Source organism: Pseudomonas mandelii (assembly GCF_006438925.1).
Classification (GTDB): domain Bacteria; phylum Pseudomonadota; class Gammaproteobacteria; order Pseudomonadales; family Pseudomonadaceae; genus Aquipseudomonas; species Aquipseudomonas mandelii_C.
Genome location: NZ_RCZA01000003.1, coordinates 1 through 114,551, shown reverse-complemented (window position 1 = coordinate 114,551; position 114,551 = coordinate 1). Strand labels below are relative to the sequence as shown.

The 114,551-nt window shown below is 58.2% G+C and carries 99 protein-coding genes, 1 tRNA gene and 3 pseudogenes (1 of these 103 running past the window's edge); 59 read left to right on the top strand and 44 right to left on the bottom strand.

All coding sequences use genetic code 11. From position 1 onward, the window contains the following. On the top strand, positions 1–1,261 hold the 3' portion of the coding sequence (locus EAH74_RS07570) for a sensor histidine kinase (protein WP_140677401.1). The gene continues 128 nt to the left of window position 1, outside the view; 1,261 of the gene's 1,389 nt are visible here — the last part of the coding sequence; its start codon lies beyond the left edge, outside the window; it ends in the stop codon at positions 1,259–1,261. A 114-nt stretch (positions 1,262–1,375) separates the two neighbouring features. Here the strand turns inward: EAH74_RS07570 and EAH74_RS07565 are convergent, their stop codons facing one another. Then, positions 1,376–2,197: an HDOD domain-containing protein gene (locus EAH74_RS07565; RefSeq protein WP_140677400.1), complete on the bottom strand. Its 822-nt coding sequence runs from the start codon at positions 2,195–2,197 to the stop codon at positions 1,376–1,378. 34 nt (positions 2,198–2,231) lie between these two features. After that, positions 2,232–3,173: a YgfZ/GcvT domain-containing protein gene (locus EAH74_RS07560; RefSeq protein WP_140677398.1), complete on the bottom strand. Its 942-nt coding sequence runs from the start codon at positions 3,171–3,173 to the stop codon at positions 2,232–2,234. Between the two features lie 149 nt (positions 3,174–3,322). Between EAH74_RS07560 and EAH74_RS07555 the strand changes: the two genes are divergently transcribed. Further along, on the top strand, positions 3,323–3,577 hold the full coding sequence (locus EAH74_RS07555; RefSeq protein ID WP_007944081.1) for a succinate dehydrogenase assembly factor 2: 255 nt from the start codon (positions 3,323–3,325) through the stop codon (positions 3,575–3,577). Further along, complete coding sequence (locus EAH74_RS07550) at positions 3,561–4,013, top strand: protein YgfX (protein ID WP_140677397.1); 453 nt, start codon at positions 3,561–3,563, stop codon at positions 4,011–4,013. The genes EAH74_RS07555 and EAH74_RS07550 overlap by 17 nt, the downstream gene beginning before the upstream one ends. On the opposite strand, the gene nadB is transcribed toward EAH74_RS07550, so the two are convergent. Next, complete coding sequence (gene nadB / locus EAH74_RS07545) at positions 3,982–5,598, bottom strand: L-aspartate oxidase (RefSeq protein WP_140677396.1); 1,617 nt, start codon at positions 5,596–5,598, stop codon at positions 3,982–3,984. The genes EAH74_RS07550 and nadB overlap by 32 nt on opposite strands. A 558-nt stretch (positions 5,599–6,156) precedes the next feature. Between nadB and rpoE the strand changes: the two genes are divergently transcribed. The 4 genes from rpoE to EAH74_RS07520 all read left to right on the top strand — a co-directional run bounded on the left by rpoE (position 6,157) and on the right by EAH74_RS07520 (position 9,930). After that, positions 6,157–6,738: an RNA polymerase sigma factor RpoE gene (rpoE, locus tag EAH74_RS07540; protein WP_007944079.1), complete on the top strand. Its 582-nt coding sequence runs from the start codon at positions 6,157–6,159 to the stop codon at positions 6,736–6,738. A 30-nt stretch (positions 6,739–6,768) separates the two neighbouring features. Further along, complete coding sequence (locus EAH74_RS07535) at positions 6,769–7,356, top strand: sigma-E factor negative regulatory protein (protein ID WP_033054066.1); 588 nt, start codon at positions 6,769–6,771, stop codon at positions 7,354–7,356. An 8-nt stretch (positions 7,357–7,364) separates the two neighbouring features. Next, the gene (locus EAH74_RS07530) at positions 7,365–8,321 is read left to right on the top strand and encodes a MucB/RseB C-terminal domain-containing protein (protein ID WP_140677395.1); all 957 of its coding nucleotides are present in this window, start codon (positions 7,365–7,367) and stop codon (positions 8,319–8,321) included. A gap of 181 nt (positions 8,322–8,502) precedes the next feature. Next, on the top strand, positions 8,503–9,930 hold the full coding sequence (locus EAH74_RS07520; RefSeq protein WP_140677394.1) for a DegQ family serine endoprotease: 1,428 nt from the start codon (positions 8,503–8,505) through the stop codon (positions 9,928–9,930). A 75-nt stretch (positions 9,931–10,005) separates the two neighbouring features. On the opposite strand, the gene EAH74_RS07515 is transcribed toward EAH74_RS07520, so the two are convergent. Further along, positions 10,006–11,439 carry a M48 family metalloprotease gene (locus EAH74_RS07515; protein ID WP_140677392.1) on the bottom strand — a complete coding sequence of 478 codons (1,434 nt, stop codon included), beginning with the start codon at positions 11,437–11,439 and terminating at the stop codon, positions 10,006–10,008. Positions 11,440–11,537: 98 nt separating this feature from the next. On the opposite strand from EAH74_RS07515, the gene EAH74_RS07510 reads away from it, so the two are divergent. Then, positions 11,538–11,777 carry a sulfurtransferase TusA family protein gene (locus EAH74_RS07510; RefSeq protein WP_123366784.1) on the top strand — a complete coding sequence of 80 codons (240 nt, stop codon included), beginning with the start codon at positions 11,538–11,540 and terminating at the stop codon, positions 11,775–11,777. Positions 11,778–11,808: 31 nt separating this feature from the next. Further along, positions 11,809–12,879 carry an AI-2E family transporter gene (locus EAH74_RS07505; RefSeq protein ID WP_140677390.1) on the top strand — a complete coding sequence of 357 codons (1,071 nt, stop codon included), beginning with the start codon at positions 11,809–11,811 and terminating at the stop codon, positions 12,877–12,879. A gap of 142 nt (positions 12,880–13,021) precedes the next feature. On the opposite strand, the gene EAH74_RS07500 is transcribed toward EAH74_RS07505, so the two are convergent. Continuing rightward, on the bottom strand, positions 13,022–13,495 hold the full coding sequence (locus EAH74_RS07500) for a peroxiredoxin (RefSeq protein WP_140677389.1): 474 nt from the start codon (positions 13,493–13,495) through the stop codon (positions 13,022–13,024). Between the two features lie 10 nt (positions 13,496–13,505). After that, entirely contained in the window at positions 13,506–14,066 is a 561-nt protein-coding gene (locus EAH74_RS07495) for a glycine cleavage system protein R (RefSeq protein WP_046055714.1), read from the bottom strand. Positions 14,067–14,395: 329 nt separating this feature from the next. Between EAH74_RS07495 and dapA the strand changes: the two genes are divergently transcribed. The 6 genes from dapA to EAH74_RS07460 all read left to right on the top strand — a co-directional run bounded on the left by dapA (position 14,396) and on the right by EAH74_RS07460 (position 19,180). After that, positions 14,396–15,274: a 4-hydroxy-tetrahydrodipicolinate synthase gene (gene dapA / locus EAH74_RS07485; protein ID WP_123366783.1), complete on the top strand. Its 879-nt coding sequence runs from the start codon at positions 14,396–14,398 to the stop codon at positions 15,272–15,274. Between the two features lie 17 nt (positions 15,275–15,291). Next, positions 15,292–16,407, top strand: a complete 1,116-nt coding sequence (gene bamC, locus EAH74_RS07480) for an outer membrane protein assembly factor BamC (protein ID WP_140677388.1) — start codon at positions 15,292–15,294, stop codon at positions 16,405–16,407. 4 nt (positions 16,408–16,411) lie between these two features. Then, complete coding sequence (locus EAH74_RS07475; protein ID WP_008153089.1) at positions 16,412–17,170, top strand: MBL fold metallo-hydrolase; 759 nt, start codon at positions 16,412–16,414, stop codon at positions 17,168–17,170. A 28-nt stretch (positions 17,171–17,198) separates the two neighbouring features. Beyond that, positions 17,199–17,912 (top strand): phosphoribosylaminoimidazolesuccinocarboxamide synthase, encoded by a 714-nt coding sequence (gene purC / locus EAH74_RS07470; protein WP_008034929.1) that lies wholly within the window; start codon positions 17,199–17,201, stop codon positions 17,910–17,912. An 83-nt stretch (positions 17,913–17,995) separates the two neighbouring features. Then, positions 17,996–18,085: transfer RNA gene (locus EAH74_RS07465), tRNA-Ser, on the top strand. Positions 18,086–18,358: 273 nt separating this feature from the next. After that, positions 18,359–19,180, top strand: a complete 822-nt coding sequence (locus EAH74_RS07460; protein ID WP_140677386.1) for a short-chain dehydrogenase — start codon at positions 18,359–18,361, stop codon at positions 19,178–19,180. Positions 19,181–19,406: 226 nt separating this feature from the next. Here the strand turns inward: EAH74_RS07460 and EAH74_RS07455 are convergent, their stop codons facing one another. From EAH74_RS07455 to EAH74_RS07420, 8 genes are all read right to left on the bottom strand, one after another. Beyond that, positions 19,407–20,102: a recombinase family protein gene (locus tag EAH74_RS07455; protein ID WP_140677384.1), complete on the bottom strand. Its 696-nt coding sequence runs from the start codon at positions 20,100–20,102 to the stop codon at positions 19,407–19,409. 1,192 nt (positions 20,103–21,294) lie between these two features. Beyond that, on the bottom strand, positions 21,295–22,521 hold the full coding sequence (locus EAH74_RS07450; protein ID WP_140677383.1) for a hypothetical protein: 1,227 nt from the start codon (positions 22,519–22,521) through the stop codon (positions 21,295–21,297). A 297-nt stretch (positions 22,522–22,818) separates the two neighbouring features. Continuing rightward, entirely contained in the window at positions 22,819–23,118 is a 300-nt protein-coding gene (locus EAH74_RS07445; RefSeq protein WP_140677382.1) for a hypothetical protein, read from the bottom strand. A gap of 204 nt (positions 23,119–23,322) precedes the next feature. Further along, positions 23,323–23,583 (bottom strand): hypothetical protein, encoded by a 261-nt coding sequence (locus EAH74_RS07440; protein WP_140677380.1) that lies wholly within the window; start codon positions 23,581–23,583, stop codon positions 23,323–23,325. Beyond that, entirely contained in the window at positions 23,583–23,876 is a 294-nt protein-coding gene (locus tag EAH74_RS07435) for a hypothetical protein (RefSeq protein WP_140677378.1), read from the bottom strand. Before EAH74_RS07435 ends, EAH74_RS07440 begins: the two co-directional genes overlap by 1 nt. A gap of 63 nt (positions 23,877–23,939) precedes the next feature. After that, positions 23,940–26,246 (bottom strand): hypothetical protein, encoded by a 2,307-nt coding sequence (locus EAH74_RS07430; RefSeq protein ID WP_140677376.1) that lies wholly within the window; start codon positions 26,244–26,246, stop codon positions 23,940–23,942. A gap of 289 nt (positions 26,247–26,535) precedes the next feature. Beyond that, entirely contained in the window at positions 26,536–27,081 is a 546-nt protein-coding gene (locus EAH74_RS07425; protein ID WP_140677375.1) for a hypothetical protein, read from the bottom strand. 103 nt (positions 27,082–27,184) lie between these two features. Further along, positions 27,185–27,391: a hypothetical protein gene (locus EAH74_RS07420; protein ID WP_140677373.1), complete on the bottom strand. Its 207-nt coding sequence runs from the start codon at positions 27,389–27,391 to the stop codon at positions 27,185–27,187. A gap of 782 nt (positions 27,392–28,173) precedes the next feature. Between EAH74_RS07420 and EAH74_RS07415 the strand changes: the two genes are divergently transcribed. Further along, positions 28,174–28,470, top strand: a complete 297-nt coding sequence (locus tag EAH74_RS07415) for a hypothetical protein (protein ID WP_140677372.1) — start codon at positions 28,174–28,176, stop codon at positions 28,468–28,470. 68 nt (positions 28,471–28,538) lie between these two features. On the opposite strand, the gene EAH74_RS07410 is transcribed toward EAH74_RS07415, so the two are convergent. Both EAH74_RS07410 and EAH74_RS07405 read right to left on the bottom strand, forming a co-directional pair. Beyond that, positions 28,539–30,011 (bottom strand): tyrosine-type recombinase/integrase, encoded by a 1,473-nt coding sequence (locus tag EAH74_RS07410; protein WP_140677370.1) that lies wholly within the window; start codon positions 30,009–30,011, stop codon positions 28,539–28,541. Positions 30,012–30,290: 279 nt separating this feature from the next. After that, complete coding sequence (locus tag EAH74_RS07405) at positions 30,291–31,538, bottom strand: MFS transporter (protein WP_140677369.1); 1,248 nt, start codon at positions 31,536–31,538, stop codon at positions 30,291–30,293. A 140-nt stretch (positions 31,539–31,678) separates the two neighbouring features. Between EAH74_RS07405 and EAH74_RS07400 the strand changes: the two genes are divergently transcribed. The 4 genes from EAH74_RS07400 to EAH74_RS07385 all read left to right on the top strand — a co-directional run bounded on the left by EAH74_RS07400 (position 31,679) and on the right by EAH74_RS07385 (position 33,980). After that, a complete protein-coding gene (locus EAH74_RS07400) occupies positions 31,679–32,005 on the top strand; it encodes a hypothetical protein (RefSeq protein ID WP_170206190.1) in 327 nt (108 codons plus the stop codon). Between the two features lie 266 nt (positions 32,006–32,271). Next, positions 32,272–32,463: a YegP family protein gene (locus tag EAH74_RS07395; protein ID WP_008074435.1), complete on the top strand. Its 192-nt coding sequence runs from the start codon at positions 32,272–32,274 to the stop codon at positions 32,461–32,463. A 170-nt stretch (positions 32,464–32,633) separates the two neighbouring features. Beyond that, a complete protein-coding gene (locus EAH74_RS07390; RefSeq protein WP_140677368.1) occupies positions 32,634–33,557 on the top strand; it encodes a LysR family transcriptional regulator in 924 nt (307 codons plus the stop codon). Positions 33,558–33,614: 57 nt separating this feature from the next. Continuing rightward, positions 33,615–33,980 carry a 5-carboxymethyl-2-hydroxymuconate Delta-isomerase gene (locus tag EAH74_RS07385; protein WP_140677366.1) on the top strand — a complete coding sequence of 122 codons (366 nt, stop codon included), beginning with the start codon at positions 33,615–33,617 and terminating at the stop codon, positions 33,978–33,980. 3 nt (positions 33,981–33,983) lie between these two features. On the opposite strand, the gene EAH74_RS07380 is transcribed toward EAH74_RS07385, so the two are convergent. From EAH74_RS07380 to EAH74_RS07370, 3 genes are all read right to left on the bottom strand, one after another. Continuing rightward, complete coding sequence (locus tag EAH74_RS07380) at positions 33,984–34,919, bottom strand: LysR family transcriptional regulator (RefSeq protein WP_140677365.1); 936 nt, start codon at positions 34,917–34,919, stop codon at positions 33,984–33,986. Positions 34,920–35,051: 132 nt separating this feature from the next. Next, complete coding sequence (locus EAH74_RS07375) at positions 35,052–35,969, bottom strand: DMT family transporter (protein ID WP_140677363.1); 918 nt, start codon at positions 35,967–35,969, stop codon at positions 35,052–35,054. Positions 35,970–35,984: 15 nt separating this feature from the next. Next, entirely contained in the window at positions 35,985–37,169 is a 1,185-nt protein-coding gene (locus tag EAH74_RS07370) for a cyanate transporter (RefSeq protein WP_140677362.1), read from the bottom strand. 482 nt (positions 37,170–37,651) lie between these two features. Between EAH74_RS07370 and EAH74_RS07365 the strand changes: the two genes are divergently transcribed. From EAH74_RS07365 to EAH74_RS07340, 6 genes are all read left to right on the top strand, one after another. Then, positions 37,652–39,034 carry a glutamine synthetase family protein gene (locus tag EAH74_RS07365; RefSeq protein WP_140677361.1) on the top strand — a complete coding sequence of 461 codons (1,383 nt, stop codon included), beginning with the start codon at positions 37,652–37,654 and terminating at the stop codon, positions 39,032–39,034. A gap of 179 nt (positions 39,035–39,213) precedes the next feature. Beyond that, a complete protein-coding gene (locus EAH74_RS07360) occupies positions 39,214–40,863 on the top strand; it encodes a phosphoethanolamine transferase (protein WP_140677359.1) in 1,650 nt (549 codons plus the stop codon). 73 nt (positions 40,864–40,936) lie between these two features. After that, positions 40,937–41,599, top strand: a complete 663-nt coding sequence (locus EAH74_RS07355) for a class I SAM-dependent methyltransferase (protein ID WP_140677357.1) — start codon at positions 40,937–40,939, stop codon at positions 41,597–41,599. Between the two features lie 123 nt (positions 41,600–41,722). Further along, positions 41,723–42,856, top strand: coding sequence for a ribonuclease D (gene rnd, locus EAH74_RS07350; protein ID WP_129441972.1), 1,134 nt, complete (start codon positions 41,723–41,725; stop codon positions 42,854–42,856). Then, on the top strand, positions 42,853–43,146 hold the full coding sequence (locus tag EAH74_RS07345) for a YcgL domain-containing protein (RefSeq protein ID WP_007898694.1): 294 nt from the start codon (positions 42,853–42,855) through the stop codon (positions 43,144–43,146). The genes rnd and EAH74_RS07345 overlap by 4 nt, the downstream gene beginning before the upstream one ends. Positions 43,147–43,266: 120 nt before the next feature. Continuing rightward, positions 43,267–44,199, top strand: coding sequence for a D-2-hydroxyacid dehydrogenase (locus EAH74_RS07340; RefSeq protein WP_123366771.1), 933 nt, complete (start codon positions 43,267–43,269; stop codon positions 44,197–44,199). Positions 44,200–44,338: 139 nt separating this feature from the next. Here the strand turns inward: EAH74_RS07340 and EAH74_RS07335 are convergent, their stop codons facing one another. Further along, on the bottom strand, positions 44,339–44,932 hold the full coding sequence (locus tag EAH74_RS07335) for a nitroreductase family protein (RefSeq protein ID WP_140677355.1): 594 nt from the start codon (positions 44,930–44,932) through the stop codon (positions 44,339–44,341). 280 nt (positions 44,933–45,212) lie between these two features. Here EAH74_RS07335 and EAH74_RS07330 point away from each other — a divergent pair, with 280 nt between their 5' ends. Together EAH74_RS07330 and EAH74_RS07325 are read left to right on the top strand one after the other, a co-directional pair. Beyond that, a complete protein-coding gene (locus EAH74_RS07330) occupies positions 45,213–45,662 on the top strand; it encodes a YcgN family cysteine cluster protein (RefSeq protein WP_140677353.1) in 450 nt (149 codons plus the stop codon). A gap of 36 nt (positions 45,663–45,698) precedes the next feature. Continuing rightward, complete coding sequence (locus tag EAH74_RS07325) at positions 45,699–46,928, top strand: hypothetical protein (RefSeq protein WP_140677352.1); 1,230 nt, start codon at positions 45,699–45,701, stop codon at positions 46,926–46,928. 116 nt (positions 46,929–47,044) lie between these two features. Here the strand turns inward: EAH74_RS07325 and EAH74_RS07320 are convergent, their stop codons facing one another. From EAH74_RS07320 to EAH74_RS07305, 4 genes are all read right to left on the bottom strand, one after another. Beyond that, positions 47,045–47,422, bottom strand: coding sequence for a YgaP family membrane protein (locus tag EAH74_RS07320; protein ID WP_140677350.1), 378 nt, complete (start codon positions 47,420–47,422; stop codon positions 47,045–47,047). 90 nt (positions 47,423–47,512) lie between these two features. Then, positions 47,513–47,983, bottom strand: a complete 471-nt coding sequence (locus EAH74_RS07315; RefSeq protein ID WP_007944014.1) for an RNA methyltransferase — start codon at positions 47,981–47,983, stop codon at positions 47,513–47,515. 209 nt (positions 47,984–48,192) lie between these two features. Then, positions 48,193–48,567, bottom strand: a complete 375-nt coding sequence (locus EAH74_RS07310; protein WP_056742523.1) for a YajD family HNH nuclease — start codon at positions 48,565–48,567, stop codon at positions 48,193–48,195. A 47-nt stretch (positions 48,568–48,614) separates the two neighbouring features. Beyond that, positions 48,615–49,301 carry a spermidine synthase gene (locus EAH74_RS07305; protein WP_007898703.1) on the bottom strand — a complete coding sequence of 229 codons (687 nt, stop codon included), beginning with the start codon at positions 49,299–49,301 and terminating at the stop codon, positions 48,615–48,617. 98 nt (positions 49,302–49,399) lie between these two features. On the opposite strand from EAH74_RS07305, the gene EAH74_RS07300 reads away from it, so the two are divergent. After that, a complete protein-coding gene (locus EAH74_RS07300; RefSeq protein ID WP_140677349.1) occupies positions 49,400–49,690 on the top strand; it encodes a hypothetical protein in 291 nt (96 codons plus the stop codon). Here the strand turns inward: EAH74_RS07300 and EAH74_RS07295 are convergent. Further along, complete coding sequence (locus EAH74_RS07295; RefSeq protein ID WP_140677347.1) at positions 49,687–50,160, bottom strand: cyclic nucleotide-binding domain-containing protein; 474 nt, start codon at positions 50,158–50,160, stop codon at positions 49,687–49,689. The genes EAH74_RS07300 and EAH74_RS07295 overlap by 4 nt on opposite strands. Before the next feature lie 219 nt (positions 50,161–50,379). Beyond that, a complete protein-coding gene (locus tag EAH74_RS07290; RefSeq protein WP_140677342.1) occupies positions 50,380–52,434 on the bottom strand; it encodes a S9 family peptidase in 2,055 nt (684 codons plus the stop codon). Between the two features lie 216 nt (positions 52,435–52,650). Here EAH74_RS07290 and EAH74_RS07285 point away from each other — a divergent pair, with 216 nt between their 5' ends. The 3 genes from EAH74_RS07285 to EAH74_RS07275 are packed head-to-tail and all read left to right on the top strand — an operon-like array spanning position 52,651 to position 54,512. Beyond that, entirely contained in the window at positions 52,651–53,148 is a 498-nt protein-coding gene (locus EAH74_RS07285) for an MFS transporter (protein ID WP_140677340.1), read from the top strand. Between the two features lie 32 nt (positions 53,149–53,180). Next, the gene (locus EAH74_RS07280; protein ID WP_140677339.1) at positions 53,181–53,957 is read left to right on the top strand and encodes a class II glutamine amidotransferase; all 777 of its coding nucleotides are present in this window, start codon (positions 53,181–53,183) and stop codon (positions 53,955–53,957) included. 12 nt (positions 53,958–53,969) lie between these two features. Next, positions 53,970–54,512, top strand: a complete 543-nt coding sequence (locus tag EAH74_RS07275) for a DUF2937 family protein (protein WP_123366761.1) — start codon at positions 53,970–53,972, stop codon at positions 54,510–54,512. 113 nt (positions 54,513–54,625) lie between these two features. Here EAH74_RS07275 and EAH74_RS07270 read toward each other — a convergent pair whose 3' ends face one another. Beyond that, complete coding sequence (locus EAH74_RS07270; protein ID WP_140677338.1) at positions 54,626–55,540, bottom strand: LysR family transcriptional regulator; 915 nt, start codon at positions 55,538–55,540, stop codon at positions 54,626–54,628. Positions 55,541–55,688: 148 nt separating this feature from the next. On the opposite strand from EAH74_RS07270, the gene EAH74_RS07265 reads away from it, so the two are divergent. Genes EAH74_RS07265 through EAH74_RS07250 form a run of 4 tightly spaced genes read left to right on the top strand, consistent with a single transcriptional unit; the run spans position 55,689 to position 59,412 of the window. After that, on the top strand, positions 55,689–56,975 hold the full coding sequence (locus EAH74_RS07265) for an MFS transporter (protein WP_140677336.1): 1,287 nt from the start codon (positions 55,689–55,691) through the stop codon (positions 56,973–56,975). 60 nt (positions 56,976–57,035) lie between these two features. Continuing rightward, positions 57,036–57,788, top strand: a complete 753-nt coding sequence (locus tag EAH74_RS07260; RefSeq protein WP_140677335.1) for a 5-oxoprolinase subunit PxpA — start codon at positions 57,036–57,038, stop codon at positions 57,786–57,788. After that, entirely contained in the window at positions 57,785–58,489 is a 705-nt protein-coding gene (locus tag EAH74_RS07255; RefSeq protein WP_140677333.1) for a 5-oxoprolinase subunit B family protein, read from the top strand. The genes EAH74_RS07260 and EAH74_RS07255 overlap by 4 nt, the downstream gene beginning before the upstream one ends. After that, on the top strand, positions 58,486–59,412 hold the full coding sequence (locus tag EAH74_RS07250) for a biotin-dependent carboxyltransferase family protein (RefSeq protein ID WP_140677332.1): 927 nt from the start codon (positions 58,486–58,488) through the stop codon (positions 59,410–59,412). Before EAH74_RS07255 ends, EAH74_RS07250 begins: the two co-directional genes overlap by 4 nt. A gap of 134 nt (positions 59,413–59,546) precedes the next feature. Here EAH74_RS07250 and EAH74_RS07245 read toward each other — a convergent pair whose 3' ends face one another. Continuing rightward, positions 59,547–60,725, bottom strand: a complete 1,179-nt coding sequence (locus EAH74_RS07245) for a vWA domain-containing protein (protein WP_074874318.1) — start codon at positions 60,723–60,725, stop codon at positions 59,547–59,549. 33 nt (positions 60,726–60,758) lie between these two features. Beyond that, a complete protein-coding gene (locus EAH74_RS07240; protein WP_140677330.1) occupies positions 60,759–61,604 on the bottom strand; it encodes an AAA family ATPase in 846 nt (281 codons plus the stop codon). A gap of 202 nt (positions 61,605–61,806) precedes the next feature. On the opposite strand from EAH74_RS07240, the gene EAH74_RS07235 reads away from it, so the two are divergent. Further along, positions 61,807–62,037, top strand: a complete 231-nt coding sequence (locus EAH74_RS07235; protein ID WP_170206615.1) for a DUF4160 domain-containing protein — start codon at positions 61,807–61,809, stop codon at positions 62,035–62,037. Further along, complete coding sequence (locus EAH74_RS07230) at positions 62,025–62,528, top strand: DUF2442 domain-containing protein (protein WP_140677327.1); 504 nt, start codon at positions 62,025–62,027, stop codon at positions 62,526–62,528. The genes EAH74_RS07235 and EAH74_RS07230 overlap by 13 nt, the downstream gene beginning before the upstream one ends. On the opposite strand, the gene EAH74_RS07225 is transcribed toward EAH74_RS07230, so the two are convergent. Further along, the gene (locus EAH74_RS07225) at positions 62,525–63,601 is read right to left on the bottom strand and encodes a DUF748 domain-containing protein (RefSeq protein ID WP_140677326.1); all 1,077 of its coding nucleotides are present in this window, start codon (positions 63,599–63,601) and stop codon (positions 62,525–62,527) included. The genes EAH74_RS07230 and EAH74_RS07225 overlap by 4 nt on opposite strands. A gap of 126 nt (positions 63,602–63,727) precedes the next feature. Between EAH74_RS07225 and cysK the strand changes: the two genes are divergently transcribed. The 3 genes from cysK (at position 63,728) to EAH74_RS07210 (ending at position 67,284) form a co-directional block, all read left to right on the top strand. Further along, positions 63,728–64,702: a cysteine synthase A gene (gene cysK, locus EAH74_RS07220; RefSeq protein ID WP_123366754.1), complete on the top strand. Its 975-nt coding sequence runs from the start codon at positions 63,728–63,730 to the stop codon at positions 64,700–64,702. A gap of 210 nt (positions 64,703–64,912) precedes the next feature. Then, positions 64,913–65,851: an aspartyl/asparaginyl beta-hydroxylase domain-containing protein gene (locus EAH74_RS07215; protein WP_140677325.1), complete on the top strand. Its 939-nt coding sequence runs from the start codon at positions 64,913–64,915 to the stop codon at positions 65,849–65,851. Positions 65,852–66,420: 569 nt separating this feature from the next. Further along, a complete protein-coding gene (locus EAH74_RS07210) occupies positions 66,421–67,284 on the top strand; it encodes a DMT family transporter (protein WP_140677324.1) in 864 nt (287 codons plus the stop codon). 38 nt (positions 67,285–67,322) lie between these two features. Here EAH74_RS07210 and EAH74_RS07205 read toward each other — a convergent pair whose 3' ends face one another. The 4 genes from EAH74_RS07205 to EAH74_RS07190 form a co-directional block, all read right to left on the bottom strand. Next, entirely contained in the window at positions 67,323–68,264 is a 942-nt protein-coding gene (locus EAH74_RS07205; RefSeq protein WP_140677323.1) for a LysR family transcriptional regulator, read from the bottom strand. Positions 68,265–68,333: 69 nt separating this feature from the next. Next, on the bottom strand, positions 68,334–69,863 hold the full coding sequence (locus EAH74_RS07200; protein ID WP_140677322.1) for a tripartite tricarboxylate transporter permease: 1,530 nt from the start codon (positions 69,861–69,863) through the stop codon (positions 68,334–68,336). Next, a complete protein-coding gene (locus EAH74_RS07195; RefSeq protein WP_140677320.1) occupies positions 69,860–70,393 on the bottom strand; it encodes a tripartite tricarboxylate transporter TctB family protein in 534 nt (177 codons plus the stop codon). The genes EAH74_RS07200 and EAH74_RS07195 overlap by 4 nt, the downstream gene beginning before the upstream one ends. 52 nt (positions 70,394–70,445) lie before the next feature. Beyond that, a complete protein-coding gene (locus tag EAH74_RS07190) occupies positions 70,446–71,462 on the bottom strand; it encodes a Bug family tripartite tricarboxylate transporter substrate binding protein (RefSeq protein WP_140677319.1) in 1,017 nt (338 codons plus the stop codon). Positions 71,463–71,844: 382 nt separating this feature from the next. Here EAH74_RS07190 and EAH74_RS07185 point away from each other — a divergent pair, with 382 nt between their 5' ends. The 3 genes and pseudogenes from EAH74_RS07185 to EAH74_RS07175 form a co-directional block, all read left to right on the top strand. Further along, positions 71,845–73,188 (top strand): MFS transporter, encoded by a 1,344-nt coding sequence (locus EAH74_RS07185; RefSeq protein WP_140677318.1) that lies wholly within the window; start codon positions 71,845–71,847, stop codon positions 73,186–73,188. Then, positions 73,181–74,137: an amidohydrolase family protein gene (locus EAH74_RS07180; RefSeq protein WP_140677317.1), complete on the top strand. Its 957-nt coding sequence runs from the start codon at positions 73,181–73,183 to the stop codon at positions 74,135–74,137. The genes EAH74_RS07185 and EAH74_RS07180 overlap by 8 nt, the downstream gene beginning before the upstream one ends. Further along, positions 74,134–74,985: pseudogene (locus EAH74_RS07175) on the top strand (4-hydroxythreonine-4-phosphate dehydrogenase PdxA); the annotation flags it as partial. The gene EAH74_RS07180 and the pseudogene EAH74_RS07175, both read left to right, overlap by 4 nt. A gap of 36 nt (positions 74,986–75,021) precedes the next feature. Here the strand turns inward: EAH74_RS07175 and EAH74_RS07170 are convergent. Next, positions 75,022–76,241 (bottom strand): IS3 family transposase gene (locus EAH74_RS07170; protein ID WP_430539734.1). Its coding sequence is split into 2 segments (ribosomal slippage): positions 75,022–75,896 and positions 75,896–76,241, totalling 1,221 coding nucleotides; the frame shifts between segments, so codons are not numbered across the junction. 73 nt (positions 76,242–76,314) lie between these two features. Beyond that, positions 76,315–76,539: pseudogene (locus EAH74_RS07165) on the bottom strand (transposase); the annotation flags it as partial. Positions 76,540–76,999: 460 nt separating this feature from the next. On the opposite strand from EAH74_RS07165, the gene EAH74_RS07160 reads away from it, so the two are divergent. The 3 genes from EAH74_RS07160 to EAH74_RS07150 all read left to right on the top strand — a co-directional run bounded on the left by EAH74_RS07160 (position 77,000) and on the right by EAH74_RS07150 (position 80,988). Then, entirely contained in the window at positions 77,000–78,175 is a 1,176-nt protein-coding gene (locus tag EAH74_RS07160) for an L-rhamnonate dehydratase (RefSeq protein WP_140677315.1), read from the top strand. A gap of 66 nt (positions 78,176–78,241) precedes the next feature. Then, positions 78,242–79,237, top strand: coding sequence for an AraD1 family protein (gene araD1, locus EAH74_RS07155; protein ID WP_140677313.1), 996 nt, complete (start codon positions 78,242–78,244; stop codon positions 79,235–79,237). Between the two features lie 170 nt (positions 79,238–79,407). Next, positions 79,408–80,988: an aldehyde dehydrogenase (NADP(+)) gene (locus tag EAH74_RS07150; RefSeq protein ID WP_140677312.1), complete on the top strand. Its 1,581-nt coding sequence runs from the start codon at positions 79,408–79,410 to the stop codon at positions 80,986–80,988. A 123-nt stretch (positions 80,989–81,111) separates the two neighbouring features. Here the strand turns inward: EAH74_RS07150 and EAH74_RS07145 are convergent, their stop codons facing one another. Further along, entirely contained in the window at positions 81,112–82,020 is a 909-nt protein-coding gene (locus EAH74_RS07145) for a DMT family transporter (protein ID WP_140677311.1), read from the bottom strand. A gap of 130 nt (positions 82,021–82,150) precedes the next feature. Between EAH74_RS07145 and aceK the strand changes: the two genes are divergently transcribed. From aceK to EAH74_RS07130, 3 genes are all read left to right on the top strand, one after another. After that, on the top strand, positions 82,151–83,869 hold the full coding sequence (gene aceK, locus EAH74_RS07140; protein ID WP_140677310.1) for a bifunctional isocitrate dehydrogenase kinase/phosphatase: 1,719 nt from the start codon (positions 82,151–82,153) through the stop codon (positions 83,867–83,869). 87 nt (positions 83,870–83,956) lie between these two features. Next, positions 83,957–87,868: an ATP-dependent RNA helicase HrpA gene (gene hrpA / locus EAH74_RS07135; RefSeq protein ID WP_140677309.1), complete on the top strand. Its 3,912-nt coding sequence runs from the start codon at positions 83,957–83,959 to the stop codon at positions 87,866–87,868. A 344-nt stretch (positions 87,869–88,212) separates the two neighbouring features. Beyond that, positions 88,213–89,334: a beta-ketoacyl-ACP synthase III gene (locus tag EAH74_RS07130; RefSeq protein WP_140677308.1), complete on the top strand. Its 1,122-nt coding sequence runs from the start codon at positions 88,213–88,215 to the stop codon at positions 89,332–89,334. 229 nt (positions 89,335–89,563) lie between these two features. Here the strand turns inward: EAH74_RS07130 and EAH74_RS07125 are convergent, their stop codons facing one another. Further along, positions 89,564–90,895, bottom strand: coding sequence for a putative porin (locus tag EAH74_RS07125; protein ID WP_140677307.1), 1,332 nt, complete (start codon positions 90,893–90,895; stop codon positions 89,564–89,566). 282 nt (positions 90,896–91,177) lie between these two features. Between EAH74_RS07125 and EAH74_RS07120 the strand changes: the two genes are divergently transcribed. Continuing rightward, positions 91,178–92,302, top strand: a complete 1,125-nt coding sequence (locus EAH74_RS07120; RefSeq protein WP_123366745.1) for a GNAT family N-acetyltransferase — start codon at positions 91,178–91,180, stop codon at positions 92,300–92,302. Between the two features lie 209 nt (positions 92,303–92,511). Here the strand turns inward: EAH74_RS07120 and EAH74_RS07115 are convergent, their stop codons facing one another. From EAH74_RS07115 to EAH74_RS07100, 4 genes and pseudogenes are all read right to left on the bottom strand, one after another. Further along, positions 92,512–94,344, bottom strand: a complete 1,833-nt coding sequence (locus EAH74_RS07115) for an ABC transporter ATP-binding protein (RefSeq protein WP_140677306.1) — start codon at positions 94,342–94,344, stop codon at positions 92,512–92,514. An 82-nt stretch (positions 94,345–94,426) separates the two neighbouring features. Beyond that, entirely contained in the window at positions 94,427–94,984 is a 558-nt protein-coding gene (locus tag EAH74_RS07110; protein ID WP_008153188.1) for a peptidylprolyl isomerase A, read from the bottom strand. 3 nt (positions 94,985–94,987) lie between these two features. Further along, positions 94,988–95,793 (bottom strand): annotated as a pseudogene (locus EAH74_RS07105) (alpha/beta fold hydrolase). Positions 95,794–95,807: 14 nt separating this feature from the next. Then, positions 95,808–96,731: a LysR family transcriptional regulator gene (locus EAH74_RS07100; RefSeq protein ID WP_140677305.1), complete on the bottom strand. Its 924-nt coding sequence runs from the start codon at positions 96,729–96,731 to the stop codon at positions 95,808–95,810. 49 nt (positions 96,732–96,780) lie between these two features. Here EAH74_RS07100 and EAH74_RS07095 point away from each other — a divergent pair, with 49 nt between their 5' ends. The 4 genes from EAH74_RS07095 (at position 96,781) to EAH74_RS07080 (ending at position 99,657) form a co-directional block, all read left to right on the top strand. Continuing rightward, the gene (locus tag EAH74_RS07095; protein ID WP_140677303.1) at positions 96,781–97,110 is read left to right on the top strand and encodes a 3-phosphoglycerate kinase; all 330 of its coding nucleotides are present in this window, start codon (positions 96,781–96,783) and stop codon (positions 97,108–97,110) included. 229 nt (positions 97,111–97,339) lie between these two features. After that, positions 97,340–97,939: an FMN-dependent NADH-azoreductase gene (locus EAH74_RS07090; RefSeq protein WP_140677302.1), complete on the top strand. Its 600-nt coding sequence runs from the start codon at positions 97,340–97,342 to the stop codon at positions 97,937–97,939. Positions 97,940–98,284: 345 nt separating this feature from the next. After that, positions 98,285–99,163 carry a carboxylate/amino acid/amine transporter gene (locus EAH74_RS07085; protein WP_140677301.1) on the top strand — a complete coding sequence of 293 codons (879 nt, stop codon included), beginning with the start codon at positions 98,285–98,287 and terminating at the stop codon, positions 99,161–99,163. Next, the gene (locus EAH74_RS07080; protein WP_140677300.1) at positions 99,160–99,657 is read left to right on the top strand and encodes a MepB family protein; all 498 of its coding nucleotides are present in this window, start codon (positions 99,160–99,162) and stop codon (positions 99,655–99,657) included. The genes EAH74_RS07085 and EAH74_RS07080 overlap by 4 nt, the downstream gene beginning before the upstream one ends. 111 nt (positions 99,658–99,768) lie before the next feature. Here the strand turns inward: EAH74_RS07080 and EAH74_RS07075 are convergent, their stop codons facing one another. Further along, positions 99,769–101,067 (bottom strand): mechanosensitive ion channel family protein, encoded by a 1,299-nt coding sequence (locus EAH74_RS07075; protein WP_140677299.1) that lies wholly within the window; start codon positions 101,065–101,067, stop codon positions 99,769–99,771. A 193-nt stretch (positions 101,068–101,260) separates the two neighbouring features. Between EAH74_RS07075 and EAH74_RS07070 the strand changes: the two genes are divergently transcribed. Then, the gene (locus EAH74_RS07070; protein ID WP_008153197.1) at positions 101,261–102,607 is read left to right on the top strand and encodes a DEAD/DEAH box helicase; all 1,347 of its coding nucleotides are present in this window, start codon (positions 101,261–101,263) and stop codon (positions 102,605–102,607) included. 72 nt (positions 102,608–102,679) lie between these two features. Here the strand turns inward: EAH74_RS07070 and EAH74_RS07065 are convergent, their stop codons facing one another. Beyond that, on the bottom strand, positions 102,680–102,955 hold the full coding sequence (locus EAH74_RS07065; protein WP_140677298.1) for a hypothetical protein: 276 nt from the start codon (positions 102,953–102,955) through the stop codon (positions 102,680–102,682). A 290-nt stretch (positions 102,956–103,245) separates the two neighbouring features. Here EAH74_RS07065 and EAH74_RS07060 point away from each other — a divergent pair, with 290 nt between their 5' ends. From EAH74_RS07060 to EAH74_RS33785, 3 genes are all read left to right on the top strand, one after another. Then, entirely contained in the window at positions 103,246–104,952 is a 1,707-nt protein-coding gene (locus EAH74_RS07060; RefSeq protein WP_140677297.1) for a ShlB/FhaC/HecB family hemolysin secretion/activation protein, read from the top strand. Between the two features lie 25 nt (positions 104,953–104,977). Next, positions 104,978–114,016: a filamentous hemagglutinin N-terminal domain-containing protein gene (locus tag EAH74_RS07055; RefSeq protein ID WP_430539732.1), complete on the top strand. Its 9,039-nt coding sequence runs from the start codon at positions 104,978–104,980 to the stop codon at positions 114,014–114,016. Next, a partial coding sequence (locus tag EAH74_RS33785; protein WP_430539759.1) for a hemagglutinin repeat-containing protein occupies positions 113,904–114,551 on the top strand: 648 nt, incomplete at its 3' end. The genes EAH74_RS07055 and EAH74_RS33785, both read left to right, overlap by 113 nt.

Below are 114,551 nucleotides of genomic sequence, written 5' to 3'. Positions count from 1 at the left end.
CCGGACCTTGCTGGCCTCGGCGCGGACCATCGCTGCGGGCGTCTCCCAGCGTGACGGCTCGCTGAGTGCCGACGTGCCGTACGTGGCCCTCGACACCTTCGCCTACGACAGCGCGGGGCGGATTTTTTATCTGGTCAACGACATCAATCAGAAGCTGATCTCTGGCTACGAAAACCTTCCGCCACCGCCGCCGGGAACGCCGCGAACTGATGACTATCCGGCACTGGCGCGTTTCTATAACGCCAAGTACCAGGGGCAGAACGTGCGTGTGGTGAGCCTGCTCAAACCCGTGAGCGAGCCGAACATGAACGGCATGGCGGAAATCCGCGTGGCGGAAACCGATGAGGCGCGGGTCAGCATGGCCCGCAGCCTGGCGGCGGACACGTTGCTGCGTCTGGGCATGCTGGCGGTGGGGGCGTTGTTGTTAGTGTGGTTTGCGGTCAGCGCCGCGTTGCGTCCGCTGGAACGCTTGCGCACCGCGGTGGAAGAACGTCAGTCGGACGATCTGCGGCCATTACCGTTGGTGGAAGTGCAGCACGAATTATGGCCACTGGTGCGCGCGCTCAATCACTTTACCGAGCGCCTGCGCGGGCAGTTCGAGCGTCAGGCGCAGTTCATCGCCGATGCCGCCCATGAGCTGCGTACTCCCCTGGCGGCGCTCAAGGCACGACTGGAACTGGGTTTGCGTTCGACCGAACCTGAAACCTGGCGCAGTACATTGGAAACCGCCGCCCAAGGCACGGACCGTTTGACCCACCTTGCCAATCAATTGCTCTCGCTGGCACGGGTCGAAAATGGCGCCCGGGCCATCGCCGAGGGCGGCGCGCAGTTGCTTGACCTCAGTCAGCTGGCGCGCGAACTCGGCATGGCCATGGCACCGCTGGCCCACGCACGCGGTGTGGCGCTGGCGCTGGAAGCGGACGAGCCCGTATGGTTGCGCGGCGAGCCAACGCTATTGAACGAACTGTTGAGCAATCTGGTGGATAACGCGCTGGCGCACACGCCGTCGGGTGGCAACGTGATTCTTCGGGTCACGGCACCGGCCGTGCTGGAGGTCGAGGACGACGGCCCAGGCATTCCTCTTGAAGAGCGCGATCGGGTGTTCGAGCGCTTTTACCGGCGCAACCAGCAGGTGGCTGGTTCGGGGTTGGGGCTGGCGATTGTCGGTGAGATCTGCCGCGCCCACCTGGCTCAAATCAGCCTGCACGATGGCGAACAGGCGGGGTTGAAGGTGCGGGTGAGTTTTATTGCGGGAGAGTGATGGTGTTTGTTATGGCCCCATCGCGAGCAAGCTCGCTCCCACAGGGAATCTTCGCTGCTACATAGATCCAGTGTGGGGGCGAGCTTGCTCGCGATTGGGGCGCTGCGGTCCCAATCAGTAAAACATCGACCGCGACTCTTCCAGATCGCGGCACATCGACTCGTTCTCCGGATCAATTCCCAGCTTTTTGAACGCCGGCACGCTGAATGCGTCGATGCGGGCGAGGGGGTGGTCGGTGTCCTTGTGGCAATACAGGTTGGCCACTTGCACCAGATCGACATAATCGACCCGCTCGGACTGTCGCTTGAAGTCCAGATAAAGTCCCGGCAGCTGTACCAGCATTTCCGGAAATTCCCAGACTCTGAGCAGTTTGTCGCCGAGCAGTGGATGAATGTGATCGATCACATGGTTGAGGCTGACCGGATCCGCCAGCAGTTCATAGTGATCTTCTGCGTAGGTCAGGATCGGCAACACACCGATCTGATGCACCAGTCCGCCAAGGGCGGCTTGATCGGGCTTGAGCTGCGTGTACCTGCGGCACAATGCATAGCTGATCCCGGCGATTTCCAGGCTTTTGCGCCAGACATCGCGCATTTTGTGTTCCACCACTTCGGAGCGGGCATGGAAAATCTGTTCCATGACCAGACCGATGGCCAGGTTGCTGCTGTAATTGATGCCCAATCGAGTGATTGCCGTGTGCAGGTCAGTGACTTCCTGGGTCGCGCGCAACAGCGGGCTATTGACCACTTTGATCAGACGCGCCGACAGCGCGGTATCGCGGCCGATCACTTTGCTCAGGGCGCTGACACTGATTTCCGGGTCTTCAGCGGCCTTGCGAATCTGCAGGGCCACTTCCGGTAACGTTGGCAGAACCAGGTCATCGTTATCGATGGCCTCAACCAAATCCTGTTGGACCTTTTCCGCCAGCTCGCTCATTTCGTTTCTCTAGGTATTGCGACAAATGCTGCTGTTAACGCTGGATTTCGCGATCGCGATCCAGTTCGTAAGGCAGGTCGAGCAGGTGCAGGGCTGGCCCTTCGAGCGCGCCCAGATGGATATCACCCCCTTCAGCTGCTTCGGCTTGCAGCACGGCCAGAAGTTCAATGTTTTGCCCGGTGTTGGCGGCCAGCACCACTTCGCCGATAGAGCTGCCGTGGGTAGGGGAAAACAATTGTGTGCCAGGTTCAGGCAGCTCGTTGGCATCCAGTTTCAGGCGATACAAGCGGCGCTTGAGTTTGCCCAGGTATTGCATGCGCGCGACGATTTCCTGGCCGGTGTAGCAACCTTTCTTGAAGCTCACGCCACCCACGGCTTGCAGATTGAGCATCTGCGGGATGAACAACTCGCGAGTGCTTGGCATGACCTGACCGATCCCAGCGCGGATCTGGCCCAACAGCCATTGATTCAGGTCGCCTTCGGCCAATACGGCGGACAGCTTGCCCTTGATAAGGTCGGCCTGGTCGGCGGCGACCCAGAGTTCGGCGCGCTCCGGCGAGACGCGAATGGCGATCATGCCGTCATTGCGCACGACGCTGTCGGTGTCGGCCGGAAGATCAAGACCGAGGCTGATCAGAGCCGCATCGCCATGGTCGATGCCGAAGCGGACCCAGGCAGCGCTTTCATCGGTCAGTTTGGACTTGGAAAACACTGCGTACTTTTTCAGATCCGCCAGTTGTGGTTCCAGCAGTTCGGTGGCCATGGCCATCAGAACGCCGTCGCCTTCCAGCAGGATGCGGAAACTCGACTGCATCCGGCCCTTCTGCGTGCAGCGGGCGCCGAGGCTGGCCTGGGTGTCACTCAGGTAATTGAGGTTGCAGGTCAATTGGCCTTGCAGGAATTTGCCGGCATCCGCGCCGCGTACTGCGAGAACGCCTTCGTGAGACAGGGTGCAGAAAAAAGCAGAATCGGCCATGGGTCATCGCAGGGTAAAGAGTCTGGGGGACATCATAAGGGGGCGCTCTTGAAATGGGTAGTTCACAAAGGATCGTTGGTGGCCGACCAAAGCCGAGTGTTCGACTCCGCCTGGGGCTGTATACTTGCCGCCTATTTGAGGAGCGCTCCATGGTCGAAGATGTTGAACTGAATCGCCTCTACTGGCACAGCCGCCGCGGCATGCTTGAGCTTGACGTGTTGCTGGTACCGTTCGTGAAAGAGGTCTATCCGCACCTCAATGATGTCGACCGCGATTGCTACCGCAAGCTGCTCGAATGCGAAGATCAGGACATGTTCGGCTGGTTCATGGAGCGCGCCGAATCGGAAGATCCGGAGCTTCAGCGCATGGTTCGCATGATTCTGGATCGTGTCCAGCCCAAGTAATGCGTTCGAATGCCGCTGGCATGCCTCACGGCAATTGCTGGCGGCGTATCTTCTGGCCCAGTTGTTCGCGCTGGGTTCGCTCTTCCTTCTATCTATTCCGGTCTGGGCCTGTCTGCTCGGCGTTGTTTGCTGTCTGGCTCACGGCGCTTGGGCGTTACCGCGACAGATTCTGCTGACACACCCAAGGGCATTTCGCGGCTTGCGTCGCAATGCCGATGGCTGGCAATTGTGGAATCAGGAGGAGGGTTGGCAATCGGTGCAGTTACGACCGGACAGTCTGGCGCTACCGTTGCTCGTTGTGCTGCGTTTTCGACTGCGGGGCGAACGACGAGTCAGGGCAGTTTGTGTGCCTCGTGACTCGCAGGCGGCGGATCTGCACCGACGCCTGCGGGTTCGGCTCACGTTCAGTCGACGTAGGTGGGCGGCACCAGAATAGTGTCCAGGGCAACCGGCAGCATGTTCGGATAGTCGAGGGTGTAATGCAGGCCGCGACTTTCCTTGCGTTCCATGGCTGACTGGATCATCAGCTCGGCCACTTGGGCCAGGTTACGCAGTTCGATCAAGTCCCGACTGACCTTGTAGTTGCTGTAGAACTCATCGATTTCGTCCAGCAACAACCGCACACGGTGCTGTGCCCGTTGCAAGCGCTTGTTGGTGCGCACAATGCCGACGTAGTCCCACATGAATCGCCGCAGTTCGTCCCAGTTGTGCGCAATAATCACGTCCTCATCGGAGTCGGTGACCTGGCTCGCATCCCAGACGGGCAGGGCGATCGGAACCGAAACCTGCGGCAGTTGATCAAGAATGTCCGCCGCCGCGGAACGCGCGTAAACGAAACACTCGAGTAACGAGTTGCTGGCCATGCGGTTGGCGCCATGCAGCCCGGTGAAACTGGTTTCACCAATGGCATATAGACCCGGCACGTCGGTGCGACCCTGCTGATCGACCATCACGCCGCCGCACGTGTAGTGCGCCGCCGGAACCACTGGAATCGGTTGCTTGGTGATGTCGATGGAGAATTCGAGGCAGCGTTCGTACACCGTCGGGAAGTGAGTCTTGATGAACGCTTCCGGCTTGTGGCTGATGTCCAGATAGACACAATCGACGCCCAGGCGCTTCATTTCATGGTCGATGGCCCGGGCGACGATGTCGCGCGGGGCCAGTTCGGCGCGAGGGTCGAAGCGTTGCATGAAGCGTTCGCCGTTGGGCAGCTTCAGGTGTGCGCCTTCGCCGCGCAGGGCTTCGGTGATCAGGAAACTCTTGGCTTGCGGGTGATACAGGCAAGTGGGGTGGAACTGGTTGAACTCCAGATTCGCCACCCGGCAGCCCGAACGCCAGGCCATGGCAATGCCATCACCGCAGGCGCCGTCGGGGTTGCTGGTATAGAGATAGACCTTTGCTGCGCCGCCCGATGCGAGGATCACAAAGCGAGCGCCGTAGGTGTCGACTTCACCGGTCCCGCGATTGAGGACGTAAGCGCCGAGGCAGCGATCACCTTCAAGGCCCAGGCGCTTTTCGGTGATCAGGTCGACCGCGACCCGCTGCTCCAGCAGTTCGATGTTCGGTCGTTGCCTGGCCTTGTCGAGCAAGGTTCTGAAAATCGCTGCGCCCGTGGCATCGGCAGCATGGATGATGCGCCGATGGCTGTGACCGCCTTCGCGGGTCAGGTGGAACTCGAATCCGCCATCTTCGGTGCCGGACTGTTCATCGCGGGTGAAGGGCACACCTTGGTCGATCAGCCATTGAATCGCCTCTTTACTGTGCTCGACGGTAAAGCGCACGGCGTCTTCGTGGCACAGGCCGCCGCCAGCATTGAGGGTGTCATCGACATGTGATTCAACGGTGTCGGTATCATCCAGGACGGCAGCGACGCCACCTTGGGCCCAGAAAGTCGAGCCATTGGCGAGGTCGCCTTTGCTCAGCACGGCGATGCGCAAATGACCGGGCAAGGTCAGGGCAAGGCTCAAGCCGGCAGCACCGCTGCCAATTACCAGAACATCGTGTTGAAACTGTTGGCTCATTTCAGGATTCCGCTCAAAGCGACCCGGGTCGGGGTTGGCGCAAGACGCCTGGATCGGCGAGTCAAGACAGCCACACAGCCCACTAGTATATAGAGGGGGGGAGCGGCACAATAGCGAGCACACATGGCATTGTGAAACTACTGTGACGGAAAATACCTGACGCTTCGTCGGATGGTTTTTCGGCCGGTTCGGCGACAAGGCGACTGTATCAACGATTTAACAGTCTTTTTCTATTCACGGTTGCACAATGTCGCTCTTGCGCAGCTATAAATATTTGGAACTTTTGCCAAAGGCCCAAGATCAATAGACCGTTGCCTGATTCAAGGGACAGTGTCGGCTTCAACGCGGGATCTGTGAATTGATCCTTGCCGGCGAATCCGATGACAAGATTATTCGCGCAGCCGGGTTGACCCGCGCTGCGCTTTTCGTGCGTGCCAAATCAGAGCCCGCAGGAAACTTGCTTGGAGGGGGAGAACTTTTGCGAAAAGCCCGAGTCTATGTTTGCAAGTCTGGTCGTTTAGTTATGCAAGCCTCCTCCGAGCTTATCGAGGAGTGTTCATGCTAACCCAGGAAGAGGATCAGCAGCTGGTCGAACGCGTTCAGCGCGGCGACAAGCGAGCTTTCGATCTGCTAGTGCTGAAATACCAGCACAAAATTCTCGGGTTGATCGTGCGTTTCGTGCACGACACCCATGAAGCCCAGGATGTGGCGCAGGAAGCCTTTATCAAGGCGTACCGTGCACTTGGAAATTTTCGCGGGGACAGCGCGTTTTATACGTGGCTTTACCGCATCGCCATCAACACGGCGAAAAATTATCTGGTTTCACGCGGCCGTCGGCCGCCGGATAGCGATGTCAGTTCCGAGGATGCAGAGTTCTACGATGGCGATCATGGCCTCAAGGATCTCGAGTCGCCAGAGCGTGCATTGCTGCGGGATGAGATCGAAGGCACTGTCCATCGAACCATTCAGCAACTGCCAGAAGATTTGCGTACGGCCTTAACTTTACGTGAATTCGATGGTCTGAGTTACGAGGACATTGCGGCCGTCATGCAATGTCCGGTGGGTACCGTGCGCTCCCGGATTTTCCGCGCTCGGGAAGCCATCGATAAAGCCCTGCAGCCGTTGTTGCAGGAAAACTGAGACAGCGGCGACAGCCAAGAGAGGAACGCCATGAGTCGTGAAGCCCTGCAGGAATCGCTGTCCGCAGTGATGGATAACGAAGCGGACGAATTGGAATTGCGTCGGGTATTGAATGCCTTTGACGATGTTGAAACCCGTGATACCTGGGCTCGTTATCAAATCGCTCGGGCAGTTATGCACAAGGATCTGCTGCTTCCACGTCTGGATATCGCTGCGGCAGTCTCTGCTGCGCTGGCTGACGAAGCTGTACCTGCAAAAGCCTCCCGTGGTCCATGGCGCAGCCTGGGTCGTCTGGCGGTCGCTGCTTCGGTAACCCTCGCCGTACTGGCAGGTGTTCGTCTGTATAACCAGGACGAGATCGCTGGGGTCGAACTGGCTCAACAATCCAGTCAACCAGGTCTGGCCGTTCCTCAGGTCAAGGGTCCAGCTGTATTAGCAGGCTACAATGAGAGTTCGGAAGCCACTGGCCCTATGGCCAACGGCGTTTTGCAAGGCCAGCCAGGCTGGCACGATCAGCGTCTGCCAGGCTACTTGCGCCAACATGCTCAACAGGCTGCACTGAAAGGTACTGAGAGCGCTCTGCCTTACGCTCGTGCAGCAAGTCTGGAAAACCGTTAAGGAGGATCATGCGCGCCATCCCTCTACTTACGCTTCTGCTCGGTGGCTGGTTTGTTGTTCCAGCCCATGCTGATGAAGCCCAGGACTGGTTGACCCGTCTGGGCCAAGCCGAGCAACAGCAAAGCTTTCACGGTACATTCGTCTACGAGCGTAACGGTAGTTTTTCTACCCACAACATCTGGCACCGCGTCCAGGATGGCAAGGTCCGCGAGCGTTTACTCCAGCTCGACGGCTCGGCACAGGAAGTCGTGCGCATTGATGGGCGTACTCAATGCGTCAGCGGCATTCTGATAGCAGGGCTTGGAGATTCCCCCAGCTCCGCTGCTCGTGCACTCGATCCACAAAAGCTAAAGAATTGGTACGACCTTGCCGTCATTGGCAAGTCGCGTGTGGCCGGGCGTGCGGCAGTAATCGTTTCGCTGACACCTCGCGATCAACACCGCTACGGTTTTGAATTGCATCTGGATAAAGAAACCGGCCTGCCTCTCAAATCATTGCTTCTAAATGAACGAGGGCAGTTGCTGGAGCGATTCCAGTTCACGCAACTGGATACCGCCGATGTTCCGTCCGACAGCGACTTGCACCCTGGCGCCGATTGCAAAACCGTTGCCCTCGACAGTGACAAGGCTTCTGCGATCAAGGCAGCGCAAGTATGGCGTTCGGACTGGTTACCACCTGGTTTCGAGCTGATCAGCAGTACCTCCCGCAAGGATCCAGAGACCAAAACCCAAGTCAACAGTCTGATGTATGACGATGGTCTGGCCCGTTTCTCGGTTTTCCTTGAGCCGTTGAATGGCGCAACAATTACTGACACTCGCACCCAGTTGGGGCCGACCGTTGCAGTTTCCCGACGCTTGACTACCCCGCAAGGCGAGATGATGGTGACCGTGGTCGGTGAGATTCCGATTGGCACCGCTGAACGCATTGCGCTATCCATGCGCAGCGACGCCACTGCAACCAAGTAGTGAGCTGAAATCGAAATGTTTGGTGAGCATTTCAACTTGCAAATACCCCCGATTTTTTCTATAGGTCAGAGCCTCTCGGCTCTGGCCTTGTTTGTTGTTCCCGGAACAAAAATACCGGCGTATCGTTCCCGGTGTTCCTTGCTCCATATCGCTTAACCATGCTCGTCGTAACGGGAGCCGTATGTCGATACCACGCTTGAAATCTTATCTTTCTATTTTTGCCACCGTGCTGGTGCTTGGTCAGGCGGTCGCTGTTCAAGCGGCTGAGTTGCCTGACTTCACACAGTTGGTCGAGCAGGCCTCGCCCGCGGTGGTAAACATCAGTACCACGCAGAAACTGCCGGATCGCAAAGTGAGCGAGCAGATGCCCGACCTTGAAGGCTTGCCGCCCATGTTGCGCGAGTTCTTCGAGCGCGGTATGCCGCCACAACCGCGTACACCGCGCGGTGATCGTCAACGCGAAGCCCAGTCCCTGGGGTCAGGTTTCATCATCTCGTCTGATGGCTACATCCTGACCAACAACCATGTGATTGCCGATGCAGACGAAATCCTCGTCCGTCTCGCTGACCGCAGCGAATTGAAAGCCAAACTGGTTGGCACCGATCCGCGTTCCGACGTGGCTCTGCTGAAAATCGAAGGCAAGGATCTGCCGGTCCTCAAGCTCGGCAAATCCCAGGACCTGAAGGCCGGTCAGTGGGTCGTGGCGATTGGCTCGCCATTCGGTTTCGACCATACCGTGACCCAAGGTATCGTCAGCGCCATTGGTCGCAGCCTGCCGAACGAAAACTATGTGCCGTTCATCCAGACCGACGTGCCGATCAATCCGGGTAATTCTGGCGGTCCGCTGTTCAACCTGGCCGGTGAAGTGGTCGGCATCAACTCGCAGATCTACACCCGTTCCGGCGGCTTCATGGGCGTGTCGTTCGCGATCCCGATCGACGTTGCCATGGACGTTTCCAATCAGCTCAAAAGCGGCGGCAAAGTCAGCCGTGGCTGGTTGGGTGTGGTGATTCAGGAAGTGAACAAGGACCTTGCCGAGTCGTTCGGTCTGGAGAAGCCAGCCGGCGCGCTGGTGGCTCAGATCCAGGATGACGGCCCGGCTGCCAAGGGTGGCCTGCAAGTAGGGGACGTGATCCTGAGCATGAACGGCCAACCGATCGTCATGTCCGCCGATCTGCCACACCTGGTGGGCGCGCTAAAGGCCGGCTCGAAAGCTGATCTGGAAGTGATTCGTGAAGGTAAGCGCAAGAATGTCGAGTTGACTGTCGGCGCTATCCCGGAAGAAGGCAAAGAGCTGGATGATCTGCCAAAATCTACCACCGAGCGCAGCAGCAATCGGCTGGGTGTTTCCGTGGTCGAGCTGACGGATGAACAGAAGAAAACCTACGACCTCAAAGGCGGCGTCGTGATCAAGGAAGTCCAGGACGGTCCCGCTTCTCTGATTGGCTTGCAGCCAGGCGATGTGATCACTCACCTGAATAATCAGGCAATCGGTTCCACCAAGGAATTCACGGATATCGCCAAGGCGCTGCCGAAGAACCGCTCGGTGTCGATGCGGGTTCTGCGTCAAGGACGCGCCAGCTTCATCACCTTCAAACTGGCTGAATAATCAGGTTGTCGGTTGAATAAAAAACCGCCTCGAAAGAGGCGGTTTTTTTGTGCCTGTCTTTTTTTGAGAAGCAGATCAGCCCATCATGTCCTTGATCATGCGCTCCTGTTCCATCAGCTCCCGTTGCCGTGCGTCGATCCGCGATGACAGCGGGAAATTGGTTCCTGCCTTGCGCTTGGCGAAGTCCAGTTGCTGAATGGCCTGACGATAGTCGCCGACCAATGCAAAATACTCGGCGCGGGCCTGATGCAGGCCGATGATGTTGCCTGACAGACCGCGAGTCTCGGCCACCATGTACCAGACGTCCGGATCGTCAGGACGGCTCTTGAGTAGGTTCTCCAGTGCTTTTTCCGCCTCGGGCGCACGGTTCTGCTTGAGCAGCAGGTCAACACGCACCGAATTCAGCGGATAGTTGCCGGGATACTGCGTCAGCATTCGGTCAACCCGGGACTGGGCGTCTGGCAGACGATTGTTGGTGATGTCCAGATCGACCTGCGCCAGGTTGTAGATGATCTCGTTCGGCGACTTGGCCAGAAGCAGCTTGAGGTTTTCCCGTGCTTCATTCAGCTGGCCGCCCTTGATCTGGGCGATGGCCAGGCCATAGCGAGCGACATCATTTTTCGGGTTTTCATCAAGCTGGGCGCGAAAGCGTTTGGCGCCCAGGCCTGGGGTTTCTTCATAGATCAACTGGACCCGTGCACGAATCAGCTGATAACGCGTCGTGTCTTCGATGCCGCCGGGTTTTGCCTGTTCGGCGCGGTTGCGCGTGTCAGCGATCCGCGACTCGGTCACCGGGTGAGTCAGCAGAAATTCCGGTGGCTTGGCGTCAAAGCGGTACTGGCGCGCCAATCGCTCGAACATGGTCGGCATCGAGCGCGGGTCGTAACCGGCCTTTTCCAGATTGAGGATGCCAATGCGGTCAGCTTCCTGTTCGTTCTGGCGAGAGAAACGCCGTTGCTCCTGAATGGCTGCCGCCTGCGTGCCCGCAATGGCCGCGATCCCGGCATCGCCGGCGCCGGCTGCGGCAATCACGATCCCGGCCAGCAGCGCGGCCATCATCGGCACCTGCATGCGCTGTTGGGCTTCGACGCCACGGGCGAAGTGGCGCTGCGACAAGTGGGCCAATTCGTGAGCGAGTACGGAGGCGTATTCGCCTTCGGTCTGGGCATTGAGGAATAAGCCGCCGTTAACCCCGACAATGCCGCCCGGTGCGGCGAAGGCGTTGAGTTGCGGGCTGTTGATCAGGATGAACTCCAGGCGCCGGTCATTGACCTGGCTGGTCTCTACCAGTCGGTAGACGCTGGATTCGACGTAGTCCTTGAGCTGTGGATCGTTGAGCTGCGAAACCTGGCTGCGCAACAGCGCCAGCCAGGCACGGCCCAACTGATATTCCTGTTGCGGCGAGACGATGGCAGAACTGGCGTCGCCGAGTGACGGCAAGTCGTCGGCGAAGCCCGGTGAGGCAAGCAGGCAAGCGAGCGTCAGCAGGGTAGGGCGCAAAAAAGTCATGCACAAAGCCTTAGTCGACAAAGACCTTACTGTAGCCGGACACTACGCTTCGGACCAGATATTCTAGCCGCTCGACCACCTGACTCCGGAGTGATGCAATGACCGACGCTGTAGCCCATGACGCCGAGCTCGACGCCAGCGGCCTGAACTGCCCCTTGCCGTTGCTCAAGGCCAAGATGGAGCTCAATCGACTGGCCAGCGGGGCAGTGCTGAAGGTAATCGCCACCGATGCGGGCTCGCAGCGCGACTTCCGCACCTTTGCCCGATTGGCCGGTCATACGCTGCTTCGTGAAGAAGATGACGCGGGTGTTTACCGCTACTGGTTGAAAAAAGCCTGAATTCTGCTGCGTTCGTTTCTAAGGATTATTGATGTTCAAAGTGTTACGCGACTGGATTCAGCGCTACTTCTCCGATGAAGAGGCCGTTGTGCTGGCGGTCCTGCTGTTTCTGGCGTTTACCGCCGTGCTAACGCTGGGCGGCATGCTTGCGCCAGTGCTGGCCGGGATGGTGCTGGCGTATCTGATGCAAGGGTTGGTCGTCACTCTCGAACGCCTGCGCATGCCGGGCGGGGTGGCGGTGGGGATGGTCTTTGCGTTGTTCATGGGGCTGTTGCTGGTGTTCATCGTAGTTGTGGTGCCGTTGCTCTGGCATCAGTTGATTACGCTGTTCAACGAGTTACCCGGCATGCTCGCCAAATGGCAGTCGCTGTTATTGCTGCTGCCCGAGCGCTACCCGCATCTGGTATCCGATGAGCAGGTGCTGCAGGCCATCGAAGTGGCGCGGGGCGAGATTGGCAAGTTCGGTCAGTGGGCGCTGACGTTCTCGCTGTCGAGTCTGCCGTTGCTGGTGAACATCATGATCTACCTGGTGCTGGTGCCGATCCTGGTGTTTTTCTTTCTCAAGGACCGGGAGATGATCGGTCAGTGGGTGCGTGGTTACTTGCCCCGTGAGAGGGCGCTGATCACCCGCGTCGCTCATGAGATGAACCGGCAGATCGCCAATTACATTCGCGGCAAGGTCATCGAGATTTTCATTTGCGGTGGCGTGACCTACATCGGTTTCGTTGTTCTGGGGCTCAACTACGCGGCGCTGCTGGCATTACTGGTGGGCGTATCGGTGGTGGTGCCTTACGTCGGCGCTGTTGTGGTGACCGTGCCGGTCATGCTGATTGCGCTGTTCCAGTGGGGCTGGAGCGATCAGTTCATCTATTTGATGGCGGTCTACGGGATCATCCAGACGCTGGACGGCAACGTGCTGGTGCCGCTGCTGTTTTCGGAAGCGGTCAATCTGCATCCGGTGGCGATCATCTGCGCGGTGTTGTTGTTTGGTGGGCTGTGGGGCTTTTGGGGCGTGTTCTTTGCTATTCCGCTAGCAACCCTGTTCAAGGCTGTACTGGACGCATGGCCGCGCAAAGAGCCGGTGGTGGCGCCGCTGCTTTAACTGCCGGGCTTGATTCTTGAGTAAGGCATAAGGCCTCTTCGCGAGCAGGCTCGCTCCCACATTAAACCGCGTTTGCCTGGACAGCTCGGTCAACTGTGGGAGCGAGCCTGCTCGCGAAAGCGTCCGAAAGGACGCTAAAAAATCAGGCCTTGTTCAGTGCCTGAGCTGCAGCCAATACAGCATCCACATGACCCGGCACCTTCACACCACGCCATTCCTGACGCAACACACCGTCCTTGTCGATCAGGAACGTGCTGCGATCAACGCCCATATATTCTTTGCCATAGAGCTTTTTCAGCTTGATCACGTCGAACTGCTGGCAGAGCGCTTCTTCCTTGTCGCTGATCAGCTCGAAGGTGAACGCCTGCTTGGCCTTGAAGTTTTCGTGTGATTTAAGGCTGTCGCGGGACACGCCAAAGACTTCGGTATTGGCAGCTTTAAAGGCGTCGAGCTGGTCACGAAAGCCCTGACCCTGAGTGGTGCAGCCTGGCGTGCTGTCCTTCGGATAGAAGTAAATCAACACCTGCTTGCCTTTGAGGCTCGCGAGGTTGACGGTCTGCCCGCTGGTGGCGGGTGCTTCGAAGTCGGCAACCGGTTGGTCGATGGCAACGGCCATGAAAGCTTCCTTACATTGGGTTTTGTGGGCGCCACGGTTCGATCAGGGCGTCCAGGTTCAGCGCGTCGGCGAAATCCAGGAACTGATCGCGCAGCCAGCTGATTTGCACACCGGCGGGCAAGGTCACGGTAAACGTGGCATTGAGCATGGTGCCGCCGGTTTGCGGAGCCTGATAGGTGTCGCAGGTCAGGTTTTCCAGCTCGACGTTGTGGTCCATGAAGAACTGGCACAGCTCGTTGATGATGTCCGAGCGGTACGCCGAGCTGACATAGGCGACGTATGGCAGGGCCTGAGGACGATTCTCCAGCGCCGCGCTGCGCACGACATTAACGGTGAATGCGTGCTTCTTGGCGAGGCTCGACAGGCTGCCTTCAAGGCGCGCCAGGGCGTCCCAGCTGCCGGAGATCTCGAGGATCAACGCGCTGCACTCGCCATGACGCGTCAGGCGAGAGGTGACCACGGCGCAGCGGTTTTCATGGCTGGCGCGGCACAGGACGTTAGTCAGCTCCATGGGGTTGGCGCCGAGGGCACTGATGACAAGGAATTGTTCGCGAACTGTGGGGGTGGACATGCAGCATTCCTAAAGCGATGAGCGGTCGATACTTCTACGGGCTTTTTTTACCGGGAGCGAGCCTGCGGATGCGAATTCAAAAAACCCGAACCGCAAGGTTGCAACGTGCTCCAGAGTGGCAGGAGCGAGGGGTGGCAACGCTGGATCGGGGCTTGTGATGCCGAAAATGGAGGCTGGAACCCGGCGTACGAGCTTATCAGTACCGATCAAAGTCTGAAGGGTAGCGAAAAGCAGCGCCAAGGGGAATGGCAGCAGCGCAGTACTTCGCTTGTACAAGCATCTTGGCGCCAGTACCATTACCGCTCTCTTTTTCCGGCAGGAGCGGTTGCATGATTGCGGGCAGTATGGTGGCACTGGTCACACCCATGGATGCACAAGGTCGTCTCGACTGGGACAGCCTGAGCAAACTGGTGGACTTTCACCTGCAAAACGGCACCCACGCCATCGTGGCGGTCGGCACCACAGGTGAATCGGCCACCCTTGACGTGAACGAGCACATCGAAGTGATTCGTTACGTGGTGAAGCAGGTTGCAGGGCGCATTCCGGTGATCGCCGGTACCGGCGCCAACTCGACGCGCGAAGCCATCGAGCTGACCACCAATGCGAAGACCGCCGGTGCCGATGCTTGCCTGCTGGTGACGCCGTATTACAACAAGCCGACCCAGGAAGGCCTGTACCAGCACTTCAAGGCCATCGCCGAAGCCGTCGACATCCCGCAGATCCTTTATAACGTGCCCGGCCGTACGGCGTGCGACATGCTGGCCGAAACCGTGATCCGCCTGTCGACCGTGAAAAATATCATCGGTATCAAGGAAGCCACCGGCGACCTGTCCCGTGCCAAGGCCATCATCGACGGCGTGAGCAAAGATTTCCTGGTGTTCTCCGGTGACGACGCCACCGCAGTCGAGCTGATGCTGCTTGGCGGCAAGGGCAACATCTCGGTGACCGCCAACGTTGCCCCGCGCGACATGGCCGACCTGTGCAACGCTGCTCTGAAAGGCGACGCCGTGACGGCCCGCGCGATCCACGAGAAGCTGATGCCACTCAATAAAACCCTGTTTATCGAATCCAACCCTATCCCCGTGAAATGGGCACTGCATGAAATGGGCTTGATGCCGGACGGTATCCGTCTGCCGCTCACCTGGCTCAGTGCTGCCTGTCACGAACCGCTGCGGCAGGCCATGCGCCAGTCCGGCGTCCTGGTTTAATTGAGGAAGTACTACGCATGAAGCGATTGGCCGGACTTTCCGCACTTGCCTTGATCATCTCCAGCACCAGTGGCTGCGGATGGGTCTGGGGCCCGGAAGGTTATTTCCGTGACCGCGGTAGCGATTACCTGGAAGCGCAACAGACTGCACCCATGCAATTGCCGTCGGATGTCAGCACCGCCAAACGTCTGGATCCGCTGTTGCCGATCCCGCGCAACGTGGCCGATGACACCGTCAAGGGCGAGTACATCGTTCCTCGCCCGCAGCCGTTGTCGGCAGGGGCTGACGCCAGCGCCTACTCCCTGCAAAAGACCGGTGATTCGCGTTGGATCGTCGCTCAGAACCCGCCGGCCGAAGTCTGGCCAGTGGCCGTACAGTTCTTCCAGGACAACGGTTTCCGTCTGGACGAACAGCGTCCGCAAACCGGCGAATTCACCACCACCTGGCAGCATTCCGACGAACTGTCCGCCGCGATGGCCAAGCGCCTGAGCGCAGCCGGTGTCGGCGCTGACAGCGAAACCCGCGTGCGGGTCCGCATCGAGCCAGGCGTGCAGCGCAACACCAGTGAAGTCTACGTGGTCAGCGCCGAGCGTCCTGCCGGTAGCACCTCCGACGTGGCCTTCACCAACCGTTCGGTCAACACTGGCCTGGACGCGGCACTGGTCGACGACATGCTCGCGAGCATGAGCCGCACCTCGGAGAAGGGCGGCTCGGTCTCCATGCTGGCTTCGCGTGACTCCGATACGCCAAGTCGTGTCAGCCTGAGCGAAGACGGCAGCGGTAACCCTGTCCTGAACGTCGGCAGCGACCTGGATCGTGCCTGGTCGAGCGTCGGTCGTGCGTTGGAACAGGGCGAATGGCGCGTTGAAGACATCAACCGCAGCCTGGGCCTGTACTACATCAACCTGTCGGAAAAAGCCGAGAAGAAAGACGAGAAGCCTGGTTTCTTCAGCGGCCTGTTCGGCAGTGCGCCGAGCAAGGAAGAAGTTGAAGCCCGTGCCGAGCGTTATCAGGTTCGCCTGAGCAAGGTTGGCGACAACGTCCAGGTCACCGTCGAGAAAAACATCAACACCGTGGCGCCGGCAGATGTGGCGCGCAAGGTATTGAGCGTGATTCAGGACAATCTGGGCTGATCTCATGCGTTTTGCCGTTCTCGGCAGCGGTAGCCAAGGGAACGGCACGCTGATAGCCAGCGCTGACACGTATGTGCTGGTGGATTGTGGTTTCTCCCTGCGGGAAACCGAAAAACGCCTGCTGCGCCTGGGTGTGAACCCTGCGCAGCTGAGCGCGATACTCGTGACCCACGAACATGCCGACCACGTGCATGGCGTGGGTTTACTGTCTCGGCGCTACAATCTGCCTGTCTACCTCAGTCGCGGTACCCTGCGCGGGATGCGCAAACCAATTGAACCGGCTGGCCTTCTGGCCGGCGGCGAGCAACTGCAGATCGGCGCACTGAGCATCGGCGTCATTGCCGTGGCCCATGATGCACAGGAGCCGACGCAATACGTCTTCAGTGACGGTGAGCGGCGTTTCGGCCTGTTGACCGACCTGGGCTCGTATTGCAACAAGGTGCTGGACGGCTATCGGGATCTCGATGCGTTGATGATCGAGTCCAACCATTGCCGTGACATGCTGGCTCGCGGTCACTACCCGTACTTTCTCAAGCAACGGGTAGGCGGTGAACTGGGGCATTTGAACAACCATCAGGCGGCATTCCTGGTGTCCGAGTTGGGCTGGCAAGGCCTGCAACATCTGGTCCTGGCCCATCTGAGCAGCAAGAACAACCTGCCGCAGCTGGCCCGGCAATGTTTTGTCGACACCCTCGGGTGCGACCCGGACTGGCTGCAACTGGCCGATCAAGATTCAGGGCTCGACTGGCGACACATCGCCTAGCCCACCTACTTAGCAAGCGGAGCCCATCATGGAAAAACGTGAAGAACTCTACCGCGGCAAAGCCAAATCGGTTTTCAAGACCGACGACGCTGACCGCTTGATCCTGCTGTTTCGCAACGACACTTCGGCGTTCGACGGCAAGCGCATCGAGCAGCTCGACCGCAAAGGCATGGTGAACAACAAGTTCAACGCCTTCATCATGCAGAAACTCGAAGCCGCCGGCGTGCCGACCCAATTCGACAAACTGCTGGGCGACAACGAATGCCTGGTGAAAAAACTCGACATGATCCCGGTCGAGTGCGTCGTGCGTAACTACGCCGCCGGCAGCCTGGTCAAGCGCCTGGGCGTCGAAGAAGGCATGAAGCTCAACCCGTACACCTTCGAACTGTTCCTGAAGGACGACGCCAAGGGCGACCCGTTCATCAACGAATCCCACGTCGTGGCATTCGGTTGGGGCACCGCCGAGCAACTGGTTCGCATGAAAGAACTGTCGCTCAAGGTCAACGAAGTCCTGAGCAAACTGTTCGACGACGCCGGCCTGCTGCTGGTCGACTTCAAACTGGAATTCGGCGTGTTCTCCGACGGCTCCATCGTCCTGGGCGACGAGTTCAGTCCGGACGGCTGCCGTCTGTGGGACAAGGCCACCGGCAAGAAAATGGACAAAGACCGCTTCCGTCAGGGCCTCGGTGACGTCATCGAAGCCTACGAAGAAGTCGCCAATCGTCTGGGCGTACCGCTTTAATCGACGCAAGCATCTGATAGCACGGAAAAATTTCGCTTAGGGGGTTCGCTTCCGGCAAAAGTGTTGTTATGATGCGCGCCGTTGGAGAGATGCCAGAGTGGCCGAATGGGACGGATTCGAAATCCGTTGTACCTTCACCGGTACCTAGGGTTCGAATCCCTATCTCTCCGCCATACATAGAAAAGCCCCGCAAATCAATGGTTTGCGGGGCTTTTTGTTTTGCGATTGTACTACTCGGTTGTACTACTCCCTTCCCCCGCTGTGCCCCTCATCTGAGACCTTCCCTGACTTCGTTCTTTCCGCAGTCCACTATGTCTAGTGGTTGGTTCGAACGCTCTACCGGTGGGTGCCCGAACTAGCGCGCCTTCCTCATGTGGACAGGGTGTCTGCAAGCCGATAATGTCGATGGAATGCATTTCCCATATTGCCATTTAGAGCCAGCCTGCATGACCGCACAGACACCACCTCCCACAAAAAAAGAGTTCTGCATCACCTTTCCCCTGTATGAGCAATTCACCTTTGCGGCGGGCCAGGACAAAGCAGGCTGGAATGTAATGTTCTCCCAAGAGCCAATCGACACGTACTGCCCGGAATGTAATGGCCCCAGCATTTTCCATCACCATATCACTGGGAGCGTCCCTCAATATATTGACGCATGGGTGGGGAGTAAGCGATTTAACGTCTTGCTTAAATGTTCTCGGAATGAGGGCCATCACTTGTACTTCCTGTTCGACGTTGAGGATAGGACGGTGCAGAAAATTGGACAGTATCCGTCTCTTGCTGACCTCAACACGTATGATGTGCGTCAGTACTCTACTGTGCTATCCAGAGAGGATTTCAAGGAATTCACTAAAGCTATTGGCTTGGCTGCGCACGGTGTAGGGGTAGGCTCATTTGTCTACCTGCGGCGAATCTTTGAGAACCTTGTAGATGCTGCTTACCAGATCGCGAAAACCGATAGCGGCTGGGATGATGACGCTTATCAAAACGGGCGGATGGCAGAGCGGATACAACTGCTGGCGGGGCACCTTCCCGAGTTTCTCGTGGAAAATCGTTCGATGTACAAGATTCTTAGCCAAGGGATACACGAGCTGACAGAGAATGAGTGCTTAGTGGCGTTTCCGGTCGTAAAGATGGGAATCGAGCTAGTCCTTGATGAGAAGTTGGCCGCAGCGGCGAAACGACGAAAGCTAGAGCAAGCAACGAAGGCCATTCACGGCCTAGTCAGCAGAGCAGGCGCTGAGGCTCGCTCCGGTACTGGTGAGTAGATCGCTGATTATTCTTCAGGTCGTTTTCTGCACCAAAGCCCAAATTCCCGCCGTGGAAAAGTGTCCCGTCTTTTATGAACTTGATTTCCGGCCAGGAAATTGAACAGCAGAAGGACTTTTGGAAACTGGGATTCAAGAGTGAGGTTCTTAGTGGTGTGCGAGCGTCCGAATAGGAATCGTCTGAAATGTAGAAATAACAAACTGCCCCCTGAAGCCCCTGTAAGCCTCAGAAGGACACGTTGAGAGCGAGCATCAGGCGACGTACTGCTGTTGGTGTGAACTCGCTACCACGGGCTGTACGAAGCCCTTTAACGTTGAGGCAATCAGCTACTGACTGAAGTGTCTTCACCTTGTCGTGCAGGCAAGCCTTGAGGTGTGGCTCTAGGGTGGTTTGGTATGTGCTGATGTTCGCCATGCGGGTGTTGTTAGCTGTTGTGATATCAGCGACTGCACGTCCCTTAGCCTGTGCATCACTCCTGTTCTTCACCTTCTGGATGCTCTCTGCATCACCATTGGTTGCACGCTGCTGGAGAGACTGTAGGGCGTCCTTGGTACGTTGGCTGATGAATGCACGTTCCTGTTCTGCCAGAGCTGCAAACAAATGTAATTGGAATTTGTCAGCTTGGGGCATGGTTGCCACTTTGAAGTCTGTACGCTTCATTAAGCCTGCAATGTGTTCAACGTCCCTAGAGAGCCTATCCAGCTTTGCACACAACACTGGGACTCCATGAGAAGCAGCCTTGATGAACTCAGGACGCTCCATAGGATGGATGGTGCCGGAGATTGTCTCACTGTAGACAGCTATCACATTCCAGCCATTTTGGGAGGCTGCACGTTGGATGTACTCAAGCTGTGCCTCTAAGCCTAAGCCTGATTCACCTTGCGACTTTCGAGAGACACGAACGTAGCCGACACAATCCATTTCCAATCCCCTAGAGCATTTCTGTTGTGACGATTCTATAGCGGATTCTGGGAGTTGTCATTAGGGGAGACGAACGTCAGTGCAATTGATAATGATAAAAACAAAAGGGCTTGACTTTGTTGGAATTCCATTGGGTAAAACCTGATATGACCATTGGTCGGATTCGTTTGGATTGAGAGTGAAAAACCTTGCACCAATGTTGTAGGTGTGCATCGTTCGCCACCCTTGGGTTTCGTTTTTCTGAATTTTCAAATCCCGGCGCCGCCAGAGAAAAAGCAATTCGCTTAGTACAGACGCACTACTATGGTGCAGGAAAGGGGTTTATTGTACTGATTGGTACAAAACACGTTGGCTAAAATTTCAGCTGACGGGCTCTAAGCCAATGAAACCGGGGTGTGTAGCCAATCTGGCCTAAACGGCCCCAGCCAAGACACCTATATGTACCATATAGTTACTACAGGGTTTTGATGAGTTAATTGTACGTTTTTTGATCAGATGTGAATCCGTCGCACTATGCAGACAGAGGATTTTGAATGTGTCGTATTAATAAAGACAGGACATGGATGCTTCGCATCAAGGAGGTGTACAACCCTGAACGGACGTTCAGAAGGGACAAGACTGGGAGTGTTCCAGACTGGGAGTGTAACCTGATAAAACAAAACAGATAATCCAGTACCCTAAGAACTGACGTTCTTGGAGAGTGTAAGCTTTGACCGTAGGTGAGCTGGCGAACCAACCGTAGGTCAGGAGGGTACAATTGATAACTGACGTTATCAGTGCTAATCCTCTTTGTTAGTGTTGTTATGATAATTGTATATTATTTGTACAACCAACATTGGAACACTCAAACCTAACGGTTTTGGGTAAGGCATTGTCTCTTGAGTGCTATCACCTGTCAAACTAGTAATTTTCATGTTGCAAGCAACTAACATGAATACTTTTAACTTATCCTCTTTCTGTTCGTGCAAACACTCGGCCTTCAGCCGGGACTATGTACCATTGTGAACGTCCGTTCACGGGTTACAACACTTCGTAGCTGCACACTAAAAATGGCTGTAAGCCTTGAATTACGTGGCCTGTAGGCAATGCAGTCGGAGTAGAACGTCTCCTACTCTTGCGAGTGCGAACAATGTGTTGTCCCAACGAAAAAGCCCCATCCGGCAACATGGCAAGATAGGGCTTCAGAGTTGTTTTAAAAAGGAGCGTTGTAGAACGGGTCAGAGTTCATTGCCCCAGGGCGAACGAGTGACAGGGTATCGACTGTATCCGTCAGGATCACTGCGCGTGCAGGTTGGCCCATTGTCGCCTTGAAGGCAGCCAGAGACGTATGGTGAAGCTGCGCACCAGCAAGAGGGTTTTGCACGTACTGGAATGCGTCAACAGCGTATCTTGGCAAGTTGGTAACGTTGCCTGTGTACGTGATGAAACTGTGGGCGGTGTTCTCAGCAATCACCATTTCCAGAGTATCGGCCATAACTGCAATCGACTTACCGTGCAGCACGTCGAACAACATCTGTGCATGATGCTGGGTAAAGAGACTGGGTTCTGTCTGAGTGGCGAGAGCTTCCTCAAGGGCATAGGCGAACACTTCAAGCTCTGGACGATGCGCACTGAGGCGGTTCAGTTCCTGACAGAACACAACCTCTTGGCGTGAAGCAGGGGAGGCGAAGTATTCACCCGTTTCTTCACCAAGCATCATGGCTTTAACGTGATGAAGCTCCTTTGTCTTCATGCCATCCACTTTACTGATATCTGGAAGTGCTGCTTTATGGTCTGGGTTGGCTGGATCGTATTTACTGACAATCCATTCTGTGAGTTGGCTGCGTTGGGCTGGCTTGATCTTGCATTCCTTGATTGTATCTAGAACAACCTTCCTTCCAAGATAATCAATCACCCGTGTGACAACTTCAGACTCCTTGTCCAAACGCTTATCAATATTGTGCTTGGAATCAAGTGTTAGACGGTGAACAGACTTACCGTAACCAAACCACTTGGTGCTGTGTGCACGGTTGAGAGCTTTGGGAGCGGATACAAGGTTCTCAGCGTACAGAAGACCGATAATGTCATGTCCTTTCACTGGGGCGATATGGGATAGCTCGTATTCGTTACGATCACCATAGCCGTTGTATTGCATGTTGGTCTTGTACAGGGTGTGAAGGTAAGACAGGGATTCAACAGTGTGGCCGCGTAGAATCTCAAGTGTTCCAGCACGAATACACTCACGAGCGATGTAATAGAAGAAAGCAGCTTTCAAAGCTTTCTCCATTGGGTCTTTCCTCACTTTCTGGTTGGCGGTGTTGTCTTTGCAAGTGCGGTTGCAATAGATGGCGGTTTTAACAGATGGTCTGAATCTCTTTTTGCAATCTGGATTCTTGCATGTCTTCTGTTTAGCGGTTGCTGTGGTGTTTTGTGTGGTCATTAGTTGTTGCTCCAATCAGGATAGCGGGAAGTGGGTTGTTTGCCATAAATGCAGTACGGCAACTGGTTGTGCAGAATGGGCGGATTCGCTTACTAACGAATACATGCTCGCAATTCATGCAAGTGCAAGATTTCATTGTGTTACTCCTATTAGAATGATGGGCTGTGCTTTGACTGTTTTGGTCAAACTAGGCCACGTAAACCGTGGGTTGTAGAGGTGCTAAAAGTGCATGTAGTACCTTGGGCAGTCCTGCAATGTGCACCTCTCAGAACGCACTACAGGAGCTTACAGAGGGCATTAAGAATCCTTGCTGTATCTGGCTTTCAAGATATTCATTGTCATATCAGCGGATGTTAGTGGTGTGGTATCAGCGGACTTTGTAACTTGCTTAGCTTCTTCAACTAATTCAGCCGATCTTATAAGCATCTGACTGAACTGGTCGTCAGTAAACCACCTCACTTGTTCTGCAATGTCTACTGCTGCACTGTAAGAGCATCCAGAGGCCACTAGATCGGCAATGCGACTAGCGTTCTTATGAAGAGCCTGAATGCCTGCTGTGGGCCTTGTTACCGATACTGTTTTGTAAATTCGTTCCATTTTGTTTCTCCTGTTAGAGTAGGTATTTTCTATGAATGTATAGTTTGAATTCTTCTTCCGTTACACCGCTTTTGATGCACCTGAGTAGATGGTCGGTGATATCAGGAAAGTTATATGGGATGTGTGGGCCATACCAATCAGTGAGGTATTGTTCTACACCCATACGGATTGGCTGTTGTCGTTCAATGTTCTTGTAGAGCAGTCTCATTGCCATCTAGCCTCTTTGCGGGTTGGGATGTTACGTTGAGTACGCTTGTCTCCACGCACTTTCTTACGATCACTGTAGAAGCTGTAATCATCGTCAATATCATTAGATTCAAGAGCTGGGATAAGCTCGTATGTGAAATCTGGGATATCAGCAAGGGGGTTGGGTTCTACAATTGACATAGGAGGGGATGTATCATCAGGAGTTGTGGCGGGTTTCTTGCGAAGTGTGAGCGTTGTTTTCTTGATACGTTGTTCCATTAATTATTCCTTGATAGTGGTCCTAATTCCCGTTCACATTCATTCCTGTCAAATTGTGTTTGGCATAAGATTCGGGTTAGGAGAGTTGTTGTCTTTGAAACATCAGAGATTGCAGCGAGTGTTGATTGCTGGCTTTCAATAATGCGGCTGTCGGTATAACGTCGAGATTCTTCTAACGTTTGCAGGTTGTCTTTCTGCAATTCGTTATATCTTGTAACCGAGTATCCAAGCGTTAATACAAAGCACAATGCTAAGACGCCTATAAGCGTCCATACGGCTTTAAGTTTGGCCATGTCGGTTGTCCTGTAAGTTTGTTAATTAGAATGCCTCAGAGGCTCTTGTGGAGCCTCCTAGCGTTATTGTCCGTCGTACTGTAGAGAGCGGGCTTGGCCAAGTGCATTACGGAAAGATCGTTCTGCAATCTCTGGCATTTTCAAAGCCATAGCATCTGTTCTCTTATCCATCTCTACCGTGATTGCATCCATGATCTTGGTTCTATCCTCATCTGTGGCAGAGCCATGCAGCTCAATGTTGATATTACTGCCTTCAATAGTGGTATTGATTTGAGGGGCGGCCATAGAGTTGGCAGTGTTGGTAGAGTTAACAGAATCAAAAGCAGGGGAGTTAGAGCTTCTGTTGTAGAAGCCAGCCATTTGTTTGATGGTGTCTGCACCAAACTGGAATTGTGGAGTGATTCCCGGCATTGCTCCAGCTTGTCCCAAAGTGTCAGGAGCCAAATCCATTGCTTGCTTCTTGTACTCTTCACGCTTGTCTTTAATACCAAGTGCCCAGTTCCAGAAGTTACCAACAGGGCCGCCCTGATGTTGAGAGTTGCCGTCAACATTAGAATAATCATGCGTGCCAACCATTCCCAAAGAGACTGGCATATCTGCCGTTGTCATACGGTCTTGCGTCTTCTCTTGGTCTGTCTTCTCACTACCATCAACATTCTTGCCTGCTGACATGTTGAACAACTTAGCGGTTAGGTTGATAAGTCCGGTATCAAAGTTGGTAAGGCTCTTATCAAGCTCTTCAAACATTTTGTTAGCTGGTGCCATTGCTTCAACCAGCTTTCTTTCAGCGTCAATACGCTCTCCGATTGCACCAACTAGAGCAGGATCAGCTTGTTGTTTAGCTGTCTGTAGGTATTGATCGTTTACATAGCGAGCTTGTCTAGCTTCAATACTGTTCTTATGGCGCTCTAGGGGCTCTTGGTTTTGAGACACAGCATATGCAAATCCAGCATCAAGAGACTGAGGTGTAATTCTACGTTCTGTACGAGCTTGCAACATGTAAGCCTTAGCACCCTTGTCTTTTCCTCTGTAACCAAGTTGGCGAGCAGCGCCGATATCAACATCACCTGCTAGGCGTGGCCCCAAGGCGTCTTCAATTGGTTTATAATCTGTACCAGAGGCATAACCTTTAGCCAGCACTTGGCCCATCTGATAATTCAAACTCTCTTGTTGTGTGGCGTTCAAGTTACCAGCACGGAACAAGGCAGAACGGTCTTTCATCACCTTCATTGCCGCATCAGGCGAATAACCCATCTTTCCAAGGCCAGCCACACTGTTAGAATATGTGCGGGCAGAATCCTTGTTAATCGACATACCGAACTCTTGGTAATCGTTAACGTAAGCATCGTTAAACTTCTTGCGTGTTGTTGGGTCTTCAGATGCAGCGGCCAGAGCGTTATCAAACTGTTGTGTATCGGATGTAGACTCTTGACGCTTCTCTACACGGTCACGCAATACATACATGGCTGCTGTAAGTGCTGCGACTGCCACTCCAACAGGGCCAAGAGCTTCAGCGATGTTCAACCCAATTCCGCCGATACCACCATGGAGCATAGAACCAATACCACCACCACCAAAGCCACCACCACTATTAGAAGCGTTAGCAGCCTTAGCAGCTCTTGCAGCTTGGTTGGCTTGCCACACTGCATGTTTCTGGCCTTGCCATTGAAACTTAGTCTGTGCGTTGTTGTGTGCTGTTTGTTTGGCGTTGGCTGCTGCTGCCAGTGATGCAACTCTTGCTTGGTGTAGGATTGCATCATGTTGAGTTTTTTGGGCAATACGTTGAGCAACAATTTGAATCTGATTTGCTTTCGACTGAGTTAGAAGGTGATTTGCGTCCGCTTTAGCTGTAGTAGCTTGGGTCTTTGCAAGAATCTGTTGTAGACGTGCTTGCTTAGCCTGTAGCGTTACCAAACTCCCTTGTGAGGCCACTTGCTGCTTTGATACACCATTAGCAGCCTGTTGTGCTGCAAAGGTCTTAGCAGCGATTACAGCGGCGTGCTGTTGGTCTTTTACAGACTGGCTAACAAGGTTGCTATGTTGCTTGTCTACAGAGTAAATCCATTTCTTACTTTGCAACTCAGCTTGGAAGGTTTGACGTTTAGCGTCAGATAGTGCCTTTTGGGCTTTTGCTTCTCGACCAATTGCGTGTGAGAGTTTGGTTTTAGCCTTGTCTGCATCGCTAGTATCAATCTTTAGTTTGAGTGGCTTTGCCATCTTTGCAGTCAGCTTATCAACTTCTTTTCCAAGCTGTAGCATCTTCTGGGAAGCGGCCTGCATCACTGCCATAGCCTGTTGCAGTGGGCCGGTGTTAACGTCGAATACAAGCTTGCCTGTTAGTCTTGCAATTGTCTCTGTGTGAGCTGTCATTTATTAACTCCTGTTATTGCACTACCACCATACGAATGCTGATTGTTTGGTAGTGTTGTGTGGCTCTCTGCCAATCCATTCAGGGTGGAGGTGATAATGCTGACTGGGGTTACAAGGAAGACGCTGTGTTGTTTCCCTGTATCCGCCATTGCTGTTAGGTGTTGCCTCAATGTATCTTTTGGTAGAGTCATAGGCGTGTTGATATCTCCATAGATTGGATAGCCTTGTAAGGGCGAGGAATTAGTTGTGTTGGGAGAGGGTTGTAACAAAGGGGCATTGCGCCCCTATATTATTTAGTCTTTGTTCCACGCATACGAGCTTGAACACGTTTGTCAAACTCTTGAGCGGCTCTTGCTTCGTCTTCTGCCTTCAGTTGGGCAACAATTGCAGCTTCTTCAGCTTTAAGTGCGGCGGCTTCCTGTGCGTAGACTTTCTGATTGTGGACTTCGATATCAGCGTTATATTTGGCAGTGATTTCTTCTGCAATCTTCTTGGCATTTTCAGCTTGGACAGATTCAGGTTTAGAAACATATAAAATCCCAGCACCTACAGCAGTGACTTCAGGGGTGCAAATGTTACTCAAGAAAATCTTGTAACCTTGGTCAAGACGTTGTTGAAGAACTCCCATCGCACCGATAAGAGAGCGTTCTACAATCTTGTCGATGGCACCTAAGAAGTGCTTGCGGGGGTAGTTGCCTCTAGCATCCGGGGTTGCTGTGTAATCAGTATCATGTCCAGTTAGGCGAATAGCGTAAGCGGCCATCTCGCAATCAATCAGGAATTGAAGCTCTTTAGCATCTGCTTTCTTCAGGGTTAGTTTCGTTGCGTTTGTCATAATTTGGTTTCCTTGTATTAGATAGTGTTGGTGTAGTGTTGAGCGGCTGCGAATAGCAAACCAAGGGAGGCGCTGCTTGTTAACATCCAGATGCATAACTCCATTAGAGTGCGTTCGCAAGGTAGTGGAGTGCAGCATCATTGCCGAAAAGACGTTTGATTTTGTCGTACATTCTCTGACGGTGTTGCATGTACTCGAATCCGGTTTGCTCTCTAGGGGCTTTCGTTTCGACTGTGGTTGCTGGTAGACGGATAATTGTCTGCACTTCTGGTTGTTGCACTGTGATGCTTACATTAATAGTTATGTTCATTGGAAAGGCTCCTGTGTTATTGGGGTGTGGTTTCTGGTTGTTGCTCTTGTTCCAACACTATTAACTCACGTTTTCTAGCATTCAAAGCATTCTGACGGCATAGAGGCGAGCAATAGATTTTGGTGATACGTTTGATGGTGTGAGACTTCCCACACATTGGGCATAGCTTTACGATTGCCATGGGGGCTCCTTTGGCTTGAGGTTTATAAGATTGGATTGTGTTGTAGTGTTTGACGATAAGGAAAAAAGCTCATTAAAAAGACCAACTTTTTAGGGTTGGCCTTCATATCGCCTTTCCAACGATAAACTTACAACAAGAATTTGTTCTAGTCGTCGCCAGTTACTAGAGGAACTGAATCAGGCCATGAGATAGCCCTGCGGAGGAACCCGTATGATGAAATCGAAAACACCATACTGGAATCTAGGAATGTATCCCGGCTGTGAGCGTCTGCCGGAAAGACTGGAGGTTGCATATAAGGAAGGATATGCTTTGCTCGGATGCACTGAGGAGGAGTCAGTACAGATTGCTAAGACTGGAGGAATCAGCAAAAGGAAATTTGGGGAAAAGAGCAACTAAGAATTATCTATCTCTACGTACTAATTGTAACACGGATATGGCGGTTGTCAATGCATATCTGCACTAGGTAGTCAACTTTTTTATATTAATCGTGTAGCGGTAGTCCAATAGAGCGGGGCTGTTGGGTCTATTGGGAGTTGGATGTAGGTAGTTATGAACTAGAATGGTATCATTGGGCTATCACTCAGAATGGAGGTTGTGTGTAATGGCGTTTTATCATTTGGCAGTTACCCTTTGTGCTGCTGTTCTAGGAAGTCCCGAGCACTGCGAATCAGAGAGGATGATTGATACGCAGTATGTCAGTCTGGTCAGTTGCTATTCGGCTGCTGAGAAGATTGACAAAAAGGTTACGGGCGACTTTCTAGAGGAAGCGAAATCGCAGGGAGACGAACAAGCTAAGTTGAAGGTGAAGACGCGGTGCCTGACGATTGAAGAAGGTGAAGCCTTCCTGAAGAAGGAAGGGCCATCGGCCTTGGTGGTTACCGGCAAGAAATTCGAGTAACCGGCCAATGACTCAATCCGTTGGCAACTTGAGAGAGCGTCCCACACCAACAATGCTGACTGATTTTTTCAGGCATCTAGGGAGGGGAGCTTGGAGATAGCTGCCAGCTTCTGTGCCGTGCTCGCGCCTTGTGAGTAAACGTCGAAGGTCACGGTTCCAGTTTCATGTCCTACCAATTCTGCAATCAGCGTACCTTGGACTTCAGCCCTTACGAGTTGGGTAATAACAGTTTTACGGATGGAGTGGAATACGTGCTGGGGGCCATAACCATGGGCTTCCTTGAGTCTGCCGAAAGCCTTTGAGAGCGCATCAGATCGTATGCCGTACTTGTTCTTACTGTCCGAGGGGATCAGGTAACCATCCTTGGAGTCCTTCTTTAGACGCTTCACAATGCGCGTCAGGGCAGGGTGTATAGGCACAACGCGGATACCCGCTGCGGTTTTCGAATCAACAATGTCGAAGCTTTCAATGCCGTCCGGCTTAATCACGTGCTCGGTTCTCAATTGGCAAAGTTCCTCGATGCGAGCGCCTGTATAAGTACCTAAGAGGATCAGGTCCGCCAGCGTAGTATGGTCAGCGGCTAAGGCAGCTGCGTGAAGCTCTGCAATTTCTTTCGTCTGGAAGTCCTTTCGCTGACGGTCTGCGCGTTCCTTACCACGGGTCTGCGGTAGCTCATGGTTTTCAAACGGGTTGGCCTTATCCTTGAAGTCTTCACGCCAGCGGATGTCGTGCTTCATCGCCCATTTCCAGAAGACGTTACCTGCCAACAGGTATTGCGTAAGGGTCTTACTCGCCAGCTTGAGGGCGTCGAGCCACGATGACACGGCATCGAAGTCGAGCGGCTTACCTTCTTTAGCCAGGTACGCGGAAAGCTTCTCTAGCTTCGACTCCTGCTGATCTATCGTCTTGGTGGCGACATTCCGCGTTTCACGATACTGGCGGAACGTAGCGATACGCTGCTTGGTGATCGGTGACCGAACTTTACGAATGCCATCACCATCACCAGCCGCAATCATCCTGATCTCTTCCTTCTGATCGGCGTTCGGCATGTAGTGAGTTTCAAATCGCTGAGCTACTGCGGTTTTGAACAATTTCCCCAATTCATCATCAAGCTTGAATAGACCCAAGGGGGTTTGGCGTCCTTTCTGAATCATTCCCTTGAGAGCGTCCACCATGGCAGGGTTGTCCTCCATGAACTGCGCCATTTCAGTTGGATCGGGTATGACATAAGGAGCAGCGCCAGCTTCACCTATGCGCGCCATTTTGGAATGCTTCGTTACCCTGTCCACCGTTTCGAGCATCCCAGTCATCGACTCTTGCCAGTCTGGTGGCAATGGCTTGCCAGTTCGTGCAGCTTGAAACTGCGCTTTCCATCCAGCAAGAACAGAGAGGCGTCGGGTCATTGCTTCGGATCGAAGGCCGGTCTTTAACGACTGAATCAGAACGGACTTCCCGCCCATAGCTTTTCGCACATCTTTAGGCACGGCCAGTCGGACATACCATGTCGATTCGCCTTTCTTCTGAATCAAGTTGTCTGACATTGGGGCGCCGTGAAGTGGGGAGTGGTACAGCGAATTGTACTACTCAATTGTACTACTATGCACGCTTAGACCCTCTGAATGCGGGGCTTGTTGGTCGAAAACGTCCTTTGTGGTGAGTCCCTATCTCTCCGCCATTATTGAATAAGACTAAGCCCCTGAAATTGTTAAAGATTTCAGGGGCTTTTTCGTTTCTGGCATTTCGTTTAGGGCAAATTTGCGGCTTGTTTTCTCGGCGAGCGGTACGACTGTCTCGCGAAACATGGGCGGTATCGCTCTTTGCTATCGAACCTGAACTCTCGCCTGGATCACCCACAATCCCAGCAAAGACAGAACAGCAAAGCCCCCTCCCATCAAAAAAGTGCCTTGGAAGCCTACCGTGTCCCACAACGCCCCAGCGGTGACACTGGCCAGCAGCAAGGCCAACCCAGTCAACAGATTGAACATGCCAAATGCCGTCCCGCGCAGTTCAGCCGGCGCGCAATCGGCGATCAGGGCGGCGAATATCCCTTGGGTAAACCCCATGTGCAGCCCCCATAGAACGACGCCGACAACCAGGCCATCGATACCCGGGGCGAACGCCAGAGTCAGGTCGGCAGCAATCAGCAAAATCAGACCTACGCCGAGCACCGCCACGCGGCTGACACGATCAGACAAGGCCCCGGCGGGGTAGGCTGACAGTGAGTACGCCACCCCCATCAGGACAAGCACCGCTGGCGCCCACATCGGCGCCAACCCGACGGCCTGTCCGCGCAGAATCAGAAAGGCTTCGCTGAAGCGCGCCAGGGTGAACACCGCAGCGACACCCACCACCCACCAGTAGCCAGCACCCAGTCGGGCTAGTTCCCGCCGGCTCAAAGGCGCACGCACCCGGTGCGTCCCTTCCACTTGTTTGGGCTCATGAACGAACACCAGCAGCACCGCGACGGCAAGGAAGGCCGGGATGACGGCCACCCAGAACACAGTCTGGAAGTGGTTCGCGGTTAGCCACATCAATCCGATCGCCAACAACGGTCCCAGGAATGCACCAACGGTATCCAGAGTTTGCCGCAGGCCGAAAGCTGCCCCCCGTATCGCGGGCGGCGTGATGTCGGCCACCAACGCATCGCGCGGGGCGCCGCGAATACCTTTGCCAATGCGGTCGATAAAGCGAGCTCCGATCAGCCAGTCCAGCGAGCCCGCTAAAGGAAAGATCGGTTTGGACAGCGCCGCCAGCCCATACCCCAGCGCCGCGAGCAGTTTACGCTTGCCCAATCGATCACTGAGTGCCCCGGAGAATACCTTGGTGATCGAGGCCGTAGCCTCGGCTATGCCTTCGATGAGACCCACGGCCAACACGGAGGTACCCAGTACCGTGACCATATAGAGCGGCAACAATGCATGGATCATCTCTGAGGAGATGTCCATCAACATCGAGACGAAGCCCAACGCCCAGATGCCGCCAGGCATGGTGCGCCAGACGTTGCCGGTTGACGCCTTCTCGATTGGCGCAGTAACCGAAGTGCCACCTGACTTGTCAGTGTTTTTCATCATGAGCCTCGAAAGCCTGTTTGGCATAAGGCAGCTTATAGCGCCTCGCGATTCCACATCAGCGTTTTTGGCTTTCGGTGTAACCCTGGTCATTAGCTATCATGCAATACAGAGCAAATCACCGGATGACGGGGGAATGCATGAACAGATGGCGACGGATTTGGGTGTTTGTGAAGCTGGTGGCAGCATTTGCGGCATGCCTGACCGTTGCTGTTCAGGCTTTTAGCTACATGTTGGAAAGCCCCGATGCAGCGCAAATTCACCCTTTGAGCATTTTGGTTGTTGGACTGATCTTTGGCTTCATCACCTATGGAATCCTTTCACTGATTGAAAGGGCTGTGCGGGGTTTGCTGCCCCATCCTGACCCGGCTCAACCTCAAACAGAACTTGAGGAAGATGCCGTGCTGATGGAAGAACAGCCTTTGGCCCTGTCAGCAGACGATTCAACTCAGCAGAAAAATCAGTGAACATTCTGTAAGGCGGCTCGAATCAGAGTTTTTGCGTCGGACCAGACAGCGTCGCAGCGTAAGAAAAATATGCCTCTTCAAGGGAAAAGTTACTCAGCGCAGTCACCCAATTTACCGCTCCCCGAATCTGTTGGTCATCCCGCCAATCAAGTCCGTAGCTGCGAAACATCCCCTGACATTGAAAGGCCCTGCTGCAAAAAATCCTCATCTACTCTCGTTTCGCAGGTCACTGATCTGCCGTCATCAGCAATCGCAAGGAGCGAGCAATGTATTTTGAGATTTACAGGCAAACCCGTGGCATCGCACAGACCGGCAAAGGTCAATGGCGGTGGCGTTTGAGGGCGGGTAACCATGAAACGATTGCCAGCGGGGAGGCTTACGTCAATAAGTCTGATTGTGTGCATGCCATCAGTTTGATCAAAGGGACCCACGATCAGACCCCGGTCAAGGAAATCTAGGCTTCAGGTGGTGAAGCTGCTCAGTCAGAGCAGCTTCGTTTTAACGGGCGGTATTACGGTTATGAGTGCCGCTGCCTGAATCCGGATTAAACGCAAACTGCTTGAGTCGCATAGACGCCGATTGCGACACCTACCTAAACTGTCATCAGATTTGGGAGCGGGGTCAGTGGATGAATCGTAACGAACTACGCAAGGCCGACATCAACCTGATGGTGGTGTTTGAAACGCTGATGCTCGAACGCAACGTCACCCGGGTGGCGGAGAAATTGTTTCTCGGCCAGCCAACCATCAGTTCGGCGCTCAATCGCTTGCGCACGATGTTCAACGACCCGCTGTTCATTCGTGTCGGGCATCGTATGGAACCGACGGCGCGGGCCGAGGAGATTATTCTGCACCTGTCGCCGGCGCTGGATTCGTTGTCGGTGGCGTTGAGCCTGACCCATGATTTCGACCCCGCCAGCAGCACCATGACCTTTCGTATCGGGCTGTCGGACGATGTCGAGTTTGGTCTGCTGCCGCCATTGCTGCGTGCCTTGCGCCAGGAAGCACCCAAGGTGGTGTTCGTGGTGCAGCATGTCGATTACTGGCGGATTCCGGATTTGCTGGCATCGGGCGATATCACCGTGGGTATCAGCCAGACTCGCGGGCTGCCGGCCAACGCCAAGCGCAAGTTGTTGCGGCACATCCTGCCGAGCATTTTGCGCGCGGACACATCGGATACACCGCTGACGCTCGATGAGTATTGCGCGCGACCGCACGTACTGGTTTCCCACACCGCCAATGTCAGTGGTTACGCCGATGAGTGGTTGGCGGAGATTGGACGCACGCGCCAAGTCGTCCTTTCCGTGCCGCAATACAGCTCGCTGCCGGCCTTGCTTGCCGGGACCGATCTGATCGCCAGCCTGCCGGACTACGCCGCCGAAGCGATGGCCGCGTCCGGCCAGCTGTTCAAGGAGCCGTTCCCGTTCAAGGCGCCGACCCTGGATCTTTCCATGGTCTGGCTCAGCCATGTCGATACCGACCCGGCCGAGCGCTGGTTGAGGTCGCGGCTGGAGGCGTTCATGAGTGAACGCGCGGTTTTACCGCACGAGTGAGTAGGGCGATGCTGTGTTATATGTACGACCTTTCTGCCAACTTTCAGGAGCTCAGTCATGCCTCACCTGCACATGGAATACACCGCCAACCTGCCCGGGCTCAATGCCGATGTGGCGTTGATTCGTCTCAATAATGCGTTGGTGGCTTCCGGTCAGTTTGCTGCCGAATATGACATCAAGAGCCGAGCGGTGAAGGTTGAGACGTTCAAGGTCGGCACGGTGTCAGGTGAGCGAGCCTTTGTGCATGTGAAACTGGCACTGTTGAGCGGTCGTTCACCGCAGATCAAGCAGCAGTTGTCCGAAAGTTTGCTGGCTGTGGTGCAGGAGCTGTGTGAATGGCCGACGGACATTGAAGTCCAGCTGGCCGTGGAAATCCTCGACATCGATCGAGAGTCCTACACCAAGATTGCCATCAGCCACTGAGTTTCAGGCCATTTCCTGCTCGGTGCAGGCCTTGACCACTTGCTCGCGCAGCCAGGTGTTGGCGCTGTCCTGATCGACATTCTGGCTCCACTGCATGTCGAGGCTGAAACCCGGCAAGCCGTTGGGCGCTTCGCAATGATTGAAGATCGCCTCGTTGGCCAGCAATTGCTGGATACGCCGAGGCAGGGTCAGGATGAAGTCGGTACCGGTGATCATCTTCAGTGCGGCGCTGTAGCTGTTGGAGCGCGCGACGATCTGCCGTTTTTGCGCCTGCTGCGCCAGCCAGCCGTCGACCATGTTGGTGGTGGAGGTCCAGGGTGTCGGGAACACGTGCCGGCGTTCGACGAAGGCTTGCAGGCTTAAACGCGGCTCCGGCGGTGTGGCACGTTTATCGAAGACACAGACCAGGTCGTCCTCCAGCAGCATCCGGGATTTGAAATCGCCGTGACTGCGATGAAAGTTCGGGCCGAAGCAAACCACCAGGTCGAGGCTGCCGTCGCGTAGTTCTTCGGCCGGGATGTCGGTTTCGAACTTGTGCATGTTGACCATGACTGGAAGGTCGGCGAAATCGAAGCTTTTCAACAGACGCGGCAGGATCAACTGCTCGAAGTATTCCGGTGCGCAGATATTGAAGGTGACGGGTTGCAGGGTGGGGTCGAATGCTGGCGCACCGGCGTGACACAGGTTGATGCTTTCCAGGATCTTCAGCACATGGGCGTACATGGTGCTGGCTTTGTAGGTAGGGCGCATGCCCGCGCGGGTATTGATGAACAGTTCGTCTTCGAAACTGGTGCGCAGCTTTTTCAGGCAGTAACTCACGGTGGACTGGCTGACGCAGAGTGCCTCGGATACACCGCTGACGCTGCTTTGCTCATACACGGCGATAAACACCATGAGGTCCTGCATATCGAGCTTTCTAAGCAAGTTACTGTTCAGCATCCGTTGGGTCTCGCTGTGCTCCTTGCGCTGACTGTGCGCAAACTTGTGCGAGTGATCCTAACGGAACGATGGTGCCAGGAGAATGCCTTGTAGGAGTTTTCATGGAAAGTTGTGGGGCAGTTCCAGAGGTTTTCAGCCCTGAACGGCGGCAGGCACCCCGCGGCGGCTGGACATCAGCAGTGCCCACATACCGACTCCCACCAGCAGCGCCCCAATGATTTCCAGCGGCAACGGCGACTGACGTAACCAGAACCAGTGAAACAATGTGAGAAACAGCGTGCTCAGGTAAATGTAGGAAATGACCGAGGAAGGGGCGATAACGCCGATCGCCCGATGCAGCAGCCAGAAGGTCGCCAGTGTGGCGAACACCGCCAGGTAAATCAGCCACCAGAAATCGCTCACGGTCAGCAATGACGCCGATCGCCAGCCGCCGCTGAACCCACAGAATGCCAGCAGAAACAGCGCGCCGAACAGCATGTTCCAGAAAGTCATGCCCACTGGGCCGCGCCCCTTGAGGCTGCTGGCCTTGAGCCGTTGACTCAGGGGCGAGTAGAGCGCCATCGCCAGGCAACCGATGCCATACACCGACACTGCATACAGCGAAGGCAGCTCACCAGGGCCTGCGTCTTTCAAAACCAGCAACACGGCCCCGGCAGCGGCAATCAGCATCGGCAGCACGCGCTGTTTCAGGTTGCTGTCGGGCATCAAAACGGCTTCAAACAGCAATGTCAGCAAAGGCACCAAGGTGAACATCGTCCCGGTGTTGACCGCCGAGGTATAGCGCAGTGCCTCGAACAGCGAGCCGAAATACACCGCCAGCAGCAAGCCGAGCACGGCATGGCCGAACAGTCCGCGGGCGGTCATGGCGGTATCGCCCTTGAACAGCAGCAGCGGCAAAAACACCAGGGCGCAAAACAGCAGGCGTAAACCGGTCAGCAGGATCGGGTCGATGGCCTGGCTGACCTGTGCTGCCGCAGAAAACGATGCAGCGATCAACAGTGCCCAGAGCAACATGCCGGCGTGAGCGGCGGCGAAACCGGTGTGTTTCATGATGTGGGGTCCGGGTCAGTGAATGTGTTGGGCGTAATGCCGCGGATCGAAGCGCAAGACCATCAGGATCATCAGTGCCATGACGCCGGTCAGAGACCACCAGGCCCATTCGAAGCTCCCGAGCTGATCGCGGATCAACCCGGCAATCAGCGGCGAGAGACCGGCGATCAGATAGCCGATGCCTTGCACGAACGCGGTCAGGCCACCGGCACGCTGGGGATTGTCCAGATGATCCAGGGACACGATCAGGCTCATCGGGAACAGTCCGCCGATGCCGAGCCCCAGCAGACATGGCCACAACAGAGTCAGGTGTTGCGGGCTGAGAATAAGTCCGCAGAAACCGGCCATGATCAGCGCCAGCAACACCACCAGCACCACGCGCCGGTCACGGCTGCGGTTGGCGATGGCCGGTGTCAGCAGGCCGGACAACACTTCCATGGCAGTCAAGAAACCCAGCAGCAACCCGGCGTTTTGTTCGCTCCAACCCTTTTCCACGTAGTACGGCGCCAGCCAGGCCAGCACACAGGTGTAGGACGCCGTGCCCAGACCGAAGAAAATGGCGAGCAGCCAGGCGCGGGAATTGCCGAAGAAAGACCCATTGCGTTGCGCTTGAGCTGGCTGCACCGGCATCCGTTCACGTTGCATGCACCAAAACAGCAGCGCTACCAGCGCCAGTGCCGCCCAGATCGCCAGGCCCACGCGCCAGCTGCCGGTGCGGATCATCACCAGCGGCGCAAACGACGCCGCAATCGCTGCGCCGCCCATGATCGAGGTGACGTAGAACCCCATGCACACGGAAACGTGATCGCTGAAGCGGGATTTGATCAGCACCGGCATCAATGCCTGGATCAGCGCGATACCGAAACCCGCCAGCACGGCGCTAATGATCAGTTCGGCCGCCGAATCGAGGAATAACCGCGACACCGTGGCCACGCCGATGATCAGCAGCGAGAGCACCACGGTGCGTTGTTCGCCGATTCGTTGGCTGACGCCCAGCCCAAAGAACATTGCCAGCCCCATCGTCATCACTGGCAGCATGGTCAACAGCGAGGCCAGGCTGAAACTCAGTGCGATGTCGCCGCGAATCGCCGACAGCAAAGGACCGACGGCGGCCATGGAAGGCCGCAGGTTCAGGGCGACAAGAAGGATGCTGAACATCAGCCAGAGGGCGGGGCGGGAGATTGCACGAACGTTTTCCATCTATCGGACCTTGAATGACAAGGAGCCGATTAGGCGCGCGGGGCTTGCGGGCCGCAAATCAGAAAGTCCGTGGCAGTATTTAGAAATTAAATACATCTGTGTGAAGCTGAAAAGATCGCAGCCTTCGCATCTCCTACAGGTGTACGGCGATCCAATGTAGGAGCTGCCGAAGGCTGCGATCATTTTGAAAACACAGACAATGTTTAGCCAGTCCACAACCAAAGTTCTTCAAATCCTGATTTAACGACTTATCTACCCGTGTGACGCTGCGGCTCATCTGTTTCCTGTGGTTTTTTCTATGGACGGTTGTCCCGTCACACTTCCCTCCGAATTAGCCTTTTGGGCGCTGTGGCACTGCCGTCACGCGCGTCCACCGGATTCCTGCATTTCCCGTTGATTGTTCTTACAGGTCCCGCGCTATGCGCCGGGATCAAAGCGGCGACGCCTGTGCGTTTGCCTGACGCGGAAATAAGAGAATCCCCATGAGTGTTGCCACGACATCTTTCGCCTCCAAGCAAGAAGCCCTGACCTTTCTGGAACAGAACCCGGATATCGAGATGTTCGAGTTGTTCATCCTCGACAACAACGGTGTACCGCGGGGCAAGTTGCTGCATCGCGATGAACTGCTGGCGGTGTACGAAAGCGGGCGGCCGTTGCCGAGCACCATTCTTGGCCTGACCATCAACGGCGATGACGTGGAAAACTCGGGCCTGGTCTGGGATGTTGGCGATATCGACTGCCGGGCGTACCCGATCAGCGGCAGTTTGACGCGCATGCCGTGGCGGCTGATTCCTACGGCGGCGGTGCAGGTCAGCATGCATCCGAAGGAGGGCATGCCCGCGACAATTGCCGATCCACGGCATCTGCTGGCGAAAGTCATCGAAGGCTTGCAGGCCGACGGTTATTACCCGGTGATGGCGGCGGAGCTGGAGTTCTACCTGCTGGATCAGCAGCGTGATAGCAACGGGCGACCGCAACCGGCGCGGGATGTCGATGGCGGGCGGCCGCGAGGGACTCAGGTCTACGGCTTGCGTGAACTGGAACAGATCGAGCCGTTTCTGGCCGATCTCTATAGCGCCTGCAAACTCCAGGGCATTCCTGCGCGCACGGCGATTTCCGAATACGCGCCGGGGCAAGTGGAAATCACCCTCGAACACCGCACCGACGCCTTGCAGGCGATGGACGAAGCGGTGCGCTACAAACGACTGGTCAAGGGCGTGGCGCACAAGCACGGGATGACGGCGTGCTTCATGGCCAAACCGTTCGACGACCTGGCGGGCACTGGCATGCACATGCACGTCAGCCTGGCGGACAAGGAGGGCAACAACCTGTTTGCCAGCGAAGCCCCGGACGGCACGCCACTGCTCAAGCAGGCGGTCGGCGGGATGCTCAGCACCTTGCTCGATTCGTTGCTGCTGTTCTGTCCGAACGCCAACTCTTACCGTCGCTTTCAGACCAACAGCTATGCGCCGCTGGCACCCACGTGGGGCGTGGACAATCGCACCGTGAGTTTGCGCGTGCCCGGCGGGCCGGCGTTTTCCCGGCACATCGAACACCGCATCTGTGGCGCCGACGCCAACCCGTATCTGGCAGCCGCGGCGATTCTGGCCGGGATCCATCGCGGTATACGCGAACAACTCGATCCTGGTGCGCCGGTGGAGGGCAATGGCTACGCCCAGGCTACGGAACTGTTGCCGACCGACTGGCTGACTACGTTGCGAGCGCTGGAAGGTTCGAGCTGGGCTCGGGAAGCGTTCGGCGGTGAGTTCCTCGGCGTGTACCTGGCAGTAAAACGTGCCGAGTATCGACAGTTCATGGGCGAGGTCGGCGAGCAGGACTGGCGTTGGTATTTGAATCAAGCCTGAACAGAACCTGAATCATTCTCAAATAAGTTGAGCGTTTTGGCCTCGCTCCATGAGCCAACTAATCGTTGGCTTCTTTTTCACAAAAAATTGATGGTTGGCAGCCTAAAATCAGTGATGTTACGGCCAATGAAATTTTCACATTTGGCGAAGGCACTTTTATTCAGGAACAGCCGATCATCATGTTGAAGATTAAAGCCGTGCGCCCCGAATGGGTAACACTGATTGCCAGCGCCTTTCTATTGGCAGGATTCAATTTAGTTCTCTGGCAACACCTGTTTGAAATCACGGCCTCTGACGGTCAAGGCATCGTCATGCGCGTGGCTTTCGGCTTGATGATTCTGGCTGCCTTCAACATTGTGCTGACCCTGCTGGCGTTCCGGCCTGTGCTCAAACCGGTCTTGACCCTGATCTTCATGGTCAGTGCCGGCGTGGCGTACTTCATGAGTCAATATGGCGTGCTGATTGACACCGGCATGTTGCGTAACTTTGCGCAAACGAATGCGACGGAAGTGCGTGACTTGCTGTCGTTGAAGTTGCTTGTTTATATCCTTCTGCTGGGTGTCTTGCCGTCGTTGTTGTTGTGGCAGATCCCGGTTAATTACCGTCGCTGGCACCGTGAGCTATTAAGTAAAGCACTGGTAACTGTCGCGTCGGTTGCCGTGATTGGTGGCGTTGCACTGGTTAACTATCAGGGCCTGTCTTCGTTGTTTCGCAATCATCATGAATTGCGCCTGATGGTCGTGCCAAGCAATTACATCGGTGCCTCTTTCGGCTTTCTGCGTGAGCAGGTCGCCTCTGCGCAGCAGCCCTTTGTCAAACTGGGTGAAGATGCCCAGCGAAATCCCGCCTGGCAAACCCATGAGCGCAAATCCCTGACCGTGCTGGTGGTGGGCGAAAGTGCCCGGGCCGAGAACTTCGGCATCCTGGGGTATGACCGTGACACCACACCAAAACTGAGTAAAGAAGCCGGCCTGATCGCTTTTACCGATGTGCATTCCTGCGGGACGGAAACAGCGGTGTCGGTGCCGTGCATGTTCTCCGACATGGGCCGCAAGAATTACAACGCCAGCAAGGCGAAGAACCAGGAAGGCCTGCTGGACGTGCTCAAACGCGCGGGTCTCGACGTGATCTGGCGCGATAACCAATCGGGCTGCAAGGGCACTTGCGATCGGGTCACCCTCGACGACGTCAGTAACCTGAAAGACCCGGTACTGTGCGCCAATAGCGAATGCCGCGATGAAATCCTGCTGCAGGGTTTGCAGCACTTCATCGATACCCTGGATAAAGACACGGTACTGGTGTTGCACCAGATGGGCAGTCACGGTCCGGAATACTTCAAGCGCTACCCGAAAGAATATGAGCACTTCACCCCGGTTTGTGAAAGTAACGCCCTGAACAATTGCAGTCGCGAAAGTATCGTCAATGGCTACGACAACACCCTGGTGTATACCGATCACGTGTTGTCCACCCTGATCGATTTGTTGCGTAGCAATCAGAACAAAGTCGACACCGCGATGCTCTATCTGTCGGACCATGGCGAATCCCTGGGCGAGTACAACTTGTTCCTGCATGGCACGCCTTACATGCTGGCACCGGAACAACAAAAACATGTCGCGATGCTGGCCTGGTTTTCCGACAGCTATCAAAAGTCGTTCTCGGTGGACGCTAACTGCCTGCAACAGAGTCGTGAAAAACCCTTGAGCCAGGACAACCTGTTCCATTCGATGCTCGGTCTGCTGGAAGTCAAGAGCAAGGTGTACAAGCAGGATCTGGATATGTTTGCCGGATGTCGTGGTGCGGTAATCGACGGCGTGTTGGCCAAAGACTAAATGCCTCAACCTTTTTTCATGCGCCGGCCCCCTAATCAGCCGCTGGTAGAGTTTCTCCCGAGAGCCATTGCACATGTCCGCTCAACCCCCATCTGCCATCGAGCTTGAGATCGCCCGGCGCTACGATCAGGAGCACGCCCGCGTCTGTCTTCAGCCGAGGCCGCGTGGTCTGGCCGGGCGGTTGACGTTCTGGCGTGACGAGCAACTGGTGCGCAATGCGCTCAAGGCTGCCGGCGAGCCGGGTCTGGTGCTAGATGTGGCTTGCGGTGTCGGGCGTTTCTGGCCAGTACTGGCCGAGCATGCAAACCGGGTGATCCTCGCGGCCGATCCGTCTCAGGACATACTCGATCATGCCCGCACCCACCATCCGCAGAGCTTGCTGGAGCGGGTCAAGACCTTTCAGAGTTCAGCGTTCACCATCGGCTTGTCGGCGAATGCGGTTGATTGCATTTTTTGCATGCAGCTGTTTCAAGACATCGTCTGCCCCGAGCATCGTTTGGCCATGCTTAAGGAATTCCATCGGGTCAGTCGCGATACGGTGATTGTGGCGGTACGGGTCGATGCTCATTTCAAAGGCAGGCGCACGGATGCACAGGGCGTTCCGGCCCGACCGTTGGCCAGCAAGGCCGACGTAGAAGCCGAGTTCAAGCGCGCAGGTTTGCGCTTGCTCAGTCATCAGGACTTCCTTCCCGGCTGTGCGCGGATGCGCGTCTACGTACTGCGTAAGGCCGGCTAGTCTCCGCTTATCAGACATTTCTTGCTGTTTGGAAGGCATTTTCGCTAAAGCTCTTGTTCAGTGGATGCGCGGAAATTGCCGGGGGCGATATATACTGCGCGCCATTCTTCAAGGGAGAGCCGTGTGGCCATCGATATTCACTGGATTCGCGACAACGATAGCCTCGGTCAGTTTTGCGCCGAGTGGCAGCAGCTGCCATTCGTTGCCCTCGACACCGAATTCATGCGGGTCGACACCTTTTATCCGATTGCAGGCCTGCTGCAGATCGGCGATGGCGTACGCGCTTACCTGATTGACCCGCTGAGCATCGACAACTGGCAGCCTCTGGCCGCGTTGCTGGAAAACCCGGCCGTGGTCAAAGTCGTTCATGCGTGCAGCGAAGACCTCGAAGTCCTGCTGCGCCTGACCGGCAGCCTGCCGGCGCCGCTGTTCGACACTCAGTTGGCCGCCGCTTACCTGAACCTCGGTTTTTCCATGGGCTATTCGCGGCTGGTGCAGGAAGTGCTGGGCATCGACCTGCCCAAGGGCGAGACCCGTTCCGACTGGCTGCAACGTCCACTTTCCGACACCCAAATCAGCTACGCCGCCGAAGATGCTTTGCACTTGGCGGAAGTTTTCGTACAGCTTCGTCCGAAGCTTTCTGACGACAAGTACGCTTGGGTCCTGGAAGACGGCGCCGAGCTGGTGGCCAACCTGCGCCGCGAAGTTGATCCATATGAGGTCTATCGCGAAGCCAAGCTGGCCTGGAAGCTCTCCCGTGCCCAACTCGTCGTATTACGGGAACTGTGCGCCTGGCGCGAGCGCGAAGCCCGCGCCCGTGATCTGCCGCGTAACCGCATCGTGCGTGAGCATTCCCTGTGGCCGCTGGCGCGGACTCAGCCGGACAACCTCGGCGCGTTGGCGAAAATCGAAGACATGCACCCGCGTACCGTGCGTCAGGACGGCGAGTTTCTGCTTGATCTGATCAAACGCTCTGGCAGTGTGTCGCCTGATCAATGGCCGCCAGCGGTGCCGGAGCCTTTGCCGGTGGACGCCGCCACGCTGGTCAAACAGCTGCGGGCGATCGGCCAGGCCGAAGCCGAACGCCTGAATATTGCGCCGGAGCTGATGCTGCGCAAGAAAACCCTGGAAGCGCTGCTCAAGAGCGGCTATCCCAACGGTCCTTACCAATTGCCTGATTCGCTGCGTGGCTGGCGCCGCGAGTTAATGGGCCAAGCGCTGCTCGACAGCCTGGCCACCGCCGGAGAACAGCCTTGAAACGTATTTGTTCCATCTATCGAAGCTTGAAGAAAAACGAGATGTACCTCTATGTGCTCAAAAGCGATGCACTGGAGCGCGTCCCGGAAAGTCTGATGGCCGCCTTCGGCAAACCGCATCACGCCTTCGACCTGGTGCTGACCCCCGAGCGAAAGCTGTCGCGCGAGGACATCACCGTGGTGCTGGAAAACCTTGAGAAGCAGGGTTACCACTTGCAAATGCCGCCGGCCGAAGACGAGTACATCGAACACTTGCCGGAAGAACTGCTGCGCCGCAACGACCCGATGTGACCGGCAGACAGGCTCTGTTCAGAGCCTTTATGAAACACTGGAATGATTTTGGCGAGGGCCAGGGCGATGGGGCGTTACTCCATCGGCGGCCGTCTGCACTGTTTTTGAAAGGTTTGAACCATGCGCGTTCTGATTGCCGAACACGACCACCCGGTGTACGCCCAGCTGTTGCGTCAAGCAGCGCCTGACCTGGAAGTGCTGACCAGCGGCGACTCCGCCGAACTGGCCAGCCAAGCCGCTGATTGTCCGATCTGGCTCGGTCAGCCGGACCTGCTGGCGACCTTGCTGCGTCAGGGGCACGAGCCACAATGGCTGCAATCGACCTGGGCGGGCATCACGCCGCTGCTGGCCGACGGCTTGCCTCGTCACTATCGCCTGACTCGGGCGGTGGGCATTTTCGGCCAGGTCATGGCCGAATACGTGCTGACCTACATGCTCGGCCACGAGCGCGAAGTGCTGCCGCGGCTGGTCAGCCAGGTCGAGCGCAAGTGGGACAGTCGCCAGGGCCAAAGCCTGGCCGGCCGCAAAGTGTTGATCGTCGGCACCGGTGACATCGGCCAGACCGTGGCGCAGTTCCTGGTGCCGTTTGGCGTCGAGTTGTACGGCATCGCCAGCGAAGCCCGCGAGCAGGCGCCGTTTGTCGAAGTCGGGGCGCTGGCTGATCTGCCGCGTCTGGTGGGTGAAGTGGATTACGTGATCAATCTGCTGCCGAATACGCCGAACACCCATGACCTGTACGACGCGGCGCTGTTCAAGCAATTCAAACCGACCGGGTTGTTCATCAACGTTGGACGCGGCGTGGCAGTGGTCGATGCGGACCTGGTGGAAGCCTTGAAAGAGGGGCATCTGGCCGGTGCGGTGATCGACGTCTGCCGCCAGGAGCCGCTGCCGCAACGTCATCCGTTCTGGACCGCCTGGGGCTTGCTGCTGACCGGTCACAGCTCGGCCCCGACCTCGCCATCGATGATGGTCAATCTGTTCGTCGAGAACCTTCGGGCGTATCAGGCGGGTGAGGCATTGCGCGGGGAAGTGGATTTCAACCGCGGCTACTGAATCCACCGCTTACTTGAATATTGTGCAAAACCTGTGGGAGCGAGCCTGCTCGCGAAAGCGGTCTGTCAGTCAACAGTGATGTTGAATGTGATGGCCCCTTCGCGAGCAGGCTCGCTCCCACATTGGTTTTCGGTGTGGTTTAGAGGGTGAAGTCGCCTTCGGCAGCGAGTTCGCTCAGCGGACGACGCGGGCTTGGCTCTTCACGCGCTTGCAGGTAATTCGCCAGCGTCGCCTTGTCGCCCAGTTTGCCCACCGCCACCGCCGCGTGCAGTGCATAACCCTCGGGAATGTTCAGCTCCTTGCGGGTCAGGTCCTGGTCGAAACCGGCCATGCCGTGGGTGTGCCAGCCGCTGATGCTCGCTTGCAGCGCCAGATGACCCCAAGCGGAACCGGTGTCGAAGGTGTGCCACAAGGCCGGGGTCTCTTCGGTGGCGCCAGGCACCGCGAAGGTGGTTTTGGAGATCACGATCACCAGTGCCGAGGCGTGTTGCGCCCAGCTGCGGTTGAACTCATTCAGCAGGCCCAGAAAACGCTCCCAGTTTGGCGTGTCGCGACGCGCATACAGAAACCGCCAAGGCTGCGAGTTGTAGGCCGATGGCGCCCAACGTGCAGCTTCGAAGAAGCTCAGCAGGGTTTCTTCGGAGATCGCTTCGCCTGTGAAGGCGCGGGGCGACCAGCGGTCGGTGAACTGAGGGTGGATGGCATAGTCGGCAATGCGTGGATTAGCACTCATCAAGAGATTCCTTGCTACGTTTGAAAGTGAGGGTCGTCTGAAACCTGCGGGCGCAGTTGAGCTGAGCGATGAGGTTTGTCGGGAGCCTGGGTCGTTCACCTGAATGCAATGCGGTTGAGCATTAATGGCACGCAGGTCCGGTTCCTTGCGACTGGCAAAACTACATTGGCGGCGCAATAACTGACAAGCTCCTTCTACCGGCAGTCGCCAATGCTTGGCCCACAAGGGCCTTGGCACTAGACTGGCGGCCTTTTCACCACCTGATGTTGATGCTTGAGCCATGGCCGCCAAAGTCGAACCGTTCTGGATACGCAAAACCCTCGATCAACTCGATCAAGAGGAATGGGAATCGCTGTGCGACGGCTGTGGCCTGTGCTGCCTGCAAAAGCTCGAAGATGAAGACGACAACAGCGTCTATTACACGCGTATCGCCTGCAAACTGCTGGACTTGAAAACCTGTCAGTGCACCGATTACCCGAACCGCCGCGATTTCGTCCCCGACTGCATCCAGCTCACACCGGGCAAGGCTGACGAATTCAAATGGCTGCCACCGACCTGTGGCTATCGACTGGTCAGCGAAGGCAAGGACCTGCCGCTCTGGCACCATCTGGTGTGCGGTGATCGCGATGCGGTGCACCACGAACGTATTTCCCAGTCCGGGCGCATGTTCGCCGAAGGCAGCGTGGCCGAAGACGATTGGGAAGACCATCTGATTTTCCGGGCGGGTTAAACGCCAGGCGTATTAACGTTTCACGAAGGAGTGTGTATGGCTGTGGGATTGCGGCTGGCGTTGACCTTTGGGCTTTTGGCTCTGAGCTCGCCCGTATGGGCGGCGAAGAAGGTTGATCTGGATTACCACGTGCGCCTGTTGCCGCAAAGCGATCAGGCCGAAGTGCGGCTGACCCTGGCCCAGGGTTCGGCAGTACGCAGTCTGGATTTTGACCTGGGCGACGGTAGCCAATACAGCGACTTCAAGGCCGATGGCCAATGGCAGCTCACGCCGGGCAAGCAAGCCCGTGGTGTCTGGCGTCCGGCCGCCGACAAGGCCAGCCTGACCTACCGCGTACGCATCAGCCATGGGCGCAAGAGCGACAGCTTCGATACGCGCATGACGCCAACGTGGGCGCTGATGCGCGGCGACGATCTGGTACCGGCGGCCAAACTCGATCAGCAGGACGGCATTGAGCTGGTTTCACGCCTTGAATTCGAATTGCCCACCGGCTGGAAAAGCGTTGAAACCGCCTGGCCGCGAATCGGCAAGAACAAATTTCGGGTCGATAACGTTTCTCGCTTGTTCGACCGGCCCACGGGCTGGATGCTCGCCGGCCACCTCGGCAGCCGTCGCACGCGGCTTGGGGAAACCGAGGTCACTGTCGCCTCGCCTCAGGGCCAGGGCATGCGCCGCATGGATGTGCTGACGCTGCTGACCTTTGTCTGGCCGCAAGTGCAGGCGGTGTATCCCCGTCATCCCGTCAAACTGCTGATCGTCGGCGCCAACGACCCGATGTGGCGTGGCAGTCTGGGCGCGCACGAATCGATCTATCTGAACACGCGTCTGCCGCTGGTCAGCGAAAGCGGTACCAGTGCGCTGGTGCGGGAATTGGCCCAGGTGTTCGGGCGGATCAACGATCAGCAGCGCAGTGACTGGATCAGCGAAGGATTTGCCGAGTATTACGCCATCGAACTGGTGCGCCGCGCTGGCGGCATGAGTGATGAGCGGTATGAAAGTTTGCAGAAGAAGTTGGCCAAGGACAGCCAGAAGGTCAGCACATTGCGCGGTGAGCAGGTCAGTCCGGCGCAGGTCTCGAAAGCGGTCGTGTTATTGCAGGAACTGGATCGCGAGATTCGCCTGAAGACCCGCAACAAGCGTTCGCTGGATGATGTGTTGCAAGGGGCGATGCATTTGGAGAGCGTGGATACCAAGGAATTTGTGCAGCTCGCAGAAAGCATCATCGGTGAATCTTCCAAAGTCCTCGATACAGAGTTACTGCAGTAGCACCGCCTTCGCGAGCAGGCTCGCTCCCACAGGTGACTGCATTCCAATGTGGGAGCGACGGTGCGACGATTCGACCTGCTCGCGAAGGGGCCCTAAGCCTCAATGAAAATCTCGGGTTAAACCCCGGTTTTCGGCGATTTCAACGAATCATTGCCAGTCACGGTAGCGGTATTGGTCGCCGCTTCGGCATTCGCCTTCAACCGGTTCAACTCTTCACCCGCCCGCTGAATCTTCGCCCGCACGTTGTTCATGTCCTGACGGCTTTTCTCCAGCAGGCTTTTCGCCGAACTGTGCCCGGTAATACCACGCGCCAGGGCCACACCGCCGATCGCCACTTGAATCAACCCGAACACACCACCGCGACGCAGGCCCTTGCCGACCATCACCACGCCGCAGGCCAGGGAACCGATGCGCTCCCAACCCTGCACGTTCTGCTCCGTGTGAGTCTGGAACGGGGTGGATTCGATGCGTTCTACGCGTTTGAGTTCGCTCATGATCTGTCTCCTGGCTGGAATGGCTTTCAAGAATAGATAATTAAGCTGACTGCCGAGGCGGGCGGCTTGTTCCATCGGATGTGCGCTGAATCAGCGGAATTTCGCCCCGGAGCGGGTGTTGAGCCCCTTGGACATGCGGTCATAGAGCACGACGTTGACAGTGGCCGCCAGGTTCATGCAGCCGGTAGTCGGGATGTAGACCACGTCTTCGCACCAGTCGCGAATCTCTTTATCCAGCGAGCCGTCTTCCGGGCCGAAGATGTACAGCGCGCGGTCCGGATGGGTGTATTCCGGCAGTGAACGAGCGCCGTCCACCAGTTCCACTGCGACCGGAACGCAGCCCAGCGGCAGGATTTTTTTCAGGTCGTCGATGCCGATCAGCGGAATGTCGTAGTGGACGCGCTTGGTGTCGGTGACGAAGTCGGCGGCACGTTCATAACGCTTGCCGGTGTAGAACACGGACGCCACGCCATAACAACCAGCGGCGCGCATCACCGAACCGACGTTCTCCGGTGATTTGGGGTTATACAAACCAATGCAGCTGTACCGTTTGTCTGCCACGAGCGGGTGCCTTCGGGGAAAAAAGCGCGATTATACGGGGATTGGGGGAGGGGTGTTCGGTTTGGAGATTGGTGGTGTCTGGTCAGCCGCCTTCGCGAGCAGGCTCGCTCCCACAATGGATCCTGAGTGTTCACAAATGTTGTGTTCACAGAAGATCCCCTGTGGGAGCGAGCCTGCTCGCGAAGGGGCCGGTCGAGGTGCTGAAGATGTTACTCGTCTTTCTTCATCAGGCCGGCCAACGCGGCAAACGGGTTATGCGTGGCCTTGGCGATTTTCGGCGAGCTCAGCGAGCCTTCACCGAAATACTGTTGATCGGTGTACCGCGAGTGTTCGTTGTCGTGGCAATACAGGCACAACAATTCCCAGTTCGAGCCGTCCTGAGGGTTGTTGTCGTGGTTGTGGTCGCGGTGGTGCACGGTCAGTTCGCTCAAGCGCTTGCCGGAAAACTCACGGGCGCAGCGACCGCACACGTGCGGGTACATTTTCAGGGCTTTGTCGCGGTAACCCATTTCCTTGTCGCGCTGATTGTCGGCAAGGATGCGGTCCAGTTTCGACGTGTTGGTCGGAGGCGTTGACGAACTCATGGTTCACCTTTGTAAAAGACTAATGACGGTATTAAACGCAGTTTAGCTCAGCCCTTGAGCTTCTCGGCAATCCAGATGGTGTGGCGGGTGCCTTTGTTGCCGTGGGCGAAGACCTGGACTTCCTCGGCCTTGAAGCCGGCTTTCTTCAGTTTGTCGGAAAACTGTCGGTCAGCGCTCGCGGACCAGACGGCCAGCACACCTTTGGGCCGCAGGGCCTTGGCGCAGGCGCTCAGGCCGCCAGCGGAGTAGAGCCAGCTGTTGGCCTTCTGGGTCAGGCCTTCGGGGCCGTTATCGACGTCGAGCATGATCGCGTCAAAACCTTGCGGCTCGGCTTGCAGGACTTTGGCCACGTCTTCCATGCGAATGACCGTGCGCGGGTCCAGCAGCGGGTTCCCGGCTTTCTCACCCAGCGGTCCACGGTTCCACTCCACCACGCCCGGCACCAGTTCGGCGACCACCACTTCAGCGGTCTTGCCCAGATGCTTGAGGGCCGAGGCGAGGGTAAAGCCCATGCCCAGGCCGCCGATCAGCACGCGCGAATTCGGCCGACCGGCCACTTTACGGCACGGGATCTCCGCCAGAGCGTCTTCCGAGCCGTGCATGCGGGTGTTCATCAGTTGCCCGCCGTCGCCGCCCTGGATCTTGATGACGAAATCCTCGCCGTATTCGAACAGGCACAAGGCACCGCCATTTTCAGGAATTGGAGTGGTGTCGAGCAGAACGAAACGTTTCATGGGGCTCACTTGAGGAGAAATTGGCATAAGAGGGGGAAGGCAAACACGCGCAGTTGGGAGTAGCCTGCAAAACGACAACAAGGCCAACGGAGCCATTGATGAAGCGCACCATTCTAACGGTCATTGCCTTGGCCGCGCTCTCGATAACTGCAGTGCAGGCCCAGCAGTTGCAAACCATTCCGACCAGCCCTGCGCCGCAGCCCGGTTCGCCCGGCACCGCGACCCCGACACCGTACCCGCAAATCACCCCGACCAGCGCACCCAGGGTCGGGCCCGGCAGTGGCGGTCCGCCGTTGGTGCCCATTGAAATGCCTAGCCCGCCCACCAAGGACCAGCCACTGCCGGGGCTGGAGCAAAACCCGTCGAAAGTCAAATCACCCGGCGGTTAAACCGGCTGCGAGAGCAGTTGCCCATCGGCCATGCGCAAGCGTTTGGAGAGGGAGACGGCGAGGGCACGGATGATTTTGGCGGCGATTTTCGGCGCATCGTTGAGCATCTTTTCCAGCGAGTCCTTGCCCAGGTTGAGCAACTGGCAATTGCTCGCGGCCACGCAGCTGGCCGAGCGGCGTTCGCCGTCGAGTACGGCCATTTCGCCGAACGCCCGACCGCTGCGCAACGTTGCCATGGTCACCAGGTGACCTTCGCTGTTGGTTTTCTGCACCGCCACCTGGCCGGTGTGGATGATGCACATGAAGCTGCCGGCATCCCCCTCATGGAAAATCTCTTCGCCCTGAGCAATGGTGCTGATGCTGAAGTAGCCCGAGGCCGTGGCAAAGTCCGCCGGCAGCAGTTGATCGAACAGGCCACAGTCCATCAGCCAGTCGCGAATTTCGTTGTTCAGTAAGGTCGGTTCTGACATGTCGTCACGGTCTTTTTCTTGTGTCTGTTACGGATTTGGGCCTTGGGGCTCACTGCTGATCCCTTGTGGGAGTGAGCCTGCTCGCGAAGAGGCCAGCACATTCAATATCAATGTTGAATGACACACCGCTTTCGCGAGCAGGCTCGCTCCCACAGGGGGATGTGTGGTGTATCGGCGTCCGATGTCAGGTGTTAAGACCGGCACGCCGAACGGAGTTCCTCAGGCGATGCCCAAAACCTTGAAAACAAATGCGTATTCGAGTGCTACATCACGCAATCCCTGATAACGACCGCTCATCCCGCCGTGCCCGGCACCCAATTCGGTCTTGAGCAGCAGGGGATTTGTGTCGGTTTTGGTCGCGCGTAATTTCGCCACCCACTTGGCCGCTTCCCAGTACTGCACGCGGCTGTCGTTGTAGCCGGCGATCACCAGGGTCGCCGGATAGGCTTGCGCGGTGACGTTTTCGTACGGGGCGTAGGCCTTGATCCGCTCATAGACGTCCGGTTCTTCAGGATTGCCCCACTCGTCGTATTCGGTGACGGTCAACGGCAGATCCGGGTCGAGCATGGTGTTCAGCACGTCGACGAACGGCACTTCGGCAATCGCCGCGCCGAACAGCTCTGGCCGCTGATTGAGCACCGCGCCGATCAGCAGACCGCCGGCGCTGCCGCCGCTGATCGCCAGTTGCTGTGAAGTTGTGAAACCATTGGCGATCAGGTGTTCAGCGCAGGCGATAAAGTCGCTGAAGGTGTTGTGCTTGTGTTCCTGCTTACCGGCGCGATACCAGGCTTCACCCAGTTCGCCGCCGCCACGCACGTGAGCGATGGCGAAGGCCACGCCACGATCCAGCAGACTCAAGCGGGCGTGGGAGAACCACGGGTCGAGGCTTTCACCGTAGGCGCCATAGCCGTATAGATAAAGCGGCGTCGGCTTGCCGAGTGCTTCGCGTTTGACGACGAGGCTGATCGGCACTTTCGTACCGTCCGGTGCCGTCGCCCACAGGCGCTGACTGACGTAGGCATCGGCGTCGAACGGGCCGAGCACCGGGGTTTCCTTGAGGACTTTCTGCTCGCCGCTGCCCAGCTCTAGCTGACGGATTTGTGCCGGGCGGTTCAAGGCTTCGTAGCGCAGACGGATCTTGTCGCTGACGAACTCCAGACTGTTCTGCACATGAAGGCTGTAGGCCGCATCCGGTAATTGCACACGGTAGCTCGGCAGGTCTTGCGGATGAACTTCGATGATCGGCAAGCCACCCTCACGCAAGCTCAGGGTCATGGCACCGGCATTCAGGCTCATGCCTTCGATCATCACCGTGTCGTTGTGCGGGATCAGGTTCTGCCAGTCGGCCTCGGTCGGCGCCACGCCGGTGTCTACGGCGTGGTACAGGGCAAAGTTGATGCCGTCGCGATTGGTGCGAATGAACCAGGTCCATTCACCATTGAGCGCGCCGTGGTCGACGTCGTACTCGTGGTCTTCAGCCCTTGGTGCGATGCAGGTAAAAGCCTGCTGCGGCTGGAACGCGTCAAGCACCCAGACTTCGCTGGTGGTTTTGCTGCCCAGGGACAGCAGTAATTGCTGCTCGGAACTGGAGCGGTAGCAATGCATGAAGAATCGACCGTCCGGCTCATGGAACACTTCTTCGGCCGCCGTACCGTCCAGCCGATAGCGGAACAGCTTGTGCGGGCGATGGGTGTCGTCCAGTTCGCCGAAGAACAGCGTCAGGCTGTCATTGGCCCAGGTCATGCTGCCGTCGCAATCCTGGAATTCCAGTTCGCTGACACGGCCGTTGGACAATTCCTTGACGAACAGCGTGAAAATCTCCTCGCCCGTGGCGTCGATGCTGTAGGCCAGACGCTGGTGGTCCGGGCTGATACTGAAGGCGCCCAGGGAAAAGAAGCCGCCGTTGGCCAGTTCATTCGGGTCCAGTAGCAGCTGTTCCTGGCTTTCGTCGAGCAGCAGGCTGTCATCGGCAGGGCGCGGGCAGCGGTAGTGACGGGCATATTCATCACCGGCCGTGGTGCGCGTGTAATACAAGTACGGACCCCAAGGGGAGGGCAAGGACAGGTCGGTTTCGAGAATCCGGGCCTTGATCTCTTCGAACAGGGTTTCACGCAACCCGGCCTGGTCGGCGGTTTGCGCCTCTTGGTAGCGGTTTTCCGCTTTCAGGTAGTCGAGCACCGCGTCGGTGTCGCGCTCCTGCAGCCAGGCATACGGGTCAGAACCGTCAGCCTTGTGGGCGATTGGGGCGCTTGAGACGTTGTCGGATACGGGCATGAATGGCTCTCGGACGATGTACGAAATAGGGACTTCGCACCTGTGGGAGCGAGCTTGCTCGCGATGACGGATGGCCATACAACATTGATGTTGAATGTACTGGCCTCATCGCGAGCAAGCTCGCTCCCACAGGTTCTGTGTCTTGACCGACTGGCATTGGAGCAAGCCTGACGTGCGAAAAGTCGTTACTATAAGCGCCTCTTTGCCTGCCTTGCCATGGACACCATGACCGAGAACGACTATCTGATCGCTTGGGGCCTCTACGCCATCGCCGCTTTGGGCTGCCTGTTGGTGTGGATGCGTATCACCCGCTGGATGTGGCGCTGGCTGCGTGAGCCGTTACGGCTATTGGTTGCTGTGTTGCTGTTCAGCCCGACCATCATTGATCCGGTGAAGGAAAAGGTTGCCCCGGCCATCGCCATTACTGCCCTTGATCTATTGTTCAAAGTCGGCAACAACGCTTGGCGGGCGATTTCCGACCTGTTCATGTACAGCATGATCGCCTTCGGCATTTACCTGGTATTTGTGGCGATCCGTTTCCCTATCGAACGTGCGTCCAACGCTCGCAAGGAACAGGCTGCCGCTGCCAAGGCTGCGGCCCGGGCCGATGACCCTGAAGAGGATCATCCATTCGGCGGAGCAGGCGATGATCGTTACGGTCGTCCACCGGTGCCGAGCAACCCTCAGCGATCGCGGGTCGAGCCGCGTCTGTAACCTTGCCCCTGCCTTTGAGCGAGAATCCGAGCATGTGTGAGTTATTGGGCATGAGCGCCAATGTGCCGACCGATATCGTGTTCAGCTTCACCGGGCTGATGCAGCGCGGCGGCCGTACCGGTCCGCACCGTGACGGCTGGGGCATCGCTTTTTACGAGGGCCGTGGCCTGCGCCTGTTTCAGGACCCGGCGGCGAGCTGTGAGTCCGAAGTCGCGAATCTGGTGCAACGCTATCCGATCAAGAGCGAAGTGGTGATCGGGCACATCCGCCAAGCCAACGTCGGCAAGGTCTGCCTGTCCAATACCCATCCGTTTGTGCGTGAGCTGTGGGGCCGTAACTGGTGTTTCGCCCATAACGGCCAACTCGCGGAGTTTCAACCGATCAGGAGTTTTTACCGCCCCGTTGGCGATACCGACAGCGAGGCGGCGTTCTGCGATTTGCTCAACCGCGTGCGCGCAGCGTTCCCGGAACCGGTAGAGGTCGAAGAACTGCTGCCAGACCTGGTGGCCGCCTGCGCCGAATACCGCAGCAAAGGCGTGTTCAACTGCCTGCTCAGCGATGGCGACTGGTTGTTCTGCTATTGCTCGACCAAACTGGCGCAAATCACCCGTCGCGCGCCATTCGGCCCGGCGCGCTTGAAGGACGTCGATGTGATCGTCGATTTCCAGGCCGAAACCACGCCCAACGACGTGGTCACCGTGATCGCCACCGAACCCTTGACCGAAAACGAAACCTGGACCCGCTACGAACCGGGCCAATGGAGCCTCTGGCGACGCGGTGAATGCGTCAGCCAGGGCAAGACCGAATAAGGATTTCCCCTCATGTTGCTCAGTTATCTACGGCTGGTGTTGTTCGCGGCGGGCCTGTTGATCGGTGTCCAGGTGCCAGGGTTTATCAGCGATTATGCCAAACGGGTCGAAGCGCATCTGATTGAGGCACAGACCGGTCTGAGCGGTTTTCAGGGCACGGCGAATCAGTTCTTCAAGGGTGACATGCAGGCGTTGGTGGCCCATTACCGCGCCAGCGAAGACCCTATCTTTCGCAGCGATGCCGACAGCCTGAGCACCTTGCTGACTCGTCAACTGGCCCTCGATAAACAGTTCCAGGCCATGCAGGGCCCGTGGTACATCCGCTTCCTGCAAGTGGCATTGGCCGCCGATCCGGATATTCGCAAGGAAACCTGGAATGGCTACAGCTACCAGATCCTGCTGACGCCGGAAGCGATGATCTGGGGCATGAGCGGGGCGTTGCTGCTGTCGTTCGGCATTGAATGCCTGTTCCGTCTGATCGACTGGGTGGTGCTGGGCGGCAAACGCCTGCGCCAGAGCCGGCCGATCGAAGATCGGGATGTGCGGGGGTTGTAACAGCAAAAGATCGTCCGAACGCGGCCCGAACCTTCGGCAGCTCCTACCTTGGAATGCGTTCCCCTGTAGGAGCTGCCGAAGGTTCGGGCCGCGTTCGGACGATCTTTTGATCTTCAACGACTCAAAGTGATGTAATCCTCACCCACCTTGCGCGCATACCCGTCCAGCACCTGCTGACACAACGAAACAATCTCCTCGACCCACTCCACGCCAACCCGCCACGACACCACCACCTGCAAATTCGGTGGACGTTGGTCGATGGCCAGCAAGGTCAACTCCCCCCGCGCCAGTTCCTCGGCGACCAGCACCGGTGGCAGCGCGCCAATACCGAAACCGTCCCGCAGCAACCGGGTGATCGCCGATACCGAGTTCACGCAGTTCAACCGTGGCGTCATGATGCCGTTGGCCTGCATCAGGGCGAGAATCTCCTGGTGCGGATGAGAGTTTTTCGAATAGGTAATGATCCGTTCCCGCGCCAGGTCGGCAATGCCTGAATACTCGCGGTTGTAGATCGAGTTAGTCGCCACAATCCAGCCCATCGGGTGACTGGCCAGCTCAAGGCTGCGCACGCTTTCCTGACGCAACAGGTCGGTTTGCAGGATCAGATCGAGAAAGCCTTTTTGCAGCTGATCGCAGAGGTTGAGTGCGGTATCGGCCACTAACTCGATTTCCACCAGCGGATAGTGATCCATCATTTGCGCCACCAGCGGGCTCAACCAGGTATGGATGACCGTGTCCATCACGCCGATGCGAACCCGTCCGACCTTGCTCGAGCGGGTTTCGATCGACTGCTTGAGGGCTTGCATGGTGTCCATCATTTGCTCGGCGTACTCGAGCACCTTCAAGCCTTCGGGCGTCAGGCTCACGCCACGTGAATCGCGCAGGAACAGCTTCACCCCGAGCTCGCCTTCGAGCACGGCAATGCGACTGGAAATCGACGCCTGGGTGGTGAAGAGCTTGTCTGCCGTCAGGCGAAAACTCTTGAGTCGGGCGACCCAGACAAAGGTCTCGAGAAACTTCAGGTTCATAAGGACAAGTTTTTCTTATGTCTAGAGCGGGTTTTTATTAGTTGGACGCAGCAGGGCCGGCAGCCCAAAAATCAGGTCATCCGGTTCCCACGATAGGCGTCGTCGGGGCTCAGAACAATACCAATAAAAATTAGCGCGGAGATTTGCCATGAGTGCGCCCGACACGCTCGACATCCCAAAAGCCACGGTTCGCCCGGGACCTTTCGACTGGTACCACAACATCAACAAGCAGGAACGCCGCACGTTCTGGAGCTGCAAGATCGGCTATGGCCTGGACGGCATGGACACGCAGATGCTCAGCTTCGTGGTGCCGACCCTGATTGCGATGTGGGGCATCACCACCGGCGAGGCCGGGCTGATTCACACCAGCACCCTGATCGCCTCGGCCATCGGCGGTTGGGTGGCGGGGATTCTCTCCGACCGCATCGGTCGCGTACGCACCTTGCAACTCACCGTGCTGTGGTTCGCCTTCTTCACCTTCCTCTGCGGCTTCGCCCAGAACTACGAGCAACTGCTGATCAGCCGCACCCTGATGGGCTTCGGTTTCGGCGGCGAATGGACCGCTGGCGCGGTGCTGATGGGTGAAGTAATTCGCGCCAAGGACCGCGGCAAAGCGGTGGGCATGGTGCAATCCGGCTGGGCATTGGGTTGGGGACTGACGGCGATCTTGTATGCGCTGCTGTTCTCGGTGCTGCCACCGGAAGACGCCTGGCGCGCACTCTTCATCCTTGGCATCGTGCCGGCGATCTTTGTGATCTTCGTCCGCCGACTGGTCAAGGACCCGGAAATCTATCGCGAAGCCAAGGCTAAGCAAGAGCCCAGTAATCCGGCAAAGTTTTACGAGATATTCGCTCCCGGCATCCTTTTCACCACGATTCGCGCTTCGGTGCTGACCACCGGTGCTCTGGGCGGCTACTACGCGATCACCTCCTGGTTGCCGACCTTTCTGAAGAACGAACGCGGTTTGAGCGTACTCGGTACGGGCGGTTATCTGGCGATGGTGATCGTCGGTTCCTACATCGGCTATGTCATCAGCGCGTATTTGACTGACATCCTCGGGCGTAAAAAGAACTTCATTCTGTTTGCGGTCGGCTCGTTCACCATTGTTCTGTTCTACACCCAATTGCCGGTCAGCAATGGCGTGATGCTCTGGCTGGGCTTTCCTTTGGGCTTCTTCGCTTCGGGGATTTTCAGCGGCATGGGCGCGTTTTTGACCGAGCTGTTTCCAACGCGGATTCGCGGTTCGGGTCAGGGCTTTTGCTACAACATCGGCCGGGCGCTGGCGGCGTTGTTCCCGCTGTTGATCGGCTTGATGAGCCAGAAGGTGCCATTGAGTGTGGGAATCGGTGCTTTTGCGGCTGTGTCCTACGGGGTAGTGATCCTTGCGGCGCTGAGCTTGCCGGAAACCCGTGGCAAGCAACTGGAAGCCGAGTAGCTGATAATCTGCGGGCGAATGCCTACAGCTAAAAGAATAAAACCTACAGGAGTGTTCATCGTGAGCCGCCTGCTATTGAACTGCGACATCGGCGAGAGTTTCGGCAACTGGACCATGGGTCTGGACGCCGAGGTCATGCCCTTCATCGATTGCGCCAACATCGCCTGCGGCTTTCATGCCGGCGACCCGAGCATCATGCGCAAGACCGTCAGCCTGGCCTTGAGCAATGGCGTGCAGATCGGCGCACATCCGGCGTATCAGGATCTGGTCGGCTTCGGCCGCCGTTCCATGGCCTACGCCGCCCAGGAACTTCAGGACATTGTGCATTACCAGATCGGCGCTCTCGACGGCATTTGCCGGGCTCAGGGCGGGCGGGTGAGTTACGTCAAGCCACACGGTGCGATGTACAACGACATGATGGCCAACCCGGCGCAATTGCGCGCGGTGCTTCAGGCCGTGGCGTCCTATGATCGCCAGTTGCCGTTGATGTTGATGGCCACTCGCGACAACAGCGCAGCTCAGCAATTGGGCGATGAATATGGTGTGACCCTGTGGTTTGAAGCTTTCGCCGATCGCGCTTACGACAGCGCGGGAATGCTGGTCTCGCGGCAACTGCCGGGCGCAGTGCATCACGATCCCGAAACAATCATCGAGCAGGCGCTGACCATTGCCCGCGGCGGCAACCTCACGGCCAGCGATGGCAGTGCCTTGCATTTGCAGGCCAATACCCTTTGCGTACACGGCGACAATGCCAGTTCGGTAGCCGCCGTGCGGCGTATTCGCGAAGCACTTGATCAGCAGAGCGCGCCATGAACCTGCGGGTGGAAGTGGTGGCGCTGGATTGCTTGATGGTCCGTCTGTTTGATGAGATCAGCGAGGCCAACATGCCATGGATGCTCGCCGCCAGTGAAAGTCTGCGTGCTGCGTTCGCCGGGCATCTGATCGATCTGGTGCCGTCTTATACGACATTGATGGTGCATTACGATCTGACCGCGTTGAGTCCGGCCCAGGCTCGGGAGCTGATCGCTGAGGCCTTGATCGATCTGTCGCCCAACGCCTGTACCCGCGGCAAATGTCATGTGTTGCCGGTCTGGTATGACTTGAGCGTTGGCCCGGAGTTGAGCCTGTTGTCCCAGCGCAGCGGATTGGCCGTGGATGAAGTGATCCGCCGCCACAGCTGGCGCGAATATCAGGTGTTTGCATTGGGTTTCGCACCGGGTTTCGCCTTCATGGGGCTGGTGGAAGAAGCGCTGGCGGCGCCGCGTCTGAACACTCCGCGTAAAAAGGTAGCCGCCGGCAGTGTCGGCATCGCCGAACGCCAAACGGCCGCTTACCCGGTGGTGTCCCCCGGTGGCTGGAATCTGATCGGCCGCACCCCGGCCAAATTGTTCGACCGCGAACGCGACGGCTACAGCCTGATGCAACCGGGCGACACGGTGCGCTTCGAAGCCGTCAGCCATGCCGAATTCATCAATCTGGGCGGTGATGACACGCCGTTGGAGGCGCAGGCATGAGCCGTCTATCAATAGAAGCGAGTACACCGCTGTGCCTGTTGCAGGATGCTGGCCGTTTTGGCGTGCGGCATCTGGGCGTGACCCAGGGTGGGGCGGCGGATTGGCGATCGATGTCGTGGGCTAATTGGTTGCTGGGCAATGGCCTGGATGCACCGGTGATTGAAATCACCCTGGGCGGGTTCACCGTCGTTGCCGAAGAGGATTGCGTGCTGGCGTTGGCCGGGGCGGATCTGGGGGCGCAGGTGGATGGCGAGGCGTTGGCACCGTGGCGCAGTTTCAGGCTGAACAAAGGTCAGCAATTGCAATTCACTCAACCGCTGCTTGGGGCCCGGGCTTATTTGGCAGCCCCGGGCGGATTTGATGCGCCAAAGGTGTTGGGCAGCAGCGCAACGGTGGTCCGTGAGGAACTCGGCGGGCTGGATGGCATGGGCCGGCCGTTGGTCAAAGACGCGCAGTTGAGCTATTCGGGGAGCTCGCTGCTGTTGCTGCGGGCGTTGGCGCCCGAACAGGTGCCGGATTTCAAACTCAACGCGCCACTGGACCTGGTGCTCGGTGCCCAGATTGGCGAGTTCAGTGGACAGAGTTCGTTTGACGCGTTCAACAGCGTCTGGACCCTCGACAGCCGTGCCGACCGGATGGGCATCCGCTTGCTGGGAACGGCGTTGCAGTATCAGGGTAAACCGATGATTTCCGAAGGCATCCCGCTGGGTGCGGTTCAGGTGCCGCCGGACGGGCAGCCGATTGTGTTGCTCAATGATCGGCAGACCATTGGTGGCTATCCGCGATTGGGCGCCTTGACGCCGTTGGCGCTGGCGCGATTGGCGCAGTGTCTGCCGGGGACGCGGGTACGGTTGAAACCGGTGGTGCAGGATGTCGCGCATCGGGAGCAAGTCGAGTATCTACGCCGGTTTTTAGGCCGCTAAAAGCTTCGTCGGAACGCCGCCCGGAGCAGGCCCGCTCCCACATTGGATTTTGGTCGTACACAAATAATGTGTCCGCTGGAGATCAACTGTGGGAGCGAGCCTGCTCGCGATAGCGTCAGACCAGCCAACAGAGATTATTTGGAAAGAAACCGCATCCCTTCCTCCAACCCCCGCAACGTCAACGGATACATCTGGTCGTTAATCAAGTCCCGCACAATGTTGGTCGACGACGTATAGCCCCACGTATCTTTCGGATACGGGTTGATCCAGATGACCTTCTTGTACTTCTCCATGAACCGCTGCATCCACACATAACCCGCTTCTTCGTTCCAATGCTCGACGCTGCCGCCGGCCTGGGTGATTTCGTACGGCGCCATGGCGGCGTCACCGATGAAGATCACTTTGTAGTCGGCACCGTATTTGTGCAGCAGGTCCTGGGTCGAGGTGCGCTCGGACGTGCGGCGCATATTGTTCTTCCACACCGATTCATAAACGAAGTTATGGAAGTAGAAGTACTCCAGGTGCTTGAACTCGGTCTTGCAGGCCGAGAACAGCTCTTCGCAGATCTTCACGTGGGCGTCCATCGAGCCGCCGATGTCGAACAGCAGCAACAACTTGACGGTGTTGCGCCGCTCGGGTCGCATCTGGATGTTCAGCAGCCCGGCATCGCGGGCGGTGTGGTCGATGGTGCCATCGATGTCCAATTCTTCCGCCGCGCCCTGGCGAGCGAATTTACGCAACCGCCGCAGGGCGACCTTGATGTTGCGCGTGCCCAGCTCGACCGAATCGTCGAGGTTCTTGTACTCGCGCTGATCCCAGACCTTGACCGCTTTGCCCTGGCGTTTGCCGGCATCGCCGACGCGAATGCCTTCCGGGTTGAAGCCGCCCGAGCCGAATGGGCTGGTGCCGCCAGTGCCGATCCACTTGTTACCGCCGGCATGGCGTTCTTTCTGTTCTTCGAGGCGTTTCTTGAACTCTTCGATCAGCTTGTCCAGGCCGCCGAGGGACTGGATCGCCGCCCGCTCTTCGTCGGACAGGGAACGTTCGAACTCCTTGCGCAGCCAGTCTTCCGGGATCAAGGCCTGAAGGTGGTCGTCGAGTTTTTCCAGGCCGTTGAAATAGGCACCGAAGGCCCGGTCAAATTTGTCGAAATGCTTTTCGTCCTTCACCAGAATCGCCCGGGACAGGTAATAAAACTCGTCCATGTCGGCGAAGGTCACGCGCTGTTTCAGCGCGTTGATCAGGTCCAGCAGCTCCCGTACCGAGACTGGTACTTTGGCTGCGCGCATTTCATTGAACAGGTTAAGCAGCATGGCTATCGCCCTCTATCTTGTTAAACAGAGGGATCAGCGAGTGCCGCGACGGCTCATGAACGCCAGACGTTCGAGCAATTGCACGTCCTGTTCGTTCTTCACCAACGCGCCTGCCAGCGGCGGAATAGCCTTGGTCGGATCGCGCTCGCGCAGTACCGCTTCGCCGATGTTGTCGGCCATCAGCAGCTTCAGCCAGTCCACCAGTTCGGAGGTCGATGGCTTCTTTTTCAAGCCCGGCACCTTGCGCACGTCGAAGAACACGTCCAGCGCTTCGCTGACCAGGTCTTTCTTGATGTTCGGGTAGTGCACGTCGACGATTTTCTGCAGCGTGACGCGGTCGGGGAACGCGATGTAGTGGAAGAAGCAACGGCGCAGGAAGGCGTCCGGCAGCTCTTTCTCGTTGTTGGAGGTAATGATGATGATCGGGCGTTTCTTGGCCTTGATGGTCTCGTCGATCTCGTAAACGTAGAACTCCATCTTGTCGAGTTCTTGCAGCAAGTCGTTCGGGAACTCGATGTCGGCCTTGTCAATTTCGTCGATCAGCAGGATCACCCGCTCTTCGGATTCAAACGCTTCCCAAAGCTTGCCCTTTTTCAGGTAGTTGCGAACGTCGTGAACCTTTTCCGTTCCCAGTTGCGAGTCGCGCAGACGGCTGACCGCGTCGTACTCGTACAGGCCCTGATGCGCCTTGGTGGTGGACTTGATGTGCCAGGTGATCAATTTGGCGCCGAAGGACTCGGCCAGTTGCTCGGCGAGCATGGTTTTACCGGTGCCCGGCTCGCCCTTGACCAGCAGCGGACGCTCCAGGGTGATGGCGGCGTTGACCGCCAGCTTCAGGTCATCGGTGGCGACGTAGGCCGGGGTGCCTTCGAACTTCATCTGCTAATCCTCGAACGGTAACGCCGACCTGAACGAGGCAGGGCGGGGCGCAATAATTGTAGTACCCGACTATAACGCGGTGCCCGGTCGACTGTGAACGCAGACGGCTTATTCAGTCTCTGAATGGGGCGTCACATCTTGACTCAGTCTCGGCCGCTAGCCAGTATTGAGCTATCGCCATTTTGGCGATAGCTTGCGGCACATGTCTACTAAATACCGATTTCGCGATACGTACCGCATTCAGTTGCGTGAGAAGGATCATCCGCCGCCCCATGTGCACCTGACCGGTGGCGGGCTGGACGTCATGCTCAGCCTGGAAACCATCGAAGTGATGGTGGGCAAGGCGCCGCCGCTGATTATCAAGGAAGCGCTGGAGTGGGTCAGGGCCCATCAGGTGCAATTGCTGGAGGATTGGAAACGATGTTACCCATGAAACGACCACGGCTGTCGTCCGTGCAGGCGTTGCCGGATCACCGCCTTATGCTGACCTTTATCGACGGTCAGCAACTGAACCTCGATTTGAGTCGGGACCTGCGTGCCTACCCAGGATTGCAGCCATTGCTGGAGGCTGGCGCTTTCGAAGGGGCCTCCCTGGGCGACGATGGCTGGAGTGTTGAGTGGCCCGAACTGGATATCCAGATCGGTGCAGACACCCTTTATCTGGATGCTCTCGCACAAAATGCGTTGGACGAAAACACCCGGATCTTCATCGACTGGCGCGCTCGCACCGGGTTGCCGCTCAATCAGGCGGCCGAAGCGTTGGGGGTCAGCGCCCGCAGCATTACGCGTTACAGCAGTGGTCGTGAAGCCGTTCCGCGATCGCTGGCACTGGCCTGCCTGGGCTGGGACTTCTTGCAGCGGCAATTGAACCCGGCGAGGGCGGCGGAAGAAACCGGTCGTTACACCGTCACACGCAAGCCTTAACCGGCGTCCGGCTTGGGCCGTTCGTATTGGGCATTGAAGGCCTGGATGAAGCCGTTGCGTAAAATCTGCAAAAAAGCCTCGAAGGCGCTGATATCTCGGCGATGCACATTGCCGCTCAGTTCCACGCGAGTCGCAAACTGGTTCTTGCCCTGGTTTTTCAGCACCGTTTCGGAGCCGCCGACGATGGCCTCCCAAATGGAGCGGAAAATCCCTTTGTCCTTGTTCTCGACGTCCTGCTGCCAATTGAACACGTCGACGTCTTTCAGCAGTGGTTTGATGTAACCCGTTAATTGAGCTTTTTTAGCCTGCGCTTCAATGACCACATCACCGTGACCTGCATTGAAGTCGAACTTGCCATAGGCGGAGGCAAAGTCGTTCATGCGTTTGAGCTCGATGTCTTTGGCCCGCAGGCGGAACTCGAAATCTTCAAAGTTGCTAAAAGGGTCGAAGGTGGCGGTGGTTTCCAGTGGTGCGTGCCCGAGCAGCAGCGCCTTGCCGTCGAAGCGAGCGTCGCGTTTGCCTTTGGTGTCGACCACGTTGGTCAGGTTGTAAATGCTGGCGTTGACCTGAGTGGCGTTCATGTTCACGGGGGGCTTGGAGTTGAAGTTGCGGAAACTGATCTTGCCATCGTTGATCCGCACTTCGTTCAAGGTAATGGGTGCCAGTTTGCTCAACTGCGCACGCCAGTCGGTGCCCTGACCGGTCTGGGAGTTTTGCTTGTTGGCGCCGCCATCGACGAAGTTCACCTCGGGTTTGAAGAACTGCACCTTGGCCACGACGGCGTGGTCGTACCAGAGCGAGTGCCAACTGACGGAAAGATCGATCAGCGGCGCGTTGACGAAAGGCACCGGGACCTTGCCCACGACCTTGACGATTTTCAGCCCGTTGATTTTGTACGCTCCGCGCCACAGGGCCAGGTCCACATCAGTGATCTGGCCACGGTAGTCGCCCATGTTCGCCAACTTGTCATTCAAGTAGTCGCGCACCATGTAGGGCAGGGCGATGTGCAGGGCAATCAGCAGCACAACGAGGCCGGCGAGGGTCCACAGGGGCCAACTGTATCTGCGTTTCATGATGGCAAATCTCTGGCGTTGTACAACGATTGACTGCTGCGGTTACGGGACGTTCGACTGACTGGACGATCAAGGGCAACAGGCATACCTTGGAGAGCTTATTTAACGCTGTATAAGGACCCAGCCATGAGCCGTATCTACGCTGACAACGCCCATTCCATCGGCAATACACCGCTGGTGCAGATCAACCGTATCGCCCCGCGCGGCGTGACCATCCTGGCCAAGATCGAAGGGCGTAACCCCGGTTACTCGGTCAAGTGCCGGATCGGTGCAAGCATGATCTGGGACGCCGAAAGCACCGGCAAACTCAAGCCTGGCATGACCATCGTCGAACCGACCTCAGGCAATACCGGTATCGGCCTGGCGTTCGTCGCTGCGGCTCGCGGTTACAAGCTGATGCTGACCATGCCGGCGTCCATGAGTATCGAGCGACGCAAAGTGCTCAAGGCACTGGGGGCCGAACTGGTACTGACCGAACCGGCCAAGGGCATGAAAGGAGCAATCGAGAAGGCTGCTGAAATTGTCGCCAGCGACCCGGCTGCCTACTTCATGCCGTCGCAGTTTGAAAACCCGGCCAACCCGGCCATCCACGAAAAAACGACCGGTCCGGAAATCTGGAACGACACCGACGGTGCCGTCGACGTACTGGTGGCAGGGGTCGGAACGGGTGGAACCATTACGGGGGTTTCGCGGTATATCAAGAATACCCAGGGCAAACCGATTATTTCGGTGGCGGTGGAGCCCGCGGTGTCGCCGGTCATCACCCAGGCAATGGCCGGTGAAGAAATCAAGCCGAGCCCTCACAAGATCCAGGGTATTGGTGCCGGTTTTGTGCCGAAAAATCTTGATCTGTCGATGGTCGATCGGGTTGAGTTGGTCAGCGATGAAGAATCCAAGGCCATGGCCCGGCGCCTGATGCAGGAAGAAGGGATTTTGAGTGGCATTTCCTGCGGCGCCGCCATGGCGGTGGCCGTCCGCCTGGCGGAAACCCCGGAAATGCAGGGCAAGACCATCGTGGTGATCCTGCCGGACTCCGGTGAACGCTACCTGTCGAGCATGCTGTTCAGTGATCTGTTTACCGAGCAGGAGAATCAGCAATAGGCGTTGCGATTTTTTGATCCAGTGGGAGGGGGTGATTCAGGTCAGCCCCCGTTCAGGAACCTTATGTTAAGAAGTGCTTTATTGCGCAATCCTTAACACTGAATGTTGGGATACACGGGTGTTTCCCGAGGCCGGTAATGTTTATCATGGCCGGCTGCCACGTCGGGTAAATGGCGTTGCGCAGAGTTGTCTACTATCAAGGAGTTGTTGATGACCTTTTCCCTTGCCGCGAAAGCGTCGCTGTTGCTGCTGTTCCTCGGCAGCACTCTCTATGTGCATTTGCGCGGCAAGGCACGATTGCCGGTCCTGCGTCAGTTCGTCAACCATTCAGCTTTGTTCGCGCCCTATAACGCCTTAATGTACCTGTTCTCCAGTGTGCCGTCCAAACCCTATCTGGACCGCAGCAAGTTCCCGGAACTGGACGTGCTCAAGGACAACTGGGAAGTCATCCGCGACGAAGCGATGCATTTGTTCGACGAGGGTTACATCCGCGCCGCCGAAAGGAACAACGACGCCGGTTTCGGATCGTTCTTCAAAAAAGGCTGGAAGCGCTTTTACCTCAAGTGGTACGACAAACCACTGCCATCGGCTGAAGCCCTGTGCCCGAAAACCGTGGCACTGGTCAGCAGCATTCCCAACGTCAAAGGCGCCATGTTCGCGTTGCTGCCAGGCGGCAGCCACCTCAACCCGCACCGTGATCCATTCGCTGGTTCCCTGCGTTATCACTTGGGGCTGTCGACACCGAACTCCGACGATTGCCGGATTTTCGTCGATGGTCAGGTCTACGCCTGGCGTGATGGCGATGACGTGATGTTCGACGAAACCTACGTTCATTGGGTCAAGAACGAAACGGACAAGACTCGGGTCATCCTGTTCTGCGACATCGAACGACCGCTGAGCAACCGCCTGATGACCCGCATCAACCGCTGGGTCAGTGGCCTGCTCGGTCGCGCGACTGCGCCGCAGAACCTTGATGACGAACGTGTTGGCGGAATTAACCAGGCTTACGCCTGGAGCAAGAACTCCAGCGACAAGTTCAGCGGTGTGGTCAAACGGTGGAAGCGTCGCAATCCCAAGGCGTACCGCGTGCTGCGGCCGGTGTTGGCGGTGGTGGTGCTGACGTTGTTGGGATATTGGTTGTTTGGCTGATACCGAACACAGAAAAGTATCCGGCGAAACACCCTATTGTGTAGCAGCTGGCGAAGCCTGCGTTCGGCTGCGCAGCAGTCGTGAAATCAGACGACGCGGTGTTTCAGGAAGACAGCGTGCTCAGGTTTCACGACTGCTGCGTCCGATCGCGGCCCGAGCCGAACGCAGGCTTCGCCAGCTGCTACAGATCGTTGCCCTTTGTCCAGATCATTGCAATCCATGTGACCCGCTGGTTATAGTCGGCGCTCGGTGTTTTCCAACCCAACTTTCTACCCTTCAAAAAAGATCAGCCCAATGCCTGCTTCCCTCATCAACGCGGTAGTCGATTCAGCGGTCAACGCTGGCGTCGTGCCGTGCGGGAATCAACAGCCTGCGCAGATCAGTCATTACCCCCCACCTGTCAGTAGCACACCGGTGTGCGCAGTCGTATCACCGCCAGGCGTTGGCTTCTCGGGCTGATCAGCTTCTTTTTTGCTGTTTCCATGCCCGTCTAAAAAGTGTCCGCCTGAAAAACTACTGAATTTCAGCTTCGGCTGAGTTGGCTTTTTGCCTGACTACAGGTGGTATTCATGTTTGTCCTTTCGAAAAACACCGCGCTCGCGGCGGCGTCCACGAGCCTGTTCGTTCTGCTGTGGAGCAGCGGGGCGATCTTCTCCAAATGGGGCTTGGCTCACGCCTCACCCTTTGCCTTTCTACTGTTTCGCTTTGCCATCGCGCTATTCGGTCTGGTGCTGCTGGTGCCGTTGCTCAAACTGAAGCTGCCCAAGGGCGGCAAGCCGATGTTGTATGCGATGGCCACGGGCGTGGTGTTGCTGGGGGCTTATCAGATTTTCTATCTGCTGGCCCTGGACCTGAAAGTCACCCCGGGAGTGATGGCGACGATCATGGGCGTGCAGCCCATTCTCACGGTGGTGATCATGGAGCGTCAGCGATCAACCAGCAGAATGTTCGGTCTGGCACTGGGTTTGGCCGGCTTGGTCATGGTGGTTTACCAAGGCATCGGTCTGGCCGGTATGTCGTTGGCCGGGATGTTCTTCGGTTTGCTGGCGCTGGCGAGCATGACGTTCGGCTCGATCATGCAGAAGCGCATCACCGACAATCCACTCGGCACGCTGCCAGTGCAGTACCTGGCCGGGCTGTTGCTCTGCGGGATCTTCGTACCGTTCCAGCCCTTTCATTTCGAACACGGCACCGGTTTTATCGTACCGGTGTTATGGATGGGATTGGTCGTGTCGGTGCTGGCGACCTTGCTGCTGTATCGCTTGATCGCCCGGGGCAATCTGGTCAATGTCACCAGTCTGTTTTACCTGGTGCCGGCGGTAACGGCGGTGATGGACTACCTGATTTTCGGCAACCGGCTGGCGGCATTGAGCATGCTTGGCATGTTGCTGATCATCGTCGGTCTGGTGTTCGTCTTCCGTAAAAACGCTTGAAGCAAAACAAGGCCTGGGGCATGAGCTCCAGGCCTTTTTTATTTGGCCAACGCATGCTCGGCCCGCACCGAATTCATGAACGCCTGCATCGCCGACGACTGAATACGATGACGCCGAGTGATCAGCCCAAACGGCGGTAACCGCGCTTCGAACTTGATTGGCAAAACCGCCAGCAAATCACGCCCAGGATAATCCTCCACCACCGACACCGGCGTGACGCCGAGCATGTCGGTCTGCTGCACCAACGAGAGCAAGGTCATGATCGAGGTGGTTTCAACGATGCTGCTGGGGATGTCGACCCGCGCGTTGTGGAACACTTGATTGATGATCGCGCGCATCGGGCTTGGATGCTGTTGCAGCACCCAGGTCATGTTTTGTAATTCCGCCCAGCTCAGATGCGTCTCCTTCGCCAGTGGGTTATTTGCACCGGCTATCACGCACAAGGCTTCTTCACCGAGACTGTCGAAGAGCAATTCTTCGGCCCGCGCACCGGCCGGAATCCGGCCCAATACGATATCCAGTTGATCCTGTAAAAGCGCCTGCACCAGCACGTCGCTGGTATCGACCTGGATGCTCATCGACAAGCGTGGATGGCTTTTTTTCAAGGTCGCGATGGTTCGGGTCAACAGCCCCGAGGCCAGCGCCGGAATCGCGCCAACTGCAACCCGCCCGAGGTTGCCGGATTCCAGCGCGACCAGTTCTTCACGCATGCCGCTGAGTTCGGCAAACACCATGCGCGCGTAGTAGATGACGGTTTCCCCGAAGGGGGTAGAGCGCATGCCCCGAGGCAGGCGTTCGAAGAGCTCGACGCCCAGCAGGTCCTCGGCCTCGTGCAGCATCTTGGTCGCTGCCGGCTGGGTCATGCCGATGTGGTCGGCGGCGCGGCGCAATGAGCCGAATTCCTGCAACGCCAGCATCAGCCGCAGTTGGCGCAGACGCAGTCGGCTGTGGATCACGTTGGCTTCAGGAATTCGGGTCATGGGCCATGCTCGCAAAAAGGACTGCGGCAAGCCTGACAACAAATGTCAGGCGTTGCCAGCATTGCTGTGTCACAGCACCGATTTTGGCTTGGCGACGTGGGGTTTGCGCAGGCCCGTCAGGGTTTGCAGCGCCTTGGAAATCAACGGCCAGAACAGCATCAGCAGCGCCGCCGTGGTCAGGCTGCCCACCAATGGGTTGGACCAGAAGATCCCCAGGTGCCCGTCGGAGAACAGCATCGACTGACGGAATGCATCTTCCGCTTTATCCCCCAACACTGCTGCCAGTACCAGCGGAGCGATCGGATAACCGAGTTTCTTGAACAGATATCCCAGCGCGCCAAAGCCCAGCATCAGCACCACGTCGAAGAACGAGTTGTGTACCGAGTAGGCGCCGATGGCACAGACCATGATGATGATCGGCGCAATGATCGAGAACGGAATCCGCAGGATGGAAGCGAACAGCGGCACGGTGGCCAGCACCACGATCAGACTGACGACGTTGCCCAAGTACATGCTGGCGATCAGGCCCCAGACGAAATCGTGTTGCTCGACGAACAGCGTCGGGCCAGGGTGCAGGCCCCAGATCATCAAGCCGCCGAGCATCACCGCTGCTGTCGCCGACCCTGGAATGCCCAGGGTCAACATCGGCAGCAGGGCACTGGTGCCGGCGGCGTGGTCAGCGGTTTCCGGGGCGATCACGCCTTCGAGTTCACCCTTGCCGAAGTTCTCGCGGTTCTTCGAGAAACGCCGCGCCAGGCTGTAGCTCATGAACGACGCCGCCGTTGGCCCGCCGGGCGTGATGCCCATCCAGCAACCGACCAACGTGCTGCGCACAATCGTCCACCAGTAGCGCGGCAACTTGGCCCAGGTGCGCAGGATGATCATCGGGGTGATGCGCGCATGCTCGCCACGGAACACCAGACCTTCTTCGACGGTGCAGAGGATTTCGCCGATACCGAACAGACCGATCACCGCTACTTCGAAGCTGATGCCGGTCATCAGCGTCGGCTGGTCGAAGGTCAGGCGCAGGTTGCCGGACACGGTGTCCATACCGACCGCGGCCATGGCGAAGCCGATCATCATGGCGACCACGGTTTTCAGCGGCGGGTTTTTGCTCATGCCGATGAAGGTGCAGAACGCCAACAGGTACACCGCAAAGAACTCCGGTGAACTGAAAGACATGGCGAACGCGGCGATCTTTGTCGACAGGAAGGTCAGCAACAACACCCCGGCCAACGCGCCGATCAACGCCGAGCTGAACGCGGCGGTCAGGGCTTCGGCGGCACGACCTTCGCGGGCCATCGGGTAGCCGTCGAACGTTGTCGCCACCGATGAGGGCTCGCCGGGGATGTTGAACAGAATCGAGGTGATCGAGCCGCCGAACAGCGCGCCCCAATACATGCACGACAGCAGAATGATCGCCGACACCGGCGACATGGTGAACGTCAGCGGCAGCAGCAACGCCACGCCATTGGGGGCGCCGAGGCCGGGCAACACGCCGACCAGAATGCCCAGCAGCACGCCGATCACCATCAGGCCGATGTGGCCCGGGGTCAGGATCAGGTTCATGCCTTGCAGCAGGGAATCGAACTCACTCATTTGAAATTTCTCCCGGCCAGGGCAATCCAGTCGCCCATCGGGCCGGCATCCAGCGGGACCTTGAACCACAGCGCGAAAATCAGGTAACTGGCGAGCACTGCGCCAAGGGACACGCTGGCGATCATCCACTTGCCGTATGGCTTGGTGCGGACCTTGTCACGCCACATGAACCAGGCGATGAAACAGGCCGAGGCCACGTAGATGCCGGTGAACGGCATGGCACCGACGAACAGAGCAATCGGGATGAACACCGACAACACTTGCTTGAACGCACTGCGGCTGACGAATGAAAGGCTCAGGGCTTGCCAGCGCACCACGGTCAACACCCCGTTGGCTACGCTCGCCGCGCTCAGCATCAAGCCAATGTAGAAAGGGAAGTAACCCGGCTCAGGGCCGGAATCGCCCCAGCCGATACCTTGTTCGAGACTGCCGAACATCACCACCGTGCCGATCAGCGTGGTGAAGAGTGCCAGGCCGAGTTCGACCCAGCGGGTACCGACCAGCGCCGGTGAATCCGAAGAATGGGACATGAAAGCACCTCCAGAGGTGACGGCCGTGCGCAGGCGGACGGCCGCAAACAACTCAGTTTTTCAGCCAGCCGGCTTCTTTGAACACCGGCGTAACGCGGGCGGTGTCTTTCTCAATGTAGGCGGTCAGTGGCTCGCCTTCGAGGAAGGTGGGTACCAAAGCGTTCTGTTTGACGTAGGCCTTGAACTCCGGGGTCTCGGTGACTTTGCGCATCAGCTCGACATAGAACGCCCGTTGTTCAGCGGTGACTTCGCCGGGCATGAACACGGTGCGCGGGAAGCGATACTGATCGATGCCCAGACCCTGTTCGTGGCAGGTTGGAACGTCGGCCCAGGATTTTTCGCCGGCGACTTTTTCGGTGTAGGCCATACGCTCTTTACTGAACACGCAGAGCGGTTCGACCTGATCGCCGCGCCATTGGCTGATGCTTTCGCTGGGGTTGTTGACGTTGGCGGCGATGTGTTTGCCGGCCAGTTGGGTCGCGGCTTCACTGCCGCTCTTGAACGGGATGTACACCAGTTTGCTGTGGGTGGTCTGGTTCAGCAGCAGGGTCAACGTCTGGTCGACGTCCTTGGACTGGCTGCCGCCCATGCGCAGGTTCGATGGGTCTGCCTTGACCGCTTCGTAGAAGCTTTTGGCGTCCTTCCACGGCGCGCCCTTGTAGCTCCAGAGAATGAAGTCGTCTTCGGCCACTGCAGCGATCGGGGTCAGCTCTTGCCATTGGTAACCGAGCTTGGACACCAGCGGCAACAGGTAGATGTTGTTGGTGCCGATCACCAGTTTTTCCGGATCGCCCTTGTTCATCTTCAAGTCGAGGAAGGCTTCGGCACCGTTGCCGCCGCCCTTGTTCAGGACGATGGTATTAACGTCGAGGAACTTGTGCGTGGTGATGATCGACTGGATCAACCGACCGAGCTGGTCGGTGCCGCCACCGGGGCCGCCAGCGACAACGATTTCGACATTCTTGTCCGGCTGCCAAGCAGCGTGAGCGAGAGCGGGAAGGGCGCCGGCGGCGATCAGCGTGCAGCCAAGAAACAGACGGGATGTGCGACGGACGAATGCTTTTCGCATGATGGAAGGGCCTCGTTTTTGTAGTTGTTATGAGTGACTTGTCGGTGCTCAAAAGCTGCAAGCCTGGAGTGAGTGTGTGAAGCCTCGGGCCCCGCGTCTAGTCAAAACAATACATACACCGATAGCCTGCGGTTATAGGTCACGACGGCCAAAATCCCCGTTATTGCTGAAGGCCTTGCGCCAGAGCCTTTTGCGAGGAAAGTCAGGGTTTGCGTCATACGTTGAAAGCTCCCTGAAAGCAGGGCATGCCATAACCCGGGGCTATCACCTGATTTCAAGTTTTGATTAGACGGTTATCACGCAGCCTTCGATAGTGCTCACCAGCGCCGCCATGAAGCGGCAAAGTTGCAATCCACAACAATAATAAAACGAGGTACGCACCATGGCTCGTTCCAGTGCTTCCCTGCATCTGCCTGGCGCCGTTGCCCAGCCAGCGGCGGCAGCGGCCACACCGCTGACCGGCACGACCAAAGCCAGCAGCGTGCGCTGGCGGATCTTCGCGATCATCTTTGCGTTGACCATGGTCAACCTGATCGATCGGGTCTCGCTGTCCATCGCGATGCCGACCATCGCCCATGAATTTTCCCTGTCGCCGAGCCTGCAAGGGCTGATCCTCAGCAGCTTCTTCTGGGCGTATGCGCTGTTGCAGATTCCCGGCGGCTGGATGATCGATCGCTTCGGGCCGCACCGGGTCATCAGTTGGTCCACCGGGTTGTGGGGCACGTTCCAGGTGCTGGCAGCATTGGCGACTGGCGGCCTGTCCTTGTTGTTTGCCAGGGTTGCTCTTGGTGCTGCAGAAGCACCGTTGTTTCCGTCTGGCGGCAAGTTGATTTCCCTGTGGCTAGCACCGAGCGAGCGCAGTCGCGGCGCGGTGCTGATGGACAGTGGCAGCCCGTTGGGCGTGGCGCTGGGCGGGTTGATCATTGCCTATCTGATTGCGTCGCTGGATTCGTGGCGTCTGGCGTTCGTGATTGCCGGCATCGCGACGTTGGTGCTGGCCTGGCTGGCGCGGCGTTATCTGCGTGATGACCCGGCCAGTCACCCGCAAGTGAATGCTGAAGAACTGGAAAAGATCAACGCCGGGCGCGCGACGCCTGCTGCCGAAGCCGCGCGCGTGCCGGTCAAAGGCCTGGGCATCGCGGCACGTTCCTTGAGTGGTTTGCTGATCGGTCGCGCCAGTTGGGCGATGGTTTATTTCGGTCTGCTGACCTGGGGCCCGAGTTACCTGGCGCAGGCTCGCGGTTTTGATATCAAGGGGATTGGTGCGGCTACGTTTGTGATCTTTGTGTGCGGTGCGCTGGGTTCGTTGACTGGCGGTTTCCTTTGCGACGGGTTGATCCGAAAAGGCATCAGTCGTGGCGTGGCGGTCAAGAGCCTGCTGGCGTTTTCCGGTCTGGTAGCCCTCGGCGCGTTCCTGTTGCTGCCAACCCTGAGCAATCCTTTTGCGGCCGTGGCGCTGTTGGCCATGACCGCCTTTTTTCTTATGTGGGGCAGCCTGTACTGGAGCTTCCCGGCGTTGCTGGCAGCACCGGCGCGAGTCGGGTTGATCGGCGGCGTGATGAACATGGCCGGCAGCACCGGCGGCATCGCGGTACCGATTCTGGTGGGGATCATTCTGCAAATGACCGGTGGTTTTGCGCCGGTGCTGGGGTTCTTTGCGGTGTGCTCGGCAGTCTTTGTGCTGGCGACGTTGTTCATCAGCCTCGACGAGGTGCGTCATGGTTAATGTGTGGAACGGCCCGATCATCGACGCCCATCATCACTTCTGGGACCCGTCGATCAATGACCATCCGTGGCTTGCGCCCGAAGCCAACATCCCGTTTCGTTACGGTGATTACAGTGCGATCAAGCGCCGCTATTTTCCTGATGATTATTTCGCTGACGTCGGCCCGCATCGCGTGGTGCAAACGGTGTACGTCGAGACCGAATGGGACCCGCAAGACCCGATTGGCGAAACCCTGTTCATCGAGGGTCTGGCCGCCCGATACGGCGTGCCGAATGCCGTTGTGGCGCAAGCCTGGCTCGACCGTCCGGACGCCATCGCGGTACTGACCGAGCAAGCCAGTTTCAAGTGCGTGCGCAGCGTTCGCCACAAACCTGGTGGACCGACTTCGCCTGCGCAGGTCGGCCACGTTCGCAGCCTGATGAGCGACGAGTATTGGCGCCGCAGTTTCGCCACGCTCGAAGGTTTTGGGCTGCATTTCGATTTGCAGACACCCTGGTGGAACCTGCACGAAGCCGAACGGCTGGCCCGGGACTTTCCCGGCACCACGTTGATTCTCAACCACGCCGGGTTACCCAATGACCGCAGTGCCAAAGGCCTGGCGGGTTGGCGTTTGGCGATGGCGCGGCTGGCCGAGTGGCCGAACGTGCAGGTGAAAATATCCGGCCTTGGCCAGATGGGCCAGGCGTGGCGCGCCAAAGACAACGCCTGGATCGTGCGTGAAGTGATCGCCATGTTCGGCACCGATCGGGCGATGTTCGCCAGCAACTTTCCGGTGGACAGCCTGTGCGGCTCATTCGACGACATCTATAGCGGTTTCAAATCCATCGTTGCTGATCTGCCCAGCGTCGATCAGGAGCGTCTTTTCTACAGCAACGCGCAGCGGGTTTATCGCTGCGAGCCTTGCGCCATTGACCGGACATGGCCTGAACCCTTGAGGAGTGAAGCATGAACAAGACAACCATCGCGATGGTCCTGGGTGACCCGGCGGGCATCGGCCCGGAACTGATTGCACGCCTGCTCGGCGAGCCCGAAGTGCGTAGCCAGGCTAATGTGATTTTGATCGCCGACGAGGCGGAAATGCGTCGTGGAATGCGCATCGCCGGGGTGGAGTTTCCTTACCGTCGCGTCGAGTCGCTGGATCAGCTGGATTTTCGTGATGACACGCCGCTGTTCTATGATTTTCGTGGCGACACGCTTGGTGAATTTCCCCGCAGCGAAGCCAGCGTTATCGGCGGTCGCTACAGCCTCGATACCCTGGAAAAAGCCCTGCGCCTGACCGAGGCCGGCACCACCGACGCGGTGCTGTTCGGGCCGTTGAACAAGACCTCGCTGCACATGGCCGGCATGGCCCACAGCGATGAGCTGCACTGGTTCGCCGAGCTACTGGATTTCCACGGACCGTTCTGCGAATTCAACGTACTCGACAACCTTTGGACTTCGCGGGTGACGTCCCACGTGGCGCTGGCCGAGGTGCCAGGCATGCTCAGTCAGACGCGGGTGGTGGAAGCGATTCAATTGATCGACACCGCGCTCAAGCGCAATGGCCTGGAAAAGCCGCGCATTGGAGTCTGTGGGTTGAACCCGCACAACGGTGACAACGGCTCGTTCGGTCGGGAAGAACTGGACATCATTGGCCCGGCCGTGCGCTCGGCTCAGGCGCTGGGCATTGCGGCCGAAGGACCGTATCCGGCCGACACGATCTTCCTCAAGGTTCAGGGCGATGCCAGTGCGTTCGACGCGGTGGTCACGATGTATCACGACCAGGGGCAGATCGCGATCAAGTTGATGGGCTTCTCTGGACTTGCCCCTACCAAACCGGACACCAACTCCCCGTTAAATTGATGCTGCCGCCAAGCGCCTGAACTCCCTCGGTGAGCGATAGTTCAAGGCGCTGTGCGGATGCTGCTCGTTGTAATGCTCGAAGGCAATGGCCAAGTTGCGCAGTGCCGTTTCGCGATCCGGCTTAGGCATGTGCGCCACGTAATCACGCTTGATCGTCTTCACAAAGCTCTCGGCCATGCCGTTGCTCTGCGGGCTGCGCACAGGTGTGGTTACCGGCTGCAAACCGATCTGCCGAGCAAACAGGCGTGTCTGTTCGGCGGTGTACGCCGAGCCGTTGTCGCTTAGCCATTGCACCGGCGTGGCGGGCAGTTGATCACCGAAGCGCTTCTCCACGCTTTCCAGCATCAGGTCGCGGATATCATCGCCGCTGTAACCGGTCGGGCTCGCGACCCAGCCGATGGCTTCGCGATCACAGCAGTCCAGGGCGAAGGTCACGCTCAGTTTGGCGCCGTCCTCGCAGCGGAACTCAAAGCCGTCAGAACACCAACGCGTATCGCTGGTCTGCACAGCAATACGGCCTTCGTGCCGACGCGGCACGCCGGGTTGTTTGATCCGCCGCTCCAGCAGTAAGTTGTGATCACGCATGACCCGGTACACCCGCTTCACGTTTATCGCTGGCAGCGACTGGGTTTCACGTTCGCGGCGCAACAATCCCCAGACACGACGGTAGCCGTAGCTGGGCAACTCGCTGACCTGCTGTTGGATTTCTACCACCAGCTCAGCATCGTTCACGGGCCTGCTTCGCCGTACCTTGGGCGATACCGATTGCTTGATTCGAACCGTTAATTGCGAGCGCGCCACACCGAGACATTCGCTGACCAGCTTCACTGGTCGTCCCCCGGCAACAAGGGTGAGTGCGCAATCCATTTTCGCGACCGGGCGATCTCCACGGCCTCTTTGAGGATTTCTGCTTCCATCGTTTTCTTGCCCAGCATCCGTTGCAGTTCACGGATCTGCTTGAGCGCATCGCTCAGCTCCGAGGCCGGCACCACGGCTTCGCCAGCACTGACCGCCGACAGGCTGCCGTCCTGGTACAGCTTGCGCCACAGGAACAGCTGGTTGGCATTGATGCCGTTGCGCCGAGCCACCACCGAAACGCTTTGCCCTGGCTCAAGACTCTCGCGAACCATGGCCAGTTTTTGCTCTGGGCTCCAGCGGCGCCGTCGCTCCTGGCCCAAAAGCTCCCCACTCTTATCGTTGCTGTTAGTCATAAACATAACCGTTTGCCTATCCCTTATCGTAAGGGGGAAACGGTGTCCTGTCTTTCATGGGGCTCGTTCANGGCACCACGGCTTCGCCAGCACTGACCGCCGACAGGCTGCCGTCCTGGTACAGCTTGCGCCACAGGAACAGCTGGTTGGCATTGATGCCGTTGCGCCGAGCCACCACCGAAACGCTTTGCCCTGGCTCAAGACTCTCGCGAACCATGGCCAGTTTTTGCTCTGGGCTCCAGCGGCGCCGTCGCTCCTGGCCCAAAAGCTCCCCACTCTTATCGTTGCTGTTAGTCATAAACATAACCGTTTGCCTATCCCTTATCGTAAGGGGGAAACGGTGTCCTGTCTTTCATGGGGCTCGTTCACCCCTCACCCCGCCCTCCCGAAACGTCGGACCGCCCCACGGGGGAGAGGGGGAAAGGGAGCAGATCTTCAAGCCTTTCAAGCCTGAGTTCGACTCAGATCTTTCAGGTCGATGCAGCTCTAAGAACAACTCGGTCAGTCCCCTCTACCCTCTGGGGAGAGGGTTAGGGTGAGGGGTGGTCTTTAAAGCTTCCACACCCGATAACCCTATCTACCCAATAACCGCTTTTTCCTATCACCCCAGGTTATCGGCGGATACGCATAAGTGATTATCCGCAGCCCCCGAGCGCTGGCTAAAGTCGCTCCATCGAATGCCCGGAGCCGGCCACCCAAGCGGCCCCGCGCAGCGACCCGACAACTACAAAAAGCCGGCAGCGCAAGGAACTGTATTCATGAAAATCAAAGCAATCCGTACCCGCGTTTTCGAGTGGAAAGGCAAAGTCGTCCCCCCTCAAGCGCACTTCTGCACCAACGCCAGCGACATCCTGTTCGAACGCGGCGACGCCATGGGCTCGTTCCGTTTCCACGGCTGGCTGGTGGTGGAAGTCGAGACCGATACCGGTCTCGTCGGCATCGGTAACTGCGCCCTGGCACCGCGTGTGGCCAAGGAAATCATCGACACCTATCTGGCGCCGATCGCCATTGGCGAAGACCCGTTCGACAACGAATACATCTGGCAGAAGATGTACCGCCAGAGCCACGCCTGGGGCCGTAAAGGCATTGGCATGGCGGCGATCTCGGCGATCGACATCGCCATCTGGGACATCATGGGCAAAGCGGTCAACAAGCCTGTGTTCAAACTGCTCGGCGGCCGCACCAAGGAAAAGATCTGGACTTACGCATCCAAGCTCTACGCCAACGACAACCTCGACCTGTTCCTTGAAGAAGCCCAGGGCTATTTGAACCAGGGTTTCACCGCGCTGAAAATGCGTTTCGGCTACGGTCCGAAAGACGGCCCGGCGGGCATGCGCAAGAACATCGAACAAGTGCGGGCGCTGCGTAACCTGGCCGGCCCCGACATCGACATCATGCTCGAATGCTACATGGGCTGGACCCTGGAATACGCCCGCCGCATGTTGCCCAAACTCGCCGAGTTCGAACCACGCTGGCTCGAAGAACCGGTGATCGCCGACGACATCGAAGGCTACATCGAGCTGAAAAAAATGGGGATCATGCCAATCTCCGGCGGCGAGCATGAGTTCACCTCCTACGGCTTCAAAGACCTGCTGGAACGCCGCGCTGTCGACGTGATCCAGTACGACACCAACCGCGTCGGCGGCATCACCGCCGCGCGCAAGATCAACGCCATGGCCGAAGCCTGGTCGGTGCCAGTGATCCCGCACGCCGGGCAGATGCACAACTATCACCTGACCATGTCCACCACCGCATCGCCGATGGCCGAGTTCTTCCCGGTGTTCGACGTCGAAGTCGGCAACGAACTCTTTTACTACGTGTTCAAGGGCGAGCCGCAACCGGTCAACGGCTACATCCAGCTTGATGACAATAAACCGGGTCTGGGCCTGGAAATCTCCGATGAGTACCTGAGCGACTTCAACATCATCGAGTGACCTTGAGGCACCGCAAGCGGGCACCGCAAACTTGCGGCGCCATCCACGACTTTCTGGAGGGCCGTCATGCGCCTGATTCAATTCGAAAACACTGCGGGTGAACGCCAGGTCGGCCTCGTCGACGGGGCACAGGTTCAGGTATTGCGCGACACCCGCAGCACCCGCGAACTGGCACTCGCGGCGATCCGCGCCCAACGCAGCCTGGAAAAAGAAGTCGCCCAGCGCGGCACAGAGCGGGGCCCGGACTACGCACAACTATTGCAACAAGGCAAAGTCCTGCCGCCACTGGACCACGAAGACCCGGCCCATTGCCTGATCAGCGGCACCGGCCTGACCCATTTGGGCAGCGCCTCGGCACGGGACAAAATGCACCAGCAGGACGGCGCAGTCGAAGCCGGCATGACCGACACCATGCGCATTTTCAAATGGGGCCTGGAGGGTGGAAAACCAGCGGCCGGGCAGGTCGGTGCACAACCGGAATGGTTCTACAAAGGTGACGGCAGCATCGTCGTGCGCCCCGGCGCGGACTTCCCGGTGCCGCCGTTTGCCGAAGACGCCGGTGAAGAACCGGAACTGACGGGCCTGTATGTGATCGGCGACGACGGCCAGCCGTATCGCGTCGGTTATGCCTTGGGTAACGAGTTCTCCGACCATGTGATGGAGCGGCGCAATTACCTGTACCTCGCGCACTCGAAACTGCGTTTCTGCGCCTATGGCCCGGAGCTGCGCGTCGGTGAATTGCCCAAGCATCTGGCCGGCACCAGCCGCATCAAACGCAACGGCGAAACAATCTGGGAAAAGGAGTTTCTCAGCGGCGAAGACAACATGTGCCACAGCCTCGCCAACCTTGAATTCCACCACTTCAAGTACGCGCAGTTCTTGCGGCCCGGTGATGTTCATGTGCACTACTTCGGCACCGCCACGCTGTCGTTTGCCGACGGGGTGAAAACCCAGCCGGGCGATCGCTTCCAGATCAGCCTTGATGAGTTCGGCGCGCCACTGGAAAACGGTATCGGCGAAAGTGTCCAGCCGTTGGCCATCGGTCAGGTTCGCGCGCTTTAGGCCTGAAATTCTCAGTCGAACTCATAGTTGAACATCATGAAGATCGGCTCCCTTTCCCCCTCTACCCCGTGGGGCGGTCCGACGTTTCGGGAGGGCTGGGGTGAGGGGTGGATCTTGAATGTCCCAAAATCTTCAACAGTCGGCGTTGTTGGCCGGTCAAGGAATCAGTCATGACTTCGCTACTTGGACACAACTACATCGGCGGTCGCCGCAGCGCCAACGGCACGTTGCAATTGCAAAGCCTCGACGCGACTACCGGCGAGCCGCTTCCCGGCACTTTCTTTCAGGCTTCCGAAGCCGAAGTGGACGCCGCCGCCAAAGCTGCGGCCGCTGCGTACCCGATCTACCGCAACCTGAACGCGGAAAAACGTGCGCAGTTTCTCGACGCCATCGCCGATGAAATCGATGCACTGGGCGATGACTTCATCGCCACCGTGTGCCGCGAAACCGCGTTGCCGACGGGGCGTATCCAGGGTGAACGCGCACGCACCAGCGGGCAGATGCGTTTGTTCGCCACGGTGCTGCGTCGCGGCGATTTCTACGGTGCGCGGATTGATCGGGCGCTGCCGGATCGTCAGCCGTTGCCGTGTCCGGATCTACGTCAGTACCGTATCGCCCTCGGGCCGGTGGCGGTGTTCGGCGCCAGCAACTTTCCCTTGGCGTTCTCAACGGCCGGTGGCGATACCGCCTCGGCGCTGGCCGCCGGTTGCCCGGTGGTGTTCAAAGCTCACAGCGGGCACATGGCGACGGCCGAATGGGTGGCGGACGCGATCATCCGCGCCGCCGAGCGCACCGAGATGCCGGCCGGCGTGTTCAACATGATCTACGGCGGGGGCGTCGGTGAGTGGCTGGTCAAGCACCCGGCGATTCAGGCCGTGGGCTTCACCGGTTCGCTCAAGGGCGGCAATGCCCTGAGCCACATGGCCGCGACCCGGCCGCAGCCGATCCCGGTGTTTGCCGAGATGTCGAGCATCAACCCGGTGTTCCTGTTGCCGGAAGCGCTTGCGGTGCGTGGTGAGCAGATCGCTGCACAATTGACCGGTTCGGTGACGTTGGGCTGCGGCCAGTTCTGCACCAATCCAGGCTTGGTCATTGGCCTGCGCTCGCCGCAGTTCAGCACGTTTGTGGAAACGTTTTGCGCCAGCATGAACCAGCAACCGGCGCAAACCATGCTCAACGCGGGCGCATTGGTGAGTTACAGCAAAGGTCTGGGTGAGCTGCATGAACATCCGGGGCTGACACATCTGGCAGGCAAGCCGCAACAGGGCAATCAGGCTCAACCGCAAGTGTTCAAAGCGGATGTCAGCCTGTTGCTCAAGGGCGATGAGCTGCTTCAGGAAGAGGTCTTCGGGCCGACCACCATCATCATCGAAGTCGAAGATCGGGCGCAGCTGGTGGCGGCGCTGCACGGCCTGCGCGGGCAACTGACGGCAACGTTGATTGGCGAGGCCGAGGAATTGCTGGAGTACCGCTGGCTGGCGGAGGCGCTGCAGGAAAAGGTCGGGCGGATTTTGCTCAACGGTTACCCGACGGGTGTCGAGGTTTGCGAGGCAATGGTGCATGGCGGGCCGTATCCGGCGACTTCAGATTCGCGGGGCACATCGGTGGGTACGCTGGCGATCGATCGATTCCTGCGGCCGGTGTGCTTCCAGAATTACCTGGATGCGTTGTTGCCCGAGGCGTTACAGAACGCCAATCCGCTGGGGATTCGGCGGTTGGTGGATGGCGAGGTGAGTGATTTAGCATTGTGATTATCGGTGTCTGAACTACCGCCATCGCGAGCAAGCTCGCTCCCACATTGGATCTGTGTCACGACGAAGATCAAATGTGGGAGCGAGCTTGCTCGCGATGGCGTCATCAGCAACACCGCAAAACTACTTGGCAGTCACTTCTACCACCTTCACCACCGAAGGCTTCAACACCAACCACAACGCCGCCGCAATCAACACCCCGCCATAGATGTGCGCCATCGACAACGGCTCATCCAGCAACAACGCCCCCCACAACACCCCGAACGGCGGGATCAGAAAGGTCGTGGTCATCGACTTCACCGGCCCGACCGAGCTGAGCAACCGGAAGTAAATAATGTACGCAAGCGCCGTACACACCAGCCCCAAACCCAGCAACGACAGCCAGACACTCCAGCCGCCCCAGCTTTCCGGTGGCTGGCTGATCACGCTGTAACCGAACAGCGGCAACAGAAACAAGGTTGCGCCGAGCATGCTGCCCACCGCCGACAGTCGACTGTCGAGACCACCGGCGTGATCAAGCCAGCGGCGCGCGAGGAACCCGGCGAAACCGTAGCAGGTCGTGGCGAGCAGGCAGGCGAGGGCGCCCATCAGCAGTTCCATGTCGAACGCCACCGGACCGGCACGGGTCAGGACACCGACGCCAAACAGCCCGAGGAACACGCCGCCAAGCTTGGCTGCGGTCAGTCTTTCATGGAAGAACAGACCGCCGATCAGCACGCCCATCAGTGGCGTGGTGGCGTTGAAAATCGCCGAGTAACCGGCTGGCAGCACTTGGGCGGCTACCGAGTACAGGGTCGCCGGAATCCCGGAGTTGATCACCCCGAGCAGCATCACGGTTTTGAGTTTGCCTTTGAAATCCCAGCTGATGCGCATCAGCCCGAGAATCACCAACAGGCCGGTCGCGGCAATCGATACGCGGAAAAAAGCAGTGGGGATTGTGCCAATCACCGGGGCGATGATGCGCATGAACAGAAAGCTCGCGCCCCAAATGGCGGCAAGCGATAACAAACGCAGAGTATCGACGGGGTTCACAGCACTTTCCTTCCTTGATTGGCACGCAAGTGTCGCGCCAGCCAGGACGCAAGGCAATGGTTGCGTTGCGTAACAAAGGGCCACTAAGCTCAGGCCCCAACGATAAGCATCAGCCGCCGAGGTTTTACCTATGCCGCAGCAATGGCCAGCCGCCGACATCGCCCGAATGATCCTCGATGGCTTTGACGATTACCGCGAGCATTTCCGCCAGATCACCGACGGCGCCCGGGCTCGCTTCGAGCAGGCCAAGTGGCAGGAGACGCAAACGGCGTCGGCCGCGCGGATCAATCTCTACGAAGAAAAAGTCAGCGAAACGGTGGGACGGCTGCGTATCGCGTTTGATGCCGACACGCTGGATGTCAGCTGCTGGCCGCTGGTCAAAAGCGCTTACATCACGCTGATCGACCTGCGCTTCGACGATGAACTGTCCGAAACCTGGTACAACTCGATTTTCTGCGGGCTGTTCAGCCACGACCTGATCAGCGACGGCTGCATGTTCATCCACACCACCCGGCCGAGCCTGCGCCGGGCCCGCGCCGCGCAAACCCGCACGTACAAGCCCCAGGGCCAGTTGTCCGGGATGCTGGCGAGCATTTTTGCCGACTACCGCTTCAGCGAGGATTACGCCAACCTGGCGGGCGACCTGAACCGTCTCGAAGGGCAATTGCGCGAGAACCTGCCGGACTGGGTCTGCAAAGACCCGGAATTGAGCGTCGAACTGTTTTCCTCGGTACTTTACCGCAACAAAGGCGCGTACCTGGTCGGGCGCATCTACACCCAGGACGAACAATGGCCGCTGGTGATTCCGCTGCTGCACCGCGAAGGTCGCGGCATTCAGATCGATGCGCTGATCACCGATGAAGCGGACGTGTCGATCATCTTCTCGTTCACCCGTTCGTATTTCATGGTCGACGTGCCGGTACCGGCGGAGTTCATCGGTTTCCTCAAACGCATCCTGCCGGGCAAGCACATCGCCGAGCTGTACACCTCGATCGGCTTTTACAAACACGGAAAATCCGAGTTCTATCGGGCGCTGATCAATCACCTGGCCAACACCGACGACCAGTTCATCATGGCCCCGGGCGTGCGTGGCATGGTGATGAGCGTGTTTACCCTGCCGGGCTTCAACACCGTATTCAAAATCATCAAGGACCGCTTCTCGCCGTCAAAGAACGTCGACCGCGCCACGGTGATCGAGAAGTACCGTCTGGTGAAAAGCGTCGACCGGGTCGGGCGCCTGGCCGACACCCAGGAATTTGCCGACTTCCGCTTCCCGTTGAGCAAGTTCGACCCGGCCTGTCTGGAAGAATTGCTCGAAGTGGCCGCGTCCACCGTGTCGGTAGAAGACGACACCGTGCTGATCCGCCACTGCTGGACCGAACGGCGGATGACGCCGTTGAACCTGTATCTGGAGAACGCCAACGACGCTCAGGTCCGCGAGGCGCTGGAAGATTACGGGCTGGCGATCAAGCAACTGGCGGCGGCGAACATCTTTCCCGGCGACATGCTGTTGAAGAACTTCGGCGTCACTCGTCACGGGCGGGTGGTGTTTTATGACTATGACGAGATCTGCTTCCTGACCGAGGCCAACTTCCGGCATATCCCGCAACCGCGTACGCCGGAAGACGAGATGGCGTCGGAGCCTTGGTATTCGATCGGACCGCTGGATGTGTTTCCTGAAGAGTTTCCGCCGTTTTTGTTTGCTGATTCCGGGCAAAGGAAGTTGTTTGATCAGTTGCATGGTGAGCTTTACAACGCCGATTACTGGAAAGGCCTTCAGGAAGCCATTCGCGCCGGGAAGGTCATCGACGTGTTCCCGTATCGGCGCAAGGGCCTCGACAACGAGTAGCACCTCCCCCCTACAAGGGATCTCGTTCGCCCTTTAAATCTGCGACAATCCGCCCCCTGCGCCACTAGACGACTTATTGCGTACCTGATGACTGACGAATCGCCTTCCATCGACAAACTGCTGAAAAACCTCGATCACGCCATGCTCGCCGACCGCCACCGGCTGCGGCGGCAGTTGCTTGAGCTGCGCAAAAAACCTGACGAGGCCAAGCTGGCCCAGTGGGTGACGCGCATGCAGGCGTCCTGTGATCAGGTGTTGGCGCGGCGGGCCAGCCTGCCGGTGATTCGTTACGACGACAGCCTGCCGATCGCCGCCAAGCGCGACGAAATCAAGGAAGCGCTGCTCAAACATCAGGTGCTGATCATTGCCGGTGAAACCGGTTCGGGCAAAACTACCCAGTTGCCGAAGATCTGCCTGGAAATCGGTCGCGGCCAGCATGGCCTGATCGGCCACACCCAGCCTCGTCGAATCGCCGCCCGCAGCGTGGCGAGCCGGGTTGCCGAAGAACTGGCGACGCCGTTGGGCGCGCTGGTCGGCTATCAGGTGCGGTTCGAGGATCAGAGCGATTCCAACACCCTGATCAAACTGATGACCGACGGCATCCTGCTGGCGGAAACCCAGAACGACCGATACCTCGAACGCTACGACACGATCATCGTCGACGAAGCCCACGAACGCAGCCTCAACATCGACTTCCTGCTGGGTTACCTGAAAACCCTGCTGCCCCGTCGTCCGGACCTGAAAGTCATCATCACCTCGGCGACCATCGACCTGGAGCGTTTCTCCAAGCACTTCGATGACGCGCCGATTGTCGAAGTCTCCGGCCGCACCTTCCCCGTGGAAACCTGGTATCGCCCGCTGACCCTGGAGCAGGACGAAGAGGGCAACCGCGTCGAGGACGACTTGACGGTGGATCAGGCGATTCTCGCCACCCTCGACGAAATCGCCGCGTTCGAACGCAGCGAACGCAAGAGTCCCGGCGATGTGCTGGTGTTCCTGCCCGGCGAGCGCGAGATTCGCGACGCGGCGGACATGCTGCGCAAGGCCCAGCTCAAGCACACCGAGATTCTGCCGCTCTACGCACGACTGTCGCCGGCCGAACAGCAGCGGATTTTCCAGTCGCACCCAGGGCGGCGCGTGGTGCTGGCGACCAACGTCGCGGAAACCTCGCTGACGGTGCCGGGCATTCGTTATGTGATCGACAGCGGCACCGCGCGCATCAGCCGTTACAGCTACCGCGCCAAGGTCCAGCGCCTGCCCATCGAAGCGATTTCCCAAGCCAGTGCCAACCAGCGTAAAGGTCGTTGCGGGCGGGTCGAGCCGGGTATTTGTATTCGTCTATATGGCGAAGAAGATTTCATGGGTCGGCCGGAATTTACCGACCCGGAAATCCTGCGCACCAACCTCGCCGCGGTGATTTTGCAGATGCTGCATCTGCGCCTCGGCGAGATCACCGATTTCCCGTTTATCGAGCCGCCGGATGGCAAAGCCATCAGCGACGGTTTCAACCTGCTGCAAGAACTCTCGGCGGTCGACCGCAACAGCCAGCTGACCCCGCTCGGTCGCCAGTTGGCGCGGCTACCGGTGGACCCGCGGATGGGCCGCATGCTGCTGGAAGCAGCAAAACTCGGCAGCTTGCAGGAAGTGCTGATTGTCGCCAGTGCCATGTCGATTCAGGACCCGCGCGAGCGTCCGCCGGAACGTCAGCAAGCGGCGGATCAGGCGCACGCGCAATGGAAAGACGTGGACTCGGACTTCGCCGGGCTGGTCAATCTGTGGCGCGGTTTCGAAGAACAGCGCCAGGCGCTGACCGCCAGCCCGCTGCGCAATTGGTGCCGCAAGAATTTCCTGAATTACCTGCGTCTGCGCGAATGGCGCGACTCCCATCGTCAGTTGAGCCTGATCTGCCGCGACATGCAGTTGAGCCTCAACAAGGAACCGGCGGATTACCCGAAACTGCACAAAGCCGTGCTCTCGGGGCTGCTCAGCCAGATCGGGCAGAAAACCGATGAAGGCGATTACCTCGGCGCCCGCCAGCGACGCTTCTGGATTCACCCGTCATCGGGCCTCGGTAAAAAGCGTCCGCAATGGCTGATGGCCGCCGAACTGGTGGAAACCACCAAGCTCTACGCGCGCATGGTGGCCAAGATCGACTCGGACTGGATCGAGCCCTTGGCCGGGCACCTGATCAAGAAAAACCACTTCGAACCGCACTGGGAGAAGAAGCGCGGCCAAGTCGTGGCCTTCGAGCAAATCACTTTGTTCGGATTGATCGTGGTCGGTCGCCGACCGGTGCATTACGGGCCGATCGATCCCGTAGTGTCTCGTGAGTTTTTTATTCGCGAAGGTCTGGTGCGCGGCGAGATTCAGTCCAAGGCCAAGTGCCTGACGGCCAATGCGCAACTGCTGGAGCAGCTCGACGAACTGGAAGCCAAGGCTCGCCGTCGCGACATTCTGGCCGACGAAGAAACCCTGTTCGCCTTCTACGATGCGCGACTGCCGGCGGAGATCCACCAGACTGCGACTTTCGACAGCTGGTACCGGGTCAACAGCCAGAAAGACCCACAGCTGCTGATCATGCGCGAAGAAGACGTGCTGGCCCGTGAGGCGAGTGAAGTCACCGCTTTGCATTATCCGGACACCTTGCACATCGGTGATCTGGAGTTGGCGCTGAGCTACCACTTCGAACCGAACCATCCCCGTGACGGCGTGACCCTGCGTGTGCCGGCGCCCCTGTTGCCAATGTTGCCGCCAGAACGCCTGGAGTGGCTGGTGCCGGGCGTGATCGAGGCCAAGTGCATCGCGCTGGTGCGCAACCTGCCTAAAGCCCTGCGCAAGAATTTCGTACCGGTGCCGGACTTCGTCAAAGCCGCATTGCAGCGCGTGACTTTCGCCGAGGGCTCGTTGCCTCAAGCGCTGGGCCGTGAACTGTTGCGCATGACCGGTGCGCGGGTCAGCGATGAAGCCTGGGCCGAAGCGTCGCAGCAGGTCGACAGTCATTTGCGGATGAACCTGGAAATCGTCGACGGCCAGGGCAAGTTCCTCGGCGAAGGGCGTGATCTGGCGGAACTGACCGCACGTTTTGCCGAAGCCAGTCAGGCGGCGTTGGCCGTGCCGCAAACCGCGAAAAACCAGCAACCGGTGGAGCCGAAAGTGTTTGCCGCCGTCGCCGAGAAAACCCAGCAGAAGATCGCCGGGCTATCAATGACGGTGTATCCGGCGCTGGTGGAAGAGAGCGGCACGGTCAAGGAAGGGCGTTTCTCGACGCCGGCCGAGGCAGAGTTTCAACATCGCCGCGCCTTGCAGCGTTTGCTGATGCAGCAACTGGCCGAACCGGCGAAGTTCCTGCGCAGCAAGTTGCCGGGGCTGACCGAATTGGGCTTGATGTACCGCGACATGGGGCGCGTCGACAGTCTGGTCGAAGACATTCTGCTGGCCAGCCTCGACAGCTGCATTCTCGACGGCGAAGACCCGCTGCCACGGGATGGCGCCGGGTTTGCGTCACTGGCCGAACGCAAGCGCGGCGGCTGGACCGAGCACGCCGAGCGCCTGGCCAAGCTGACACTGGAGATTCTCAAGCTCTGGCACGGCCTGCAAAAACGCTTCAAGGGCAAGATCGATCTGGCGCAAGCCGTGGCCCTGAACGACATCAAGCAGCAGCTCAGTCATCTGGTGTATCCGGGCTTCGTCCGAGAAACCCCGATGCAGTGGATCAAGGAGTTGCCGCGTTATCTGAAAGCGGTCGAGCAGCGCTTCGAGAAAATCGGCGCTCAGGTGCAGAGGGACCGGGTCTGGAGCGGTGAGTTGTCTGGCCTGTGGACGCAATATCAAACCCGCGCGAACAAGCATGCCCAGGAAGGCAAACGCGATCCGCAATTGGAGCTCTATCGCTGGTGGCTGGAGGAATACCGGGTTTCCCTGTTCGCCCAACAATTGGGGACCAAGGTGCCGATCTCCGACAAGCGCCTGAACAAGCAATGGACCCAGGTCGAACCATAACGCCGATACTCTGTGATCACCGCGATCCCCTGTAGGAGCTGCCGAAGGCTGCGATCTTTTGATCTTTCTTTATCGCGACAGCAGAAGATCAAAAGATCGCAGCCTTCGGCAGCTCCTACAAGTAGCCGTGTGACCGCGTTTGTTCCAGCAAAAGGCGCCAAAACCCAATGTTTATGGCAAACTTCGCGCCTATAAACGCCGGTCCCGCGGTTTTGAGCCTTCACAGGTCTGGGCGGATTGGAATAAAGCGATGCCAGGTTTGCGTCCCCTGACGGGAGCAGATCCTTTGTGTGTTGGTACGTCGGTGCCAATACTTTCTGCCTGAACAGATTAGAGAAACGACCATGCATAACGTCGTCATCAGCGGCACCGGCCTGTACACCCCGGCCAACAGCATCTCCAACGAAGAGCTGGTGCAGTCTTTCAATGCTTACGTCGCGCAATTCAACGCCGACAACGCCGACGCCATCGCGCGCGGCGAAATCGAAGCGTTGACGGAGTCCAGCGCGGCGTTTATCGAAAAGGCGTCTGGCATCAAAAGCCGCTTTGTCATGGACAAGGACGGCATCCTCGACCCTCAACGTATGGCGCCACGCCTGCCGGAACGCTCGAATGACGAGTGGTCGGTGCTTTGCCAAATGGCGATCGGTGCCGCCGAGCAAGCCTTGCAGCGTGCCGGCAAAACCGCCGCGGACATCGACGGTGTGATCGTCGCCTGCTCCAACCTGCAACGGGCCTATCCGGCCATCGCCATCGAAGTCCAGGAAGCCTTGGGCATCCAGGGTTTCGGTTTCGACATGAACGTCGCCTGCTCCTCGGCGACCTTCGGCATTCAGGCTGCGACCAACAGCGTGCAGCTGGGCCAGGCCCGGGCGATCCTGATGGTCAACCCGGAAGTCTGCACCGGTCACCTGAACTTCCGCGACCGTGACAGCCACTTCATCTTCGGCGACGCCGCGACTGCGGTGATCATCGAGCGTGCTGACCTGGCGACGTCCAAGTACCAGTTCGACATCGTCAGCACCAAGCTGCTGACCAAGTTCTCCAACAACATCCGCAACAACTTCGGCTTCCTCAACCGCGCGGCGGAAGAGGGCATCGGTGCCAAGGACAAACTGTTCGTGCAGGAAGGCCGCAAGGTGTTCCGCGATGTCTGCCCGATGGTCGCTGAGCTGATCGCTACGCACCTGGAAGAGAACACGCTCAACATCAGCGACGTGAAACGCTTCTGGCTGCATCAGGCCAACCTCAGCATGAACCACCTGATCGTCAAGAAGCTGCTGGGCCGCGAAGCCACCGAAGAAGAAGCCCCGGTGATTCTCGACACCTACGCCAACACCAGCTCCGCCGGTTCCGTGATCGCGTTTCACAAGAACCAGGACGATCTGGCCGCCGGTTCGCTGGCAGTGCTCAGCTCGTTCGGTGCCGGTTACTCGATTGGCAGCGTGATTCTGCGCAAGCGCTGAGTTTGGCTTAAAAGATCGCAGCCTGCGGCAGCTCCTACACGGGATTGGATTTCAACGCGATATCGCGGTTGGAATACGGTCGGTGTAGGAGCTGCCGCAGGCTGCGATCTTTTTTGCGCCAACAAAAAAAACTCGCGCTGCAGTATCGGACGGATGATGGGGACCGATACCACAACGCGAGTTTGTAAAAGCGGCTCGGGCTTCCTTGCCCGAGTCGTGTAGCGGGGAATCAGAACTTCGCTTCGGCATCCAGTTGCAGGGTGTTGATGTCCGAATCTTTCTTGTTGATGCTGGCGTTGGTCTGGTCAGATGTAGCCATGAAGTACGTCGCGCCGAGGTTGAAGTTCTTGTCCAACTCGTAGCTCACTTTCAACTTGCTACCGCGCGAACCGGTGAAACCGTTGGCAAAGTCGGAGTCGGTGAAGGCGCCGACCACCGCATTACGCTGTACATCGCGGTAGTTGTAGTCCACTGCGAAGCCGTAGATCTTGGACTTCACACCGGCCAACCAACCAGTGTCCTGATCGTTGCTCGCGTCTTTGTTGTTGACGTACTGACCGTACAACGAGAGCGGTACTGGCAGGTTGCTGAAGTCGAGCTGACCAAAGCCTTCGTACAGTTTGAAGGTTTCGTTCGGGCTGTTGCCGTTGACGGCCAGTGCGCATGGAGCGGTGACGGTACCGGTGGTAGGGCATGCGCTGTTCTTATCGTTGTCGTACGAGTAGATACTGCCGCCCAAGGTCATTTTCATGCTGTCGGTGATGGCGAAACGCGCGCCCAACTGGCCAGCGTACAGACGCAGGTCGTGTTTGAACTGCACACCCTCGCCGTCGACGTTGTCCTTGAGGGTGTAGTGACCGGCGCTACCAAACAGCTCGGTGCTGCCGCCCAGCGGGTATTTGTAAGTCGCTGCCAGGCCTTCCGGGTTGATGTCGCTATCCCAGATGATGTCGCCCATGCTCACCCATTGTTGCGGCATCTTGCCGCCAACGAGGTGCAGGTTCTTGATCGCGTCGGGGTGGTAGTCAACGTAGCCCTGGTCCAGCCAGATCGACTTCTTGTCGAAGTAGTTGTTCAGGTCCTGGTTGGTGGACCGGGCGTCGTCGTTGCTGCCGGTGGCGATACGAATACCGGTGTCGACTTGCGGGTTGATTTCGCTGTAGGCACCCAGACGGGCACGAATGCGCTGACGATCCTGGTCTTTGCTGTTTGGAACGCCATCGTTGTGGACTGTTTCTTCACGGAAACGCACGTCACCCTTGAATTGGGTCTTGGCGGCCCACGCCAGTTTCTGGTCGAAGGTACTCAGTTCATTGGTTTTCTTCGCGGTCGCTGCGATCTGTTCGTTGGTCTCTTGTTGAGCCTGACGAGCAATCTGCTGGTCCTTCTGATCCCTGGTCAGCTCGGCTTGCAGTTCGGTGTACTGCGCAGGCGAAATCGAGCCGTTTGCCTTGAGCATGTCGAGCAGTTTGGCGTCAACTGCAGCGCTGGCCGGAACACTCATGGCCAGCAGCAACCCACCACACAAGGCCGCCGCAGTTTTCGTGGAAGCAAGACGCATATCAATCTCCGAAGATGTAATGGGATGACTGAGCCATCCAGGACACAACCGACCGTTGGCGGACGGAAAACAGTGACCAGGTTTAGAACCCGGCGCTCTAAAAACAGGCGCCAGTATCGCGATGGTTTATGACAGAGCAGTGGCAATGTGATGGCGTCTCGATGACGATACAAATATGGCGTAAAGCCTTATCCAGAGCCCTGTCGGCGGATTGCTCGTGTGGATTTTTTGGCGATGGGCGATACTCGCCAGGCTTTCACGCAAAGAAGTAGGGAAGAACTGATGCCGCTGCAACGTCTGGAAAGTCTGTCCGAAATCGCGTCGCAGACGTGGGATGCCCTGGTGCCCGAGAATCAGCCCTTTCTGCGCCACGCCTTTCTCAGCGCGCTGGAAGACAGCGGCAGCGTCGGCCCTCATTCAGGCTGGCAACCCGAACACTTGTTGCACATCGAAGGCGATCGCCTGATTGCCGCGCTGCCCAGTTACCGCAAATGGCATTCCTACGGAGAGTACGTGTTCGACCACGCCTGGGCCGATGCCTGTGAGCGTGCCGGTATCGATTACTACCCCAAGCTGCTGACGGCTGTGCCGTTCAGTCCGGTCAGCGGCCCGCGTTTGCTGGCGGCCACGCTCGAGGACGGTTTCGAACTGTTGAAAAGCCTGCCGGGCTACCTTGAAATCGAACAACTCTCCAGTGCCCACATCAACTTCACCGACCCGTTCACTGACGCAGCCTTGGCCGAGCAGCCAGGCTGGTTGCAGCGAATCGGCTGTCAGTACCACTGGCAAAATCGCGGGTATCGGGATTTTCAAGACTTCCTCGACGCCCTCAGTTCGCGCAAGCGCAAGCAGATGCGCAAGGAACGCGAACAAGTGGCGGGGCAGGGCATTGATTTCGAATGGCTTGAAGGTAGGCAACTCGATCAGGCGCAGTGGGATTTTGTCTATGCCTGCTACGCCAATACCTACGCAGTGCGTCGGCAAGCGCCGTATCTGACGCGGGAGTTTTTCAGTTTGCTGGCCGAGCGCATGCCAGAGTCGATTCGTGTGGTGTTGGCCAAGCAAGGCTCACGGCCGGTGGCCATGGCCTTCAGTCTGGTGGGTGGCGACAGTTTTTACGGTCGTTACTGGGGCTGTCTGGCGGAGTTCGACCGTCTGCACTTCGAGACCTGTTTCTACCAGGGCATGGACTACGCGATTGCCAATGGCTTCCAGCGTTTCGATGCCGGTGCCCAGGGCGAGCACAAGTTGATTCGCGGGTTCGAACCCGTGATCACTCATTCATGGCACTACTTGCGTCATCCCGGCCTGAAAGCTGCCGTCAAAGACTTCCTGCAGCAAGAGCGCGTTGGTGTGCTGGCGTATGCCGAGGAAGCGAGGACGGCCTTGCCTTACCGGCAAGAGTGATCCTCGCCCCGCTTCAGCTGCTTTCCTTGCCCAGCTATCGATACGTCACAAGTCCATGTAGCAGCTGGCGCAGCCTGCGTTCGGCTGCGAAGCAGTCGTTAATTCAGCGGATGCGTTATGCCTGAAATACCGCGCTATAGGATTTTGCGACTGCTGCGCAGCCGAACGCAGGCTGCGCCAGCTGCTACAAGGATCTCGGCGACCGGCATTTAGTCGATCCCGACAAATCCACCCGTCTGGTGCTGCCACAACCTCGCATACAACCCGCCATGGGCCAGCAGTTCGGCGTGGCTGCCGGTTTCGGCGATCTTGCCTTTTTCCAGCACCACCAGCCGGTCCATGCGCGCGATGGTCGAGAGCCGGTGAGCGATGGCGATCACGGTTTTGCCCTGCATCAGGGTTTCGAGGCTTTCCTGGATCGCTGCTTCGACTTCCGAGTCGAGCGCCGAGGTGGCCTCGTCCATGATCAGGATCGGCGCGTCCTTGAGCAGCACGCGGGCGATGGCAATGCGCTGACGCTGGCCGCCGGAGAGTTTCACCCCGCGTTCACCGACGTGGGCATCAAAACCGGTGCGACCTTCGGAGTCCGACAACAATGGGATGAACTCGTCGGCGCGGGCCTTGTGCACCGCCTCCCAGAGTTCGGCGTCGGTGGCGTCGGGTTTGCCATACAACAAATTGTCGCGGATCGAGCGATGCAGCAGGGACGTGTCCTGGGTGATCATGCCGATGCGCTCGCGCAGGCTTTCCTGACCGACTTCGGCGATGTTCTGGCCGTCGATGAGGATGCGTCCGCCCTCCACGTCATAGAGGCGCAGCAGCAGGTTGACCAGGGTTGACTTGCCTGCGCCGGATGGACCGATCAGGCCGATTTTCTCACCGGGCTTGATGGTCAGGTTGAGGTCGCCGATGATCCCGCTCTTCTTGCCGTAGTGGAAATCCACGTGCTCGAAACGCACTTCGCCACGGGTGACCGCCAGCGGTTTGGCCTGCTCGCGATCAGTGACGCTGACCGGTTGAGAAATGGTCTGCAAACCGTCCTGAACCATGCCGATGTTTTCGAAAATGCCGGTGACCACCCACATGATCCAGCCGGACATGTTGACGATGCGGATCACCAGGCCGGTGGCCAGGGCAATCGCGCCTACGGTGATCAGCGATTGCGTCCACAGCCACAGGGCCAGGCCGGTGGTGCCGACGATCAGCAAGCCGTTCATGCTGGTGATGACCACGTCCATGCTGGTGACCACCCGGCCGGCCAGTTGGGCTTTTTCGGTTTGTTCCTTGATCGCTTCGCGAGCGTATTGCTGCTCAAAGTTGGTGTGGGCGAACAGCTTCAGGGTAGTGATGTTGGTGTAGCCGTCGACGATCCGCCCCATGAGTTTGGAGCGCGCCTCGGATGACACCACCGAACGTTCCTTGACCCGTGGCACGAAGTAGTAAAGGGCACTGATGAAGGCGACGATCCAGGTCAGTAGCGGGATCATCAGGCGCCAGTCGGCTTCGGCGAACAGCACCAGCGAACTGATCGCGTAGATCAGCACGTGCCACAGCGCGTCCACCGCTTGCACAGCCGAATCGCGCAGCGAGTTGCCGGTTTGCATGATGCGTTGGGCGATGCGGCCGGCGAAGTCGTTCTGGAAAAAATTCAGGCTCTGTTTGAGCACATAACTGTGGTTCTGCCAGCGGATCAGGCTGGTCATGCTGGGGCTCAGGGTCTGGTGCACCAGCAGGTCATGCAGGCCAACAAAAATCGGCCGAAAAACCAGGGCTACCACCGCCATCCAGGCGAGCTCGATGCCGTGTTCCTTGAAGAAGTCGACGTTAGGTGTGCCTTGGGTCAGGTCGATGATGCGGCTCAGGTAACTGAACAGCGCCACTTCAATCAGCGCACCGATCAGACCGACGAGCAGCAGGGCAGCGAAACTCGGCCAGACCTGCTTCAAGTAATAGGTATAAAAAGGGAGAACCCGATCCGGCGGAGCGGCCGTCGGGGCCTCGCGGAAAATGTCGATCAGTTTCTCGAAACGGCGATAAAGCATCAGTTCTCCGCCCGCGCACGGGCTCTCCTTTGAACAGTGTGAGCGGCGCACTCCGGCAGCCGCTCAAGACTTCCTGTGTAGCTTAGTCGATGACTTTGGCCGACTTGATGAACACAGGGTCGGCTGGCACATCTTTCATGCCGCCACGGGTGGTGGTTTGCGAGTTGACGATGACGTCCACCACGTCCATGCCTTTCACGACCTTACCGAAGACCGCATAGCCATCACCGCTGTCGAGGAAGTCATTGTCTTTGACGTTCACGAAGAACTGGCTAGTGGCCGAATCAGGATTAGAGGTGCGGGCCATGGACAGCGTGCCACGGACGTTATGCAGACCGTTTTTGGACTCGTTCTTGATCGGTGCCTTGGTTTCTTTCTGCTGCATTTGTTGAGTGAAACCACCGCCCTGGATCATGAACCCTGGAATCACACGGTGAAAAATCGTGTTGTTGTAGAAGCCGCTGTTGACGTAATCAAGGAAGTTCTTGGTACTGATCGGCGCCTTGACCGGGTCCAGTTCGATTTCGATCTGGCCGTTGGTGGTCTCCAGCAGCACGTGCGGCGCCTTGGCGGGCGTTGCGGCCATCAGGTTGGCGGCAAACAGAACGGAGCCAGCGACGAGGGCGATTTTTTTCAGCATGGGTCAGTGATCCTGAGTGAGGTGGTGTCGACTGCGGTGAGAAACTCGAGCAGCGTTTGGTTGAACATTTCGGGTTGATCCAGCGGGGTGGCGTGGCGCGAATCGGCGATCACCACCAGCCGCGCATCGGGCAGCAGTTTTACATAGGTCTCTTTCAGCGAGACCGGTGTGTAGTCACGGTCGGCGCTGACGATGAGGGTTGGACAGGAGACCCTCGAAAGTCGTTCCTGAACCCCCCAGCCAACGATTGCATCGAAGCTGGCGAGATAAGCATGTTTGTCGTTTTTTGCCCAGCGCTCGGCCATTTTTTGTCGTAAATCTGCCTGTTCCGGTTTGGGAAACAGCTTGCCTCCAAGGGCCGTGCCGATGGCGCCGAGACTGAGAACGCGCATCAGGCTCCAGCGCTTGAACCACTGCCAATAGTCGTCGCGGCTGCGTAATTTGACTTCGGGCGCGCTGTTGACGATGCACAGGCTTTTGAGCAGTTGCGGCTGATCCACGGCCAGTTGAAAGCCGATCATGCCGCCCATGGAAAGTCCCACATAGTGTGTCGGGCCGAGGTTCAGGTGTTCAATGAGGGCGATCAGGTCGGCGCTGAACCCGGCGATGCTGTAGCGCTCGCGGGGTTTGTCGGAGCGACCGTGGCCGCGTACATCCGGCACGATCACCCGGTAGCGGGTCGACAGCGCCGGGATCTGCTTTTCCCAGTCCAGGGTGCTGGAACCCAGCCCGTGAACCAGCAGCAACGGAGTACCGTGGCCATATTCCTCATAGTGCAGGTTGCAACCTTCGTGTTCGAAATAGGCCATGCATACACTCCGTGTCAGGCTTGTTCAGGGGCGGCGAAAGGGGCATCCAGCGGCGCGGTATCGAAGGTGCGCAGCAGTTCGATGAGAATTTGCGTGGCCGGGCCCAACGGTTTGTCCTTGTTCGAATACAGGTAGAAGCTCGGGTTGCGACTGCCGCCCTGGTCCAACGGTAGCAGCTTGAGCAAGCCTTCCTTGATTTCCCGTTCGATCATGTGCCGAGGCAACCAAGCGAAACCCAGGCCGCAGCTGACAAAAGTTGCCGCGGTGGCCAGGCTGCCGACGGTCCAGCGCTGTTCCGCGCCGAGCCAGCCGACGTCCCGTGGCTGCTGGCGGCCGGAGTCGCGGATGACCACTTGCATCTGGGATTCCAGATCCTGGAAGTTCAGTTCGCGGTTCAGACGATGCAGTGGGTGTTCGGGGTGAGCGACAGCCACAAACTCTACATCGCTCAATTCCGCACCCAGGTAACCGGGAATGCTCAGGCCGGTGATGGCCAGATCGGCCACGCCTTCGAGCAAGACTTCTTCCACACCCGACAATACTTCTTCGCGCAGACGCACCCGGCAGCCACGGCTCTGCGGCATGAACGCGGTCAAGGCGCGAACGAGGCGGGCGCTCGGGTAGGCGGCGTCAACCACCAGCCGCACTTCCGCTTCCCAGCCTTGTTCCATGTGATGGGCCAGGTCTTCCAGTTGACTGGCCTGTTTCACCAGTTGCCGCGAACGGCGCAGCAGCACGCCGCCGGCTTCGGTCAGCACTGCTTTGCGGCCGTCGATGCGCAACAGCGGCACGCCGAGTTGGTCCTGCATGCGCGCCACGGTGTAGCTCACCGATGATTGCGAGCGGTGCAGCGCTTCGGCGGCCTGGGCGAAACCGCCGTGGTCGACCACGGCCTGTAACGTTCGCCATTGATCAAGGGTCACGCGGGGCGCTTTCATGAATAGCTCCTCTTGTCCTAAGCTGGCAGTCCTTTTTGGAGACTGCTGAATGAAAAAGCTTTGTTGTGTGGTATCGGGTTGTGTGCTGCTGGCGATGCTGCCGCTGACGGCGTTTGCCTATCCGATCGACGTTGAAAAACAGCTGAACGGAATGAGCATCGACTACAACGCGTATGACACGGATAGCGACATCGCCTCCATTCAGGTGAACAACTACGGCACCACCGATGCGGCCTGTAAGGTCGTTTTCAACAATGGCCCGGAAGCGCCACGCACCCGCAATATCGAAGTGGCCGCTGGTAAACACAAAAATGCCACCGCCAAGTTCAACCGAAGCATCATCAAGATGCGTATCAAACTGACCTGCACCCCCAAATGACCTCAAGCTACTGTGGGAGCGAGCCTGCTCGCGAAAGCGATTTACCATTCAACGTTTATGTTGACTGACACTCCGCTTTCGCGAGCAGGCTCGCTCCCACAGGGCATGCTCTGCTTATAAACGAATTTATTGATGGTTTATAGCAGTTATTTGCGCTTTTTCATCGATTTAACTCCGTTTAACCTTCACTCCATCGACTTACAGCATTCTCAGATGGAGCCTACATCCCATGTCCCGCGTTCTGATCATCGAAAGCAGCGCTCGTCAGCAAGACTCGGTTTCGCGTCAACTGACCCAGACCTTCATCAGCCAGTGGCAAACCGCGCACCCGAACGACCAAATCACCGTTCGTGACCTGGCCGCCAACCCGGTGCCGCATCTGGATATCAACCTGCTGGGCGGCTGGATGAAACCTGCCGAGCAGCGCACCGACATCGAACAGGTTTCCCTGGAACGCTCCAACCAGTTGACCGACGAATTGCTGGCTGCCGATGTACTGGTCATGGCCGCGCCGATGTACAACTTCGCCATCCCGAGCACCCTTAAAGCCTGGCTCGACCATGTGCTGCGTGCCGGCGTGACCTTCAAGTACACCGACACCGGCCCGCAAGGCTTGCTCAGCGGCAAGCGTGCCTACGTGCTGACTGCGCGCGGCGGGATCTACGCCGGCAGCACCGCGGATCACCAGGAACCGTACCTGCGTCAGGTCATGGCGTTCATCGGGATTCACGACGTGACGTTCATTCACGCCGAAGGCATGAACCTGGGCGGTGACTTCCAGGAGAAAGGCCTGAGCCAGGCCAACGCCAAGCTTGCCCAGGTCGCCTGAGGCTTTAATCGCCAGATAATCCCTTGATGTTCAAGTGACCTGGCGCAACCCCTTCAAGGCTATACGCGCATCGAACCTCCCTTTGCACTTGTTGCTCCTGAGTGCTGTAGCCCGATTGAACGCTTTAGCGAGATCGGGCTTTTTTTTGCCTGCGATTTAGTGAATGAGCACACACCCCCTGTGGGAGCGAGCCTGCTCGCGATTGTGGTGTGTCAGCCAACATCAATGTTGAATGTAACGCCGTCATCGCGAGCAGGCTCGCTCCCACAGGGGGTTGTGTTGCCTGACAGGTCGCGATGGCTGGCAAAAACCGCTATCGTCGCCGCCATTCGACACGAGGCGAGCATGGGCTATCTACTTTTTGTCACGCTGATTCAGGCGTTTTCCTTCAGTTTGATCGGCGAGTACCTGGCGGGTCATGTCGACAGTTACTTTGCGGTGCTGGTGCGAGTGGTACTGGCGGGGCTGGTGTTCATTCCGTTGACCCGCTGGCGTTCGGTTGAACCGGCGTTCATGCGCGGCATGCTGCTGATCGGCGCGTTGCAGTTCGGCGTGACCTACGTCTGCCTGTACCTGAGCTTTCGGGTTTTGACGGTGCCAGAGGTGTTGCTGTTCACCATCCTCACACCGTTGCATGTGACCTTGATTGAAGATGCTTTGAACCGGCGCTTCAATCCGTGGGCATTGGTCGCGGCACTGGTGGCGGTGATGGGCGCGGCGGTGATTCGCTACGACCGGATCAACCCCGATTTCTTCATGGGCTTCCTGCTGCTGCAACTGGCCAACTTCACCTACGCCGCCGGGCAGGTGCTCTATAAGCATCTGGTGGCCCGCCATCCGAGCGATTTGCCGCATTACCGGCGCTTTGGTTACTTCTACCTGGGGGCATTGGCGGTGGCGTTGCCGGCGTTTCTGTTGTTTGGCAAACAGAACTTCCTGCCCGAAGCGCCTCTGCAATGGGGCGTGCTGGTGTTCCTCGGGCTGGTCTCGACTGCGCTCGGGTTGTACTGGTGGAACAAGGGCGCGTGCCTGGTGAATGGCGGGACGCTCGCGGTGATGAACAACCTGCATGTGCCGGTGGGGTTGCTGATCAATCTGCTGATCTGGAATCAGCATGAAGAGCTGGGGCGGTTGTTCCTCGGCGGGTCGGTGATTTTGCTGGCGGTGTGGATCAGTCGGTTGGGCGTCAGGCGAGAAGTGCTGCCGTTGCGGGAACGGCCATGACGGACCTGGTCGCCGCCATCGAGCAGATCTACAAACCCGCAGGCATGACGTTAACGGATGATGCTTGGCGCGAGGAGGAGAGTGCCGACTACGGCGCCTGCCGCTTCGGCCTCGATGGCCAGGTGATTGTCTTCCGAGTGGCGAAAACCACGCCGACCAAGATTGGCCAATTCGTCACGCTCTGGAAGCGGCCAACGCCTGCCAGCGAGATTGCGCCGCTCGACACCGGCGATGGCGTCGCCTTTGTGGTGGTGAGCGTTGCTGATGAAACCCATCGCGGGCAGTTTGTGTTTGATCAGAAGATACTCGCCGCCAAGGGTGTCATGTCGATTGATGGCGAAGGTGGCAAGCGGGCGATTCGTGTCTATCCGCCATGGTCCAGACCCGTCGCCAAACAAGCGGTGAAGACGCAGCAATGGCAGCTCAAATACTTCCTTGCGCTTGACCAAAGCGGTAATTCCGATCCCGTTCAGGTGCGCCGGCTGTTTGGGTAGGACGCAAAATCCCTGTAGGAGCTGCCGAAGGCTGCGATCTTTTGATGTTGTTCTTAAAATCAAGATCAAAAGATCGCAGCCTTCGGCAGCTCCTACACGGGGATTGTGGGGTTACATGACGTGTTTTTCGGGTTCGGGTATGTGGCTCGCACCCAACACCGCAGGCAATAACCCCGCCCTTAAATCCCCGCCACTGGGCTGCTGATAAAGGCTCAAGCCAAACTCCGGCAACACCGCCAGCAAGTAATCGAAAATATCCCCCTGAATCCGCTCGTAATCCGCCCACACGGTGGTGCGGGTGAAGCAGTAGATCTCCAGCGGAATGCCCTGAGCGGTGGTCTGCATCTGGCGAACCATACAGGTCATGTTCGGCTGGATTTCCGAGTGACTCTTCAGGTACGCCAATGCATAGGCGCGGAAAGTCCCGATATTGGTCATCCGTCGACGGTTGGCCGACATCGCCGCCACATTGCCCTGAGCTTCGTTCCAGGCCTTGAGTTCAGCCTGCTTGCGACTGATGTAGTCGGTCAGCAGGTGAACCTGAGAAAGTTTCAGCTCTTCGTCATCGCGCACAAACCGCACGCCACTGGCGTCGATGAACAGGCTGCGCTTGATCCGTCGGCCGCCGGACTGCTGCATCCCGCGCCAGTTCTTGAACGACTCGGACATCAGGCGCCAGGTTGGAATCGAAACGATGGTCTTGTCGAAATTCTGCACCTTGACCGTGTGTAGCGTGATGTCGACCACGTCTCCGTCGGCACCGACTTGCGGCATCTCAATCCAGTCGCCAACCCGCAGCATGTCGTTGCTGGTCAGCTGCACGCTGGCGACGAACGACAGTAAGGTGTCTTTGTAGACCAACAGAATCACCGCCGACATGGCGCCCAGCCCTGACAGCAGCAATAGCGGCGAACGGTCGATCAGCGTGGCGACGATGATGATCGCGCCAAACACGTACAAGACCATTTTCGCCAGTTGTATGTAGCCTTTGATCGAGCGGGTACGGGCATGTTCGGTGCGTGCGTAGATGTCGAGCAGGGCGCTGAGCAGGGCACTGATCGCCAACAGCAAAAACAGAATGGTAAATGCCAGCGCGACGTTTCCGAGGAAAATCAGACTGGTCTTACCCAGCTCCGGCACCAGATACAGGCCGAACTGGATCACCAGCGACGGGGTCATCTGTGCCAGGCGATGAAACACCTTGTTGTGCCGCAAGTCGTTGACCCAGTGCAACGCGGGCTGGCGACCGAGCAATTTGGTCGCATGCAGAATGAGGTAGCGCGCCACTCGTCCGAGGACCAGCGCAACCACCAGCAATACCACCAAAGCCAGGCTGGAATGCAGGAGTGGGTGCTGATCAAGGGCACCCCAAAGGTCTTGGACGTTGAGCCAGAGCTGTTTGATATCCATGGGCAAAAACGGTTCTTCTGTAGGACGCGACGGGGCGATTAGAGCATTTAAGACGCTTTGGATGACGTTTGAGGACAAAAGACGCCACAAAAAAACCACTGTTTAGCGCCGTTTGTATAAAGAAACTCGGCCTTAGCGCTCGAAACCGTTACCCTATGCAGCTGTTTTTTTGTATTTCTTCGAGGTAGCACCCGTGTTTTCCCAATTCGCCCTGCACGAACGCCTGCTCAAAGCCGTGGCCGAGCTTAAATTTGTCGAGCCAACGCCTGTGCAAGCAGCGGCTATTCCGCTGGCGCTCCAAGGGCGTGACCTGCGGGTGACAGCGCAAACCGGTAGCGGCAAAACCGCTGCATTCGTTTTGCCGATCCTCAACCGTCTGATCGGCCCGGCTAAAGTCCGCGTCAGCATCAAGACCCTGATCCTGTTGCCAACCCGCGAGCTGGCCCAGCAGACCATCAAGGAAGTTGAGCGTTTCGCTCAGTTCACCTTCATCAAGTCCGGCCTGATTACCGGCGGTGAAGACTTCAAGGTCCAGGCTGCCATGCTGCGCAAGGTGCCGGATATCCTGATCGGTACGCCGGGCCGGATGATCGAGCAACTGAACGCCGGTAACCTCGACCTCAAGGAAGTCGAAGTACTGGTCCTCGACGAAGCCGACCGCATGCTCGACATGGGCTTTGCCGAAGACGTCCAGCGTCTGGTGGAAGAGTGCACCAACCGCCAGCAGACCATGCTGTTCTCCGCCACCACCGGTGGTTCGGGCCTGCGCGAGATGGTCGCCAAGGTACTGAACAACCCTGAGCACCTGCAGCTCAACAACGTCAGCGATCTGAATGCGACCACCCGTCAGCAGATCATCACCGCTGACCACAACCAGCACAAAGAACAGATCGTGAACTGGCTGTTGGCCAACGAGACCTACCAGAAGGCCATCGTGTTCACCAACACCCGGGCCATGGCCGACCGTATCTACGGTCGCCTGGTGGCGCAGGAATACAAAGCGTTCGTCCTGCACGGTGACAAAGACCAGAAGGATCGCAAGCTGGCCATCGACCGCCTGAAGCAGGGCGGCGTGAAAATCCTCGTCGCCACCGACGTCGCCGCTCGCGGCCTCGACGTGGAAGGCCTGGACCTGGTGATCAACTTCGACATGCCGCGCAGCGGCGACGAATACGTTCACCGCATCGGTCGTACCGGTCGCGCCGGCAACGATGGCCTGGCCATCTCGCTGATCTGCCACGGCGACTGGAACCTGATGTCAAGCGTCGAGCGCTACCTCAAGCAGAGCTTCGAGCGCCGCACCATCAAGGAAGTCAAAGGCACCTACGGTGGACCGAAAAAGGTCAAGGCCTCTGGCAAAGCCGTTGGCGTGAAGAAGAAAAAGGTCGACGCCAAAGGCGACAAGAAGAAAACCGGCGCCAAGGCCCCGACCAAACGCAAAATCGCCAACCGCCCGAAGACCGACGCCCTGTCGCTGGTCAGCAAGGACGGCATGGCACCGCTCAAGCGCCGCAAGCCGGAAGCGCCGGCTGCTGAATAAGCAGTTCTAGCGACCCATAAAAAAAACCGGACCCAGGTCCGGTTTTTTTATGCCTGGGATTCCTGAGCCGGATCAGCCCTCGGTTTTCTTCTCCGCGGAATCCAGCTCCTTCAATCGCTGATCGATCAACTGGCACTTGTCCGGCAGATCCTTGCTGGCTGTTCCCAAATCCATCTTCTGCAACTCGGCGTTGATCTCCTTGGCTTTGGCTGGGTTCTGCTCGGTGAGCTTGGTCACTTCCTTGGCCAATTGTTCGCGCTTGGCGGTGGCTTCCTCGGGTGTGCAGGCCCAAGCGGGAAGGGCGCAGGCGAGGGTGGCGGCGAGGGTGAGTTTCAGCAGGGTTTTCATTGGGGTGGGCCTCGGTTCCGTGTCGGGCGGTTAATCGGTTGAGGCCGCGAGGTTGTGAAAGTTCACTCGTGATCAGCCCCATAGAACGGTCCTCGGAAACGTCCTACCTCTTCCAGACGTTTTCGACATCACTTCAAGACATTTCCCGCTGTTGCGCCGGAACCGTCCGGTTTAGGTGTTTTCGCTCGTCGATTACGCTTTATGGATCCAATCATTTATTGACGCCAGAATAGTGGCCATTTAGTATTGCGCCACTATTGTGCTATCAGTCTCCATTCGAGGGATCGAACATGTATCCACCCGCCCTCGTGGCGAGGTTGTGCCTGGCTTTGCTGTGCCTTTCTCCGCTAAATCTTGCTCACGCCGCCCCCACCCCCGGTGAAACCGACCTGATCCGCGAACGCCAGGATCGTCTGCTTGAAGAGCAGCGTCGGCGTCTCGAAGAGCTCAAGGAGTTACCCGGCAAGGAAGTCAAACCCACGCAACCGGCGGCCCCGGCCGACACGCGTTGCTTCCCCATCAAGGACATCGAACTCAAAGGCGCCGACAGTCTTTCCGAGAGCGAAAAAAGTCGTCTGCTCAAGCCTTACATCGGCCAGTGCTTGGGCGTTACCCAGCTCAATGAACTGTTGAAAGTCATCACCGACCACTACATCGAAAAAGGCCTGGTCACCAGCCGCGCCTACTTGCCGCAGCAGGATTTGTCCGGCGGGCATCTAAAGGTGCTGGTGGTCGAAGGCAAGCTCGAAGGGTTGAAAGGCGCGCAGGGCAGCAAGCTGTCGGAGCGCGAGTTGGGCATGGCTTTTCCCGGCAAGACTGGCGAGTTGGTCAACCTGCGGGAAATCGAGCAACTGGTCGATCAGCTCAACCGTTTGCCATCGAATCAGGCGCAGATGGAGTTGGCGCCGGGCAAGAACGTCGGCGGCAGTGAAGTGCTGGTCAAGAACACCCCGCAAAAGCCCTGGCGTGCCGGGTTGTCCCGCAGCAACGACGGCCAGCGCAGCACCGGCGAGCAGCAGTGGGGCACGACATTTGATTGGGACAGCCCGCTGGGTTTGGCGGATCAGTTGATGCTGCGCGGTGGTCACGATGCGATGACCGATCACCAGCACACCTCCAACAACGCGATGCTCTATTACAACCTGCCGTGGGGCTGGTGGAACTTCAGTTACACCTACAGCCAGAGCGAGTACCGCTCGCAAGCGCAGGCCAACGGTTTCAATTTCAAGCAGACCGGCGACAGTGAAAACCATCAGCTACGTGCCGAGCGGGTGATCCATCGCGATGCCGTGAGCAAGACTTCCCTCAGCACCGGTCTCTCTTACCTGCGCACCAACAACTTCATCGAAGACAGCAAGCTCAAGCTGAGCAGCAACCGCATCAGCGAAGCGCAGTTCGGCATCAACCACGGTCGGCGAATCGGCAGCGCGTTCGTCAACATTGACCTAGGCATGCAGCAAGGCATCGGTGCGTTTGATGCGCAGGGCAACGGTCACCCGGGCCCCGGTGAACCGGATGCGCGTTACCGCAAATACACCGCGACCGCGAGCTACCTGCAGCCGTTCAAGCTGTGGGGCGAGTCCTTCAGTTTCAGCAGCCTGATGACTGGCCAGCGCAGCGAAGACGTGCTGTTCAGCCCGCAGCGCACCAGCCTCGGCGGGCAATCGTCGATCCGCGGTTACAAGGATCAATCCTTGTCCGGCGACAGCGGCGGCTACTGGCGCAACGACCTGCGCTGGAGCCGTCCGGTGACCCTGGAATGGCTGCGCCCGGCGTTCGCCGAATACGGCACCAGCCTCGGCTACGACCAGGGCGTGATTCGTGGTGACCGCTACAACGGCGATCAGCACGGGCGCATGTCCAGCAACTCGGTGGAGCTGTTTGCACGCGGTCAGCACCTGGCCGCCAGCGTGACCTTCGCTCATTCCCTGGAACGTCCAGACGCACTGAGCGAGCGCGAAGCGCCGATCTATTTCCGCGTGGATTTCTTCCTCTAAATTCTGCTCTAGCGAGATACAAATCATGGACGTTCGCCATCACGCCTTCCTCGCGCGCCAGCCTTCTGCGGACCTGAAAGTCCGAGAACACTTCTGGGGCATGCCCAAGCGCGGACTGGCGTTCCTGTTGGCCAACGTCATGTTCTGGCAGCCAATGTGGGCCCAGGCTGACGGGATTGTGGTAGCCACGCCGGGCACCAGTCTCGGTCAGGCGGGCAACGGGGTGCCGATCGTCAATATCGCCACGCCGAATGGCACCGGGTTGTCGCATAACCAGTTCCACGATTACAACGTCGGCACCCAGGGCGTGATCCTCAACAACGTCGCTGCGCAGACCGGTGCGACACAATTGGGCGGCATCATCGTCGGCAACCCCAATCTCACCAACCGGGTCGCCGCGCAGACCATCCTCAACGAAGTGATCGGCGGCAGCCCGAGCCAGTTGCGCGGTTACACCGAAGTGGCGGGGCAGTCAGCCCGCGTCATCGTTGCCAACCCTTATGGCATCAGCTGCAACGGTTGCGGCTTCATCAATACGCCGCGCGTGACGCTGACCACCGGCAAGCCGGTGCTGGACAACGGTCGACTGGATCGCTTTCAGGTGGATCAGGGCAGCGTCTCCATCGACGGCGCCGGATTGAATGCCAACAACGTCGACAGCTTCGAAATCATCACCCGCAGCGCGAAGATCAACGCCGAGATTCAGGCGAAGAACCTGACGATTGTGGCCGGTCGCAACGACGTCAACGCACAGACGCTCAACGCTACCGCGCGCGCCGATGACGGCAGTGCCAAACCGCAATTGGCTATCGACTCGTCGGCGCTGGGCGGGATGTACGCCGGGGCGATCAAACTGGTGGGCACCGAAGCCGGCGTCGGGGTGAAGCTCGACGGCAACCTGGCGGCTAGTGGTGGAGATATCCAGCTCGATGCCAACGGTCATCTGAGCCTTGCGCAGACTTCTGCGGCGGGCGCGGTGAATGTCAAAGCGACCAGCCTTGATGCTAGCGGCCCGGTCTACGCCGGCACCGCCGTCAACGTACAAACCCAGGGCAACCTGACCAACCAGCAAACCCTCGCGGCCCGGGACAGCATCACCCTTAGCGCCGGCGGTGTACTGACCAACAACGGCATCATTGAAGCCGGGGTCAACGCCGACACCAGCCGCAACGCCAACGGCGATGTGAGCCTGAGTGCGCAGAACTTCAACAACACCGGCAAGAGCGTGGTGGCCAGCCGCAACCTGACGGTCAATACCGCACAGACGTTGAATAACCAGGGCGGCACCTTAAGCGGGCAGCAAAAAACCAGCATCACTGCCACTACCCTGGACAACCGGAACACTGGCCGGGTGCTCGGCAGCGGTGCATTGGAGCTGAAAGCCACGCAGGTGCTCAACACTAAAGGGGTAATCACCAGCAACGGCAACCTCACGGCGAATCTTGGCCACCTGAACAACCACGATGGCGAAGTCTCCAGCGCAGGCAACACCACCGTCACCGCCACGACGCTGGACAACAGTGATGGTCAGGTAACGGGCGACGTTGCACTGAACATCGGTTTGATCGGTGCTCTGAATAACCAGAACGGTGTGCTGGGTTCCGGCCAGAGCGTGAGCATCAGCGCCGCCAGCCTGGATAACAGCCATGACGGCAGCCTGGTCAGCGATGGCAGTCTCAGCGCACGTATCAATGGCCTGTTCGACAACCAGAATGGCGACCTGAACGCCAAAGGCGTGGTCGACCTTCAGGTCGGTAGCCTCGACAACCGCAATGGCAACCTGATCGGCAAGGATCGACTGACCCTGCGCAGCGATTCGCTGGACAACCGCACCGGCAAAGTACGCGCTGGCAAAGACCTGCAACTGACCGTCGGACAACTCGATAACCGGCAGCAAGGTCTGCTCAACAGCCAGGCGGCCATCAACTTCGACGGCACTCATCTGGATAACCGCGGCGGCTTGCTCAGCGCGGCGGGTCCGGTGCAACTGGAGGCCGCCAGCGTCGACAACAGCAGCGGTCGTATCTCCAGCAAAACCGATCTGACGGCCAAGGTTGCGCAGTTCACCAACCAGGGCGGCGAACTGGTCGCCCAAGGGATGTTGACCCTCAATGGCAAAGGGCTCGATAACCGCAACGGCGGTCTGGTAGGCGCGACAAAAGCGCTGAAACTCAACGTCGATGAGGTGGACAATCGCGGCGGCGAAATCTCCAGCGCCGTTGATGTGGCCATCGAAGGCCAAAGCCTGAACAACAGTGACAACGGCAAGATCCTGGCCGGCACCGAACTGGGCCTGAAAGTCGCGCAAATCATCAACCGAACCCAGGGACTGTTGTTCGGCAAGGGCGCCACCACGGTGACGGGCCAGAGCCTGGACAACAGCGGTGGCAGTCTTGTCACTCAGCTTGGGTTGGATATCCGCCTCGACCAAGCCTTGAGCAACATCGAAGGCCTGATCAGCAGTGAAGGGATGCTGACGGTCAACGCGGCCAGTCTCGACAGCACCCGCGGCAGCGTGTCGAGCGCCGGAGCGCTGGCGCTGACGACAAAGGGAGCGCTGAACAATCAGGGCGGTTCAATCACCACCGACAGCGGCCTGACCCTCAAAAGCGCAAGCCTGATCAACCGCCAGAATGGCCTGATCAGTGGCAAGAACGCGACCAGTGTCACCACCGGTACGTTCGACAACACTCAGGGCGGCCAATTGATCAGCGGCGATACCCTCGACCTGACCGCGACCCAAGTCAGCAACGGTGTTGCCAGCCGAATCGCCAGCGACAAGGCCCTGACCGCCAGTGTCACCGGTTTCGATCAGCAGGGCGGTCAGCTGTTCAGCAAAACCGCCCTGAGCCTGGACTTGAATCAGGGCCAACTGAACAACCAGAACGGGCTGATCAACGCGCCGTTGCTGATGTTGAAAAACCTCAAGGACGTCAACAACCAGAACGGTGAAATCTCCAGCGCTCAGGCCTTCACACTGGCCGCGCAGAACCTGGATAACAGCAACGGCAAATTGATCAGCACTCAAGGTTTGACGCTGCACATCGATCAACTGCTCGCCAGCATCAAGGGCCTGATTGCCGCGCAGACCCTGGAGGTGCATAGCGCCCGTCTGGACAACACTGGCGGCTTGATCAGCAGTCGCGGCACCCTCGGGATGACGGTAGACAGTCAACTCGTCAATCAAGACGGCACGTTCATCGCTGACGGTGACGTGCACATCAGCGCCGATAGCCTGGACAACACCCGTGGCCAGATCGCCGGTAAAACCGATGTCACGGCCAGCGTCGCGACCCTGAGCAACCAGGGCGGTCAGTTGATCGCAACCGGTGGGCTCACTCTGACGGGCATCAACCTCGATAACCGGTTTGGCGGCTTGGTCGGTGCGACCAACGCCCTGCAGCTGAACGTGGAATCGGTCGACAACCGCGGTGGCGAATTGTCGAGCAAGTCAGATGTGACCCTGGTGGGCAACCGTCTGGACAACAGTGATGGCGGCCAGGTATTCGCCGAAGGCGCACTGGCGCTGACGGTTAATCAGGTGATCAACCGCGCCAAGGGCCTGCTCTCGGGCAAGGCCGATCTGACTCTGACCGGCCGCGATCTCGACAACAGTGACGGCTCTGTGTTGAGTCAGAAAAACCTGTCGCTCGATCTCACGGGTGACCTGAACAATAGCCAGGGCCTGCTCAGCGCTGAAGGGACGCTCGGGGTCACGGCCGCCAGCCTGACCAACACCCTGGGCAGCATTTCCGCTGCGGGGCCGCTGACGTTGACCACCAGCGGCGCGGTACTCAATCAGGGCGGCGAAATCGTTACTGACGCCGGCATCTCACTCAAAAGCGCGAGCCTGGATAACCGCAACAACGGCAGCATCAGCGGCAAGGGCGCGGTGATCGTCAACACCGGCGCACTGGATAACAGCCACACCGGTCGATTGAAGAGCGGGGCCAGCCTGGACCTGACGGCCACCCAACTGACTAACCAGGATGGCGGTCGCATCGCCAGTGTCGGTGCGCTGACTGCCAGCGCCACCGGCCTTGATCAGCAAGGCGGGCAACTGTTCAGCAACACGTCCCTGGTGCTGGATCTGAACAAGGGTCAGTTGAACAACCAGAATGGCCTGATCAGCGCGCCATTGCTGATGCTCAAGAACCTCACCGACATCAACAACGATGGCGGCGAAATCTCCAGCGCTGAGGCGTTCACGCTCGCCGCTCGCAGCCTGGACAACAGCAATGGCAAACTGCTGAGCAATCAGAATCTGACCCTGCGCATCGATCAGGCGCTGACCAACCTCAAAGGCCTGATCGCCGCCGCGGCACTCGACGTCAAAGCCGCCAGCCTGGACAACAGCGGTGGCACGCTGACCAGCCGTGCCAACCTCAATCTGAATCTCGACGGGCTGCTGAATAACCAGAACCAGGGGCTGATCCACGCCACCGACGACCTGACTATCAACAGCAGTGGCCTGAATAACCAGAACGGTTCTTTGCTGGGCAGCGCGATTGCCATCGACTTCGGCTCGGTTACCGGCGACCTGAACAACAGCGGCGGTCTGATCACCACCGCAGGCTTGCTGAGCCTCCAGCACCTGCGCGACCTGAACAACCGCAACGGCGAAATCTCCAGCAGCCAGAGCCTCAACCTGACATCCCGCGCCCTGGATAACAGCGGCGGCAAACTGATCAGCAGCAACCTGCTGACGGTCAACGCCGACACGGTACTCAACCAGGGCGGCCTGATCTCTGGCTGGCAGGGCCTGAACCTCACCAGCAACAGCCTGGACAATCGCAACAAAGGCACGCTGTCGAGTCACGACGCCGATGTAGTCGTCAGCGTCAGCGGTGCGATTCTCAACAGCGGCGAAGGTGCGCTGGTCAGCCAGAAAACCCTGAGCGTCAATGCGGCAAGCCTGGACAACAGCAATGGCGGCATCCTCTCCAGTGGTGGCGCCCAGACCCTGACCCTCAGCGGTCTGCTCAACAACGCTCAGGGCGGCTTGATCGACAGCGGCGCGACCCTGGCCATGCAGGCCATGACCCTGGGTAATGCCGGCGGCTCGGTCAACGCAAAACAGGACCTCAGTTTCACTGGCACGACACTGGATAACACCGGCGGCAACCTGATCGGCAACGCTGCCGTCACCCTCGACCTGCTCGGCGCCTTGACCAACACCAACGGCAAATTGGCCAGCGCCGGCCCGCTACTGGTACAGCGCACCACGCAAATCAATAACCAGGGCGGCCAACTCGCCAGCCAAGGCTTGATGACCCTGCTTACCGGTGGCCTGGACAACCGCAATCTCGGCACCATCGCGGCCAATGATCTACTGACCATCACCACGGGCGGTACGCTGCAGAACAGCGCCGACGGCCAGATCTACAGCCAGAATGGCGACCTGCAAATCCAGGCCGCCAGCCTCGCCAACGCCAAGGGCACCCTGCAAAGCCAAGGGGCTTTGAACCTCACCATCAGCGGCGATATCGACAACCAGAGCGGTCGGATCGTCGCCAAGGACGGTGACCTGTCCATCAAGGCCGGCAACCTCGATAACCGCGGCGGCGTGCTCGCCGGTCTGCAAGCAGCATTCACGGCCAACCTGACCGGCGTGCTGAAAAACGGCTATGACCTGAACAACAACCGCCGCAGCGGCGTCACCCAGGCCCAGCGCCTGAACCTGACCGCTCTGGCCGGCATCGACAACTACGGCGGGCGTATCGCTGCGCAAAGCGGCGACGCGATCATCGCCACCGGCAACTTCGACAACCGCAACGGCGGTCTCTACGCCAAAGGCAAGGTCAACGTCACCGGCAACAATTTTGACAACAGCGGCGACAACGATGGCCAGATCGCCGGTCAACAGATCGACCTCAGCCTCAGCGGCGCGTTGAACAACCGTCTGGGCATCATCGAGAGCGACAGCACCTTATCGATCAAGGCGGCCAGCCTCGATAACCAGACCGGTCAACTGCGTGCACTTGGCACCAGTGGCAAAACCAGCTTCCAGATCGGTGGCCTGTTCGACAACCGCAACGGCACCCTGGAAAGCGCCAACAGCGACCTGACCCTGGCGGTGGGCGGCTTCCTCAACGGCGGCGGCAGTTTGCTGCACGTGGGAAACGGCACCTTCGATATTTCCACCGCCAACGTCACGGGCGCCGGTGGTTCGATCGTCACCCGCGGCGGCCTGACCCTCAACGCCGATAGCTGGACCAACAGCAACGTCATCCAGGCCGGACGCCTGAACGTCAACGTCAATAACTTCAGCCAAACCGCCAGCGGCCAACTGCTCGCTTCCACCAGCCTCGTCGGCACCGGCGGCAATTGGTACAACGACGGACTGATCGCCAGTGACGGCACGCTAAGCCTCAACCTCGGTGGTACCTACTGGGGCAATGGCCGGCTCAGCAGCCTCGGGACGCTCGGACTGAGTGCCGCGCAAGTGAACCTCAACGCCGCTTCGACAATCGCTGGCGGCGGTGACACCTCGGTGTCGGTGGGGGGGCAATTGAGCAATGTCGGTCGCCTGACCTCGGCGACTAACCTGACCGTCAACGCGGGGGGGATCTACAACCAGGGCACGCTGGGCAGCGGTCAAGCGCTGACCGTGACCACCGGCTCGCTGGTCAATGATCGCGGGCTGATCTTCAGCGGCGGTGACATGAGCCTGCGGGTCAACGCGCTGAACAACAGCTACGCCAACATCTACAGCCTGGGCAATCTCACGATTGACCGTAATGGGCAAGGCGCCCAGGCCGACAGCATCGTCAACAGTTCGGCGTCGATTCAAAGCGACGGCAGCATGAGCCTGGCGGCGAGCACAATTCAGAACATCCGCGCGGTACTGACCACCAATAATCAGGGCATCTACACCGCCCGGATTGGCGAAATTACCTGTATCGAAGGGGTCAATGCCGGTGACTGCGGCGGCAAGCAAAACCATGTCTGGGAGATCGTGCAGCGCGATAAATTCGAGGTCACTGCTGCCAGCGCGGCCTCCAGCATCACGGCCGGTGGAAACCTGAGCCTGACTGGTGGCGACCTGCTGAACCAGAGCAGCACCATCGCCACTGGCGGCAATCTGACGGCTTCGCTGGTCAACCTGACCAACAGCGGCATCGAGACTGGCGAAACCGAGACCACCCGAGTATTTCGCTCCGAACGAACCCGCAACGCAGGCGGGTTGTACACCGCGGCCGGTAATTTCACCGACCAGTACTGGTACGAAAGCGCCAGCTATACCCCCAACGATTTGGGCGGTCTTGAGGCCGGAATGGCCAACTTTATTGGCATGACCGAAGCTGAGCTGCCTCAGTTCGGCACGACCACAAAAATCTCGCCCAGCGACCAAAGTTACGCCGCCGTGATCCAGGCTGCGGGTGCGGTCAACATCAACGCCCAGAACAACATCGACAACAGCGTCGTACGCCCTGGCTACACCTACGTGGGCAGTGGTCCGCGCACCGGCACCAACGCTTCGGGCAGCCAATTCTCCACGCGCATCACCGTCAACCAGCAACTGCCGCCTAACCTGGCCCAACAGCAAGTCAACCCGCTGACCTTGCCTGGCTTCAGCCTGCCCACTGGGCAAAACGGTTTGTTCCGCCTGAGCGGCCAAGACAGCAGCATGCCAGTGGCCAGCGCTCCGCAAAGCTGGACCATGGGCGGCGGCAGCGTCACCCCGACCCAGCGTCAACAATCGCTGCCCAGCGTCCAGCCACGGAACATTCTACTGGGCAGCAACACGCAGGCCTCGGCCAGCAGCGTTGACCTGAACCCGGCGGATCATCAGGCGTCGAACGTGGGCGTCGGTGCCAGCGCGATCGACGTCAGCACACCGACGGCCAATTTAACCGGCTCGACACTGCCTGGTCGTTCCACAGCCTTTACCGTCAATCGTGTCCAAGGGGTGCCGGCCAGCAGCGGCCAGTCCAAACCCCAGAAATACCTGATCGAAACCAACCCGGTCCTCACCAACCTCAAGCAATTCATGAGCTCGGATTACCTGTTGTCGAACCTGGGTTACGACCCCGACCAAAGTGCCAAGCGCCTGGGCGATGGCCTTTATGAACAACGCCTGATTCAGCAAGCGGTAGTGGCTCGCACCGGCCAGCGCTTCATCGATGGCCAGACCAGCGACGAAGGCTTGTTCAGATACCTGATGAACAACGCCATCGCCAGCAAAACAGAGCTCAACCTGTCGCTGGGCGTCAGCCTGACCTCAGAGCAAGTCGCGGCCCTGACCCACGACATTGTCTGGATGGAAAACGCCGAAGTGAACGGCGAGCAAGTGCTGGTGCCAGTGCTGTACCTGGCCAACGCCAACAACCGCCTGGCTGCCAACGGCGCCCTGATCCAGGGCAGCGACGTAACCCTGATCGCCGGCAAAGACCTGAACAACGCCGGCACCTTGCGCGCCTCCAACAACCTGTCGGCCACCGCCACCAACGACCTGGTCAACAGCGGCCTGGTGGAAGCCGGCAATCGCCTCGACCTGCAGGCCGGCAACAACATAGTCAACAAAGCCGGCGGCATCATCGCCGGTCGTGACGTCACGCTCACCGCCACCCGGGGCGACGTGATCAACGAACGCACCGTCACCACTCACGAAAGCGGCAGCGGCTATCGCAACGAACGCACTGACTTCGTCGACAACGCCGCCCGCATCGAAGCCGGAAACTCGCTCACCCTCAACGCCGGACGCGATATCAACAACGTTGGCGGCGTGCTGAAAAGCGGTGCCGATACCACGATCACTGCCGGTCGTGACGTCAACCTCACTTCAGCCGAACAGATCGTCAGCGGCGAGCGCGGTCTGCACCGCAATCAGACCATCACCCAATATGGCTCAGACATTGATGTCGGGCAGGACCTGAAGGTCAACGCCGGACGGGATATCACCGCTATCGCCAGCCAGATCGACGCCAAACGCGATNGTCGGGCAGGACCTGAAGGTCAACGCCGGACGGGATATCACCGCTATCGCCAGCCAGATCGACGCCAAACGCGATGTGAGCATGAGCGCTGTCGGCGACTTGACCCTGGCTTCGGCGGCGGATGAACAGCACTCGTACAGCAAGAGCAAGAAGGTTGCCAGTCAGGAGGATCATGTCAGTCAGGTGTCTACGACGGTCACTGCGGGGGGCAGCATTGCCCTGAATGCAGGCAAGGATTTGACGCTGATCTCAAGCAAGATCACCGCCGGGGATGAGGCCTACCTGGTGGCGGGTGACAAGCTCGAACTGCTGGCGGCGCAAGACAGCGACTACTCGCTGTATGACATGAAGAAGAAGGGCTCCTTCGGCGCGAAGAAAACCCAACACGACGAAGTGACCGATGTGAAGTACATCGGCAGTGAAATCACCACCGGGGGCAACCTGACCTTGGTCAGCGGTGGGGATCAGCGGTATCAGGTGGCGAAGCTCAACAGCGGCAAGGACATCACGCTGGACAGTGGAGGAGCCATCACCTTTGAGGCGGTGAAGGATTCTCATCAGGAGAGCCACGACAAGAGCAGCAATAGCTGGGCGTGGACCAGCATGGAAAACAAAGGCCAGGTTGACGAAACGCTGCGGCAAAGCCAGCTGATTGCTAAA

What these genes read in the sequence shown, in the direction of transcription:
- EAH74_RS07565 (WP_140677400.1), bottom strand. Translation starts at nt 2,197, where the DNA reads ATGAGCGAGCTGGCGGAAAAGGTCCAACAGGATTTGGTTGAGGCCATC.
- EAH74_RS07560 (WP_140677398.1), bottom strand. Translation starts at nt 3,173, where the DNA reads ATGGCCGATTCTGCTTTTTTCTGCACCCTGTCTCACGAAGGCGTTCTC.
- EAH74_RS07555 (WP_007944081.1), top strand. Translation starts at nt 3,323, where the DNA reads ATGGTCGAAGATGTTGAACTGAATCGCCTCTACTGGCACAGCCGCCGC.
- nadB (WP_140677396.1), bottom strand. Translation starts at nt 5,598, where the DNA reads ATGAGCCAACAGTTTCAACACGATGTTCTGGTAATTGGCAGCGGTGCT.
- rpoE (WP_007944079.1), top strand. Translation starts at nt 6,157, where the DNA reads ATGCTAACCCAGGAAGAGGATCAGCAGCTGGTCGAACGCGTTCAGCGC.
- EAH74_RS07535 (WP_033054066.1), top strand. Translation starts at nt 6,769, where the DNA reads ATGAGTCGTGAAGCCCTGCAGGAATCGCTGTCCGCAGTGATGGATAAC.
- EAH74_RS07530 (WP_140677395.1), top strand. Translation starts at nt 7,365, where the DNA reads ATGCGCGCCATCCCTCTACTTACGCTTCTGCTCGGTGGCTGGTTTGTT.
- EAH74_RS07520 (WP_140677394.1), top strand. Translation starts at nt 8,503, where the DNA reads ATGTCGATACCACGCTTGAAATCTTATCTTTCTATTTTTGCCACCGTG.
- EAH74_RS07515 (WP_140677392.1), bottom strand. Translation starts at nt 11,439, where the DNA reads ATGACTTTTTTGCGCCCTACCCTGCTGACGCTCGCTTGCCTGCTTGCC.
- EAH74_RS07510 (WP_123366784.1), top strand. Translation starts at nt 11,538, where the DNA reads ATGACCGACGCTGTAGCCCATGACGCCGAGCTCGACGCCAGCGGCCTG.
- EAH74_RS07505 (WP_140677390.1), top strand. Translation starts at nt 11,809, where the DNA reads ATGTTCAAAGTGTTACGCGACTGGATTCAGCGCTACTTCTCCGATGAA.
- EAH74_RS07500 (WP_140677389.1), bottom strand. Translation starts at nt 13,495, where the DNA reads ATGGCCGTTGCCATCGACCAACCGGTTGCCGACTTCGAAGCACCCGCC.
- EAH74_RS07495 (WP_046055714.1), bottom strand. Translation starts at nt 14,066, where the DNA reads ATGTCCACCCCCACAGTTCGCGAACAATTCCTTGTCATCAGTGCCCTC.
- dapA (WP_123366783.1), top strand. Translation starts at nt 14,396, where the DNA reads ATGATTGCGGGCAGTATGGTGGCACTGGTCACACCCATGGATGCACAA.
- bamC (WP_140677388.1), top strand. Translation starts at nt 15,292, where the DNA reads ATGAAGCGATTGGCCGGACTTTCCGCACTTGCCTTGATCATCTCCAGC.
- EAH74_RS07475 (WP_008153089.1), top strand. Translation starts at nt 16,412, where the DNA reads ATGCGTTTTGCCGTTCTCGGCAGCGGTAGCCAAGGGAACGGCACGCTG.
- purC (WP_008034929.1), top strand. Translation starts at nt 17,199, where the DNA reads ATGGAAAAACGTGAAGAACTCTACCGCGGCAAAGCCAAATCGGTTTTC.
- EAH74_RS07460 (WP_140677386.1), top strand. Translation starts at nt 18,359, where the DNA reads ATGACCGCACAGACACCACCTCCCACAAAAAAAGAGTTCTGCATCACC.
- EAH74_RS07455 (WP_140677384.1), bottom strand. Translation starts at nt 20,102, where the DNA reads ATGGATTGTGTCGGCTACGTTCGTGTCTCTCGAAAGTCGCAAGGTGAA.
- EAH74_RS07450 (WP_140677383.1), bottom strand. Translation starts at nt 22,521, where the DNA reads ATGACCACACAAAACACCACAGCAACCGCTAAACAGAAGACATGCAAG.
- EAH74_RS07445 (WP_140677382.1), bottom strand. Translation starts at nt 23,118, where the DNA reads ATGGAACGAATTTACAAAACAGTATCGGTAACAAGGCCCACAGCAGGC.
- EAH74_RS07440 (WP_140677380.1), bottom strand. Translation starts at nt 23,583, where the DNA reads ATGGAACAACGTATCAAGAAAACAACGCTCACACTTCGCAAGAAACCC.
- EAH74_RS07435 (WP_140677378.1), bottom strand. Translation starts at nt 23,876, where the DNA reads ATGGCCAAACTTAAAGCCGTATGGACGCTTATAGGCGTCTTAGCATTG.
- EAH74_RS07430 (WP_140677376.1), bottom strand. Translation starts at nt 26,246, where the DNA reads ATGACAGCTCACACAGAGACAATTGCAAGACTAACAGGCAAGCTTGTA.
- EAH74_RS07425 (WP_140677375.1), bottom strand. Translation starts at nt 27,081, where the DNA reads ATGACAAACGCAACGAAACTAACCCTGAAGAAAGCAGATGCTAAAGAG.
- EAH74_RS07420 (WP_140677373.1), bottom strand. Translation starts at nt 27,391, where the DNA reads ATGAACATAACTATTAATGTAAGCATCACAGTGCAACAACCAGAAGTG.
- EAH74_RS07415 (WP_140677372.1), top strand. Translation starts at nt 28,174, where the DNA reads ATGGCGTTTTATCATTTGGCAGTTACCCTTTGTGCTGCTGTTCTAGGA.
- EAH74_RS07410 (WP_140677370.1), bottom strand. Translation starts at nt 30,011, where the DNA reads ATGTCAGACAACTTGATTCAGAAGAAAGGCGAATCGACATGGTATGTC.
- EAH74_RS07405 (WP_140677369.1), bottom strand. Translation starts at nt 31,538, where the DNA reads ATGAAAAACACTGACAAGTCAGGTGGCACTTCGGTTACTGCGCCAATC.
- EAH74_RS07400 (WP_170206190.1), top strand. Translation starts at nt 31,679, where the DNA reads ATGAACAGATGGCGACGGATTTGGGTGTTTGTGAAGCTGGTGGCAGCA.
- EAH74_RS07395 (WP_008074435.1), top strand. Translation starts at nt 32,272, where the DNA reads ATGTATTTTGAGATTTACAGGCAAACCCGTGGCATCGCACAGACCGGC.
- EAH74_RS07390 (WP_140677368.1), top strand. Translation starts at nt 32,634, where the DNA reads ATGAATCGTAACGAACTACGCAAGGCCGACATCAACCTGATGGTGGTG.
- EAH74_RS07385 (WP_140677366.1), top strand. Translation starts at nt 33,615, where the DNA reads ATGCCTCACCTGCACATGGAATACACCGCCAACCTGCCCGGGCTCAAT.
- EAH74_RS07380 (WP_140677365.1), bottom strand. Translation starts at nt 34,919, where the DNA reads ATGCTGAACAGTAACTTGCTTAGAAAGCTCGATATGCAGGACCTCATG.
- EAH74_RS07375 (WP_140677363.1), bottom strand. Translation starts at nt 35,969, where the DNA reads ATGAAACACACCGGTTTCGCCGCCGCTCACGCCGGCATGTTGCTCTGG.
- EAH74_RS07370 (WP_140677362.1), bottom strand. Translation starts at nt 37,169, where the DNA reads ATGGAAAACGTTCGTGCAATCTCCCGCCCCGCCCTCTGGCTGATGTTC.
- EAH74_RS07365 (WP_140677361.1), top strand. Translation starts at nt 37,652, where the DNA reads ATGAGTGTTGCCACGACATCTTTCGCCTCCAAGCAAGAAGCCCTGACC.
- EAH74_RS07360 (WP_140677359.1), top strand. Translation starts at nt 39,214, where the DNA reads ATGTTGAAGATTAAAGCCGTGCGCCCCGAATGGGTAACACTGATTGCC.
- EAH74_RS07355 (WP_140677357.1), top strand. Translation starts at nt 40,937, where the DNA reads ATGTCCGCTCAACCCCCATCTGCCATCGAGCTTGAGATCGCCCGGCGC.
- EAH74_RS07340 (WP_123366771.1), top strand. Translation starts at nt 43,267, where the DNA reads ATGCGCGTTCTGATTGCCGAACACGACCACCCGGTGTACGCCCAGCTG.
- EAH74_RS07335 (WP_140677355.1), bottom strand. Translation starts at nt 44,932, where the DNA reads ATGAGTGCTAATCCACGCATTGCCGACTATGCCATCCACCCTCAGTTC.
- EAH74_RS07330 (WP_140677353.1), top strand. Translation starts at nt 45,213, where the DNA reads ATGGCCGCCAAAGTCGAACCGTTCTGGATACGCAAAACCCTCGATCAA.
- EAH74_RS07325 (WP_140677352.1), top strand. Translation starts at nt 45,699, where the DNA reads ATGGCTGTGGGATTGCGGCTGGCGTTGACCTTTGGGCTTTTGGCTCTG.
- EAH74_RS07320 (WP_140677350.1), bottom strand. Translation starts at nt 47,422, where the DNA reads ATGAGCGAACTCAAACGCGTAGAACGCATCGAATCCACCCCGTTCCAG.
- EAH74_RS07310 (WP_056742523.1), bottom strand. Translation starts at nt 48,567, where the DNA reads ATGAGTTCGTCAACGCCTCCGACCAACACGTCGAAACTGGACCGCATC.
- EAH74_RS07305 (WP_007898703.1), bottom strand. Translation starts at nt 49,301, where the DNA reads ATGAAACGTTTCGTTCTGCTCGACACCACTCCAATTCCTGAAAATGGC.
- EAH74_RS07300 (WP_140677349.1), top strand. Translation starts at nt 49,400, where the DNA reads ATGAAGCGCACCATTCTAACGGTCATTGCCTTGGCCGCGCTCTCGATA.
- EAH74_RS07295 (WP_140677347.1), bottom strand. Translation starts at nt 50,160, where the DNA reads ATGTCAGAACCGACCTTACTGAACAACGAAATTCGCGACTGGCTGATG.
- EAH74_RS07290 (WP_140677342.1), bottom strand. Translation starts at nt 52,434, where the DNA reads ATGCCCGTATCCGACAACGTCTCAAGCGCCCCAATCGCCCACAAGGCT.
- EAH74_RS07285 (WP_140677340.1), top strand. Translation starts at nt 52,651, where the DNA reads ATGGACACCATGACCGAGAACGACTATCTGATCGCTTGGGGCCTCTAC.
- EAH74_RS07280 (WP_140677339.1), top strand. Translation starts at nt 53,181, where the DNA reads ATGTGTGAGTTATTGGGCATGAGCGCCAATGTGCCGACCGATATCGTG.
- EAH74_RS07275 (WP_123366761.1), top strand. Translation starts at nt 53,970, where the DNA reads ATGTTGCTCAGTTATCTACGGCTGGTGTTGTTCGCGGCGGGCCTGTTG.
- EAH74_RS07270 (WP_140677338.1), bottom strand. Translation starts at nt 55,540, where the DNA reads ATGAACCTGAAGTTTCTCGAGACCTTTGTCTGGGTCGCCCGACTCAAG.
- EAH74_RS07265 (WP_140677336.1), top strand. Translation starts at nt 55,689, where the DNA reads ATGAGTGCGCCCGACACGCTCGACATCCCAAAAGCCACGGTTCGCCCG.
- EAH74_RS07255 (WP_140677333.1), top strand. Translation starts at nt 57,785, where the DNA reads ATGAACCTGCGGGTGGAAGTGGTGGCGCTGGATTGCTTGATGGTCCGT.
- EAH74_RS07250 (WP_140677332.1), top strand. Translation starts at nt 58,486, where the DNA reads ATGAGCCGTCTATCAATAGAAGCGAGTACACCGCTGTGCCTGTTGCAG.
- EAH74_RS07245 (WP_074874318.1), bottom strand. Translation starts at nt 60,725, where the DNA reads ATGCTGCTTAACCTGTTCAATGAAATGCGCGCAGCCAAAGTACCAGTC.
- EAH74_RS07240 (WP_140677330.1), bottom strand. Translation starts at nt 61,604, where the DNA reads ATGAAGTTCGAAGGCACCCCGGCCTACGTCGCCACCGATGACCTGAAG.
- EAH74_RS07235 (WP_170206615.1), top strand. Translation starts at nt 61,807, where the DNA reads ATGTCTACTAAATACCGATTTCGCGATACGTACCGCATTCAGTTGCGT.
- EAH74_RS07230 (WP_140677327.1), top strand. Translation starts at nt 62,025, where the DNA reads ATGTTACCCATGAAACGACCACGGCTGTCGTCCGTGCAGGCGTTGCCG.
- EAH74_RS07225 (WP_140677326.1), bottom strand. Translation starts at nt 63,601, where the DNA reads ATGAAACGCAGATACAGTTGGCCCCTGTGGACCCTCGCCGGCCTCGTT.
- cysK (WP_123366754.1), top strand. Translation starts at nt 63,728, where the DNA reads ATGAGCCGTATCTACGCTGACAACGCCCATTCCATCGGCAATACACCG.
- EAH74_RS07215 (WP_140677325.1), top strand. Translation starts at nt 64,913, where the DNA reads ATGACCTTTTCCCTTGCCGCGAAAGCGTCGCTGTTGCTGCTGTTCCTC.
- EAH74_RS07210 (WP_140677324.1), top strand. Translation starts at nt 66,421, where the DNA reads ATGTTTGTCCTTTCGAAAAACACCGCGCTCGCGGCGGCGTCCACGAGC.
- EAH74_RS07205 (WP_140677323.1), bottom strand. Translation starts at nt 68,264, where the DNA reads ATGACCCGAATTCCTGAAGCCAACGTGATCCACAGCCGACTGCGTCTG.
- EAH74_RS07200 (WP_140677322.1), bottom strand. Translation starts at nt 69,863, where the DNA reads ATGAGTGAGTTCGATTCCCTGCTGCAAGGCATGAACCTGATCCTGACC.
- EAH74_RS07195 (WP_140677320.1), bottom strand. Translation starts at nt 70,393, where the DNA reads ATGTCCCATTCTTCGGATTCACCGGCGCTGGTCGGTACCCGCTGGGTC.
- EAH74_RS07190 (WP_140677319.1), bottom strand. Translation starts at nt 71,462, where the DNA reads ATGCGAAAAGCATTCGTCCGTCGCACATCCCGTCTGTTTCTTGGCTGC.
- EAH74_RS07185 (WP_140677318.1), top strand. Translation starts at nt 71,845, where the DNA reads ATGGCTCGTTCCAGTGCTTCCCTGCATCTGCCTGGCGCCGTTGCCCAG.
- EAH74_RS07180 (WP_140677317.1), top strand. Translation starts at nt 73,181, where the DNA reads ATGGTTAATGTGTGGAACGGCCCGATCATCGACGCCCATCATCACTTC.
- EAH74_RS07160 (WP_140677315.1), top strand. Translation starts at nt 77,000, where the DNA reads ATGAAAATCAAAGCAATCCGTACCCGCGTTTTCGAGTGGAAAGGCAAA.
- araD1 (WP_140677313.1), top strand. Translation starts at nt 78,242, where the DNA reads ATGCGCCTGATTCAATTCGAAAACACTGCGGGTGAACGCCAGGTCGGC.
- EAH74_RS07150 (WP_140677312.1), top strand. Translation starts at nt 79,408, where the DNA reads ATGACTTCGCTACTTGGACACAACTACATCGGCGGTCGCCGCAGCGCC.
- aceK (WP_140677310.1), top strand. Translation starts at nt 82,151, where the DNA reads ATGCCGCAGCAATGGCCAGCCGCCGACATCGCCCGAATGATCCTCGAT.
- hrpA (WP_140677309.1), top strand. Translation starts at nt 83,957, where the DNA reads ATGACTGACGAATCGCCTTCCATCGACAAACTGCTGAAAAACCTCGAT.
- EAH74_RS07130 (WP_140677308.1), top strand. Translation starts at nt 88,213, where the DNA reads ATGCATAACGTCGTCATCAGCGGCACCGGCCTGTACACCCCGGCCAAC.
- EAH74_RS07125 (WP_140677307.1), bottom strand. Translation starts at nt 90,895, where the DNA reads ATGCGTCTTGCTTCCACGAAAACTGCGGCGGCCTTGTGTGGTGGGTTG.
- EAH74_RS07120 (WP_123366745.1), top strand. Translation starts at nt 91,178, where the DNA reads ATGCCGCTGCAACGTCTGGAAAGTCTGTCCGAAATCGCGTCGCAGACG.
- EAH74_RS07115 (WP_140677306.1), bottom strand. Translation starts at nt 94,344, where the DNA reads ATGCTTTATCGCCGTTTCGAGAAACTGATCGACATTTTCCGCGAGGCC.
- EAH74_RS07110 (WP_008153188.1), bottom strand. Translation starts at nt 94,984, where the DNA reads ATGCTGAAAAAAATCGCCCTCGTCGCTGGCTCCGTTCTGTTTGCCGCC.
- EAH74_RS07100 (WP_140677305.1), bottom strand. Translation starts at nt 96,731, where the DNA reads ATGAAAGCGCCCCGCGTGACCCTTGATCAATGGCGAACGTTACAGGCC.
- EAH74_RS07095 (WP_140677303.1), top strand. Translation starts at nt 96,781, where the DNA reads ATGAAAAAGCTTTGTTGTGTGGTATCGGGTTGTGTGCTGCTGGCGATG.
- EAH74_RS07090 (WP_140677302.1), top strand. Translation starts at nt 97,340, where the DNA reads ATGTCCCGCGTTCTGATCATCGAAAGCAGCGCTCGTCAGCAAGACTCG.
- EAH74_RS07085 (WP_140677301.1), top strand. Translation starts at nt 98,285, where the DNA reads ATGGGCTATCTACTTTTTGTCACGCTGATTCAGGCGTTTTCCTTCAGT.
- EAH74_RS07080 (WP_140677300.1), top strand. Translation starts at nt 99,160, where the DNA reads ATGACGGACCTGGTCGCCGCCATCGAGCAGATCTACAAACCCGCAGGC.
- EAH74_RS07075 (WP_140677299.1), bottom strand. Translation starts at nt 101,067, where the DNA reads ATGGATATCAAACAGCTCTGGCTCAACGTCCAAGACCTTTGGGGTGCC.
- EAH74_RS07065 (WP_140677298.1), bottom strand. Translation starts at nt 102,955, where the DNA reads ATGAAAACCCTGCTGAAACTCACCCTCGCCGCCACCCTCGCCTGCGCC.
- EAH74_RS07060 (WP_140677297.1), top strand. Translation starts at nt 103,246, where the DNA reads ATGTATCCACCCGCCCTCGTGGCGAGGTTGTGCCTGGCTTTGCTGTGC.